The sequence below is a fragment of the Bradyrhizobium sp. T-12 genome (assembly GCF_058314695.1).
This window is the reverse complement of record NZ_JBZFQJ010000002.1, coordinates 344518-458528: the sequence shown is the minus strand read 5'-3', so window position 1 is coordinate 458528 and position 114011 is coordinate 344518. Positions and strand designations below refer to the sequence as shown.

Annotated in this window: 106 protein-coding genes and 4 pseudogenes (2 of these 110 only partly in view); 80 read left to right on the top strand and 30 right to left on the bottom strand. The window is 59.7% G+C overall.

The features are described from left to right. From AC0WRY_RS36450 to AC0WRY_RS36425, 6 genes are all read left to right on the top strand, one after another. On the top strand, window positions 1-290 hold the end of the coding sequence (locus AC0WRY_RS36450) for a phosphoenolpyruvate hydrolase family protein (RefSeq protein WP_128929488.1). 541 nt of this gene lie to the left of the window's left edge; only the last 290 of its 831 coding nucleotides appear in the window; its start codon lies beyond the left edge, outside the window; its stop codon occupies window positions 288-290. Between the two features lie 65 nt (window positions 291-355). After that, window positions 356-2101, top strand: a complete 1746-nt coding sequence (locus AC0WRY_RS36445) for an FAD-dependent oxidoreductase (RefSeq protein WP_164933601.1) — start codon at window positions 356-358, stop codon at window positions 2099-2101. 97 nt (window positions 2102-2198) lie between these two features. Continuing rightward, window positions 2199-3611, top strand: a complete 1413-nt coding sequence (pyk, locus tag AC0WRY_RS36440) for a pyruvate kinase (protein WP_128929489.1) — start codon at window positions 2199-2201, stop codon at window positions 3609-3611. 207 nt (window positions 3612-3818) lie between these two features. Then, window positions 3819-4199 (top strand): helix-turn-helix domain-containing protein, encoded by a 381-nt coding sequence (locus AC0WRY_RS36435; protein ID WP_128929490.1) that lies wholly within the window; start codon window positions 3819-3821, stop codon window positions 4197-4199. Window positions 4200-4219: 20 nt separating this feature from the next. Further along, the gene (locus AC0WRY_RS36430; RefSeq protein WP_128929491.1) at window positions 4220-4600 is read left to right on the top strand and encodes a CidA/LrgA family protein; all 381 of its coding nucleotides are present in this window, start codon (window positions 4220-4222) and stop codon (window positions 4598-4600) included. Then, window positions 4597-5319, top strand: a complete 723-nt coding sequence (locus AC0WRY_RS36425; protein WP_128929492.1) for an LrgB family protein — start codon at window positions 4597-4599, stop codon at window positions 5317-5319. Before AC0WRY_RS36430 ends, AC0WRY_RS36425 begins: the two co-directional genes overlap by 4 nt. Before the next feature lie 78 nt (window positions 5320-5397). Here the strand turns inward: AC0WRY_RS36425 and AC0WRY_RS36420 are convergent, their stop codons facing one another. Continuing rightward, window positions 5398-6294 (bottom strand): LysR substrate-binding domain-containing protein, encoded by an 897-nt coding sequence (locus tag AC0WRY_RS36420; RefSeq protein ID WP_128929493.1) that lies wholly within the window; start codon window positions 6292-6294, stop codon window positions 5398-5400. Window positions 6295-6403: 109 nt separating this feature from the next. On the opposite strand from AC0WRY_RS36420, the gene AC0WRY_RS36415 reads away from it, so the two are divergent. The 6 genes from AC0WRY_RS36415 to AC0WRY_RS36390 all read left to right on the top strand — a co-directional run bounded on the left by AC0WRY_RS36415 (window position 6404) and on the right by AC0WRY_RS36390 (window position 13062). After that, a complete protein-coding gene (locus AC0WRY_RS36415) occupies window positions 6404-7153 on the top strand; it encodes an SDR family NAD(P)-dependent oxidoreductase (protein WP_128955190.1) in 750 nt (249 codons plus the stop codon). Window positions 7154-7177: 24 nt separating this feature from the next. Beyond that, window positions 7178-8029 (top strand): transketolase, encoded by an 852-nt coding sequence (locus tag AC0WRY_RS36410; RefSeq protein WP_128929495.1) that lies wholly within the window; start codon window positions 7178-7180, stop codon window positions 8027-8029. Continuing rightward, on the top strand, window positions 8026-9036 hold the full coding sequence (locus AC0WRY_RS36405; RefSeq protein ID WP_188637396.1) for a transketolase family protein: 1011 nt from the start codon (window positions 8026-8028) through the stop codon (window positions 9034-9036). Before AC0WRY_RS36410 ends, AC0WRY_RS36405 begins: the two co-directional genes overlap by 4 nt. 179 nt (window positions 9037-9215) lie before the next feature. Beyond that, on the top strand, window positions 9216-10241 hold the full coding sequence (locus AC0WRY_RS36400) for a TRAP transporter substrate-binding protein (RefSeq protein ID WP_128929497.1): 1026 nt from the start codon (window positions 9216-9218) through the stop codon (window positions 10239-10241). Further along, window positions 10238-12133 (top strand): TRAP transporter large permease, encoded by a 1896-nt coding sequence (locus AC0WRY_RS36395; RefSeq protein WP_128929498.1) that lies wholly within the window; start codon window positions 10238-10240, stop codon window positions 12131-12133. Before AC0WRY_RS36400 ends, AC0WRY_RS36395 begins: the two co-directional genes overlap by 4 nt. A gap of 344 nt (window positions 12134-12477) precedes the next feature. After that, complete coding sequence (locus AC0WRY_RS36390; RefSeq protein WP_237864935.1) at window positions 12478-13062, top strand: cyclic nucleotide-binding domain-containing protein; 585 nt, start codon at window positions 12478-12480, stop codon at window positions 13060-13062. Between the two features lie 57 nt (window positions 13063-13119). Here the strand turns inward: AC0WRY_RS36390 and AC0WRY_RS36385 are convergent, their stop codons facing one another. Further along, window positions 13120-13350, bottom strand: coding sequence for a hypothetical protein (locus AC0WRY_RS36385; RefSeq protein ID WP_128929500.1), 231 nt, complete (start codon window positions 13348-13350; stop codon window positions 13120-13122). A gap of 319 nt (window positions 13351-13669) precedes the next feature. Between AC0WRY_RS36385 and AC0WRY_RS36380 the strand changes: the two genes are divergently transcribed. After that, the gene (locus tag AC0WRY_RS36380) at window positions 13670-13849 is read left to right on the top strand and encodes a hypothetical protein (protein WP_128929501.1); all 180 of its coding nucleotides are present in this window, start codon (window positions 13670-13672) and stop codon (window positions 13847-13849) included. Window positions 13850-14326: 477 nt separating this feature from the next. Here AC0WRY_RS36380 and AC0WRY_RS36375 read toward each other — a convergent pair whose 3' ends face one another. From AC0WRY_RS36375 to AC0WRY_RS36355, 5 genes are all read right to left on the bottom strand, one after another. Further along, complete coding sequence (locus tag AC0WRY_RS36375; RefSeq protein WP_232995569.1) at window positions 14327-15148, bottom strand: SMP-30/gluconolactonase/LRE family protein; 822 nt, start codon at window positions 15146-15148, stop codon at window positions 14327-14329. A 114-nt stretch (window positions 15149-15262) separates the two neighbouring features. Continuing rightward, window positions 15263-16366, bottom strand: coding sequence for an ABC transporter ATP-binding protein (locus AC0WRY_RS36370; RefSeq protein WP_128929503.1), 1104 nt, complete (start codon window positions 16364-16366; stop codon window positions 15263-15265). Window positions 16367-16376: 10 nt separating this feature from the next. Next, window positions 16377-17216 (bottom strand): carbohydrate ABC transporter permease, encoded by an 840-nt coding sequence (locus AC0WRY_RS36365; protein ID WP_128929504.1) that lies wholly within the window; start codon window positions 17214-17216, stop codon window positions 16377-16379. Then, a complete protein-coding gene (locus AC0WRY_RS36360) occupies window positions 17213-18139 on the bottom strand; it encodes a carbohydrate ABC transporter permease (protein ID WP_128969536.1) in 927 nt (308 codons plus the stop codon). The genes AC0WRY_RS36365 and AC0WRY_RS36360 overlap by 4 nt, the downstream gene beginning before the upstream one ends. A gap of 57 nt (window positions 18140-18196) precedes the next feature. Beyond that, complete coding sequence (locus AC0WRY_RS36355) at window positions 18197-19633, bottom strand: ABC transporter substrate-binding protein (protein ID WP_128955162.1); 1437 nt, start codon at window positions 19631-19633, stop codon at window positions 18197-18199. A 653-nt stretch (window positions 19634-20286) separates the two neighbouring features. Between AC0WRY_RS36355 and AC0WRY_RS36350 the strand changes: the two genes are divergently transcribed. Continuing rightward, the gene (locus AC0WRY_RS36350; RefSeq protein ID WP_128929507.1) at window positions 20287-21354 is read left to right on the top strand and encodes a HoxN/HupN/NixA family nickel/cobalt transporter; all 1068 of its coding nucleotides are present in this window, start codon (window positions 20287-20289) and stop codon (window positions 21352-21354) included. A gap of 302 nt (window positions 21355-21656) precedes the next feature. Beyond that, window positions 21657-23681, top strand: coding sequence for a TonB-dependent receptor (locus tag AC0WRY_RS36345; RefSeq protein WP_128930141.1), 2025 nt, complete (start codon window positions 21657-21659; stop codon window positions 23679-23681). 2 nt (window positions 23682-23683) lie between these two features. Here the strand turns inward: AC0WRY_RS36345 and cybH (AC0WRY_RS36340) are convergent, their stop codons facing one another. Continuing rightward, window positions 23684-24409 (bottom strand): Ni/Fe-hydrogenase, b-type cytochrome subunit, encoded by a 726-nt coding sequence (gene cybH / locus AC0WRY_RS36340; RefSeq protein ID WP_128929508.1) that lies wholly within the window; start codon window positions 24407-24409, stop codon window positions 23684-23686. Between the two features lie 342 nt (window positions 24410-24751). Here cybH (AC0WRY_RS36340) and AC0WRY_RS36335 point away from each other — a divergent pair, with 342 nt between their 5' ends. The 43 genes and pseudogenes from AC0WRY_RS36335 to argE all read left to right on the top strand — a co-directional run bounded on the left by AC0WRY_RS36335 (window position 24752) and on the right by argE (window position 72344). Further along, window positions 24752-26863, top strand: a complete 2112-nt coding sequence (locus AC0WRY_RS36335) for a methyl-accepting chemotaxis protein (RefSeq protein WP_164938218.1) — start codon at window positions 24752-24754, stop codon at window positions 26861-26863. A gap of 117 nt (window positions 26864-26980) precedes the next feature. Beyond that, window positions 26981-28297, top strand: a complete 1317-nt coding sequence (locus AC0WRY_RS36330; protein WP_128929509.1) for a DUF3422 domain-containing protein — start codon at window positions 26981-26983, stop codon at window positions 28295-28297. 69 nt (window positions 28298-28366) lie between these two features. Further along, entirely contained in the window at window positions 28367-29383 is a 1017-nt protein-coding gene (locus AC0WRY_RS36325; protein WP_128929510.1) for an NADH-quinone oxidoreductase subunit B family protein, read from the top strand. Next, window positions 29380-30819, top strand: coding sequence for a nickel-dependent hydrogenase large subunit (locus AC0WRY_RS36320; protein WP_128929511.1), 1440 nt, complete (start codon window positions 29380-29382; stop codon window positions 30817-30819). The genes AC0WRY_RS36325 and AC0WRY_RS36320 overlap by 4 nt, the downstream gene beginning before the upstream one ends. Before the next feature lie 210 nt (window positions 30820-31029). Next, a complete protein-coding gene (locus AC0WRY_RS36315) occupies window positions 31030-32121 on the top strand; it encodes a hydrogenase small subunit (RefSeq protein ID WP_128929512.1) in 1092 nt (363 codons plus the stop codon). Between the two features lie 29 nt (window positions 32122-32150). Then, window positions 32151-33941: a nickel-dependent hydrogenase large subunit gene (locus AC0WRY_RS36310; RefSeq protein WP_128929513.1), complete on the top strand. Its 1791-nt coding sequence runs from the start codon at window positions 32151-32153 to the stop codon at window positions 33939-33941. 9 nt (window positions 33942-33950) lie between these two features. Next, window positions 33951-34694 carry a Ni/Fe-hydrogenase, b-type cytochrome subunit gene (cybH, locus tag AC0WRY_RS36305; protein ID WP_128929514.1) on the top strand — a complete coding sequence of 248 codons (744 nt, stop codon included), beginning with the start codon at window positions 33951-33953 and terminating at the stop codon, window positions 34692-34694. A 16-nt stretch (window positions 34695-34710) separates the two neighbouring features. Next, window positions 34711-35289, top strand: coding sequence for a HyaD/HybD family hydrogenase maturation endopeptidase (locus AC0WRY_RS36300; protein WP_128955163.1), 579 nt, complete (start codon window positions 34711-34713; stop codon window positions 35287-35289). Window positions 35290-35315: 26 nt separating this feature from the next. Then, window positions 35316-35612 carry a HypC/HybG/HupF family hydrogenase formation chaperone gene (locus tag AC0WRY_RS36295; RefSeq protein ID WP_128929516.1) on the top strand — a complete coding sequence of 99 codons (297 nt, stop codon included), beginning with the start codon at window positions 35316-35318 and terminating at the stop codon, window positions 35610-35612. A 253-nt stretch (window positions 35613-35865) separates the two neighbouring features. Further along, the gene (locus AC0WRY_RS36290) at window positions 35866-36312 is read left to right on the top strand and encodes a thioredoxin domain-containing protein (RefSeq protein ID WP_128929517.1); all 447 of its coding nucleotides are present in this window, start codon (window positions 35866-35868) and stop codon (window positions 36310-36312) included. Next, on the top strand, window positions 36309-37172 hold the full coding sequence (locus AC0WRY_RS36285; RefSeq protein ID WP_128955164.1) for a hydrogenase expression/formation protein: 864 nt from the start codon (window positions 36309-36311) through the stop codon (window positions 37170-37172). The genes AC0WRY_RS36290 and AC0WRY_RS36285 overlap by 4 nt, the downstream gene beginning before the upstream one ends. Next, window positions 37169-37378, top strand: coding sequence for a rubredoxin (locus AC0WRY_RS36280; protein ID WP_128929519.1), 210 nt, complete (start codon window positions 37169-37171; stop codon window positions 37376-37378). The genes AC0WRY_RS36285 and AC0WRY_RS36280 overlap by 4 nt, the downstream gene beginning before the upstream one ends. After that, window positions 37375-37884, top strand: a complete 510-nt coding sequence (gene hybE, locus AC0WRY_RS36275) for a [NiFe]-hydrogenase assembly chaperone HybE (RefSeq protein WP_128929520.1) — start codon at window positions 37375-37377, stop codon at window positions 37882-37884. The genes AC0WRY_RS36280 and hybE overlap by 4 nt, the downstream gene beginning before the upstream one ends. Continuing rightward, window positions 37881-38972 (top strand): nickel-dependent hydrogenase large subunit, encoded by a 1092-nt coding sequence (locus AC0WRY_RS36270; RefSeq protein WP_128929521.1) that lies wholly within the window; start codon window positions 37881-37883, stop codon window positions 38970-38972. Before hybE ends, AC0WRY_RS36270 begins: the two co-directional genes overlap by 4 nt. Further along, entirely contained in the window at window positions 38965-39306 is a 342-nt protein-coding gene (gene hypA / locus AC0WRY_RS36265) for a hydrogenase maturation nickel metallochaperone HypA (protein WP_128929522.1), read from the top strand. Before AC0WRY_RS36270 ends, hypA begins: the two co-directional genes overlap by 8 nt. Further along, on the top strand, window positions 39306-40211 hold the full coding sequence (gene hypB, locus AC0WRY_RS36260) for a hydrogenase nickel incorporation protein HypB (RefSeq protein WP_128955165.1): 906 nt from the start codon (window positions 39306-39308) through the stop codon (window positions 40209-40211). Before hypA ends, hypB begins: the two co-directional genes overlap by 1 nt. A gap of 2 nt (window positions 40212-40213) precedes the next feature. Then, entirely contained in the window at window positions 40214-42469 is a 2256-nt protein-coding gene (hypF, locus tag AC0WRY_RS36255) for a carbamoyltransferase HypF (RefSeq protein WP_164933597.1), read from the top strand. Beyond that, on the top strand, window positions 42469-42705 hold the full coding sequence (locus tag AC0WRY_RS36250; protein ID WP_128929525.1) for a HypC/HybG/HupF family hydrogenase formation chaperone: 237 nt from the start codon (window positions 42469-42471) through the stop codon (window positions 42703-42705). The genes hypF and AC0WRY_RS36250 overlap by 1 nt, the downstream gene beginning before the upstream one ends. Further along, complete coding sequence (hypD, locus tag AC0WRY_RS36245) at window positions 42702-43844, top strand: hydrogenase formation protein HypD (protein WP_128955166.1); 1143 nt, start codon at window positions 42702-42704, stop codon at window positions 43842-43844. Before AC0WRY_RS36250 ends, hypD begins: the two co-directional genes overlap by 4 nt. Further along, window positions 43841-44881: a hydrogenase expression/formation protein HypE gene (gene hypE / locus AC0WRY_RS36240; protein ID WP_128929527.1), complete on the top strand. Its 1041-nt coding sequence runs from the start codon at window positions 43841-43843 to the stop codon at window positions 44879-44881. Before hypD ends, hypE begins: the two co-directional genes overlap by 4 nt. Before the next feature lie 8 nt (window positions 44882-44889). Continuing rightward, window positions 44890-46590: a hydrogenase maturation protein gene (locus tag AC0WRY_RS36235; RefSeq protein WP_128955167.1), complete on the top strand. Its 1701-nt coding sequence runs from the start codon at window positions 44890-44892 to the stop codon at window positions 46588-46590. Further along, a complete protein-coding gene (locus AC0WRY_RS36230) occupies window positions 46587-48041 on the top strand; it encodes a sigma-54-dependent transcriptional regulator (RefSeq protein WP_128929529.1) in 1455 nt (484 codons plus the stop codon). Before AC0WRY_RS36235 ends, AC0WRY_RS36230 begins: the two co-directional genes overlap by 4 nt. Next, window positions 48016-49377: a sensor histidine kinase gene (locus tag AC0WRY_RS36225; protein WP_128929530.1), complete on the top strand. Its 1362-nt coding sequence runs from the start codon at window positions 48016-48018 to the stop codon at window positions 49375-49377. The genes AC0WRY_RS36230 and AC0WRY_RS36225 overlap by 26 nt, the downstream gene beginning before the upstream one ends. Before the next feature lie 165 nt (window positions 49378-49542). After that, window positions 49543-49833: pseudogene (locus AC0WRY_RS36220) on the top strand (hypothetical protein); the annotation flags it as partial. 571 nt (window positions 49834-50404) lie between these two features. Beyond that, entirely contained in the window at window positions 50405-51280 is an 876-nt protein-coding gene (locus AC0WRY_RS36215) for an ABC transporter substrate-binding protein (protein ID WP_128929531.1), read from the top strand. After that, window positions 51277-52167, top strand: a complete 891-nt coding sequence (locus tag AC0WRY_RS36210) for an amino acid ABC transporter permease (RefSeq protein WP_128955168.1) — start codon at window positions 51277-51279, stop codon at window positions 52165-52167. Before AC0WRY_RS36215 ends, AC0WRY_RS36210 begins: the two co-directional genes overlap by 4 nt. Beyond that, complete coding sequence (locus tag AC0WRY_RS36205) at window positions 52164-52931, top strand: amino acid ABC transporter ATP-binding protein (protein ID WP_128929533.1); 768 nt, start codon at window positions 52164-52166, stop codon at window positions 52929-52931. Before AC0WRY_RS36210 ends, AC0WRY_RS36205 begins: the two co-directional genes overlap by 4 nt. Before the next feature lie 45 nt (window positions 52932-52976). Then, the gene (locus AC0WRY_RS36200) at window positions 52977-54326 is read left to right on the top strand and encodes an LLM class flavin-dependent oxidoreductase (protein WP_128929534.1); all 1350 of its coding nucleotides are present in this window, start codon (window positions 52977-52979) and stop codon (window positions 54324-54326) included. Between the two features lie 199 nt (window positions 54327-54525). Continuing rightward, window positions 54526-55461, top strand: a complete 936-nt coding sequence (locus AC0WRY_RS36195) for a LysR substrate-binding domain-containing protein (protein ID WP_128929535.1) — start codon at window positions 54526-54528, stop codon at window positions 55459-55461. A 238-nt stretch (window positions 55462-55699) separates the two neighbouring features. Beyond that, a complete protein-coding gene (locus AC0WRY_RS36190; protein ID WP_128929536.1) occupies window positions 55700-57295 on the top strand; it encodes a hydantoinase B/oxoprolinase family protein in 1596 nt (531 codons plus the stop codon). 17 nt (window positions 57296-57312) lie between these two features. After that, complete coding sequence (locus AC0WRY_RS36185) at window positions 57313-59436, top strand: hydantoinase/oxoprolinase family protein (protein WP_128929537.1); 2124 nt, start codon at window positions 57313-57315, stop codon at window positions 59434-59436. A 350-nt stretch (window positions 59437-59786) separates the two neighbouring features. Then, the gene (gene tnpA, locus AC0WRY_RS36180; protein ID WP_128929538.1) at window positions 59787-60260 is read left to right on the top strand and encodes an IS66-like element accessory protein TnpA; all 474 of its coding nucleotides are present in this window, start codon (window positions 59787-59789) and stop codon (window positions 60258-60260) included. Next, window positions 60257-60611: pseudogene (tnpB, locus tag AC0WRY_RS36175) on the top strand (IS66 family insertion sequence element accessory protein TnpB). The gene tnpA and the pseudogene tnpB overlap by 4 nt, the downstream one beginning before the upstream one ends. 50 nt (window positions 60612-60661) lie before the next feature. Beyond that, entirely contained in the window at window positions 60662-62221 is a 1560-nt protein-coding gene (gene tnpC, locus AC0WRY_RS36170; protein WP_128929539.1) for an IS66 family transposase, read from the top strand. After that, on the top strand, window positions 62218-62844 hold the full coding sequence (locus tag AC0WRY_RS36165; protein WP_232995571.1) for a UPF0149 family protein: 627 nt from the start codon (window positions 62218-62220) through the stop codon (window positions 62842-62844). Before tnpC ends, AC0WRY_RS36165 begins: the two co-directional genes overlap by 4 nt. 486 nt (window positions 62845-63330) lie before the next feature. Then, on the top strand, window positions 63331-63825 hold the full coding sequence (locus AC0WRY_RS36160) for a flavin reductase family protein (RefSeq protein WP_128929540.1): 495 nt from the start codon (window positions 63331-63333) through the stop codon (window positions 63823-63825). A gap of 14 nt (window positions 63826-63839) precedes the next feature. Next, the gene (locus tag AC0WRY_RS36155) at window positions 63840-65276 is read left to right on the top strand and encodes an NAD-dependent succinate-semialdehyde dehydrogenase (protein ID WP_128955169.1); all 1437 of its coding nucleotides are present in this window, start codon (window positions 63840-63842) and stop codon (window positions 65274-65276) included. 47 nt (window positions 65277-65323) lie between these two features. Beyond that, entirely contained in the window at window positions 65324-66595 is a 1272-nt protein-coding gene (locus tag AC0WRY_RS36150) for a hypothetical protein (protein ID WP_128929542.1), read from the top strand. 243 nt (window positions 66596-66838) lie between these two features. Further along, complete coding sequence (locus AC0WRY_RS36145) at window positions 66839-68098, top strand: Glu/Leu/Phe/Val family dehydrogenase (protein WP_128929543.1); 1260 nt, start codon at window positions 66839-66841, stop codon at window positions 68096-68098. Between the two features lie 328 nt (window positions 68099-68426). Next, window positions 68427-69716, top strand: coding sequence for a flavin-containing monooxygenase (locus tag AC0WRY_RS36140; RefSeq protein WP_128930144.1), 1290 nt, complete (start codon window positions 68427-68429; stop codon window positions 69714-69716). Between the two features lie 64 nt (window positions 69717-69780). Beyond that, window positions 69781-70197 (top strand): RidA family protein, encoded by a 417-nt coding sequence (locus AC0WRY_RS36135; protein WP_128930145.1) that lies wholly within the window; start codon window positions 69781-69783, stop codon window positions 70195-70197. A gap of 4 nt (window positions 70198-70201) precedes the next feature. Next, a complete protein-coding gene (locus AC0WRY_RS36130) occupies window positions 70202-70876 on the top strand; it encodes a DUF1028 domain-containing protein (protein WP_128929544.1) in 675 nt (224 codons plus the stop codon). A gap of 304 nt (window positions 70877-71180) precedes the next feature. Continuing rightward, window positions 71181-72344: an acetylornithine deacetylase gene (argE, locus tag AC0WRY_RS36125; RefSeq protein ID WP_128955170.1), complete on the top strand. Its 1164-nt coding sequence runs from the start codon at window positions 71181-71183 to the stop codon at window positions 72342-72344. A 459-nt stretch (window positions 72345-72803) separates the two neighbouring features. Here the strand turns inward: argE and AC0WRY_RS36120 are convergent, their stop codons facing one another. The 7 genes from AC0WRY_RS36120 to AC0WRY_RS36090 form a co-directional block, all read right to left on the bottom strand. Beyond that, a complete protein-coding gene (locus AC0WRY_RS36120) occupies window positions 72804-72959 on the bottom strand; it encodes a hypothetical protein (RefSeq protein ID WP_164934241.1) in 156 nt (51 codons plus the stop codon). After that, a complete protein-coding gene (locus AC0WRY_RS36115) occupies window positions 72960-73145 on the bottom strand; it encodes a hypothetical protein (RefSeq protein ID WP_367401020.1) in 186 nt (61 codons plus the stop codon). Between the two features lie 75 nt (window positions 73146-73220). Next, window positions 73221-73460: an SDR family NAD(P)-dependent oxidoreductase gene (locus tag AC0WRY_RS36110; protein WP_128929546.1), complete on the bottom strand. Its 240-nt coding sequence runs from the start codon at window positions 73458-73460 to the stop codon at window positions 73221-73223. Between the two features lie 84 nt (window positions 73461-73544). Then, window positions 73545-74549 carry an Ldh family oxidoreductase gene (locus tag AC0WRY_RS36105; protein ID WP_164934240.1) on the bottom strand — a complete coding sequence of 335 codons (1005 nt, stop codon included), beginning with the start codon at window positions 74547-74549 and terminating at the stop codon, window positions 73545-73547. A 31-nt stretch (window positions 74550-74580) separates the two neighbouring features. Next, window positions 74581-75639, bottom strand: coding sequence for a ketopantoate reductase family protein (locus AC0WRY_RS36100; protein WP_164934239.1), 1059 nt, complete (start codon window positions 75637-75639; stop codon window positions 74581-74583). 35 nt (window positions 75640-75674) lie between these two features. Further along, a complete protein-coding gene (locus tag AC0WRY_RS36095; protein WP_128929549.1) occupies window positions 75675-76649 on the bottom strand; it encodes a flavin reductase in 975 nt (324 codons plus the stop codon). Window positions 76650-76703: 54 nt separating this feature from the next. Beyond that, window positions 76704-77621, bottom strand: a complete 918-nt coding sequence (locus AC0WRY_RS36090; RefSeq protein WP_128929550.1) for an SMP-30/gluconolactonase/LRE family protein — start codon at window positions 77619-77621, stop codon at window positions 76704-76706. Window positions 77622-77826: 205 nt separating this feature from the next. Here AC0WRY_RS36090 and AC0WRY_RS36085 point away from each other — a divergent pair, with 205 nt between their 5' ends. The 5 genes from AC0WRY_RS36085 (at window position 77827) to AC0WRY_RS36065 (ending at window position 83797) form a co-directional block, all read left to right on the top strand. Then, window positions 77827-79125 carry an NtaA/DmoA family FMN-dependent monooxygenase gene (locus tag AC0WRY_RS36085; RefSeq protein WP_128929551.1) on the top strand — a complete coding sequence of 433 codons (1299 nt, stop codon included), beginning with the start codon at window positions 77827-77829 and terminating at the stop codon, window positions 79123-79125. 93 nt (window positions 79126-79218) lie between these two features. Further along, window positions 79219-80205 carry a TRAP transporter substrate-binding protein gene (locus tag AC0WRY_RS36080; protein ID WP_164934238.1) on the top strand — a complete coding sequence of 329 codons (987 nt, stop codon included), beginning with the start codon at window positions 79219-79221 and terminating at the stop codon, window positions 80203-80205. Then, a complete protein-coding gene (locus AC0WRY_RS36075) occupies window positions 80202-82070 on the top strand; it encodes a TRAP transporter large permease subunit (protein WP_128929553.1) in 1869 nt (622 codons plus the stop codon). The genes AC0WRY_RS36080 and AC0WRY_RS36075 overlap by 4 nt, the downstream gene beginning before the upstream one ends. A gap of 97 nt (window positions 82071-82167) precedes the next feature. Continuing rightward, window positions 82168-82974, top strand: coding sequence for an amidohydrolase family protein (locus AC0WRY_RS36070; protein ID WP_164935742.1), 807 nt, complete (start codon window positions 82168-82170; stop codon window positions 82972-82974). A gap of 115 nt (window positions 82975-83089) precedes the next feature. Next, complete coding sequence (locus tag AC0WRY_RS36065; protein WP_128929555.1) at window positions 83090-83797, top strand: RraA family protein; 708 nt, start codon at window positions 83090-83092, stop codon at window positions 83795-83797. Window positions 83798-83821: 24 nt separating this feature from the next. On the opposite strand, the gene AC0WRY_RS36060 is transcribed toward AC0WRY_RS36065, so the two are convergent. Further along, window positions 83822-84688: an IclR family transcriptional regulator gene (locus tag AC0WRY_RS36060; protein WP_128929556.1), complete on the bottom strand. Its 867-nt coding sequence runs from the start codon at window positions 84686-84688 to the stop codon at window positions 83822-83824. A 655-nt stretch (window positions 84689-85343) separates the two neighbouring features. Here AC0WRY_RS36060 and AC0WRY_RS36055 point away from each other — a divergent pair. Together AC0WRY_RS36055 and AC0WRY_RS36050 are read left to right on the top strand one after the other, a co-directional pair. Beyond that, window positions 85344-85802, top strand: coding sequence for a helix-turn-helix domain-containing protein (locus AC0WRY_RS36055; RefSeq protein WP_128929557.1), 459 nt, complete (start codon window positions 85344-85346; stop codon window positions 85800-85802). Between the two features lie 625 nt (window positions 85803-86427). Next, entirely contained in the window at window positions 86428-88701 is a 2274-nt protein-coding gene (locus AC0WRY_RS36050) for a T3SS effector XopP-like protein (RefSeq protein ID WP_128929558.1), read from the top strand. A 546-nt stretch (window positions 88702-89247) separates the two neighbouring features. Here the strand turns inward: AC0WRY_RS36050 and AC0WRY_RS36045 are convergent. After that, window positions 89248-89520: pseudogene (locus AC0WRY_RS36045) on the bottom strand (IS21 family transposase); the annotation flags it as partial. Window positions 89521-89698: 178 nt separating this feature from the next. On the opposite strand from AC0WRY_RS36045, the pseudogene AC0WRY_RS36040 reads away from it, so the two are divergent. Beyond that, window positions 89699-89961 (top strand): annotated as a pseudogene (locus AC0WRY_RS36040) (IS110 family transposase); the annotation flags it as partial. Further along, entirely contained in the window at window positions 89939-90439 is a 501-nt protein-coding gene (locus tag AC0WRY_RS36035; RefSeq protein WP_128929559.1) for a type 1 periplasmic-binding domain-containing protein, read from the top strand. The pseudogene AC0WRY_RS36040 and the gene AC0WRY_RS36035, both read left to right, overlap by 23 nt. 374 nt (window positions 90440-90813) lie before the next feature. Here AC0WRY_RS36035 and AC0WRY_RS36030 read toward each other — a convergent pair whose 3' ends face one another. Next, the gene (locus AC0WRY_RS36030) at window positions 90814-91230 is read right to left on the bottom strand and encodes a hypothetical protein (RefSeq protein WP_128929560.1); all 417 of its coding nucleotides are present in this window, start codon (window positions 91228-91230) and stop codon (window positions 90814-90816) included. 455 nt (window positions 91231-91685) lie between these two features. Here AC0WRY_RS36030 and AC0WRY_RS36025 point away from each other — a divergent pair, with 455 nt between their 5' ends. The 5 genes from AC0WRY_RS36025 to AC0WRY_RS36005 all read left to right on the top strand — a co-directional run bounded on the left by AC0WRY_RS36025 (window position 91686) and on the right by AC0WRY_RS36005 (window position 95781). Beyond that, window positions 91686-91937, top strand: a complete 252-nt coding sequence (locus AC0WRY_RS36025; RefSeq protein ID WP_042336969.1) for a multiubiquitin domain-containing protein — start codon at window positions 91686-91688, stop codon at window positions 91935-91937. Continuing rightward, window positions 91924-92307, top strand: a complete 384-nt coding sequence (locus AC0WRY_RS36020) for an E2/UBC family protein (protein WP_082847948.1) — start codon at window positions 91924-91926, stop codon at window positions 92305-92307. Before AC0WRY_RS36025 ends, AC0WRY_RS36020 begins: the two co-directional genes overlap by 14 nt. 146 nt (window positions 92308-92453) lie before the next feature. After that, window positions 92454-93653, top strand: coding sequence for a HesA/MoeB/ThiF family protein (locus AC0WRY_RS36015; RefSeq protein ID WP_232995573.1), 1200 nt, complete (start codon window positions 92454-92456; stop codon window positions 93651-93653). Continuing rightward, window positions 93607-95211, top strand: coding sequence for a phosphotransferase (locus tag AC0WRY_RS36010; protein WP_128929562.1), 1605 nt, complete (start codon window positions 93607-93609; stop codon window positions 95209-95211). Before AC0WRY_RS36015 ends, AC0WRY_RS36010 begins: the two co-directional genes overlap by 47 nt. Before the next feature lie 9 nt (window positions 95212-95220). Beyond that, window positions 95221-95781 carry a ubiquitination-like system serine protease family protein gene (locus AC0WRY_RS36005; protein WP_128929563.1) on the top strand — a complete coding sequence of 187 codons (561 nt, stop codon included), beginning with the start codon at window positions 95221-95223 and terminating at the stop codon, window positions 95779-95781. Window positions 95782-96078: 297 nt separating this feature from the next. On the opposite strand, the gene AC0WRY_RS36000 is transcribed toward AC0WRY_RS36005, so the two are convergent. Further along, entirely contained in the window at window positions 96079-96348 is a 270-nt protein-coding gene (locus AC0WRY_RS36000; RefSeq protein WP_128929564.1) for a WGR domain-containing protein, read from the bottom strand. 266 nt (window positions 96349-96614) lie between these two features. Next, a complete protein-coding gene (locus AC0WRY_RS35995) occupies window positions 96615-97208 on the bottom strand; it encodes a Cap15 family cyclic dinucleotide receptor domain-containing protein (RefSeq protein WP_128929565.1) in 594 nt (197 codons plus the stop codon). Between AC0WRY_RS35995 and AC0WRY_RS35990 the strand changes: the two genes are divergently transcribed. Next, window positions 97207-97659, top strand: coding sequence for a hypothetical protein (locus tag AC0WRY_RS35990; protein WP_128929566.1), 453 nt, complete (start codon window positions 97207-97209; stop codon window positions 97657-97659). The genes AC0WRY_RS35995 and AC0WRY_RS35990 overlap by 2 nt on opposite strands. A gap of 12 nt (window positions 97660-97671) precedes the next feature. On the opposite strand, the gene AC0WRY_RS35985 is transcribed toward AC0WRY_RS35990, so the two are convergent. From AC0WRY_RS35985 to AC0WRY_RS35970, 4 genes are all read right to left on the bottom strand, one after another. Further along, window positions 97672-98790 (bottom strand): nucleotidyltransferase-like protein, encoded by a 1119-nt coding sequence (locus AC0WRY_RS35985; RefSeq protein WP_128929567.1) that lies wholly within the window; start codon window positions 98788-98790, stop codon window positions 97672-97674. Next, complete coding sequence (locus AC0WRY_RS35980) at window positions 98771-99079, bottom strand: Cap15 family cyclic dinucleotide receptor domain-containing protein (RefSeq protein ID WP_210214794.1); 309 nt, start codon at window positions 99077-99079, stop codon at window positions 98771-98773. The genes AC0WRY_RS35985 and AC0WRY_RS35980 overlap by 20 nt, the downstream gene beginning before the upstream one ends. Continuing rightward, the gene (locus AC0WRY_RS35975; protein ID WP_210214793.1) at window positions 98983-99414 is read right to left on the bottom strand and encodes a Cap15 family CBASS effector; all 432 of its coding nucleotides are present in this window, start codon (window positions 99412-99414) and stop codon (window positions 98983-98985) included. Before AC0WRY_RS35975 ends, AC0WRY_RS35980 begins: the two co-directional genes overlap by 97 nt. Before the next feature lie 164 nt (window positions 99415-99578). Beyond that, entirely contained in the window at window positions 99579-100595 is a 1017-nt protein-coding gene (locus AC0WRY_RS35970) for a CBASS cGAMP-activated phospholipase (RefSeq protein ID WP_128929568.1), read from the bottom strand. 159 nt (window positions 100596-100754) lie between these two features. Here AC0WRY_RS35970 and AC0WRY_RS35965 point away from each other — a divergent pair, with 159 nt between their 5' ends. The 3 genes from AC0WRY_RS35965 to AC0WRY_RS35955 are packed head-to-tail and all read left to right on the top strand — an operon-like array spanning window position 100755 to window position 104033. Then, complete coding sequence (locus AC0WRY_RS35965) at window positions 100755-101903, top strand: CBASS cGAMP synthase (protein ID WP_128929569.1); 1149 nt, start codon at window positions 100755-100757, stop codon at window positions 101901-101903. After that, a complete protein-coding gene (locus tag AC0WRY_RS35960) occupies window positions 101851-103584 on the top strand; it encodes a ThiF family adenylyltransferase (protein WP_210347026.1) in 1734 nt (577 codons plus the stop codon). Before AC0WRY_RS35965 ends, AC0WRY_RS35960 begins: the two co-directional genes overlap by 53 nt. Further along, complete coding sequence (locus AC0WRY_RS35955; protein ID WP_128929571.1) at window positions 103581-104033, top strand: Mov34/MPN/PAD-1 family protein; 453 nt, start codon at window positions 103581-103583, stop codon at window positions 104031-104033. The genes AC0WRY_RS35960 and AC0WRY_RS35955 overlap by 4 nt, the downstream gene beginning before the upstream one ends. A gap of 28 nt (window positions 104034-104061) precedes the next feature. Here the strand turns inward: AC0WRY_RS35955 and AC0WRY_RS35950 are convergent, their stop codons facing one another. Both AC0WRY_RS35950 and AC0WRY_RS35945 read right to left on the bottom strand, forming a co-directional pair. Beyond that, window positions 104062-104958, bottom strand: a complete 897-nt coding sequence (locus tag AC0WRY_RS35950; protein WP_128929572.1) for a hypothetical protein — start codon at window positions 104956-104958, stop codon at window positions 104062-104064. Between the two features lie 617 nt (window positions 104959-105575). Continuing rightward, window positions 105576-106157 (bottom strand): hypothetical protein, encoded by a 582-nt coding sequence (locus AC0WRY_RS35945; RefSeq protein WP_128929573.1) that lies wholly within the window; start codon window positions 106155-106157, stop codon window positions 105576-105578. A gap of 157 nt (window positions 106158-106314) precedes the next feature. Here AC0WRY_RS35945 and AC0WRY_RS35940 point away from each other — a divergent pair, with 157 nt between their 5' ends. From AC0WRY_RS35940 to AC0WRY_RS35930, 3 genes are read left to right on the top strand one after another with little or no spacing between them, the layout of a single operon-like run. After that, entirely contained in the window at window positions 106315-107313 is a 999-nt protein-coding gene (locus AC0WRY_RS35940) for a hypothetical protein (protein WP_128929574.1), read from the top strand. 50 nt (window positions 107314-107363) lie between these two features. Further along, window positions 107364-107795 (top strand): hypothetical protein, encoded by a 432-nt coding sequence (locus tag AC0WRY_RS35935; protein ID WP_128969537.1) that lies wholly within the window; start codon window positions 107364-107366, stop codon window positions 107793-107795. Then, window positions 107792-109510: a hypothetical protein gene (locus AC0WRY_RS35930; protein ID WP_128958738.1), complete on the top strand. Its 1719-nt coding sequence runs from the start codon at window positions 107792-107794 to the stop codon at window positions 109508-109510. Before AC0WRY_RS35935 ends, AC0WRY_RS35930 begins: the two co-directional genes overlap by 4 nt. Here AC0WRY_RS35930 and AC0WRY_RS35925 read toward each other — a convergent pair. The 4 genes from AC0WRY_RS35925 to AC0WRY_RS35910 form a co-directional block, all read right to left on the bottom strand. Next, window positions 109485-110666, bottom strand: a complete 1182-nt coding sequence (locus AC0WRY_RS35925) for a radical SAM/SPASM domain-containing protein (protein ID WP_128929577.1) — start codon at window positions 110664-110666, stop codon at window positions 109485-109487. The two genes, AC0WRY_RS35930 and AC0WRY_RS35925, sit on opposite strands and share 26 nt — an antisense overlap. A gap of 245 nt (window positions 110667-110911) precedes the next feature. Then, window positions 110912-111118 (bottom strand): hypothetical protein, encoded by a 207-nt coding sequence (locus AC0WRY_RS35920; protein ID WP_050631493.1) that lies wholly within the window; start codon window positions 111116-111118, stop codon window positions 110912-110914. A gap of 294 nt (window positions 111119-111412) precedes the next feature. After that, complete coding sequence (locus tag AC0WRY_RS35915) at window positions 111413-112444, bottom strand: nucleotidyl transferase AbiEii/AbiGii toxin family protein (RefSeq protein ID WP_232995576.1); 1032 nt, start codon at window positions 112442-112444, stop codon at window positions 111413-111415. Window positions 112445-112453: 9 nt separating this feature from the next. Next, window positions 112454-113122, bottom strand: a complete 669-nt coding sequence (locus tag AC0WRY_RS35910) for a DUF6088 family protein (RefSeq protein ID WP_128929578.1) — start codon at window positions 113120-113122, stop codon at window positions 112454-112456. Window positions 113123-113708: 586 nt separating this feature from the next. Between AC0WRY_RS35910 and AC0WRY_RS35905 the strand changes: the two genes are divergently transcribed. Continuing rightward, on the top strand, window positions 113709-114011 hold the 5' end (the start) of the coding sequence (locus AC0WRY_RS35905) for a DUF2130 domain-containing protein (protein ID WP_128955173.1). The gene runs 1011 nt beyond the window's last position; 303 of the gene's 1314 nt are visible here — the first part of the coding sequence; it begins with the start codon at window positions 113709-113711; its stop codon lies off the right edge, out of view.

Genomic DNA, 114011 nt, shown 5'->3' with positions numbered 1-114011 from the left:
TCGGCGCCACACGGGGCGGGCTCGTTGGCCATGAGGAAGGGCGGTCGGTCAAAGACGCGATCAATCGCATCAACGACATCAACGCCGCGGCCAGGAGCGGGCGCTCCGACGTTGTCCTGCTCTGCCATGGTGGTGCGATCGCAGAGCCCGCGGATACGGCCGAGGTGTACCGGTCGACGCAATGCGTCGGATTTGTCGGCGCCTCCTCCATCGAACGAATTCCGATCGAACGGGCAGTAAAGGCGGCAGCCGAGGAATTCAAAGCCGTCCCGCTTCCCCAACATCACTGACCTCAGTTCCAAGAAATCGCAGCGAGGCTGGAATGGACACACCGATGGGCCAATCAAGCAAGGGCATGACCGTGGCGATCGCCCGAAGCGCAAGGGCGGATCACGAATGGGCAACCGACGTTCTCGTAGTCGGGAGTGGTGCAGCCGGGCTCTCGGCCGCCCTCTATGCGGCAAAAGCAGGACTGCGCGTCACTGTCTGCGAAAAATCCGCCCGGCTCGGCGGCACGACAGCTCTTTCCAATGGTATGATCTGGGTTCCTTGCTCACCCCAGGCGCGCTCAGCGAAGATCGACGACTCGCTTGCGAAGGCAAGGACCTACCTGCAGCACGAACTTGGCACCTATTACCGGGCAGGCTTCATCGATGCTTATCTCGAGGACGGCCCAGCTGCACTTGCCGCCCTTGAGGACGGGACAGAGGTCAACTTCACGCTGGCCTCGGCGCCCGATTATCATTCGAGCCAGATCGGCGGCGTCGACAAGGGCCGGGCACTGAGCCCGGCTCCCTATGATGGGCGCCTTCTCGGAGCCGATTTCGATCTGATCGGCGATCCCATCCGGGTTGTGCTTGGTGGAATGATGATCTCATCCAGCGAGGTCAGAAGCTTCCTCAATCCCTTCCAATCCTTTGCCGCCCTCAGACACGTCTTGCGGCGTGTCGGTCGCTACGCGCGTGACCGGCTGGGCCACAGGCGCGGGACAGAGCTCAGCGGAGGGAACGCCCTGATCGCGCGCCTGGTCGTCAGTCTGCGCAAGCACGGCGTCGAGATATGGCCTGGCTCCCCGCTGATAGAGCTGATCAGGGAAGATGGGCGTGTCACCGGAGCCGTCGTCAAGCGGAACGGTTCCGACCTTCGCGTGCGCGCCTCGCATGGCGTCATCCTCGCAACGGGCGGATTTGCTCGCAGCGCAGAGTTAAGAGCCAGCCTCAGCGGTCCCCACCAGCACGATGACACGCTGGCCCATGTGGACGTTGTGGGCGATGGCATTTCCCTGGCGTCCAGGCTTGGAGCTGCGATTGACAACAATGTCGCCTCTGCCGGCTTTTGGACTCCCGTCTCAATTCTCAAGAGCGGCAGCTCCTCCCAAGTGGTCCCCTATGGCTGGCTCGATCGCGGCCGTCCCGGCGTCATCGCAGTGGGGCCGGATGCCAAGCGTTTCGTCAACGAATCCAATTCGTATCACGACATTTGCCTGGCGATGTTCACCAGCGGCTATCCGGCAGATAAGCGATTTTACTTCATCTGCGACCTGGAGTTCGTACGGTTGAGAGGTATGGGACATCTGCTGCCCTGGCCCTGGACCTTGAGGATCGGAAAATATGCGCGCCTTGGGTACATCAAGGTCGGCCGGACAATTCCTGAACTTGCCAAACAGCTGGGGCTAGATCCGGCTGCGCTTGAAAAGACCGTCGAAGAGCACAACACGCACGCTGCTGAGGGGCGCGATCCGCTGTTCAAACGCGGTGAATCCGCCTTTAATCGCACGCTCGGCGATCCGGCCGTGAGCAAGAAAAACCCAAATCTCGGACCCATCAAGACAGGCCCGTTTATCGCGCTTCCAATCGTTCCGGCAACGCTCGGCACGGCCACCGGCCTGGCAACCGACACTTGCGGCCAGGTCCTAGACGGGCAGGAAAGATCCATCGCGGGCCTTTACGCTTGCGGCAACGACATGACATCCCCGATGCGCGGCATCTATCCAGGAGCAGGCATCACCATCGGGCCTGCGATTGTGTTCGCGTACCGGGCTGTCAACGCCATCCTATCGGCGACGCAGCAAAAGACAAAGGCTGCCGCTTCTGGAGCTTGACATCGTTTGCATGGGGCGAGCGCGTGATCGACGAAGCATTGGCTTTCGCCAGGAGCGGCTGGCTCGAAGGCGGCTCATCCAAGGGGTTTGATTTTTGATGCGCCGCTCGCGCCATGCCAAGATCGTCGCAACCATCGGCCCGGCAACCGTCGAGCTCGACCAACTCCGTGCTCTCGATCTTGCAGGTGCCGATACATTCCGCCTGAACTTCAGTCATGGCACCAAAGACGATCACGCGCGCGCCTTTACCGCCATTCGCGCGCTCGAGCGCGAATTCGGCCGACCCATCGGCGTGCTACAAGATCTGCAAGGCCCGAAGCTGCGCATCGGTTCGCTTGAAGAGGGTGAGCTCACGCTGCAGGCCGGCGAAACGGTCCGCTTTGTTCTGGACGGAGCAAGAGGCGGAAAGCAGGCGATCCCTCTGCCACATCCGGAGATCTTTGTAGCTGCGTATCCAGGTCAAAATCTGCTCATCGATGACGGCCGTGTTCGCCTAAGCCTCGAAAAGCCAGGCGATGGCGACATGATAGCGCGCGTCATTGTCGGTGGAACGATCCGCGATCAAAAAGGCGTAAACGTGCCGGGAGCGTTGCTTGATATCTACCCCCTGACCAAGAAGGATCGTGACGATCTCGTCTTCGGCCTAGAGCTGGGCGTCGACTGGGTTGCCTTGTCCTTTGTTCAGAAGCCTTCAGACCTGATTGAGGCACGAGCTCTAATCGGTGAGGCAGCCGGCCTCGTCGCCAAAATCGAAACGCCAATGGCGCTTGATCACATCGATGATATCATCAAATTGTCCGACGCCCTCATGGTCGCCCGCGGCGATCTTGGGGTCGAGATTCCCCCGGAAAACGTGCCTGGCCGACAAAAAGAGCTCATTCGTGCTTGCCGAATGGCCGCAAAGCCCGTGATCGTCGCAACCCAAATGCTTGATTCCATGGTGGCAGCGCCGACGCCGACGCGCGCGGAAGCCTCCGATGTTGCGACCGCCATCTATGATGGAGCCGATGCTGTGATGCTATCAGCCGAAACGGCAAACGGCGCTTATCCGGCCGAAGCCGTCGCCATGATGGATCGTATCATCCGGAGTACGGAGCAACATCGTCTCTATCGCTCCTTGATCAGGGCTGCGCAAGTCGACGAAGAGATTACCCCTCCACACGCTGTCGCAGCGGCAGGCGCAGATCTTGCCGCCACGATCGAGGCCAAAGCCATCATCGGCTTCACGGCGAGCGGGACGACCGCAGCCCGCATTTCGCGCAAACGACCACCGATCCCCGTTCTTGCTCTGACGCCAGACGACATTGTGGCGCGACGCATGTGCCTGTTGTGGGGCGTCCATAGTGTCGTGGCCAGCGATCCCTCCGGCCATGAAGAAATAACCCGGATCGCGGCCGTGGCAGCGCAACGGGAAGGCTATGTGCGGTCCGGCGACTTGGCCGTCGTGGTCTTTGGCCTCCCATTCGGACAAATAGGCGCGACAAACAACGTACGCGTTGCTGTCTGCTAGAACAGTCCGTTCGCCCTGAAACGTCTGTCGAGCCATCTTGATGTCGATCCGGACTGCGGCGAGGCTCTACGCATGGTCGTGCACGAGATGCTCCAAGCCCGGCTGCAACTCCGGCCAGGAGCTTACATTGCCTGACGACCACGAGGCAGCTCTGCGCGGATGGGCGGTTTCGGTCGAAACCGCACAGCCTTTTTAGTCGAATGCCGCTTGCAGCGAGCAGACGGGCTGTATCGCTGGCATGAGGGCCTCAGCGGCAGGCATCTGCGTGCCGCCCGCGGCCTGTTGAACTGGTCCGTCAAGGAAGTGGCCCAGCGGGTGTGCGTCTCCACGGCGATCATCTGGCGGATCGAGGAGTACAGCGACACACCAATGTCCGACGCGCAGAGGGAAAGCTTGAGAAAGACCTTTGTCGATGCAGGAATCAAAGTTACCCTTCCGGTCGTAGGCAAGCCCCGGTGTTCAGCCGCGATGACGCTCCATCGGCAAATCGAGATGGCTATCAATCGTTATCTTTTTTGCAGCGCAGGAGGGCAGCGCCGGTCTCAAGAATCAACAAAATTGAGCTTCCGGCAGCTTCTCCTCGTGTGAAAGTGCTACTCAGGTGCCCCATGCTGGCAAGTCTCGGTCTTATCCTCCTCTGCCAATTGATCGGAGAGGCCATTACGCGCGGGTTCGGCCTGCTGCTGCCTGGTCCGGTCGTCGGGCTCCTGCTGCTGTTGATTTTGCTGCTCGTCCGTGACCGTTTCGCAATCATCGCTCAAGGACCGCTGCGAAACGGCGGCGTTGAGACTGCCAGCAGGGGGCTGCTCAACAATCTGTCTCTCCTGTTTGTCCCGGCCGGCGTGGGTGTCGTGGAAAAACTCGATCTCATTTATGCTCATGGGATAGCAATTGTGTTGATTCTTGCCCTTTCCGTCGTAGTGACCCTTCTCGCGACCGTGCTAACGTTTCGCCTGGTCAGCCGGCTGTTCGGTCATGAGGCGCCATGAAGGACCATGCATTCTCGCTCTGGGTCTATCTGTCGCAATCGCCTCTGCTTTGGCTGACGATCACCTTACTGGTTTATGCAGTCTCGGAAGCGCTGTCGCTTGCCCTCCACCGACATCCGCTCGCCAATCCTGTTCTCCACGCGGTCTGGATCATCGGCGTGTTTCTGTTCGTGACCAGCACGCCATATCCGGTCTATTTTAGCGGAGCGCAGTTCGTACATTTCTTGCTCGGCCCAGCCACAGTCGCGCTCGCTATCCCGCTCTACGAGAACCGCAGGATCGTCCTTGCCTCGATCGTGCCAATGCTGGCAGCCCTCGTTGTGGGCTCGGTCACAGCGGCCGCGTCGATTGTGCTGCTTGCGAAAGCTGCAGGCTTGCCGCGCGATGTTGTACTGTCCCTTGCGCCTAAGTCCGTGACAGCCGCGGTCGCAATGGGGATCAGCGAAACACTGCACGCCGACCCTTCTCTGACCGCCGTCGCGGTGATCCTCACGGGGATCATGGGAGCGATCATTGTCACGCCATTGATGAATTGGAGTGGTATCATTGATTTTCGTGCGCGTGGTTTTGCCGCGGGCATCGCCGCGCACGGCATTGGTACCGCGCGAGCGTTTCAGGTGGACGAGGTTGCGGGCGTGTTCTCGGGGATTGCGATGAGCCTGAACGCGCTGGTTACGTCTTTGCTCGTCCCTCTCGCAGTCACACAATTGTTGCGATAAGCCACCGCGCATGGCCGTTCTGACGAGGCCCATCCTCACTTTTTCGGATAGCCAAACCATCGCGGCAACGAGCGATACTTACTGGGAGGAAAGGCTAGCTTCGCCTCCGAGCTGGGCGACGATCCAATCGGCAAAAGCGCGCACCGCCGAGCGTTGCCGGCTGGCGCGCGGATAAATTAGCCTGTGACCGACGTATCGAATATCGGTTGCGCGGCCGGCCAATGGAGCAACCAGTCGTCCGCTAGCCAATTCGCGCTCCGCTAGAAGCGTTGATTCCAAGGCTACTCCCAGTCCTTCGGCGGCGGTTGCAATCGCCAGGAAACTTCGATCGAATCTCATGCCGTGAATCGCTGGAGCTTCCAATCCATTGGCGGCGAACCACTGATGCCATTGAACTTGCTTCACGTCTGAACGGATCAATGTCTGATCCAGGAGGTCGATCGGCTTCTTGATTGATTTTGCAAGCTTCCGGGAGCATAGGGGAGTGACTGTTTCCTCTGGCAGAGGAACAATCTCGACGCCCTCCGCCCTCGGCGGACCGTAAACGATGTCGACATCGAAATCATCGTTACTGAAACGCGCATAGTCTGTGCTGGCAGCCAAGCGAACTTCTAGCTTCGGATGGGCTGCAAGAAACTGCGCCAGTCGTGGCGTTAGCCATTGCGCTGCAAAGCTCGGAGCGGAGTGAACCCGCACCAACTGCGGACCACGAGCAGCGACTTCCTCCAAGCCGCGGCGGAGCTGATCGAATGCAGCGCCGGTATGTCGCATCAGGTTCTCGCCGGCCGGCGTGAGCCGCACCGCGCGTGCACTGCGCTCGAAGAGAACGGTCCGGAGCGTGTCCTCCAGCTTACGGATTGCATGACTGACTGCACTTGGCGTCAGGTGAAGCTCATTCGCCGCATCGCGAAACGATCCGGTGCGGGCCGCCGCCTCAAAGGCGCGAATTGCCGATATCGGAACATTCGAGAGCATCGCATAAGTGAACCAGATTCATCGACCCATGACAACTGTGCGCTTGTCGGCGCGGAGAGCGAGGGTCATTCCTAGCATTGTCAAGGAAAACAATTTGCGGGAGGAACTGATGCTGCTCAGCGGGAAGACAGCCATCATTTCGGGCGCGGCCTCGCCGCGGGGGATCGGGCTCGCCACCGCCCGGCGGTTTGCCTCCGAGGGCGCTCGGGTCGCAATCCTCGATATCGATGCCGGAGCCGCGGCAGGGGCAGCAGCCACTCTTGGCAAGGAACACCTCGGTTTGCGCTGCGACGTCGCTGACAAATCGTCCTGCGAGCGGGCAGTTGCAAGCGCGGTCGAGGCATTCGGTGGTATCGATATACTGATCAACAATGCCGGCATTACCCAGCCGGTGAAGCTCCTGGACATATCAGCCGCCGATTGGGATCGCATTCAAGACGTCAATCTCAAAGGCGTTCTCTTCCTCTCCCAGGCCGTGATCCCGCATATGCGTGCGCGGAAGTCCGGATCGATCGCATGCATGTCGTCGGTGTCGGCCCAGCGTGGCGGCGGAATTTTTGGGGGACCACACTATTCGGCAGCGAAAGCCGGCGTTCTTGGTTTAGCCAAGGCCATGGCTCGCGAGTTCGGTCCTGACAACATCCGCGTCAACTGCGTCACGCCTGGCCTGATCGGCACCGATATCACGGCCGGCAAGCTGACTGATGAAATGCGTGCGAAAATTCTGGAAGGCATTCCACTCAATCGTCTCGGCACCGCAGAAGATGTCGCCGGCATCTACACTTTTCTGGCCTCCGATCTCTCCGCGTACGTCACTGGTGCCGTGATCGACGTCAATGGCGGCATGCTCATCCACTGAGCCAGCAAGAGAAGGTCCAGATCGATGGAAGCGCCGACCAAAACGTTGACCAACACGCCCAAGCTGGCGGACCGCGCCTATAACATTCGCCGCAATGCGCTGCGCATGGGGGAAGTTCAGGGCCAAGGCTATATCGCTCAGGCGCTCGATATCTCCGACGTTCTCGCCGTGGCTTACTTTCACGCGATGCGCTATCGGCCGGAGGATCCGACCTGGGAGGAACGCGATCGCTTCCTGCTCTCAAACGGGCACTACGCTATTGCGCTTTATGCGGCTTTGATAGAAGCGGGGATCGTCCCCGAGGAAGAGCTTGAGACCTATGGCAGTGACGAGAGCCGCTTGCCAATGTCGGGCATGGCCTCCTACACGCCCGGAATGGAAATGTCGGGTGGCTCGCTCGGCCTCGGGCTCAGCATTGCTGTCGGCATGGGCCTTGGCCTCAAACGCAAAAGGTCCGAGGCGCGGGTATACACCTTGTTCTCCGACGGCGAGCTCGACGAGGGCTCCGTGTGGGAGGCCATCCAGTCGGCGGCCCACTACAAGCTGGACAACCTGATCGGCATTGTCGATGTCAACAACCAGCAGGCCGACGGTCCCTCGACGCAAGTCATGGCCTTCGAACCCTTGGTCGACAAGCTCCAGGCATTCGGCTGGTTCGTACAACGTATCGATGGCAATGATCTCGATGCCGTGCTCGCAGCATTCGACCGTGCAAAGTCGCATCCCGAGCCGAAGCCGCGAATGATCGTCGCCGACACCCTCATGGGGAAGGGCGTTCCTTTCCTCGAGCAGCGCGAGAAGAACCATTTCATTCGCGTCGAGCAGCACGAATGGCAACTTGCCCTTGCCGCGCTGGAAGCCGGGAGGCAGGCATGAAGACCGTCAGATCAGCACCGCAAGCGGGCAAGCCGCGCCTAACCACCTCTGCCATGATCGCCTCGATTGCGGCCGAGGGCCAAAAGACGAAGCCAGCGCCGTTCGGACATGCACTCGTCGAACTGGCACGGAGCCGGCCAGAGGTGGTCGGCATGACCGCCGATCTCGGCAAATACACCGACCTGCACATCTTCGCCAAGGAATTTCCAGACCGCTATTACCAGATGGGCATGGCCGAGCAACTTTTGTTCGGAGCAGCCTCCGGACTCGCCGCAGAGGGCTTCATGCCCTTTGCGACGACATATGCCGTGTTCGCATCGCGGCGCGCCTACGATTTCATTCATCAGACCATTGCGGAGGAAGACCGCAACGTGAAAATCGTCTGCGCCTTGCCCGGCCTGACCTCGGGCTATGGCCCAAGTCATCAAGCCGCCGAGGATCTCGCGTTGTTTCGGGCCATGCCAAATATGACGGTGATCGACCCCTGCGATGCCAGTGAAATCGAGCAGGTGGTGCCAGCCATAGCCGCGCATCAAGGTCCAGTCTACATGCGCCTGCTGCGCGGCCAGGTGCCTGTCGTTCTGGATGAATACGACTATAAGTTCGAGCTTGGAAAGGCCAAGCTGATCCGTGATGGCAAGGACGTCCTGATCATCTCGTCCGGCATCATGACCATGCGGGCACTCGAGGCCGTCCAAGCTTTGAAGGATGACCGCGTGGATGCAGCGGTGCTGCATGTTCCAACCATCAAGCCCCTCGACGCAGAGACTATCCTGCGTGAGGCCAGCAAGCCGGCACGGCTTGTCGTCGTTGCCGAAAATCACACGACCATTGGTGGCCTCGGCGAAGCAATTGCCGCACTCCTCTTGCGTTCTGGGGCACATCCGCCTTTCCGCCAGATCGCATTGCCGGACGAATTTCTCGACGCCGGCGCGCTTCCAACGCTGCACGACCGTTACGGGATTTCCACCGCAGAGGTCGCAAGGCAAATCAAACAGTGGCTTTAGCGCCGCTGGGCTGAGGTCCAACAAGCTGTACTCAACGTTGCCCGCCGCACCTTGCAGCGGCGAACGCTGGCTTTTGCCCAAATGCCGGCACTCAAGACGCGGGCACACGAATGAGCGGAACGGCTGCGCCGCCTGCGCTGAGATCGCCACCGCTAGGTAAATAGAACGAGGAGGAAGACATGAGCGTATCGAAACGCAGAGATATCAGCCGGCGTTCCCTGTTGAAAGCTGCAACGGCCGTACCTCTCTGCGCAATTCTCACTCGACCGGCATCTGCGGCCGAATTCGTTTATAAATTTGCAACCGGCCAGGATCCGACGCATCCGGTGAACGTCCGCGCGCAGGAAGCCATCCAACGCATTCTAGAGGCTACCAGTGGCCGGCTCGAGATCAGGCTGTTTCCGGCCAACCAGCTCGGGTCCGACACCGAGCTCATGACCCAGGTCCGCAGCGGCGGCGTCGAATTCTTTAATCAGTCCTCTTCGATCCTCGCCACCCTGGTCCCAAGTGCGGGCCTGGTGAACACCGGCTTCGCGTTTACTGACTACGATAGCGTTTGGAAAGCTATGGACGGAGATCTCGGAACCTACATCCGGACGCAGATTGCCAAAACTCCGATCATGGCGGTTTCCAAAGCGTGGGATAACGGCTTTCGTCAGGTGACTTCTTCCGGACGTGAGATCCGCAGCCCTGACGATCTAAAGAATTTCCAGATCCGCGTCCCCCCGGCGCCGCTTTTGACCTCGCTTTTCAAGGCGCTTGGAGCCGGCCCGACGCCTATTAACTTCAACGAGGTCTACTCCGCGTTACAGACCAAAGTCGTGGACGGCCAGGAGAATCCGTTGCCGATCATTGCAACCGCCCGCCTCTACGAAGTGCAAAGCACGTGCAGCCTGACCGGGCACGTTTGGGACGGATACTGGATCCTCGCCAACAAGCGCGCATTCGAGCGCTTACCGAAGGATGTTCAGGAGGTCGTGACCCGCGAACTAGATCGCTCCGCCGTCGATCAGCGGGCTGATATCGCAAAGCTCAGCCAGTCCTTGCGCACCGATCTGTCGGCCAAAGGTCTCAAATTTATCGAAGTCGATCGCGCCGCCTTCCGACAAGCCTTGTCCAAGACTAGCTTCTACTCCGACTGGAAGGGCAAATTCGGCGAGGAGGCGTGGTCGCAGCTCGAAAAAGCGGCGGGTCAGCTGTCATGAGCAGCGTGAGCCACGCTCCACATGCTGATGACGGTGGAGCGACCGCCTCGACTGAACGGGGTCCCCGACATTGGGCGGTAACAGCGAACACGATGTTGGGCCACCTCGTCGCGGTCCCAGCCGCGCTACTCGTCCTGGCCGAAGTCGCAATCCTGGCCGCAGGAATCGTAGGCAGATACGTATTCCGCTCCCCCATCGTCTGGTCCGACGAACTCGCCGGTATTCTCTTCCTTTGGCTTGCCATGCTCGGCTCCGTCATTGCTTTCCAGCGCGGCGAGCACATGCGTATGACAGCCATCGTCGGCGTGCTCAGTGCCCAGGTGCGTGCGTTTTTGGACGTGGTGGCGGCCGCAGCCTCGCTGGCGTTTCTTTTGCTCGTCGTTTGGCCGGCCTATGAATTTGCCGCCGACGAGGCCTTCGTCACCACGCCGGCGCTGGAGATCATCAACACTTGGCGTGCGGCGGCGCTACCGATCGGAATTGGGCTGATGCTGATCGCCGCGGCCCTCCGGCTCTGCCGAATTGCCAATCTACGCAGCTTGTTGGCCTCTCTAGCGATCGTCGCCGGTCTCATCCTTGCGTTCGTGCTGCTCGCGCCGGTTTTTAAGCCGCTCGGCAATCTGAACCTTCTGATCTTCTTCGTCTTTGTTGTCGGTGCGATGGTCTTTGCCGCCGTTCCGATTGCCTTTGCATTCGGTCTCGCCACCGTGGGTTATCTCACGCTTACGACGAGCACGCCGGACGTAGTGATGATCGGGCGGATGGATGAAGGGATGAGCCATCTGATCCTGCTCGCCGTGCCTCTTTTCGTCTTCCTGGGCCTGCTGATCGAGATGACGGGCATGGCTCGCGCAATGGTCGGTTTCCTCGCAAGTCTCCTCGGCCACGTCCGCGGCGGGCTGCACTACGTCCTGGTCGGGGCTATGTATCTGGTCTCCGGTATCTCAGGGTCCAAGGCGGCAGATATGGCGGCCGTGGCCCCTGTGCTGTTTCCCGAGATGCGGCAGCGTGGCGCCAAACCCGGCGACCTCGTTGCGTTGCTGGCCGCCACGGGGGCGCAAACCGAAACGATTCCGCCGTCGCTGGTTCTGATCACGATCGGCTCGGTGACGGGCGTGTCGATCTCCGCGCTATTCACCGGCGGATTGCTCCCGGGCGTGGTGCTCGCAGTTATGCTCGGGGCGATCGTGTGGTGGCGCTACCGGCGCGAGGACCTCTCTCACGTCAAAAGGGCGACTGGGCGGGAGATCGGCCGAGCCTTTGTCATTGCTCTTCCTGCGATCGCCTTGCCTTTCGTGATCCGGACCGCCGTCGTCGAAGGCGTTGCAACGGCAACGGAGGTCTCGACCATCGGCATCTTGTACTCGGCCTGCGCCGGTCTCCTCATTTACCGCCAGTTCGACTGGCGACGCATCTATCCTATGCTGGTCGAGACGGCCTCCCTGTCGGGCGCGATTCTGCTCATCATCGGCGCCGCGACAGGAATGGCCTGGGCGCTGACCCAGTCGGGATTTTCAGCCTCGCTTGCCAAGTTCATGACCAGCCTTCCCGGCGGTGTCCCCGTCTTCCTAGCGGTGACGATCGTAACTTTCGTGATTCTAGGCAGCGTGCTGGAGGGGATCCCAGCCATCGTCTTGTTCGGTCCGCTCCTGTTCCCGATCGCGCGGCAGGTTGGGGTCCACGATGTCCATTACGCAATGGTCGTGGTTCTCGCGATGGGCATCGGCCTGTTCGCACCGCCGTTTGGGGTCGGCTACTACGCGGCCTGCGCTATCAGCCGCATTAACCCGGACGACGGTATGAGACCAATCGTGGGATACATGATTGCGCTGCTCATTGGCACGCTGATCGTCGCCGCGGTGCCCTGGCTGTCTATCGGCTTCCTGAAATAAGACTATCCGGTCCCGTGACCGGACCGCGATCGGCTGCCACCTTAAGTGACGCGAGCGGATAGAACTTGCTGGCACCGGCAGCAGTTTATAACGCTGGCGAAGCGAAGCGCCCCGATCAGCGTGTGAACTGGTTCATATGCGCGGCGTGCAGCCTTGGATAACCAACAGAGCGAAGCAGGCTCCGGCTCGGCTGAGGCGGTACGTCAGCCGTTCGTCTTCTGATGAACGCTTGGCCCGCGCTTTGCAGGTGATTCATTGCGCCTAAAGCAGCAAAGTAGGCTGCCATGACGTGGATAGAAGCTTGTGGCTATCTGGCCTCTTCGCTCGTCCTCGTGACATTCTGCATGCACACCATGCTGACTCTGCGGGCCGTCGCCATCTGCAGCAATCTCGCATTCATCGTCTATGCCACTGGCGCCGGTATCTACCCTGTGCTGATTCTGCACTTTATTTTGCTTCCACTAAACGCTGCCTACTTCGTCCGCATGGTCTTGGTACTACGCCGCGCCAAGCTCGCCGCTAATACAGATCTTTCTCCGAACTGGCTTCAGCCGTTCATGCACACACAGCGGATCAAGGCTGGAGAGACAATCTTCGAGAAAGGGGATCACGCCGATGCACTCTATCTCATCGGATCAGGACAAGTCGAGCTTCCCGAAATAGACAAGCTCTTGTATCCAGGAGAGGTTTTTGGTGAGGTTGGGCTGTTCGCCGTGGATCGACGCCGCCGCACGCAATCTGCTCGAGCGGCCAGCGATTTGGAGCTTTTCTGGATCAAGGCCGACGCATTAAAGAGGATTTGCGAACGGAACCCTGGCCTCTCGCTGTACTTTCTTCGTCCTGTAGCCACTCGGCTTAGCTCAAATGCTTCCGAGCGAACAGAGCCCCGGCAAGCCCCGTCCGCGCGTTGCGCTGGGGACATTAGATGAACCGCATACGCTCTCGCTGACACCGCGGTGGCGGGCGTTGCGTAGCTTCTTTGATCTCTACGCTTTGTGGTGAGCGATATTGTAATCTCCCGGCATGCATTTGTGCCGCTGAATATGCCAAGTATCTGAGCGGTAAATTGGATGCGCTTCTTTCCACTGGGCCAGCCCTGTCTGGCCGTTCATAACGCAGCCCTGGAAAGTAAGCGTGCTGTCGAATGCAGAGCTCGTCACGATCTTATCAACGCAATCGGCGGATGCAAATTGGCAAAGCACGGCAACCATCGTCACGAACAAATCGTCCTCGAAATGAAACTCTTCAAAAACAAACTATGGACCTATGGACTGCAATTACCACAAGAGCTGCTCTCGTGCTAGCTGATGGTGGCTTTTTGACCAGCTCATAAAGCAAAGACGGGAAGCGGAGTCAGCAAATCGGCCAACTGGTGGAGGAGCATCGAATATCCAGGCTCAAAGTCTTTTGGGTACGTATGCATCCCTGGGGCTGATAATCGATCGGAATGCAGCGACACTTCCAGCTCCATCCTCCTCCTTGTTGATTGTCTCCTTGGTTTGAGATTTGATGCGAAATCATTTCAGATGAGGTCCTATGAGCGTCAAGGCCGTGATGGCAACAATCCTGCAGCACGAGCTCGCCTCCCGTGGCGTGAACTCACTCACGCGTTCTGATTACGAGGCGGTTATTGAGCAGCTGATCAAAAAGCTGACAGAGCTAGAGTTTGAGCTCCGCTCGCGATCAACTAACGGCTCGCAAGGAGTTCCGACCTAACCAATCACTCAACTCGCGTCGTAGCCGGACGAGTAATTGCCCAACTTCCGTTCGCGGCTCCGCGACATAGGCCGTCCTGGTGGGCGACGATCACGGCACTTCAACTGGCGGCACCGCCATGCTGACCAAAACAAAACATAACATCACCTCGCGCCCTGCCATTTACGTTAACTGCAGCCGAGATTTGCGGAGGAGCCGCCGCCGGGCCATCTCGTGCCTGTCAGCTATCGCTACTGCACCTGGGGCAGGGCAATTTCAAGTAGCTGACGCCGGGGCCGGTGGCCATAATCCTCGGCAAGCCAGCGGCCCCACTTGTCTTAGCTCCTGTTTTGAACTGTTCATGCTCGTATGTATCCGCCCCAGGCGCGCCGTCGCGAAATGCTAAGACCGCGAGCTGCCGCCAACTCATCTGCGGCCTGCACCAGCTAGTTGCTCTGTGCCAAGTGCCGCGTGCCGACCGGAAACGAGTTTCCAACCTTAACCGAATTTAGGCAGATGTAGAGGCACCCCTTCGCAGGGCACATCGAGCTCTTCAACCTGGCCCTTGCCGACCTCTGTCACGCGCAACTTCTTGCCTTCAATCGTGAAGGCGCAATTTGTCGGTTGCGGCCCATCCAGCATGAGCCGGTCCACGACGTTGCCGCCGCGGTCGAGCACAGTGACGTTCTTCTGATTATAGACTGTGCAATAGAGCCGGCCGTCGGTGCCAAAAGCCATCCCGTCGGGCCCCTTGAAGTCAGGATTGGAGTCGGGCTGCAGCACATTGCCGAAAACAACACGTTCAGGCATTGGCTTGCCGAGTACGTCATAGCGGTAGATTTCGCCTGTGAACGATGCGTTGGCATAGAGATGGTCGTCGGGCCCGAAAGCAATCCCGTTGGTGAATCGGATCTTGCGATCGAGGACGCGAAGGACCTTCATGGCCGCGGGATCGATTTCGTAGACGCGGCCGTCCCAATCAAGGTCCATATAGCCCTCGACGAAGGCCTGCCCGTTGATGAAATCCTCAGCCGCCATGCCTGAATCAGTCATGTAGAGTAGTCCGTTGGGGCCGAAGCAGAGGTCATTCGGAAATAGAAAGCGATCGGCGCCTTCGCCCTGCATGCGCCGGATCTCGTTTCCGGCTTGGTCGATGCAAATCAGCGCCCGCAGGCCCGCTTCCGCGATCCAGATGCGGCCGTGGCCGTCCGTCGTCAGTCCGTTCGGGCGGCCGCCCGTCGCGCGAACCACTCTGCGATTGCCTCGCTGATCGAGCCGCGTGATGCACAACGTCGATGCGGACATCTCCGTGACATACATCGATCCGTCGGGGAGGCAGATTGGCCCCTCGGGCGCTCCGATTCCGCTAGCAAAAAGTCTCGATGCCATGCTTTTCCCCCTGCATCCCGTTGTTGGGTTTGCGAACTCTTGCGCTTAGGCGATGACCGAGCCTGTGGCCGGATCGATCAGCACCATCCGATTGAGGTCGATGGCGAGCTGGATTCGCTCGCCATGGCTCTGAACATCATGTGCTTGCAGCTCCGCGACTGCGTCTACTCCGCCGATCTTGATGGTCGTGAAGGTACGAGTACCTGTAGGCTGGATGAGATCGGCGACCGCTGAATAGGGCACCACCCCATCGCGCAATGGTCCGTCGCCGGCTCGGCCGAAATGCTGAGGCCGAATGCCGACAATGACCTCACGTCCCGCCACGCTAGAAAGGGCAGTGGCCTTCGCAGGCGGCACAGTCAGGGACTCTCCGGAACCGAAAACGACAGAAAGCCCGCCATTCATCGCCGTCAGGGTTGCCGGTATGAGATTGATCGAAGGAGAGCCGAGGAAGCCCGCCACGAAGCCCGTTCGCGGCCGCTCGAACAGTTCGAGTGGAGCTCCCTGCTGCTCTATTTTTCCATCGCGTAGCAGCACGATACGATCCGCCAGCGTCATCGCCTCGACCTGATCGTGTGTAACGTAGATCATTGTGGTGGTGATCTCGTGATGCAGACGCTTGATCTCGGTTCGCATTTCGTCACGCAATTGGGCGTCCAGATTCGAGAGCGGCTCGTCAAACAAGAAAAGATCCGCCTTGCGAACGATGGCCCGTCCGATCGCGACGCGTTGACGCTGTCCACCGGAGAGCTGACGTGGATAACGCTGGAGGAGATTGCCGATGCCGAGCATCTCGGCGGCTTCGCTGACCCGCTTCCTGATCTCGATTTCTGGCGTCTTGCGGGCGCGCAGGCCGAACGCGATATTCTCATTGACGGTTAAATAGGGATAGAGTGCGTAGTTCTGAAAGACCATCGCAATGTTGCGTTCGCGCGGACGCAGATCGTTGACGATAGCGCCGCCAATCGCGATCGTGCCGTCGTCCGGATCTTCGAGACCGGCGATCGTCCGCAAAAGCGTGCTCTTGCCGCAGCCTGACGGACCCACGAGCACAGCGAATTCGCCATCGCTGATGGTTAAGTCTAGTCCCCGAACGGCATGCACGTTACCGTAGTATTTGTGCACTCCGGTCAACTTGACGTCGGCCACTCTAATCTCCTCAACCTTTGACGGCGCCGAGCGAGATGCCGCGCACGAGATAGCGCTGCATTACCGTAACTGCGACGAAGATCGGCAAAGTCCCCAGGACGGACATCGCCGCGATTTTGGCCCAGAAGTTCGACTGGCCACCGAAATAGTGCGTCAGCATGACCGGAAAAGTGATCACTTCGGTACGCGTGAGCACCAGCGCGAAGAGGAAGTCGTTCCAGGCGAACACGAAAGTAAAGACCGAAGTCGCCATGAGCCCCGGGCGCACCATCGGGAAGACGACTTTCCAGATGACCTGCCATCGGTTCAGTCCGTCGACGAGGGCGCTTTCCTCCAGCTCGAGCGGAACATCAACGATATAACCCCGCATCATCCAGATGACATAGGGCAGATTGAACGCGGTATAGAGCACGATCAGGCCGAAGTAGCCGTCAACCAAACCGAAATAGACGTAGATGAGGAAGATCGGGAAGACGACCGCAATCGGCGGGATCATGCGCTGGGAAATGATCCACATCGCAAGGTTCTCGCCACCCGTGCCGAAGCGGGCGAGGCTGTAGGCGCATAGGGTACCAAGAATGATGGCAATGGCGGAGCTAACGCCGGCGACGATCAGGCTGTTCAGGATGGCCATGACGTCACCATCCTTGAATAGGACATAATAATTCGAGAACTGGATCTGCCCAGGCATCCACAATGGCGGCACGTGATAGATCTCGTCCGGCGTCTTGAACGAAATCATAAACAGCCAATAAACCGGAAATAGAAACAGCAAAGTGACGACGCCGGCGCCGATATAGCGTAGCACCAGAACGCGCCCCTTCCTGGTGGGCAGCTTCATCAGCCTCATCGCGCAATCTCCATGCGCTTGAGGACAAGCGTGGTAATGAGAGTGAGCAGCGCAATCACCAGGAAGGAGATCGCGGCGGTGTAGCTGGTTTCGAATTGCGAGAAGCCCTGCACATAGGTGTAGAGTGAAATCGTCTCGGTCATCGAGCCCGGCCCGCCTTCGGTGAGGGCCCAGATGATGTCGAAGATGCGCACGAGGTCGAGGCCGCGGATAAGGCATGCAACAGCTATCACGGGCGCGATCGCCGGCAGAATGATCGCGCGAAGCACGCGCAGATACGATGCCCCATCGATCTCAGCAGCCTCCAGTTGAGACTGATCGACATTGGACAACGCAGCGAGCAGCAGCAGAAACATGAACGGCGACCACTGCCAAACTTCGCAGATGATGATCGCCGGATAGACGTAAGCAGGGTTGACGGTCCACAGGATCCGGATCGGTTCGCCGGCGAAAAAGCTGAGTATCTCACCGATGGGACCAAAGCGGACGTCGAACAACAGGCGCCAGGTCGCACCAGCAACAATCGGAGAGATCACCGTCGGCAGCACCAAGAGCGCGACGAAGAGCTGGCGCCCGGGCATGCGGTCGATGAAGAGCTGCGCCATCAGGAAGCCGATCAGTAGCTCGAGAGGCAGGGCGATTGCTGTGATGATCGCGGTGTGGCCGAGCGATGCCCACAAACGGGTATCTCTGAACAACTCCGCATAGTTCAGCAAGCCGGCGAAAGACGTATCATTGTCCGTCATCGTGATGCGCTGGAAGCTCACGATCAACGAGTAGATGAGGGGAAAGAGGCCGACGAGGAGAAGAACCAATATTGCGGGCGCAACGATGAGATAGGGTAGGCGGTCCTCGAGCACACGCCCGAGCCGGCTCGGGCGGCGATGTTCAGTGCCATTAAAGCTTAAAGAGAACGTCATCATCAATCCAGGAATCGCGCCGCACGGGAGGCGGTGCCTCCCGCGCGCCCTCCAAGCCAACTATTGCGGATAAGCGCCTGGTTTTGCTGCCCAGACCTTATAAACCGCCTTCTGGTTTTCAATGCCCACCTTCTCGGTGATGGCATCAAACTGCTGCGCCATGCGGTCGAGAATGGTCTTCGGATCTTCGCCGGCCCAGAGGCTCGAAATGGCCTTGGTCATCGCCTCGTCGTACTTGTCCTGCTGCAGCAGGGAGAGATCGAGCAGGCCCTTCTCGCCAGATGTCTTGATCGTGTCGAGATAGGCAGGAGCATCAGGCCAGAGCGCACGGTATTTCTCGCTCGCGTAGTGCGACAGGCGGAAGGGATCGCGGAGCGTATAGGGGAGCTGCACGCGCTCAAGGCTGGTCTTCTTGCTGTTCAGCCATTGGATGAAGAGATAAGCGGCCTCCTTGTTCTTGCTCGTGGCCGAGACGGACAGGTCGAAACCGACGCCAAGCTCCGGGCGACCGAGGGGCGTGAGCGCATACCCGACCTTGCCGGCGACTTGCGATTTGGGTACCCATTTCAGCGCTTCCTCGCCCGAGCCGTAGCCGGCGGCCCAACGCCCATAAGGGGGCCAGGAGATCGTCATGGCGGTGGTGCCCTGGAGGAACGCGGCCAAGTTGTCGACGAAATTCCATTGCTCCACGCCTGGTGGCATGAACTTGTTCTCGGCCAACATCTGCTTGAAGACCTTCAGGCCGACATCGCTGTTCACCGTCGATTTCATCGTATCGGCATTGAAGAACTTGCCGCCCTCCATGCGGAAACGTTCCTGGAACATGTATTGCGGATAAGGCGCAGTTCGGAAGAAGCCGGCGCCATAGACCTTGGGCGCCATCTTGTCAGTGATGAACTGTCCGATGTCGTCAAGCTGCTTCCAATCCTTGGGCGGAGCGAGCTCGTAGCCGAACTTGGCCTTGAACCCCTCCTTCATCTTCGGATCCTCGAAAATGTCTTTGCGGTAGTAGAGCAGCATCACATCGCCGTCGTCCGGGAAGCCGAAGATCTTGCCGTCATACTGCATCTGGTTGTCGCGATAGGCTGCGGCGATGTCCTGCAACTCGTCGCGATAGCCGAACTTGTCGACATATTTGTCCAGGGGCTCGAGCGCTCCGGCCCGGGCCAGGTCGGGCATCCAGGATGGAATGACGTTCAGTGCGTCATAGGCCCCGGCGCCCGACTTGAAATCCTGCATGATCTTGGTGAACATCTGGTCGGTCGGCACCTCGACCACCTTCACCTTGATGCCAGTGAGCTTCTCCCATTTCGGACCCGAATAGTTGAGCGGGTCGAGCGATTGAAGGCCCGCCTCCCAGACGATACTGATCGTCGTGCCCGCATATTTCTTTGCTGCTTCGACAGCAATGTCGGCGGCATCCTTATCAGCGGCAGGAGCCGATACACCTGTGAGCGCAAGGATAGCGGCCACGCCCAACAATGTCCTGAACTTCATGCCTTCCTCCTCTTCATTTGAGCAATCCTAAGCCGCCAAGGTGGCCCCGGAGCTTTTGCCTCGGCGCGTCGACCGGTTACCCATGCTGGACGTCGACTGCCGCACCGTCGGAGGGCTGTCGAACGAACAGATGAGTGTCTTCTGGGGATGGCCATCCGCGCTCAGGCCGCGCTGCCCGATAGGCACGAACGCGATTTCGCCTTGGTAAAACACGCCTTCCCCCCAAAAGCTCTCGATGTATTTGCTTTTGGCGTCACTCTGCTGTGAGGCGGAAGCGGCCGGCAAATGAGAACTTTGCAACCACCGATGAGCCACATTCACCTGTCAGCAGTCTCTGCTGCGGCCCGCTCAAGCCTCAAAGCTGAAGAAAATCCGGTCAAAGCACGGCGGACCATTGGCCAAGCCAGTTGCGCCCTTGCGAGCCTTTGCTGAACTACGAATACGTTTCTTCAGGGATGGGAAGTACCTTGCCGAATATGGTTAGTTAGTTTGCGAGCGGCATCGCCTATTTTAAGGCGTAACTCGCTATCGACAGGGATTCTTTTGCAAGTGCAATCGCTTGGCGCCCTTTTACGCCATGGTCTTACTTGGCCTGAATATTGCTCAGGGTATGAGAGTTCGACAAAAAGATCATACCAGGGGAGTGGCGCCGCATGGGGCAGGTCACGTCACGAAGTGGCCTCTTGAAAGGCCTTAAGTTGAGAACTGTCTTGTTGCTGGCAGGGCTGACGCTGACCAACATTGCAGCCTGGGGCTGGGCCGTTGCGCTGTTCGCCGGTCAGCCGTCGGTAATGGCAACCGCGCTGCTCGCTTGGGTGTTCGGTCTGCGCCATGCCGTGGATGCCGATCATATTGCGGCAATCGACAATGTCGTGCGGAAGCTGATGCATGCCGGCCGCGCCTCCGAAACTGCAGGTCTCTACTTTGCGCTCGGCCATTCCACGATCGTTCTCGCTTCAATGATCCTGCTTGCCGCCGGCGTCATGACCCTCGGCGGAGAGGGTTTGCTCAAAAACTTGGGCGGCCTTCTCGGAACCTCGGTTTCAGCCGTCTTCCTGCTCGGCGTGGCCGCCGTCAACTTTGCGATCTTCGCAAACTTGTGGCGCACAATGCGTGCAGCGCAGGCCAGCGGCGTCTACGGTGCACAATTACTCGATGCGCCCCTAGCCGGAAGCGGTCTTCTTTCGCATTTGCTCGGCCCGATCTTCCGAATTGTGACGCAAAGCTGGCACATGTATCCGCTCGGATTCCTGTTCGGATTAAGTTTCGACACGGCGACCGAAATTGGCCTGCTCTCCCTCTCTGCCTCTGAGACTGCGCGCGGCCTGTCGCTCTGGCAGGCCATAGTCTTTCCTGCACTTTTCGCTGCCGGAATGTCCCTGGTTGATACCTTGGATTCAGCATTTATGGCCAGCGCTTATCGCTGGGCTTTCGTCGATCCGGCCCGAAAGCTTTGGTACAATCTGACAATCACAGGTGCCTCAGTCGCGATTGCGCTGTTCATCGGCAGCGTGGAAACGCTTGGCCTGATCAGCGATCAGCTTGAGCTCACGGGTGCCCTTTCGAGCCTCGTCGATCGCCTCAAGGGATCACAAGCCATCTTAGGCTTCGGCGTGATGTCATTGTTCGCTCTCGCCTGGCTAGCATCTCTCCTGCTGTATCGCGTTGCATGGAAGGGAAAGACCACTCGAACCGCCTTGCCGACATCACGCGCGACTTAGCGGCTGCAGCGATGCTGTCGAGCCGCTCGAAGCCTGCCGTCTTTGCCCGCTGGACGAGCATTGCAGCACTAAGCATCTGCGCCCTCATGATCGACGCTGAACCTAGCTCTGGAGACAATATCCAGACTAGCTACACCTTGCCTGCAGTCATAGTCACTCGTGAGGAGATCCCACGGCGACCGCGAAGAGCTCCAACGCCACGCTCGGATCGAGCGCTCGGCATAGGGTCCAGTAGCCAGCTGGGCGGGCAAGCCTCAGCGGTATCGGCCAAGAGCAGCGCGGCCTTGGCTCCCGCGTCGAGCATGGCAAGCCAGATCACAGTATCAGGCGAAGACGTCAACGCGCGGCCCGTGATGCGCCCGGGCGAAGTGCTCGAAGCTGTACCGGGGCTCATTGTGACGCAGCATTCCGGCGAGGGCAAAGCGAACCAGTACTTCTTGCGCGGCTATAATCTCGATCATGGCACGGATCTCGCGATCTATGTTGATGATGTGCCTGCCAACATGCGCACTCACGCCCACGGCCAGGGCTATGCCGACCTCAATTGGCTGATTCCTGAAGCGATCGCCGCCATGGAGGTAAAGAAGGGGCCTTACTTCGCCGATGAAGGCGACTTCTCCTCGGCCGGCGCCGTGCATATCGGCCTGATCGACCGCACGGTGAAGGGGCTAGCGCAGATGACCGCCGGCAGCTTTGGATATCGCCGCTTCCTCGGCATGGATTCGACGAGGCTCGGCGATGGGACATTGCTCCTCGCCGGCGAGGCTGGGACCTACAACGGCCCCTGGGACAACCCGGACAACCTCCGCAAGCTCAATGGGCTCTTGCGCTACAGTCAGGGCACGGCCACCGACGGCGTGTCGGTCACGGGCATGGCTTACGCCAACAGATGGAATTCGACCGATCAGGTGCCGCAGCGCGCCATGACGGACGGATTGATGGATCGGTTTGGATCTGAAGACCCGACTGACGGCGGCAACGCAAACCGTTTTGCCCTGTCGGCGCGCGTGGCGCAGAGCGATAATTCCGGGGCCTGGAAGGCGAACGCTTATGTCGTCAAGAGCGAGCTCGATCTCTACAATAACTTCACTTATTTCCTGGCCAATCCCGTTGTCGGCGACCAATTTCACCAGCACGACGGCCGCCTAATGGCCGGCGCTAACATCGCACGGACGATGGATGGCTCATTCGCTGGGCTGCCGATGCAGACGACCTTCGGCCTGCAGTCCCGTTACGACGCCATCGATCTCGCGCTCACCGACACCCACCGGCGCAGTTTCCTGTCCAACGTACGCAGCGATAAGGTCGGGGAAGGCAGCATCGGCGCTTACGCCGAGAGTACGTTGCACTTTTCGGACTGGCTGAGGACCACGGTCGGTTGGCGCGGGGACTATTACGCGGCCGACGTGACGTCGCTGTTCGATGCGAACAACTCAGGCCATGCCAACGCTACGATCGGAAGTCCCAAGCTTCGCATCGTGGTCGGTCCCTTTAACAAGACCGAGTTCTTTTTCGGCGCCGGCTATGGCATGCACTCGAACGACGCGCGGGGTGCGACGACGACGGAAGATCCGAGCGATCCCGGGACAAAGCTGCCGCGCTCGCCGCTGCTGGTCCGCACCAGGGGCGCGGAGGTCGGCGTGCGTTCGAGGATCGTCCCGGATCTCGACACCTCGCTCAGCCTCTTCGTCCTCGACCAGGATTCCGAGATCCTGTTCTCAGGCGATGCCGGCGATACCACGACGGCGCGCGCGAGCCGCCGCTATGGATTCGAATGGACCAACCATTACCGCCCACGGTCTTGGATTGACGTCGACGCCGATCTCGCGATGACCCATGCGCGCTTTCGCGGTTACGACAGCGACCAGGCGGAGGTTTATGCCTCACTCGCCGGCTATCCCGCCGCGCAGATCGGCAACGCGCCCGGCAACTATATCCCTAACGCACCGACCATGATGGCGTCCGCCGGCATCTCGCTCGGCGCGAAGACGGGCTGGTTCGGCGCCCTGCGTTGGCGCTATCTCGCCTCCAGTCCGCTGACGGAAGACAACGCCTTCCGATCGCAACCTACCGGCATCTTCAACGCGCGGATCGGCTACCGCACCGACAAGGGCTGGCGCCTCCAGCTCGATTTGCTCAACCTCCTCAACAGCAAGGCGAACCAGATCACCTATGCCTATGGCTCCCTGCTGAAGACGGACAAACTTTACAATCTCTGTGCCGCCAATGCCGCCCCTGCGCCAGTCTGTGCCATTGGTGTGATGGACTATGTGCTTCACCCGGTCGAACCCTTGACCGTCCGAGTGACCCTAGCGGGCACATTCTGATATCAGTCAGGTCGCGAGTCGCGAAACGTCCGTTCGCCGGTAATAATGGCCGATAGCATGCTCTGACGCGACACGATGTCCTCGCGCACGGCAGCATATACATGCAGGATGACGAAAGTCACAATGAACCAGAGGCCGAGATGGTGCACTGTATGCACGTCTTGACTGTTTGGGAAGATCGAGAACCACCAGCCGAACAGCGCATACCATAAGCTGTCGCGACCTTCGCCCTCAGCGTAAAGTGCAAATCCGGTCAGCATCATCAGGATCATCACAATCACGAACAAGAACATCGCAGTATTGGCCAAAGGATTGTGGCCGACGTATTTTTTCGGGTAGCGCACTAGGAACAGGTACCATCGCAGCTCGTACAAAAGGCCCCAGCGCCAGATCCGGTTGTAGATCGGAAACGCGAACAACTGGCGGGCATACTGGTTGCCGACGAACGCCCAGTAGACGCGATAAAGGAACGCGAAGGCGAGCACCTGTCCCGACGCGAAGTGAACAAATCGGATGTAGCCCATCGTGTACCAATTGCTAGCTTCACCAGGCATCGAGGGAAGCGGCGAGGCGATTAGATAACCGGTAACGGCCAGAAGAGAGATCGTTAGCGCATTTAACCAGTGCCAGATCCGTACCGGTGCCTCATAGACATAGATTGATTGGCGATCCGTGCCGACGGCGCCGACGGCGTCCAGCGTACCCGGAATCTCCGAGATTTTCGTCATCGCATGCTCCTGCATTGAGAGTGATTCGACGCAGCGAACAAACGAATCAGCGCATGCCATCGAGAATATCGCGCGCATGCCGGCGCGAAATCACCGCCCTGCAATTTTTTTCTTCACGCTTCAGCGGCCCTACGCAACGAAGAATTGGAAACCCGCTTTAACCGCAGGTGGAAATCCTGCTTTCATATCTTTATTGAACCTCTTTGCTATTTTCCGCTGCATCCACGTGGGTTCGCGGTCTTTTTCCCTGCATGAGCAGCGAGCTTCCTTACCCGGCGCACGACACTTGCTGCGCGGCAGCTCGCTGCAATTTACCGATGATTAGGAGAGACGGCACATCGTTTGCTCATTTCCAGCTCCAGCGAACCGGGTATTTGCGATATGGATTTGAGCTTCATTCGGCGCGGCGGCGCATCGCGCCGGGCAGGCGTCTTCCAGACACAGGGCCGGATGAATGCAGCGGCCATGAGCTTGCCGAAAAGCGAGCCAGTCATCGCCAACCTGTCAATTCGCCTGAAAATCATGATGGGATTTGCTATCGTTCTGCTGCTGTCGGCGGGCACCATGGCGGGCGCCTGGTTTGGCTATGAGGCGATCCTCGACGGCTTCGACGTTTATCGTATCAGCATGTCGGAATCGGATTATGCGCGCGAAATCGACAGCTCGCTCTCGGCATACCAGAGCAACGCGCGCTATTACGCCCTGACGGGCATAAAGGAGGCGGAAGCTGCCGCGGAAGAGGCGCGACGCTTGCTCGAGCGAACGATCACGGCAGCCAAAACCGAGACTGCAACTCTCAGCTGGCAGCAGTCGATAAAGGAACTGTTCGAAGCCTACCGCGCCTATACCGATTCCTTCAACAAAGTGTTGGCGCTGCGCGCCGGGATCGATCGCTCGGCAGCCACGATGGGCGGACAGGCGCACGTCATCCGGACCGCGCTCGATCAGGTGAAGGCGCCGGGCGCTCAAGCAGAAAATATCATTGAGCGTTTCGATACGATCGATCGCCTCGTAACGACAGAATTGAAGCTCCACGATGAAGTCCTCGCGAGGGACGTCTTACAGAGAATAGAAGGGTTTAAAGGTGCGATCGTGCGAGAGCGTCGCTCGCCGGACGTCGGCGGACAGGCGCTCGACGAGCTCGTCGCGTCTTACCGAGATGGGTTCGCCCGAGTGGAGGCCGCAGGCCAAGAGATCGATCGTTTGATGGCGGACATGTGGAAGCTGCGTCACGGACTATCCGGGGCGGCCGCCTCTCTGAAGCGAGTGGCTTTGGCGGAGCAGGCTGATGCCGAGAAAAAGACCGCGGTGCAAATCATCCACGGTCAATCGGTAGTGGTTGCCCTTGCGCTCGCCTCGATTGCAATTGGCCTCGTGCTCTCCTTTGCGATCGGACGCGGTATCGCAAAACCTGTCATCGCGATGTGCAGCTCGATGATCGAGCTGGCAAACGGCCGCTATGAGATCGTGCTGCCGGGGCTCGGTCGGCACGACGAGGTCGGCAAGATGGCTGGCGCGGTCGAGAGCTTCAAGCGGCAAGCCATTGAGCGCGCCGAACGCGAAGCTGCGGAGATCGAAGAGCGTAACAGGTCGGCGGCCGAGCTGCGGCGCGCTGAGCTCGCTAAATTCGCTGGCGGCTTTGAGGCCGCGGTGGGTGACATCGTCAACGGCATTTCGGGTTCTGCTCAGCAACTCGAAGCAGCAGCATCAACGCTGTCACGCAATGCGGAGGCGACAGGGGGCCTGACCAACGCGGTGGTCGGCGCCGCGCGAGAATCGTCGAGCAGCATTGGTTTGGTCGCCTCGGCGGCCGAGGAGCTGTCGCTGTCGATCAATGATATTCGCACCCAGGTCCGCAACTCGAATGCGATCTCCGGTAATGCGGTAGCCCAGGCCAAGAGCACGGACGCCCGCATCGCGACGCTCGCGCAAGCCTCGCACCGGATTGGTGATGTCGTGAAGCTGATTACAGCGGTCGCAGAGCAGACCAATCTGCTCGCGCTCAATGCCACCATTGAGGCAGCCCGCGCCGGAGAGGCGGGCCGCGGCTTTGCCGTCGTCGCAGCCGAGGTGAAGTCGCTTGCAAGCCAAACCGCCCGTGCGACGGAGGAGATCGGCTCTCACGTCGAAGGTATGCAGCAAGCGACCGGAGATTCGATTGCCGCGATCAAGTCGATCGCCGGCATCATTGGCGATATCTCCGCCATCTCGGGTTCGATCGCGTCCGCCGTCGACCAGCAGACCGCGACGACACAGGCGATCGCACAGAGCGCGCAGCAGGCGGCCTCTGGCACCGCGCAGGTGTCATCCAATCTCGAGCAGGTCAATCGCGAAGCAAGCGAGACCGGCTCGGCGGCTTCCGCCGTGCTGCAATCAGCGCGCGGACTAACCGAGGCGAGCCACCGCCTGCGCGCGGAGCTTGACCGTTTCATGGCCAACGTCGTCGCGGCGTAGTCTGGCTCGCAATGCGAGACGCCTGCGACTACCATTGCGCAAGTGCCAGAGACCTGCGCTAGTCAACGGACAAGCCGGCACCCTCGCGTGGGCAAACCGGTATCCTAGGGATCGTCGATGGAGCATGGTCTGGATCTGGCCGGATTCGCGTTGCACCCGCAACGCGGTGCAGTGTTGGGTGAGGTGCATGCGCGTCCGTTCACGCGGCTCTCCGCGCCTCTCGCAGTGCTGCGATTTGCTTTTTTGGGCCAGGGAGAAGCGGCGGCCGCCGACCGGCAGGCCTTTGTAGGCTTTTGCACCGCGCAGGGCTTGGCGGCACCCGAGGTGTCGGCTAAGCACCACCAGGTGTCAATCGGAGCAGTTTCGCTACGCTGGGAACAGCATTCCGAATTCACGACTTTCACCTGGATCTGGAGTAATGAGGCATCCGCGCTGGCGTTCGCTCCCATCGGTGACGAACTTACCGCATTGATCCGGGCACTGCCGCAAACGGGACAGCTGCTTGTGGCGGTGAGGCTCGAGGTGGAGCAGACCGAAGCGGCCGTCGCGCGCGCTGAGGAGCTGTTTGATAAGAGCAGCCTCGCAATGGCGACAGTCCGCAGCGGCCCTGCGGTCGTCGCTTCCGACTTTCGTGCGGATGCGCAGGGCTTTGTCCGCATTCTCATCTGCAACGACGGCCTGTCGCCGGGCCGGCTTGGCGCTCTTGTGCAGCGCGTGCTGGAGATCGAGACCTATCGCACGCTGGCGCTGCTCGGCCTGCCGGCCGCGCTCGAGCTCGCGCCCTCGGTCGATCACATTGGGCGGCGGCTGGTCGAAGTGCTCCAGGAGATGCAGGGCGCCGAGGACCTCAAGCTCAACAATCACCTCCTCACGGAGCTGACCGCATTGGCCGCCTCATTGGAGCGCGGCGCAGCGGGTAGCCTGTTCCGCTTCGGCGCGAGCCGGGCTTATTACGACATCGTGCAGGCCCGCCTTGGCGTGATCGAAGGAAGCGAGATCGGAGGGCGACCGACCTGGTCGTCCTTCCTTGCCCGGCGGATGGCGCCGGCGATGCGCACCTGCGCCGCGATGGAGGACCGCCAGGCCAACTTATCGATCAAGCTAGCGCGCGCCGCCGATCTCCTGCGCACGCGGGTGGACGTGGAACTGGAGGAGCAGAATCGTGACCTGCTGCGCTCAATGAACGAGCGCACCAAGCTGCAATTGCGCCTGCAGAGCACCGTCGAAGGCCTCTCCGTGGCGGCGATCGGCTATTACGTCGTCAGCCTGTTCGGCTACCTCGCTAAGGGCGCACATGACGGCGGCTTGCATGTCGAGCCGTCACTCGCGACAGCATTGTTCGTACCATTTGCCGTCGGTCTAATTTGGATCATCACGCACCGGATCCGCCAGAGGCACCTTAAACATGAAGGCGCGCCGGGCGATCATGACTGAGTTCCTTCGCGCCGAGGGCTTGCCATTCGAGCCGGGTCGGCCGAAGCTGGTGGAGCTGGAGGGCAAGTGATGAGCCAATCGAACGGAATGACCAACCTGCTCTGGCTGCAAGGCGCGAGCTGCGGCGGTTGCACCATGTCGATCCTCGAAAGCGGCTCTTCCGGCTGGTTCGACGAACTGAGGCAGTTCGGCATCAACCTGCTGTGGCATCCCTCGGTCAGCGAGGAGACAGGCGAGGAAGCGGCCGAGGTGCTCAACTCCGTGCGCGAGGGCAGGGTGCCGCTCGACCTACTGCTCCTCGAAGGCTCCGTTGCCCGCGGCCCGAACGATAGCGGCCGCTTCAACATGCTCGCGGGCACGGGCCGCTCGATCTACCACTGGATGCTAGATCTCGCGCCGCGGGCGGACTATGTCGTTGCGGTCGGAAGCTGTGCCGCCTATGGCGGGGTGCCAGCCGCCGGCGCCAATCCAACCGACGCGGTCGGGCTGCAATTCGAGGGCGCCGATGCTGGCGGCGCGCTCGGCGCAGGCTTCCGCTCCCGGCTCGGCTTGCCGGTGATCAATGTGGCTGGCTGTGCGCCGCATCCGGGCTGGATGATGGAAACCATTTTGGCACTGACGTCCAAGGACTTGTCAGCGACTGACCTCGACACCTATGGCCGACCGAAATTCGTTGCCAACCATCTTGCTCATCACGGCTGCTCCCGCAACGAGTTCTATGAGTTCAAGGCCAGCGCCGAAACCATGTCCGAGCGCGGCTGCCTCATGGAGCATCTCGGCTGCAAGGCGACTCAGGCTGTCGGCGATTGCAACCAGCGCTCCTGGAACGGCGGCGGTTCCTGCACGAAGGGCGGTTATGCCTGCATCGCCTGCACGTCACCTGGCTTCGAAGACGCGCAGAATTTCCTGGAGACCGCCAAGCTTGCCGGCATCCCAGTCGGCTTGCCGACCGACATGCCAAAAGCCTGGTTCGTCGCGCTCGCGGCGTTGTCGAAATCGGCGACTCCGCGGCGCGTGAGGCTGAATGCGACCGCTGATCATGTGGTGGTGCCGCCCGGCCGCACCACGGCCAAGCGCACGCCATGACGAGGATTACGATCGGCCCGTTCAACCGCGTCGAGGGCGATCTCGAAGTCCGCCTCGACGTCGAAAGCGGCCGGGTCCAGCGCGCCGAAGTGACGGCGCCGCTCTATCGCGGGTTCGAGCAAATTCTGGAGGGGCGGCCACCGCTTGATGCGCTGGTGTTGGCGCCGCGCATCTGCGGCATCTGCTCGGTCTCGCAGTCGGTCGCCGCCGCTGCCGCGCTTCGCCATGCGATGGGAACCGAGGCGGCGCCGAACGGTCTGCTCGCCACTAATATCGCGCACGCGGCAGAGAATGCCGCCGATCATCTTACGCATTTCTACATCTTCTTCATGCCTGACTTCGCCCGTGAAGCCTACGCTTCGCAGGATTGGTACCAGGAGACTCGCGAGCGCTTTGCGGCCACCCGCGGCAGTGCGGCGCGCGATGCGCTGCCGGCGCGGGCGCGGCTGCTCGAGACTATGGGAATCATTGCTGGCAAATGGCCACACAGCCTTGCCTTCCAGCCGGGCGGCGCGACGCGCGCGATCGAACTCGGCGAGCGCGTACGGCTGTTGTCGATCGTGACCTCATTTCGCACGTTCCTTGAACGTACAGTGTTCGCCGATACTCTAGAGAACATGCTGTCGCTCTCGACCGCAGACGAGCTCGACCGCTGGCGCGCGGGGCGCAGCGGTGATTTCGCTCATTTCCTCAGGCTTGCCGACAGCCTCGCGCTCAGTGAGCTCGGCAAGGGACCGGGCGTGTTGATGAGCTATGGCGCCTATCAAGGCGCCGATTGCGGACTGTTCCCGCGCGGCATTGTTGGTCCAGACATGGTTGTGGAGCCGTTGCCGCTGAGTCAGATCAGCGAGGACGTTTCCCATGCATGGATGCGGGATTGCTCCTCCGATCCTGCGCACAGCAACACCGTACCTGATCCCGACAAGGCAGGCGCCTATAGCTGGTGCAAGGCGCCGCGGCTTTCGGGCCAGCCGGTCGAGGTCGGGGCGATTGCGCGCCAGACCGTGGCCGGGCAAGCGCTGATAGCCGATCTCGTCGCCCCAAGCGGCACCAATGTCCGCAACCGTGTGATCGCCCGGCTGATCGAGACTGCGCGCATCGCACTTGCGATGGAGCAGTGGACCCGCGCGCTACGACTTTCGGAACCGTTCTGTGCTCCCTCGCAGGAGATGCCCGACGGGGCATATGTCGGTCTCGTCGAGGCCGCGCGCGGCAGCCTCGGGCATTGGGTGGCGGTGCGCGGTGGAAAGATCGAGCGCTACCAGATCATCGCGCCGACCACCTGGAATTTTTCACCGCGCGATTCCCTCGGCGTGGCAGGCCCTCTGGAACAGGCGCTGGTCGGCACCGATGTGGGCGAGGCTGGCGCACGTTCCGTTGCGGTTCAGCATGTCGTGCGCTCGTTCGATCCTTGCATGGTGTGCACTGCGCATTGAAACGGGCTCGGCGGCGTAAACCTCGTTACCGCCTGCAAATCGAATTGTTTCCGCTTCTTTCGTGCAGTGCCGCTCGATCTTCGCGTCTTGCACAATTCAGATCTCGCAACCTTTTGACATTCCTCTAATTTCATTTTGCGCCACGCAGTTGGCCTGCTTCTTGCTGTCCCTAAGCGTCATTGAAAGCCAAAGCTGACGGCGGGAGGATTTATGGGCACGGCGACGGAAACATTTTACAGCGTGATCAGGCGGCAAGGCATCACGCGTCGAAGCTTTCACAAGTTCTGCAGCCTGACCGCGACGAGCCTCGGCCTCGGCCCGCTGGCGGCGAGCCGCATCGCCAATGCGCTCGAGACCAAGCCGCGTGTGCCCGTGATCTGGATGCACGGTCTCGAATGCACCTGCTGCTCCGAGAGCTTCATCCGCTCCGCGCATCCCCTGGTGAAGGATGCGGTGCTGTCGATGATCTCGCTAGACTACGATGACACGATCATGGCGGCCGCGGGCCATCAGGCGGAAGCGATCCTCGAGGAGACCCGTGCCAAGCATAAAGGTCAGTACATTCTGGCCGTTGAAGGTAATCCGCCGCTCAACGAGGGCGGCATGTTCTGTATCGACGGCGGCAAACCATTCGTCGAAAAGCTGAAGATGATGGCCGAGGACGCGATGGCGATCATCGCTTGGGGCGCTTGCGCGTCCTGGGGCTGCGTACAGGCGGCAAAGCCCAATCCGACCCAGGCCACACCGATCGACAAGGTCATCACCAACAAGCCGATCATCAAGGTGCCGGGATGCCCCCCGATCGCCGAAGTGATGACCGGCGTCGTCACCTTCATCACCACCTTCGGCAAGCTGCCCGAGCTCGACCGCCAGGGCCGGCCTAAGATGTTCTACTCGCAGCGCATCCACGACAAGTGTTACCGGCGCCCGCATTTCGACGCCGGCCAGTTTGTCGAGGAGTGGGACGATGAGGCGGCGCGCAAAGGCTACTGCCTCTACAAGATGGGCTGCAAGGGGCCAACGACCTATAACGCCTGCTCAACCGTGCGCTGGAACGGGGGGGTCTCATTCCCCATCCAATCGGGACACGGCTGCATCGGCTGCTCAGAGGACGGCTTTTGGGACAAGGGCTCGTTCTACGATCGCCTCACCAACATCAAGCAGTTCGGCATCGAGAAAAACGCCGATCAGATCGGCATGGCGGCAGCGGGCGCCGTGGGTGCGGCGGTGGCCGCGCACGCCGCCGTCACTGCGGTAAAGCGGCTTGCCAGCAAGCGCGAAGACGCCGGCCACAACAGCTGATCAAAAGACACATTAGGGTAGAAACGATCATGGGTATCCAGACTCCCAACGGCTTCAATCTCGACAATTCCGGCAAACGCATCGTCGTCGATCCCGTGACCCGCATCGAGGGACACATGCGGGTCGAGGTCAATGTCGACGCCGACAACGTGATCCGCAATGCCGTATCGACCGGCACGATGTGGCGCGGGATCGAGGTGATCCTGAAGAACCGCGACCCGCGCGATGCGTGGGCATTTACCGAGCGGATCTGCGGCGTCTGCACCGGCACGCACGCGCTGACCTCGGTGCGCGCGGTCGAGAACGCGCTTGGGATCACCATCCCCGAAAACGCAAACTCGATTCGCAACCTGATGCAGCTCGCACTTCAGGTGCACGACCACGTCGTCCATTTCTATCACCTGCATGCGCTCGATTGGGTCGACGTCGTCTCCGCACTCTCGGCCGATCCGCGCGCGACATCAACGCTAGCCCAGTCGATCTCGAGCTGGCCGCTGTCCTCGCCGGGATACTTCAAGGATCTGCAGACCCGGCTCAAGAAGTTCGTCGAGTCCGGACAGCTCGGTCCGTTCAAGAACGGCTATTGGGGCAGCAAAGCCTACAGATTGCCGCCCGAGGCCAATCTGATGGCGGTCGCGCATTATCTGGAGGCGCTCGATTTCCAGAAGGAGATCGTCAAGATCCACACCATCTTCGGCGGCAAGAATCCGCATCCAAACTGGCTCGTCGGCGGCGTGCCCTGTCCGATCAACGTAGATGGGACAGGTGCTGTCGGTGCCATCAACATGGAGCGGTTGAACCTGATCTCCTCGATCATCGACCGCATCATGGAATTCAACGAAATGGTCTACCTGCCTGACGTGGCCGCGATCGGTTCGTTCTACAAGGACTGGCTCTATGGTGGAGGCATTTCGGGTCAGAACGTGCTCGCCTATGGCGACGTGCCAGAACATGCCAACGACTATTCAGCCAAGAACCTGAAGCTGCCACGAGGCGCCATCATCAACGGCAATCTCTCCGAGGTGCTTCCGGTCGATCACGCCAATCCCGACGAGATCCAGGAGTTCGTGGTCCACTCCTGGTACAAGTATCCCGACGAAACCAAGGGCCTTCATCCTTGGGATGGCATCACGGAGCCGAACTACGAACTCGGACCCAATGCAAAGGGTACCAAGACCGCGATCGAACAGCTCGACGAAGGCGGCAAATATTCTTGGATCAAGGCGCCGCGCTGGAAGGGACATGCCATGGAGGTCGGCCCGCTCGCGCGCTGGGTCGTCGGCTATGCGCAGAACAAGGCGGAGTTCAAGGATCCCGTCGACAAATTCCTGAAGGATCTCGATCTACCAATGTCGGCGCTGTTCTCGACGCTCGGCCGCACCGCGGCGCGCGCGCTCGAATCTGTTTGGGCCGGACGCCAGATGCGCTATTTCCAGGACAAGCTCGTTGCCAATATCAAAGCCGGCGACAGCTCGACCGCGAATGTCGACAAGTGGAAACCGGAGAGCTGGCCGAAGGAAGCCAAGGGCTTTGGCTTCACCGAGGCCCCGCGCGGCGCGCTCGCGCACTGGATCAAGATCAAGGAAACCAAGATCGACAACTACCAGTGCGTGGTACCGACGACCTGGAACGGCTCGCCGCGCGATCCGCAAGGCAACATCGGCGCGTTCGAAGCCTCGCTCATGAACACGCCGATGGTTAATCCCGAGCAGCCGCTCGAGATCCTGCGCACGATCCATTCCTTCGATCCGTGCCTTGCCTGTTCGACGCACGTCATGAGCCCGGACGGCCAGGAACTCGCCAAGGTCAAGGTCAGGTAGGAGGCGGCCATGATGGATGCAATTGCTCCCCCGGTGGAAAGCGAGCCGGACCTGACGGCGATCGCGGCCGATGCTGCTGGCGAGCATGCGGTGGGCCGGCCCACCGTCTATGTCTACGAAGCGCCGGTGCGCATCTGCCATTGGGTGAACGCGTTCTCGATCATCATCCTGATGGTCACCGGGTTTCTGATCGGGACGCCGCTGCCGGCGGTCGAGGGGGAGGCGTCGGCCAACTTCGTGATGGGCTATATGCGCTTCGCCCATTTCGCGGCGGGGCAGGTGCTCGCGGTGTTCTTCCTCGCGCGTATCCTGTGGGCCTTCACCGGCAACCACCATTCCCGGCAGATCTTCTATCTGCCGGTGCATCGCCGGCAATTCTGGAAGGAAGTCTGGCACGAGATCCGCTGGTACGCCTTCCTGGAACGTCAGCCGAAGATGTATGTCGGGCACAACCCGCTGGCGCAGACCGCGATGTTCACGGGCTTCACGTTGTTCGTGACCTTCATGATCGTGACCGGCTTTGCGCTCTATTCGGAAGGAGAAGGCATCGATAGCTGGCAGCACAAACTGTTCGGCTGGGTGTTCTCGATCTGGCCGAACAGCCAGGACGTTCACACCTGGCATCATCTGGGCATGTGGGCGCTGGTCGTGTTCGTGATGGTACACATCTACGCTGCGATCCGCGAGGACATCATGTCACGCCAGAGTATCATCTCCTCGATGATCTCGGGCGAACGGCAATTCCGTGACTGAAACTGGAACGATCTCGATGTTGAACGCCCCAAACGACGACCACATCTTGGTGCTCGGCATCGGCAACATCCTGTGGGCCGATGAAGGCTTTGGCGTGCGCGCGGTGGAGGACTTCCACCGCCGCTACGCCGTGCCTGATAATGTCACGATTCTCGATGGCGGAACGCAGGGGCTCTATCTCGTCAACTATCTGGAGGACGCTGATCGCTTGCTCGTGTTCGATGCCATCGATTATGGTCTGCCGCCAGGCAAGCTGAAGCTCGTGCGCGGCGACGAGGTGCCACGCTTCACCGGCGCGAAGAAGATGAGTCTGCATCAAACCGGCTTCCAGGAGGTGATCAGCGCAGCCGACCTGCTCGGCCGCTGCCCGAAGCACCTCGTCCTGATCGGCTGCCAACCGCTCGATCTCGAAGACTGGGGAGGTCCATTGACGGCGTCCGTACGCGATCAGATCGCACCGGCCATCGAGCTTGCCTGCAAAGTTCTGGCCGAGTGGGGCATCGAGGTGAAGCTGCGCGATACGCCGTTGGCAGACTCCGAGCGCCTGCTCGCCAACGACATCGACCATGCGAGTTACGAGATGCGGCCGGCCTGACCGCCGGAGCGTGCCGGAGAAGACGGATGTGCCTTGGACTGCCGATGACTATCGTCGAGACCGATGGAATTTCGGCTTTGTGCGAGTTTCGCGGCGAGCAACGCCGCGTCTCCGTGCTTCTGCTCTCGCATCCTCCGGCCGGTGCCCACGTGCTGGTCTACATCGACACGGCGATCCGCCTACTTGAGAAAGAAGAAGCGTGCCTGATTGCGGCTGCCATCGACGGTCTCGGTGCAGCGCTCGACGGCAACGATTTCGACTGCTTCTTCGCCGATCTGATCGACCGCGAACCGCAATTGCCTGCGCACCTCCTGACTGATTAAGCGGGTTGTCATCCTAGAATGACTTGGCCGGCTGACCTCAGCCGCTGGCCGAGGTGCTCGCCGGAAGACAAGTTTCTAGTCTGGAAAGAAGGCTTTCGTTTGTAGTGGAAAGTAGCTTATCATTCGCATCCACTCGGCTTGATGGCGTTGAAAATAGATCAGTGAATTCAACTACATAAATCCTGACTGTCCCTGGCACGCAGCTTGCTAACACTATCCCGATCAGAAAGATAAGTCTGTTTTGGGAGGTCAAATGGAATTCCAGGTAGGACGGCATGATCTCAGTCGGCATGGCCTCAATGAGGTCGATGTCGCGACCGTCGATCATTTTCTTAAACATGCCGACCAAGCCGGTGCTGTCGCCGTGCTGCTATCGGCGGGTAATCCCAACCGTTTTCCGGAGGCCATTGATGTCGCCGTAGTGCTGCCTGAGCTGGTTACGGCGTTCGGAGGCCGCCTGCGCGCCGCGATCATTGCACCCCATGCCGAAGAGGCGCTTGGCGAACGTTTCGGGGTGCGAGTGCAGCCGACCCTTATCTTCGTGGCCAAGGGCGAGACGCTGGGGCTGATCGCCAAGATCCAGGATTGGTCAGTCTATGTCGACCGCATCACTAAGCTGATCGACCGCCCGCGCGGGCAAAGCGCAGCCATTGCCGTTACCATTGTTCCCCAGCATCGCGCAAAAGGTGTCGAGCTATGAAGGTCGGATTCTGGGATGCGCCGGAAGGCGCCGAGCAACCCGTCAGCGTGTTCCCTATCGGAGAAGAGAGTCTCAATGCCTCAAGTGGCAGCCTGACGGCGGCCGGCGCACTCGCAAGACTCGCAACATTAGACAGTGTCGAGCTCGCTAAGAACTGCCCCAAAGCCGTCACGCTGCTCTCCAACATCGCGGAGGCCATTGCAGGTCAAAGGGCGGACGCACCCTCGCAACTGTTCCGGCTCGGCAATCTCAACGATCTCGAAAGCAAGCTCGTCGCCGATGTTCTCGGCGAGGGGGAGGTCGGCGGCGTCGTAGCGCTGCCGGACGGATCGCTGGCGCAGATTCAAGAATCGGTGCTCGCAGGGATCTGGCGTGTCAGGATCGAAACTGACGCGGCTTCCGAATATATTGAAGTAGGCGCTGTTCCCGAGATCGTCAGACGCGCAGCAGCCGATCTGACAGCCGCCGATTTCGAAATCGGACAGGCCCCTGAAGGCGCCATGAACGTCCTACCGGTGCTCGCCGAGATCCGCGAGCGGGCGCTAGCCTGGCGTCCTGGCATCCGCTCGCAGATCATCAATTTCACTCTGTTGCCGATGAGCCCGGTGGATATGAGCTTTTTGCAGGAGACTATTCGGAACGGGCCGATCCAGCTTGTCTCGCGCGGCTATGGCACCTGTCGGGTGCTGTCGACTGGCATTCGCAATGTCTGGTCGGTGCAGTTTTTCAACGCCATGGACACCATCATCCTCGACACGCTGGAAGTTGGCGGGGTACCCACGGTTGCGCTTGCTGCAGACGAAGATTTCGAGGATTCCGCCGAACGGCTCCAAGAAATCATTGAGGCATATTTCAAATGAGCGCCTTTGAGAACTTTGGCGTGCGCCAAGACGTCACTGAGGCTGCGCGGCTTGAATGCGGCATCTGTTGGACCGTCTATGATCCGGCCGATGGTGATGCGGTGGCGCAGATCGCACCCGGCACACCGTTCTCACTTCTGCCGGAGGAGTGGCGATGCCCCAACTGCGACGCCCCGAAATCGAAGTTCATGGCGATCGAAACATGACTGCCAGCGCGCCAAGCTCTCCCAGCGACGCCGACGCGGTGACATGGGGCGAGCTATTGGCAGGAATGTATCGCCAGATCGGCGAGCGCGCGATGCGCGATTTGCCAATCTACAACGAGGCCCTCGATGTTGAGGCCATTGGTTTCCGTCGCTTCGAGGGAACGTTTGTCGGCATCATGGTCACTCCTTGGTTCATGAACGTGGTGATGCCGGCGAGCGCCGCTGGGGATAGGTCGGGCGCGACCGTGCGTATTCGCTTTCCAGCCGGTGATATCGAATTTACCCTCAGCGAGGTGCAAATGGGCCGCATCGCTAGCTGCTCGCTGTTCTCGCCAATGTTCCAATTTGCGGACATGGCATCGGCGCGAGCAACGGCTGACGCCGCTCTTGCCGAGCTGATGCTGCCGGCCGACAGCGAGGAGGCGGTCCGCCGGCGCGAACCACCGACGACCCCGATTGATCGTCGGAGCTTCCTGCGCGGTACCTTGACGGAGCGGCCGGGATGAGTCGCCCCTTTCGAAACGAAATTGACATAATGGTGTGGCTCACTGGTACCACAATTTCGGACGTTGCTATCCGGCCACGGAGCCGGCCTCCCCTGACGAGGCTGTTTGCCGGAAAGCCGGCAAGCGCGCTCATCCCTGTGCTGCCGCGCCTGTTCTCCTTATGCTCGGTCGCCCACCAAGTGGCCTTCCTTTCAGCAATCGAGGCGGCGCAGGGGCTGGAGACGATCAAGCCGATAGCGATGCATCGTCTCACGGCCGTTGTCGCCGAGCGCTTAACTGAATTGATACGCGGCCTGTTCGTCGCAGGCCTCGAACTCGATCAGGAGAGCGCACCCGCAGTGCGAAGCATGATACAGGCGAGCACCACTCTCAGTGGTGCGGTTGAAACCGTGCCAGATACCGTGCGCCGCGATGTCATTGCACACGTCAAGGCTGCGCTCCGCGCGCTCGGAGTTTCGGGTGAACACCAGCCTCCGGCGCCAGGCAGCGTACTTTCCACCTATCTGACGCGCTGCGATCGTGAGGTGATGTCATTGCCGGCGGCCGACCAATTCTTTCTGACCCCCGCTGACGATCTTGAGATCGTGACGCGCCTCATGGCTGAAGGGACGGCTTATTCCGAAGCGCCGGAACTCTGCGGGAAGGTTCCGGAAACGGGCGTCTGGGCGCGGCGGGCGCAGCGCGAACAGATTTTGTCCTTAAGTGCTAGCGGCGCCGCGCGCGTGAGAGCGCGCATCGACGAGATCGCCCGGCTCACCTGTTGGCTGGACGCCAGGCGGGACGCTCCCGATAATGGCGTCGTTGCGAGCTATCGGCTCGGCGAGCGCCGGGGCGCAGCGGCAGTGGAATGCGCCCGAGGCCGGCTCCATCACGCGGTTAAGCTCGATGAGGAAGGACGTATCGTCGGCTTCGAATATATCGCTCCGACCGAGTGGAATTTTCACGAACGCGGACCGCTGGTGCGAAGCCTCAAGGGCGCGCTCCTCTCCGCCGGCCGGCAGGGCCAAGACGCGGTGCGGACACTTGTCGGGGCGTTCGACCCCTGCGTCGGATTCAGCGTCAGCTTCCGCGAGGCCAGCCATGCATGAGATGGCCTTGTGCGAGGGCATCATCGGGATCGTCGAGGAAGAGGCGCGCAAGCGCTCGTTCTTGCGAGTGAAGGCGGTGTGTTTAGAGATCGGTGCGCTCAGCCATGTCGCGCCGGACGCAATGCAATTCTGCTTCGAGGCCGTCGCGGCGCGGACCATCGCGCAAGGCGCAAGACTCGAGATCATCGCGACGCCGGGCACGGCCTGGTGCATGGCCTGCTCGCAAAACGTCGAGATCAAGCAGCGCTACGAGCCGTGTCCATCCTGCGGCAGCTATCAATTGCAGGTCACCGGCGGCGAAGAGATGCGTGTGAAGGAACTGGAGGTCGACTGATGTGTACGGTCTGCGGCTGCAGCGACGGCAAAGCGTCCAACGAACATACGCATGATCATAATCAGGATCACGAGCACGCTCATGGAGGTCATCATCACCACCATGGCCCCGGTCACCATCACCACCACCATCACGACGGAAGCCACGATCATGGGCCTGGCGATACGGGCCTGCTCGACTGCAGTGCAGACGCCGCCGGCCAACAGATCGCGGGCATGAGCAGCGATCGCATCATCCAGATCGAACGCGATATTCTCGGCAAGAACGACAGACTCGCCGCCGACAACCGCGCTCGCTTCCGTGCCGACGGCGTGCTCGCCTTCAACTTGGTTTCGAGCCCCGGAGCCGGCAAAACCTCGCTGCTAGTCCGCACCGTCAGTGAGCTGAAGGACAGTTTCCCGATCGGCGTGATCGAGGGTGACCAGCAAACCTCCAACGATGCCGAGCGCATCCGCGCAACCGGCGTGCCGGCGATCCAGGTCAACACCGGAAAGGGCTGCCATCTCGACGCGGCCATGGTCGGTGAAGCCTATGACCGGCTGCCCTGGCTGAACGGTGGGGTCGTGTTCATCGAGAATGTCGGTAATCTCGTCTGTCCGGCGGCATTCGACCTCGGTGAAGCCTGCAAGATCGTGGTGTTCTCGACCACCGAAGGCGAGGACAAGCCGCTGAAATATCCGGACATGTTCGCTGCCTCCGCGCTTATGCTGATCAACAAGATCGATCTTGCGCCCGTGCTCGATTTCGACCTCGCCAGGACCATCGAATATGCGCGGCGGGTCAATCCCAGGATCGAGGTGCTGACGGTGTCGGCGCGCACCGGCGAAGGCTTCCTGGCCTTCTATGCCTGGCTCCGCAAGCGGGCTTCGAAGGCGAAGCCGGCCGAGATGACGGCAGCGGAGTGAGGATGAGCGACAAGGCCACAGCGCGGGACGGACAGCGGCTGCGCCTGCATGTGCGTGGCGCCGTGCAGGGCGTCGGCTTTCGTCCCTACGTCTATGGTCTCGCCACCCGCTATCGCCTCGGCGGCTTCGTCGCCAACGATCCGAACGGCGTTCTTATCGAAGTCGAAGGCGAGCGGGCGTCCGATTTCGTCGCCGCGCTGCCACTGGAAAAGCCGCCGCTTGCCAGGATCGACGAGATCTCGGTTCAGCCGATCGGCGCCGCCGCCACCGAGGAGTTCTCGATTCGCACCAGCGAGCAGGGTAGGGTGTCGACGCGCATCGTCGCGGACGCCGCGACTTGCCGGGAATGCCTGAGCGAGCTGTTCGATCCGGCAAGCCGATTCCACCGCTATCCCTTCATCAACTGCACGCATTGCGGTCCGCGCTACACCATCGCCGAGCGGCTGCCCTATGATCGTCCGGCCACCGCAATGAAGCGCTTTGCGATGTGCGCAGCCTGTGCCGCTGATTATGCTGACCCCGGCAGTCGCCGCTTCCATACCGAGGCGATTGCGTGCCCGCGATGCGGGCCGCGGCTCAGCCATGGCATCGCCGAGATCGCCGCCGCCGTCGCGGGCGGCAAGATTGTCGCGATCAAGGGCCTCGGCGGTTATCAGCTCATCTGCGATGCTCACAATGATGCGGCCGTGCGGCAACTGCGCCTGCGCAAGCAGCGCGATCAGAAGCCCTTCGCCGTCATGGTCGGTACGCTGGAGGCAGTCGCCGAGTTCGCCGAGGCCGACGCTGTCGAACTTGCGCTGCTCGAGTCACGGCCGCGGCCGATCGTGTTGCTGACGTCGCGCGGGCGCCTTGTGCAGTCAATCGCGCCGGAGCTGGCGCGCATCGGCATCATGCTGCCGGTCGCACCGCTTCACCACCTGATTTTCGATGCGCTGAATGCGGCGCATGCGCCGGTCGGCGAGAGCTGGGCGATTGTCGCGACCAGCGCCAATCTCAGCGGCGAGCCGCTGCTGATCGATAATCGCGAAGCGGAGCAACGACTTGCCGGCATCGCCGATCTCATCGTCACGCATGACCGCGACATCGTCACCCGCGCCGATGATTCCTTGGCTGCGGTGGTCGCCGGACGGCCCCAGTTCATTCGGCGTGCGCGAGGCTATGTCCCGGAGCCTGTCCGGCTTGCGCGCTCGGTGGCGCCCCTGCTTGCCGTCGGCGGAGCGCTGAAGTCGACGGTGGCGGTGACGCGCGGCAACGAGGCCTTTGTCTCCCAGCACATCGGCGACCTCGACACCGCAGAAGGCATCCGATTCTTCGAGGAAACTGTGGACCATCTGCTGTCTACCCTCGACGTCGAGCCTGTCGCCCTGATCCACGACTTGCATCCGAACATGGCATCGACCCGTTTCGCCGAGGCACGCGGGACCAGGCTGATCGCGGTCCAGCACCATCACGCCCATGCGGCCTCGGTGATGGCGGAGCATGGCATCGCAGGTCCGGTGCTTGCCTTAGTGCTTGACGGGTTCGGCTACGGCAGCGACGGCGGCAATTGGGGGGGCGAACTGCTTGCCTGTGAAGGCGCGCGGTTCCGGCGGCTCGGGCATCTGGCGCCGCTGAAGATGCCGGGCGGCGATCGGGTCGCGCGCGAGCCGTGGCGGATGGCCGCCAGCGTGCTGCACGCGCTTCGGCGCGGCGATGCGATTGCGTCTCGCTTTGCGGCACAGCCGCAGGCCGCGCGCCTATCGGCTCTGCTCGAACAACCCGGTATGCCCACGACGACCAGCGCCGGCCGGCTGTTCGATGCGGCCGCAGGGCTGCTCGGGGTCTGCACCGTACAAACCTACGAAGGCGAGGCTGCCATGAAGCTAGAGGCGCGGGTCCGCGAGCCGCGCGTTGTGTCCGGCGGCTGGGTGATCGAGAATGGCGTGCTGTCGCTGCTCCCATTGCTCGACCGTCTGGTGGTCGATGCGCCGGATCCCACCGACGGGGCCGGGCTGTTTCACGGCACCTTCGCTGCCGCTTGCGTCGATTGGATCTCCCAAGCGGCTCGTGAGACCGGACTTGAGACCGTCGCCTTGAGCGGCGGCTGCTTCCTGAACGCCCGCCTCAGCACCGGGATTTCGCGCGGTTGCATCGCTGCCGGGCTCACCCCGCTCTTGCCGCGCCAACTGCCGCCGAATGATGGCGGCCTAAGCCTGGGTCAGGCCTGGATCGCGGGGCTGCAACTTCTCGAACACCAAGGCTTAGAAGGAACCGCCTGATGTGTCTTGCCATACCCGCCGAGGTGACAAAGCTCCTGCCTGACGACATGGCCATTGTGTCCATCGACGGCGTCAGCAAGGAGATCTCCGTCGCGCTCATCGAGGATCTCGCCATCGGCGACTACGTGATCATCCATGTCGGCTACGCGCTTACCAAAATCGATCCGGAAGAGGCGCAACGGACGCTGGAATTGCTGCACGAGCTTAGCGCCGAGGCCCTGGGAGCCATGCCATGAAGTATGCCGACGAGTTCCGCGACAAGGAGATCGCGCTCGGGCTTGCGAACGCGATCCAGTCCGAAGCAGATCCGCAGCGCCCCTATCGCTTCATGGAATTCTGCGGCGGCCACACGCATGCGATCTCGCGTTATGGCCTGGAGGACATGCTGCCTAAAAACGTGCGGATGATCCACGGTCCGGGTTGCCCGGTTTGCGTACTGCCGGCGGGGCGCATCGACATGGCGATCCGACTGGCCGAACGGCCCGAAATCATCTTCTGCGTCTATGGCGATCTGATGCGCGTGCCGGGCTCGCAAGGCGCCTCGTTGCTGAAGGCAAAGGCGAAAGGCGCCGACATCCGCATGGTCTATTCCACCATCGATGCGCTCAGGATCGCCGAGGAGAATCCGCAGCGCCAGATCGTATTCTTCGCCATCGGCTTCGAAACGACGACGCCGCCCACTGCGGTCATGATCCGTTTGGCCGAAAAGAAGCAGCTCGCCAATTTCAGCGTCTTCTGCAACCACGTGCTGACGCCGCCGGCGATGCAGAACATCTTGGAGAGCCCGGATATTCGCAACATCGGCCGGGTCGAGATCGACGGCTTTGTCGGACCTGCGCATGTCTCGACTATTATCGGGACGGCTCCTTACGAGTTCTTCGCGGAAGAATTCGGCAAGCCGGTCGTGATCTCGGGCTTCGAGCCTCTCGACATGATGCAGGCGATCCTGATGCTGGTGCGGCAGGTCAATGAGAACCGGCACGAGGTCGAGAACCAGTACAGCCGCGCTGTAAAGCGTGACGGCAATCTGCGCGCCAAGGAGGAGGTCTCCGACATTTTCGAGCTGCGCGACCAGTTCGAATGGCGCGGGCTCGGGCAGGTACCCTATAGCGGCCTGAAGCTGAAGCGCGCTTTCGCGAAATACGATGCCGAAGCGCGCTTCGACATGAAGGAGCTCCGCGTTGCCGACAATCCGGCCTGTGAATGCGGCGCCATCCTGCGCGGCGTGAAGAAACCGGTCGATTGCAAGCTGTTCGGCACGGTCTGCACGCCGGAAACGCCGATAGGGTCTTGCATGGTCTCGTCCGAGGGCGCCTGCGCTGCGCACTGGACCTATGGCCGCTTCCGCGACCATCAGCAGAGGCGGGCATCATGAAGGCCCATCAACGCAAGCTCGACATCAAGAACGGCTGCGTAGACCTGTCCCACGGCTCTGGCGGCCGCGCGATGGCACAGCTGATCTCGGGTCTTTTCCACTCGGCCTTCGGCAACGAATGGCTGGCGCGCGGCAATGACCAGTCGGCCTTCGATGTCGCAGCCGGACGCATGGTCATGACGACCGACGGTTACGTGGTCTCGCCGCTATTCTTCCCGGGCGGCAATATCGGCTCGCTCGCCGTGCACGGCACGGTCAACGACATCGCCATGGCCGGCGCGCGGCCGCTCTACCTCTCGGCGAGCTTCATCATCGAGGAGGGCTTTCGCTTCTCCGACCTGAAGATGATCGCGGAATCTATGGGCGAGGCGGCGCGCGCGGCCGGCGTCCATATCATCACGGGCGATACCAAGGTGGTCGAGCGCGGCAAGGCCGACGGCCTCTTCATCTCGACCGCCGGCGTCGGCGTCGTACCCGATGGCCTCGATCTATCCGCCGAGAAGGCTCGCGTCGGCGATCGCGTCCTGATCTCCGGCACGCTCGGGGACCACGGCGTCGCTATCATGTCGAAGCGGCAGAACCTCGCCTTCGAGACCGAGATCGTCTCGGACTCAGCCTCGCTGCATGATCTCGTGGCAAAGATGGTCACCGCAGGCGGAGAGGGCATCCGCCTGATGCGCGATCCGACCCGCGGCGGGCTAGCCGCCGCGCTCAACGAGATCGCCCAGCAGTCTGGCCTCGGCTTCCGTGTGCAGGAGGAGGCGATCCCAGTGAAGCCGGGCGTGGCCGCGGCCTGCGAACTGCTGGGCCTCGACCCGCTCTATGTGGCCAACGAAGGCAAGCTGGTTGCAATTGTGGCCCCGGAGGCGGCCGCTGCCGTGCTCGCGACGATGCGCGCGCATCCGCTCGGCTGTGATGCGGCCGACATCGGCGAGGCCGTGGCCGACGATCACCATTTCGTGCAGATGGCGACGAGCTTTGGCGGTGGCCGGATCGTCGACTGGCTGTCGGGCGAACAACTGCCGAGGATCTGCTGAGGCCGGTCATGCGCATCCTGCTTCTCACGCACTCCTTCAACAGCCTGACGCAACGGCTCCACGTCGAGCTCAGGGAGGGCGGCCACGAGGTCTCGGTCGAGCTGGATATCCACCCCGACGTTACGCGCGAAAGCGTGGCGCTGTATCAGCCAGATCTGGTGATCGCGCCGTTCCTCAAGCGCGCAATCCCCGAAGATGTCTGGCGTAGCGTGCGCTGCCTGATCGTCCATCCCGGTCCGCCCGGCGACCGCGGTCCGGCGGCGCTCGACTGGGCGATTCTGGAAGGTGTTTCCAATTGGGGCGTGACTGTGCTTCAGGCCGACGGCGGGTTCGACGCTGGTCCGATCTGGGCTTTCAGAACCTTCCCGATGCGGTGCGCGGCTAAATCCAGCATCTACCGCAACGAGGTCACGACGTGCGCGGTCGCGGCGGTGCTCGAAGCCATTGCAGCAATCGAAGCCGGACAGCCGACACCGTCGCCGATGCCTGCCGATGATCCCCGCATTCGGGTGCGCGGGCCCTGCCGGCAGGCCGACCGGATGATCGATTGGCAGCACGACACGAGCGAGACCGTCCTGCGCAAGATCCACAGTGCAGACGGAATGCCGGGCTTGGTCGACAGCTTGTTCTTCAAAGATGTCAGGCTGTTCGACGCCCACGAGGCGCGCGGCATCTCCGGTGTGCCCGGAACCATTGTGGCGCATTGCGATGGAGCCTTGGCCCGGGCCACGGTCGATGGTGCCGTCTGGATCGGCCATGTGCGGCAGCTTGTACCGAAAAGCCTGAAACGATCCGCAGCAAAGGTCTTTGCGGAGCAGGCGATGCGCCTGCCGTACCGACCCGATTGCGGCTATGCGCCCATACGATATCGCGAGCAGGGCGAGGTCGGCGAGTTGCAGTTTTCCTTTTACAATGGCGCCATGGCGACCTCTGACTGCGAAGCGTTGTTGAACGCCTACCGAGCTGCGCTGGCCCGCCCAACCAAGGTGCTTCTCCTGACCGGTGGACGTGATTACTGGTCCAACGGCATTCACCTCGCCGAGATCGAGGCGGCTGACAGCGCTGCGGACGAGTCTTGGCGCAACATCAATGCGATCGACGATCTTGCGCACACTGTCATCGAGACCACCGATCGGCTCGTCGTTTCCGTCATTCGCGGCAACGCCGGGGCGGGAGGGGTATTTTTAAGTCTCGCTGCCGACGAGGTCTGGGCGAGCGATCAGGTCGTCCTGAATCCACATTATAAGGACATAGGCAATCTCTTCGGCTCGGAATACTGGACTTATCTGCTGCCGCGCCGCGCGGGTGCAGCGAACGCCACCCGGATCACGCAATGCCGCCTGCCGATGGGCGTGGCAGAGGCGGGGCGCCTTGGCATCATCGATCGTGCTCTGTCGGGCGGGGAGCTGGCGGAGGGCCGCCTCATGAGCCTTGCCGCGAGCATGGCGGCGGATGAACGCTTTGCGACGCGTCTTGCTGACAAGCAGCGACGTCGCGCAGCGGACGAAGCCCACAAGCCCTTGCAGGCCTATCGCGACGAGGAGCTGCGGCGGATGCGGCTTAATTTCTACGGATTCGATCCGAGTTACCACGTCGCCCGCTACAACTTCATTCACAAGGTGCCGAAGTCGCGCACGCCACTCACAATCGCACCCCATAGGTCGCCTCGCGCGCTCGACAAATCTACCCGCATGGCGGTGCGCATATGAGCTTCCAGGGTACTATTTTGGTAGTCGACGACGAGGTCAGGTCACAGGAGGCGCTACGCCGCGTCCTCAACGAGGATTTTGAGGTACTCTGCGCCGGCAGCGCAGCAGACGCTGAAAAGCTGCTCGAAGGGGAGATCGTCCACGCCATCATCTGCGATCAGCGCATGCCGCACGAATCCGGCGTCAGTTTCCTCAAGCGGGTGCGCGAGCTCTGGCCCGATCCGGTTCGCATGATCATCTCCGGCTATTCGGAATCGGACGACATCATCGCAGGGCTCAATGAGGCGGGCATCTATCAATACATCACGAAGCCCTGGCAGCCGGACCGGCTGATCGACATTGTCAAGGAGGCGGTCCAGCTCTATCGGCTTCAGAAGGAGACAGAGACCGCAGGGGTCGACGTCAAAGCAACGCCCGAGCACATCAAGAGGGTCGTTTCGGTCAAGCGCGGCGCAGCTAAGCATCTCTATGACTTCAACCGAATTGTGCACGCCCCGGACAGCCCGATGCATGCGGTCATTGAACTCGGCCGGCGGGCGGCCGAATACGACATCTCCGTGCTGATCACGGGCGAATCCGGAACCGGCAAAGAGCTGCTGGCACGCGCGATCCACTACGGCTCAGCCCGAGCCGGTAAGGCTTTCGTCGTTGAGAACTGTGGGGCGCTGCCTGACGAGCTCCTCGAAAGCGAGTTGTTCGGGTGTAAGAAGGGCGCTTTCACAGGCGCCTACCAGGATCGCATCGGTCTGTTCGAAGTTGCCGATGGCGGTACCATCTTCCTTGATGAAATCGGAGAGACCTCGCCGGCGTTTCAGGTGAAGCTGCTCCGCGTGCTGCAGGAGAGCGAGATCCGTCCGCTGGGCGCGCAACGTGTAAGGAAAGTCGACGTCCGTGTGGTGGCAGCCACCAATCGGGATCTTGAGGCCGAGGTGGAGGCGGGCCGCTTCCGCCGTGATCTCTATTACCGGCTGGCGGCGTTCCCGGTTCACATGCCGGCGCTTTGGGAGCGGCCGATGGATATACCCTTGATCGCAGAAGGAGTACTGTCTCAAGTCAAGACTTCCTTCAACCGGCCAGGTCTGCGCTTTGCCTCCGCTGCTCTTGAGGGCTTCGTCAAATACCTTTGGCCAGGGAACGTGCGCGAACTGCAGAACGAGATCCAGCGTATGGCCGTGCTGGCTGACTCGGACGAATTGCAGGCTCCCACGCTGCTCGGCCGGCGCAACGGCAGGCGGACCGCCACGGGGGTCATACAGAACCTGAACGGCGCAGCGAGCCTGAAGGACAGGGTGGAGGATCTGGAGAAGTCGGTTATCATCAACTCCCTGGAGAAGTATGAGGGCAATATCAGCCGGGTTGCCAGCGAGCTCGGCCTGTCCCGGGTAGGCCTGCGGAACAAGCTGTCCAGGTATGATTTGAGAAAAAATGGCAAAGGCGACGCATTCTCCTGACGGATCCGACTCGCTGCTCAAGTTGATCAGCGATCGCGGTGCTATCGAGTTCGACCACGAGCGTGAGGGCGCTTGGATCGAAGTCATCCGCAAGATGGATGAGGTTTATTCCGACCTATTGCGTTATGAGGTCGATCTGGAACACAAGAATGCCGAGCTCGAGGAAGCTCAAGCATTTGTCACCAACGTCATCGAATCTGTCTCTGATATCCTCATCGTTTGCGACGCGAAAGGCCAGATCCAGCAAGTCAATTCCGCTTTACAGCGCACGCTTGACCGCGCCAATGACGAAATCGTCGGCTGGAGGATGGCAGACATCATTGACGCTGCCGATGGCGCCAAGCTCATGTCGCTCCTCAAGCCTCGGAGCCCGTCCGAGGTTGTGGATGGCGAACTCCGTTTCTTGACCGAAGGCGGCAGCTCAGACCTGTTCGCAATCAACAGCTCGCCCCGACACGACCATCGGGGCCGCTTCATTGGCGTGGTTCTGACTGGAAGGCCTATCGGCGAGCTTCGCCGAGCCTATGAAGCATTGCACACGGCTCATCAGGAGCTACAGCGAGTGCAGCGTCAATTGGTAGAACAGGAGAAAATGGCAAGTCTCGGCCGACTGGTGGCCGGTGTCGCTCACGAACTTAATAATCCCATCAGCTTCGTCTATGGAAACGTGCACACCTTGATGCGCTATCGCACGGCGCTGACATCCTACCTTGATGCCGTCCACGGCACATCGATAAGCTCCGAAGCTGCAGCCTTGAAGAAAAGCCTCCGCATTGACGCCATTCTAGAGGATCTCGGCCCGCTCCTGGACGGGACAATGGAAGGCGCCGTGCGCATTAGCGAAATTGTAAAAAACTTACGCCGGCTTTCCCTCAGCAAGCTCGGGGAGTTTGATCGCGTCAACATCGAGCCTCTGATCAACACCGCCGTGCTCTGGGCAGTCCGCACGAAGCAGGTTCGCCTCGACATTCACATGGACATCGAGGCGGATCTTTGGACTTGCGGGAATGAAGGGCAGCTCCACCAGGTTATCGTAAATCTCGTCGAAAACGCAATTGACGCGACGCGCGGCACTCAGGAGCCACGGCTAAAGATATCGGCTCGCCGCAATCAGAACGAGATCCTGATTCGTTTGTCCGATAACGGGCCCGGGATCGAACAGCACAACATAGGTCGCATATTTGAGCCGTTCTTTACGACCAAGCGCGTTGGAGAGGGCACCGGGCTCGGCCTTTGGATCAGCTACGGAATCGTGCGCGAACATGGTGCCGAACTGACTGTTGTCAACGCACCAGAGGGAGGGGCAATATTCTCCTTCGCTCTCCCGGCGGCGTAGAGTTAGTCAGGGCTGCGACGGTTCGGCGCCGCTTCCGCCCTCAGGGCTTCTAATTTACTCGCTAGCGCGAGGTTCGGCCGCTGGCCAGGCTGTCGGCCAAGCCGGATGCGGAGGCTGTCGGCGCGAGATTAACGATCTCGACGTCCTGGAGCGCTAGCGCGTACGACCACATTCGACGTTCTCGTCAACAAGGCCGGTCAGTCGCAGCGTAGCAACATCCTAGACCTTGCGTCTGACGAAATCCACGCGCTGCTCGACGTCAATCTGCGCGCGGCACTGCACGTGAAACGGCTGATCGTGACAAGAATGCCGATGCGCGCCGCTACGTGGTTGACGTCTGGTCGGTCGCTGGCCACTACGCCTTTCCAGAACGCCCTGGCTTTCTTCATCCCTAGCCATCATGCCACCAAGGCCAGCGTATTGCGCGTTCGCGGGCTGAGCCCCGTTCTTTACTGATCTCGCGCTCGCGTCACCGAGATCTCGCCCGGTCGTGTGGCGACAAGCATCTTTAAGTGCGTTCGATACACTTCAACTCCGAGGACATCGCCCATGCCGTTGCCATCGCGCAGGTGTCACGGAAAGAGCACCTCCCTTTCCCGCTCCGGAGCTCTAATAATGGAGACCGCCATCGAGACTGCCGCTCAGCGGTTCGCGAGGCCCCGCAACGCACAATCAATGGATGGCGCGTTTTGTCCTAGCATGGGCCATTTTTTGTGCTGAGGGTCGGCCTATGCCTTGGATGCATACTGACCTTGATAGAATGAATTTGATCCAAAATAGCCCGCCCCTTAGCGTTGCTAATTAGCACCGTCGAGCTGTGGCGGCAGGAAAGCAACACTTTACGAGTTGCGAAACTGCCGCCCAGCTTCCCGTGTCGAGCCCAAGCACGCTTCGCGGTTTGCCGTGCTGGCCAATGGAAGACGTCGGTGCCGCGTCATTGAGGTCTAATTTCCTACCCTCAACAGCACGCGGCCGAGTGAAACACGTGCCCCTGAAGGCAAGGGCTACCAATAGGGAGGAGAAATAGATGGGACCGTGGCGAGTAAACGGGTTCACCAGTCAAATCGCGAAAGTTGTTGCCCTATCAGCAATTGTAGGGCTTTCCATTGCCTCCTGGAGGGTAGTGAGTGCAGCAGAGATCCAGGTGCCCGACGCAGTCAAAACGGCGGGAGTCCTGCGCATGGGTCTCAGCAATGCATTGCCACCGCTGCAGTTCAAGGATCCGGAGACGGGCGAATTCAGAGGGATGAATGTAGATATTGGCCGGGAAATCGCAGCACGTTTGGGCGTCAAGGCCGAATTCAATGAAATGCTATTTGCGCAGTACATCCCGTCACTGCAGACCGGTCGGATCGATATCATCATGGGTGGACTTAGCGACCTCCCTGAACGTCATTCCATTATGGAGATGGTCGATTACTTCAGGGATTTCTATCAGGTCTACGCACTTTCCAATTCTCAGCTAAAGGAGTTGTCCGATCTTTGCGGTAAGCGGGCCGGCGCCATTCGGTCCACTGTTTGGTACAAAGTGATGCTTGCAAAGAGCGAGTCGGACTGCGTTCAGAAGGGAATGCCGGCTGTGAAGTTGATTGGCACCGAATCAACGCCAGATACGCGGCTGCAGCTAACGCAAGGCCGAATTGATGCAGCACTGCAGGGCTTCGTCGAGGTTCCTTACATGATTGCGGAGTCCAAAGGCCTTTACAAGACGATCGGCGAGCCCTTCGCGCCAGAATTCAAGGCAATTGGTGTGCGTAAGGGCGATGTCGCGCTGCGTGACGCGATCGCCGACGCTCTGGATGCGATGATTAAGGACGGCACTTATGCAAAGATCCTGGCTAGATATCAGTTGAGCAAACTCGCTATTTCGGAAGTATATCTAAATTCGGAACCGCGAAAATGAGCGCGGTGTCAAACAAGCCTGTACGATCGAGCAGCGGTTCCTCCACTCTCTTTTCACGGCCCGATCTGTCGTTGGTCGAGATCGTGCCGCCGCGTTACGTCGGCCGCTGGATAATGGGCGTACTAGTTCTTGGTCTGTTGGTCCTTATTGTAAGGGCCTTCGCTAACGCGCAGATCGAATGGAACGTTGTTGCCAAATACTTAGCGGCGCCTACAATTCTCGCGGGCTTCTGGCATACGATGATCTTGTCCGTGCTGGCGATGATTGTCGGTGTCGCGCTCGGCTTGGCTATCTCGATTATGCGAATGTCGGATAATCCGCTCCTAGTCATCGTCGCATTTGGCTACCAATGGTTCTTTCGCGGGACGCCGGTAATCCTCCAGCTTCTGATTTGGTATAATCTAGCCTTAATCATCCCAGTCATCGGCATTCCCGGTCTGTGGACGGCCCCGACTGTCGATGTCATCACGCCCTTTTGGGCCGCGCTGCTTGGCCTTGGCATCAATCAGGGTGCCTATACCTCGGAGGTCATTCGCGCCGGAATCCTCTCGGTTGATGCGGGCCAGCACGAAGCGGCACAGTCGATTGGCATGACCCGTCTACACGCGCTCTGGAGAATCGTCCTACCTCAAGCAATGCGCGTGATAGTTCCGCCGATTGGTAACGAGTTTATTGGAATGGTAAAAATGACGTCACTCGCCAGCGTGATCCAGTACACCGATTTACTTTACAGCGCACAGAACGTGTACTTCGTCAATCAGCGCGTGATTGAGCTACTGATCGTAGCAGGCGCTTGGTATCTCCTCGCTGTCTCCATTCTCACGCCGCTTCAGTTGCTGCTCGAATGGCGGTTCGCGCGGGGAACATCTGTCGTGAGGGTCCGATGACCAAGCCTTTGCTCTCAATGAGAAGAGTTAAGAAGCGGTATGGAAATCTACAAGTTCTGGACGGCGTCTCCCTCGACGTCATGCCCAATGAAGTAGTGTGTTTGATCGGCTCATCAGGCTCAGGCAAAACGACGCTCTTGAGATGTATTAATCAACTGGTTTCCGTCGACTCAGGACATATCTGGATAGACGACGAAATCGTGGGCTATCGCCAAGTGGGGTCGCAATTGCGGCCACTAGGCGGTGCGGAACTCGCCCGCCAGCGGACGAAGACCGCGATGGTGTTTCAACGATTTAATCTCTTTCCCCATATGACTGCTCTTGACAATGTCATTGAGGGACCCGTGCGTGTCTTAAAGCGCAATAAGGCTGACGTCGTTTGTGAGGCGGAAGCCCTCCTAGCACGCGTAGGCTTATCCGAGAAGCGTAACGCGTACCCTTCCAGCCTGTCTGGCGGCCAGCAACAACGTGTGGCCATCGCGCGGGCTATGGCTATGCACCCGCGCCTTATGCTCTTCGACGAGCCGACATCTGCACTCGATCCTGAACTCGTTGCCGAAGTCCTCGCGGCGATGAAGGAATTGGCACGCACCGGCATGACTATGGTGGTCGTTACGCACGAACTTGGATTTGCGAGCGAGGTCGCAGATCGCGTGATCTTTATGGAACAAGGCCAAATCGCAGAAGAAGGCACTGCCCGAGAGGTTCTTATGCACCCCAAGGGCGCAAGGACCAAAGAGTTCATTTCGGCGGTGCTCGATTAACACGCAGCATCTCTACATACGACCAGAGAGGAATTGAGGAACGAAATGGCAAAGGAAATCGCTTTCGCCGCACTCATACATGCAGCCGGTAGCGCAAGTGCCGCGTGGCGCCATCCAGATACGGATCCAAAGAAGGCGTTGAGTCTTCAGTACTACACAGAGCTCGCAAAGCTATGTGAAGCAGGCCGCTTCGATCTGATGTTTCTAGCGGACAGTCCGGGCGTTGATGTCGACAATCTCCACGCAATGGCGCAATGGCCACGCGGGCAAAACGTACTTGAGCCCTTGACGCTTCTCTCTGCGCTAGCTGCGAGCACAGAAGAGCTTGGCCTCGGCGCCACGGTATCTGCGAGCTTCACTGAGCCGTTTAATATCGCCCGGCAATTCGCATCGCTCGATCACCTTTCGGGAGGGCGAGCAGCGTGGAACGTTGTGACGACTGCAAACCAGTATTCATGCCGCAACTATGGCTATAAGACGATGCCGCCACACGACGAGCGCTATGCCAGAGCCAGAGAAGCCCTGGAGGTGGTCCGAGCTTACTGGGATACTTGGGACGATGATGCCTTCATCTTCGACAAGGCAAGAGCTATGAACTTCGATCCGAACCGATTTCACCACGTTCGATACGAAGGGAAACATTTCAAGGTACAAGGCGGACTCAATATTGCACGTGCTCCGCAGGGGCAACCCGTCATTATCCAGGCGGGCGCGTCCTCGGTGGGTAGGGAATTTGCCGCAGAAACCGCTGAGGTCGTCTTCGGAACGGGCGCAACTCTTGAGGAGGCTGCGTCCCTCTACAAGGATATCAAAAGCAGGATGGCGAAGTACCGCCGTGATCCTTCCGAACTTAAGGTACTCGCCGGCTTCCGCGCGATGGTCGGTTCAACCGAAGCAGAAGCGAAGGAAAAGCTTCGCCTACTAAACAGTGTGATGCCGATTGAAGCCAAGGTCGCGTATGTCAGTACGGACCTTGAAGTCGACCTGTCGAAGCTGCCACTGGACGAACTCGTTCCCGAACAGATGATCCCGACTTCCTCAAACCTTCATCAGGGTTATTTCAATATACTTGCGGACATGATCCGATCGCGTAAATTCACGCTAAGGGAGATTGCACAGCGCTACGAACGCGGATTCGAGATTTTCTGTGGCACTCCAAGCCAGATCGCCGACGAGATGGAACGTTGGATCGACAATGAAGCTGGAGATGGGTTTATGATAACGTTCCCTTACATGCCGACCTGCCTGGAAGATTTTGTGTCGATGGTAGTCCCCGTGCTCCAGGAACGCGGACTTATGCGCAAAAGCTACCGCGGCAAGACACTTCGCGAAAACCTCGGGTTACGCTATCCCAAAAACGTCAATACGAAACGTCCAGCTACAGGCGTTCCATAAGAGATCTCGTGGCGCGCCGCCTTTGTCGAGCCTTTCAATGCGCATACAAAAGGGCCGCGGTGCAACAAAGCGCCGCGGCCTTTCTTATTGTGGGAGCTGAAGTTCATCCGTCGAACGACTTGACGCATGGCCGAGAATACCATTTGATTTATTCGAATCGGGCTTATGCATCTAAAATGTAAATTTGTTTGGGCGGCATATGGCTAGAGCGCTCAGTTCCCGCGAGATCGATGCGTTTCGGGCTATGATGCAATGTGGGACAACGCTTGCCGCAGCCGAAATTCTAAATACAACGCAACCGTCGGTGAGCCGGCTGTTGGCGCAAGCGCAAGACGCTGTGAAATTTCGACTGTTCGATTATCGACGGGGCCGTTTGGTTCCAACCCCTGAAGCCAAAATGCTCTTTGAAATCGTCCAAAAGCACTATCTTGGCTTGGAAACGATACAGCAAGCCGCTGAAAGTATCAGGTCATCCGGCACCGGCCTATTGCGCATCGCTGCCACTCCGTCCCTGGCTATGGGCGTTATTCCAACGATCATGAAGGCATTCCGGCAGTCTAGCCCCGGTGTGAGCATCAACCTTCAGACGGGAGGGTCGCTGCAGATCAGAGACGGGCTCCTCAATGGCATTTATGATGTTGGCCTGACGACGAGCGGAGCTCATTTCCGAACAGGAGAGTTCGAAATCGAGGTGTGTGACGAATCTGAGGCCCTATGTGCGGTCTGCGCAAACAGCCCGCTTGCTTCGAAGAAGGAGGTTGCGGTCTCTGATTTTCAAGAGGCAACGCTGCTCACTCTCAATCGTGGAGACGATCTAAGTGATTTGTGGCGTCAGACACTCGCGCAGCACGGCGTGAAACCCTCGTCCGAGATCGAGGTCACCTATTCGGCGATCCTCTGTTCGCTCGCCGCCGCCGACCTTGGCATCGGCGTCGTAAGTCCCTACATCAAACCGCTTATTTCCGATAACGTTCGATTTGTTCGTATTTCGCCGAGAATCTCGGTTAAGATGTTCGCAATCTTTCCGGGACATCTTGTGAAGTCATCGCTGTCGCAGCGTTTCACGCGTAGCTTGAAGGAAACGTTCCTGCACAACGACCCCCATGTCGTGAAGTGCGGCGACTGCACGGAGTAAGCCCCCTAGCGGGATTTCGGATCGAGCTAGGCAACTCTCGCGGGCCGACGTGCCCGCCAAACAATCCCAATGCTATATCACCCGCGTATAGAGCGTGCAGCAAGAAGAATTGGCTGACGCGTTTAGCCTGACTTAATGTCCCGCAGAATGCCCGAGCTGGTGCGACTGTCGCGCAGCGCTTCGTGGGCGAGTGCAAGACCGTAGGGCAAGGCCGCGGGCGCTCCAAGGAGACTGACACGTGCTTGATGCAATCCAGCTTGAATTGATTTGGCGAAGGCTGATTTCTCTGACTGAAGAGGCCGCTACGACGCTGCTGCGTACCTCCTTCTCATCCGTCGTTCGCGAGTCTAATGATTTTGCGTGCGTTCTCATGGATGCCGAAGGACGCTCGTTAGCGCAACCCGCTAACAGCATTCCATCCTTTATCGGTACCGTTCCGCGGACGGTTCGTGGCTTTCTCAAACAGTTTCCACATGAGACCCTCTCCGAGGGCGATATCCTGATCACCAACGATGTCTGGCTTGGCACCGGCCATCTGCCCGATATCACGGTAGCCAAGCCCATTTTCTTGAATGGCAATATTGTTGCGTTCGCTGGGTCGGTCACGCACGCTCCTGACATTGGTGGACGCATCCGTTCTGCCGATGCACGCGAGGTGTACGAGGAGGGATTCCAAATCCCAATGATGAAGGTGGTTGAGGCGGGTCGAATGAACCGCACATTTGAAAGCCTGCTTCGCCAGAACGTTCGTACGCCAGATCAGACGGTAGGCGACCTTTATGCGCAGTTTTCTGCACTGCATCTGATGGAGGTGCGCCTCATTTCTTTGCTAAAGGAGTGGGAGCTCCGTTCATTCTCCGAAGTGTCTCAACAGATCCGCGGTCGGACGGAAGCCGCGATGCGGCGTGCGATTTCCGCAATACCGGATGGCGTCTATCATGCCACCGCCGTCAGCGATGGATTTGAAAATAGCATCGTGTTGCGGATGGCGCTTAAAGTTCATGGTGATGAAATCGAGGTTGATTACCGAGGTACAGATCCTCAAGTGCAGCGCTCCATCAACGTCTGCGCTGCTTATACGACGGCATACACTGCCTATGGAATCAAAGCCGTTCTTACGCCCGACACGCCAAACAATGACGGTGCGTTGGAACCGCTCAATATTCATGCACCTCTTGGCTCAATTCTTAATTCAAAGCCGCCCGCAGCGGGCGGGGCACGCGCACTTATCGGACATTTCCTGCCGGCGATGGTCTTGCGTGCGCTGTCACAAGTCGTGCCGGAGAGAGTCATCTCCGACGTCGGCTCACCTCTCTGGTGCGTAAACCTGGCCGGCGTCAAAGAGGATGGAAAGACTTTCGCTAACTTATTCTTCCTGAACGGAGGCTATGGGGCCAGCGCGGCCTCGGACGGCGCAAGCGTGTTGTCTTGGCCGAGCAACATTTCCTCCACGCCCGTCGAGGTGCTGGAACGAACCGCGCCGATCAGAATTTGCCACCGCCGAATCCGATCGCGGACAGCGGGCAGCGGTCGGTTCACAGGGGGGGCTGGGCAGGAGTTTCTCTTCGAGAATCTAAATAAAGGGCCTACCATAATTTCCTTTATGGCTGAACGAACTAAGCCAGAAGCTGTGGCGAATGGCTTAGCAGGCGGCGATCCCGGCGCTGCCGGTGAGATCCAGATCAACACCGTTCGGGTTGATCCCAAGATACAACACACTATCGACTTTGGTGCCCGCGTTCTGCTGCGCACACCTGGCGCTGGCGGATTTGGTGTTCCGATCCGCGCTCAGGAAGCGCTGGCCGAAGCCGATGGCGCCAAAGATTTTGTATAAGAAGGGTTAGATCCGATATGTACTCGCTTGGTATCGATATTGGCGGCACGTTCACCGACATTGTCCTCTATTGCACTGATGATGGTCGCGTTGTCGCACACAAGGAGCTGACGACGCCCCATGATCCAACAATTGGAGCCCTCGCCGGCGTAAAGCAGGTCGTTAACGCCAGCGGCACCGATCCCGATCAGATTGGTCGCGTGGTCCATGCGACAACGTTGTTCACTAACGCTCTCATCGAGCGTCGTGGCGCAAGGACCGGATTGATCACAACGAGCGGCTTTAGGGATACGCTCGACTTACAGCGGGAGTTTAAATACGATCTGTATGATCTATTTCTGAAATTGCCAAAACCATTGATTGAGCAGGATGATCGCGTTGAAGTTAATGAACGCACCTTGTTCAACGGGCACATCCAGCATCCACTCAACGAAGACGAACTTCTAATAAAAACACGCCGGCTGCTCGACAGGGGCGTCACTTCGCTGGCAGTTTCATTCTTGCATTCATATGCCAATGGGACAAATGAACTGCGAGCCAAGAGCCTAATCGAGCGGCATTTCCCACAAGTCCAACTGTCGATCTCGTCCGAGGTCTGCCCACAAATCCGGGAGTACGAACGAACGTCAACGACCGCCGCGAACGCGTATATCAAGCCCATTGCAGACAAATATTTGCGTGAACTCGAGGTGCAGCTAAAGGCCTTTGGAATACCAGGAGCACTTTTCATGATGCTCTCAAACGGCGGATTGACGCATATCGAGGAAGCGCGCCGTACGCCGATCGAACTGTTGGAGTCGGGGCCGGCTGCTGGCACATTGGTGGCCGCGTATTTCGGCAAACGCTCCGGATTTGACAATGTGCTTGCCTTCGACATGGGCGGGACAACTGCAAAGCTTGGCGTGATTGAGAACGGCGAGCCCCTGATCGCGTATCAGTTTGAAGCGGCTCGCCAGAAGCGGTTCGCCCCAGGAAGCGGATTGCCGGTGAACATCTCGACTGTTGAGCTTATCGAAATCGGTGCGGGCGGCGGGAGCATCGCACATGTTGATGAGCTAGGAATGCTCAAGGTGGGGCCGCAAAGTGCGGGATCGCGACCTGGCCCCGCCTGCTACCCGAACGGCGGAACTGCGCCAACGGTTACCGATGCAAACGTTGTTTCGGGGGCGATTGACGTTGATAACTTTGCCGGTGGCACTATGGTTTTGCGCCGCGGAGCTGCAGAGGCGGCGCTCACAGGCGTCGGGCACGCCATAGAGATGCCATTCATCAAAGTGGCGAATGGCATTCAGGCCATTGTTAACGAGACGATGGCAGCCGCCGCGCGTGTCCATGTTGCTGAGCGAGGCCACGATATAACTAAGTACAAGCTCATCGTGACGGGCGGTGGCGGCCCGATGCACGGTTGTGACGTCGCCAGACGTCTCGGCATCAAACAGGTTATCTGTCCGCCGAATGCTGGCGTCGCGTCGGCACTCGGCTTGTTGATTGCACCCGCGCGTGTTGATCGCTCGAGAACGCTTGGCGCCCTGCTGGGATCGATGGAAATCGAGAAACTCGAAGCAGCCTTCAGGCGCCTGGAAGACGACACAAGGCGCGTGATTGCGCAGGCCAGATCTCCGCACAGTACACTTCAGATGGAGCGCCGCGCCGACATTCGCTTTGTGGGCCAAGGGTCGGAGCTGGTAACAGGACTGCCCGTTGGACCCTACAGCGAGAGCGAACGTGAAACTATTCGCGCTGCGTTCATCCAGACCTATAAAGGTATCTTCGGCGATATCATACCCGATCTTGATCTTGAGATTATGAACATCCGTGTAACCCTGAAAGAAGTACGAGAACCCGCGAAACTTGGTCGGATGGAAGACCCTCCTCGCTCGGAGGGATCTCGCTATCGACCCGTGTATGATGATGCAACTCGCGCTTGGGTTAAAGTCCCAGTTCTTCGACGATCGGAACTCGGGATTGCAGGATCGATCGAAGGCCCGGCCCTTTTGGATGAGCAATCATCAACACTAGTTGTGCCGCGCGGGAGCCGCATGACGTTGGACGCCTCTGGCAATGTCATTGTTCAGCTCAGGGATGATGGTGACAGTGTTACCGTTCCAGTAGCAGAGCACGCCACCGAAATCGGGGCGTAGGGCTCTAATATGCAGGCCTGTCACGTCACGGCAGTCGCGTGGCGCCGCAGGATGTCATGCCGGGAGGCCTTCGGATCTCGAAGTCAACCAAGGCGCGAGGCAAGCTCTCGGATGGAAACGATCATACTCGCCCCCTCAGTCGCGTTCGTATGCATGCTCTAGCGACACCACCGGGCGGCAACGCGCGAGCCAGGAGGTGTCGAGCACGATCCGCCGATCGATCGGCGGTGTTGTGCGGTAGAACGGTTTTCTACCGTTGCCCTTCTGTAACCGGCATGAGCCCCCCACCTGGGCATCGCGCGAATGAGCTGCGATACAGCCTGGCATGAACTGTTTTTTGGAGGTGGGCTATGGCAGATGCCATGCATGAAGCCAGGCTTGATGCCAGGCAGGAAAGCGGCTCCTATCGTCGGATCGAGGTGATCACAGGGCAGCGTCGACGACGGCGCTGGACGGCTGAAGAGAAGGCTCGGATCGTGGCCGAGAGCTTCGAGGAAGGGGCCAATATTTCCGAGGTCGCTCGGCGCCATGGCGTTGTCCGTGGGTTGCTGACGGTGTGGCGGCGCAAGTTCGCGACGGCAGTGAGCTTTCAGGCGCCAGGCTTCGTGCCGGTCCGGATCGCTTCCGAGAGCGGTCCGGCGACGGCAGACGAGTCGGACCGGTTAGCGTGCGCGCATAAGGTGCCGCCGCAGATGGCATCGGCTCCAGGCAAGCTTGGCGGAATGATCGAGATCGAGCTGGGCGGGGCACGCATCCGGGTCGAGCCCGGAGTGGAGCTGGCGACGCTTTCGACAGTGCTATCGGCGCTTCGGGGCATCCGTTGATTGCATTACGGTCTGACCTCAAGGTGGTGCTGGCGGCACAGCCAGTCGACTTTCGCAAGTCGGTGCACACGCTGTCGGCGCTGGTGAGCGAAGCGTTGCACGCGAACCTCGTATTGCGGCGACATCTTCGTGTTCCGCAGCAAGCGCGCGGACAGAGTGAAGCTTCTGGCATGGGATGGTAGCGGCATGGTGCTGGTGACGAAGTGGCTGCACCAGGGACACTTCACCTGGCCGCCGGTCCGCGACGGCGTGGTGCATCTGAGTGCGACACAACTCGCGATGCTGCTCGACGGACTTGAGTGGACGCGTGTTTCACACAAGCCTGTGAAGCAGCCGGCCGTTGTCGGCTGAGAGGCGAAGATTTTGCTGGAGCCTGTGATGGGCGGATATATCGTTCGATCATGGCGATTCGTCCCGAAGCTCTTCCGACCGATGCAGCGGCTCTGGCCGAGATGGTGCTCGCGCTTGACGCCGAGAACGAGAAGCTACGTGTGGCGATGCAGACGCTGAAGGAGATGATCTTCGGCAAGCGCTCAGAGCGGCTGGCGGCGATCGTGGCCGAGCAGCTCGCGCTCGAACTGGACGATCTCGCGACTGGCGTCACATCACCTGCGCCAGCCAACGACGATTTGCCTGCGACGAAGCCGGCTGGGAAGCCGCGCAAGAAGGCGAGGCGCAACATCGGCGCGCTACCCAAGCATTTGCCTCGCTGCGAGCAGGTGCTCGAGCCAGACACGACAGCGTGCCCGTGCTGCCAGGGCCTTCTGCACCGGATCGGCGAGGATGTGAGCGAGGTACTGGACGTGATCCCGGCGATCCTGCGGGTACTGCGCACGATTCGTCCCAAATACGCCTGCCGCGGCTGCACCGACGGCGTGGTGCAGGCGAAGGTGCTGCCGCGTCTGATCGACAGCGGCATGGCATCGACGGCACTCGTGGCTCACGTGGTGATCTCGAAGTTCGCCTGGTATCTGCCGCTGTACCGCCAGGTGCAGATCCTGGCCGGTCAGGGCCTTCATCTCGACCGCGCGACGCTCGCCGGCTGGGTGAAGCGTGCGGCATGGTGGCTTAAGAGTCTTTATGAGCTTCAGCTGCGGACGATCCAGGCTTCGCCGCGGCTGTTCTGCGACGAGACGCCGATGCCGGTGCTCGATCCCGGACGACATCGCACTCGTATCTGCCAGTTCTGGGCGCATGCGATGGATGATCGCCCATGGGGTGGCCCATCGCCGCCGGCGGTCGCCTATGTGTTTGCGGATGGCCGCGGCACCGAGGAGATCGCCGGGCAATTGGCCGGCTTCTCCGGCATTCTGCAGGTGGATGGCTATGCCGCCTACAAAGCGCTTGCCCGCGGTCAAGGCGGGGCGATCCAGCTGGCTTTTTGTCTCGCGCATGCCCGACGCAAATTCGTCGAGGTGTACAAGACGATGCAGTCGCCGTTCGCTCACGAAGTGATCGAGCGCCTGCAAGCGGTCTACGCCATCGAGGCCGAGATCCGTGGCTTGAGCGCCGAACAGCGGCTTGCCGCCCGCCGCACCAGGTCCGCACCGCTGATGGAGGTGCTGAAGGCGCGACTGACCTCGATGCTCGACCACCTGTTCTCCCAATCGAAGCTAGTGGAGGCCATCAACTATACGCTCAATCACTGGGACGGACTGACGCTATTTCTCCGCGATGGCCGCGTCGAGGTCGACAGCAACACCGTCGAGCGTTCAATGCGCCCGATTGCGATGGGGCGCCGTAACTCATTGTTCAGCGGCAGCGAGGGCGGCGCCGAGAGCTGGGCAATCCTTGCGTCGCTGGTCAATACGGCAAAGCTCCACGAACTCGATCCGCAGGCCTATCTGGCCGATGTGCTGGAGCGCATCGTCTCCGGTCAGACCAAGAGCCACCAGCTGCACGAACTTCTCCCCTGGAACTGGAAGGCGACCCGCGAGCTCAGCGCACGGGTGGCCGCATGACCCGCCGCCGCCGTTCATCATCTTCATCATCGATGGCGGCAGCCGCGATGCCGCTCGACGAACTTGAGCCTTGGCTACAGGCTCGTGCCGAGCAGCATCCCGTCGCCACCAGTCTTCCCATGCTCGACGGCTATGTCGCCGCGATCGTGGCCGGGCCGGTGTCGATGAGTCCGCTCGACTGGATCTGTCCGCTGCTCGCCATCGACGCCGACGCATTCAACCATGGCGGCACGCCGGAGTTCGCCGCGATTTCGGCCGTCGCGCTGCGCCACAACGACATCAGTAATGTTCTTTCCACCGCACCACATCGGTTCGCACCGGTCCATGGCCGCAAGCCGAATGGCGACGTTGATGCGCGGCCGTGGTGTCAGGGATTCCATGCCGCCATGCGGTTGCGACTATCAGCCTGGGGCCCACTGCTCGACGTCAGCAACATACACCACGGCTTGCTCCTGCCCATCCTGCTGCATTGCGTCGACGATCAAGGGCGTCCACTGCTTGGACCACCAAGGAAAGGCCGCGAGACCGAGGAATTCCTGCGCAACGCCCATGCCGACATTCCGGACGTCGTCGAGGCCATGCGTCAGTACTGGATGCCGACCCGCTACGCTCGCACAGGCTGATCACTGCAGACGTGGGAGCTCATACCGGTTACGCCCTTCTGTGCGTCCCTCCCGAACTCGGCCGCCAGCCTCAGAGGTCGGCGCTCCTTTTTTCTGAGGAGTGAATGGCTACCGTCGCGGTTTGAGAGCGGCTTGGCTCGAGGATGAACGGATTCTGCGTAGGGGACTCCGAAGCATCGTCGCCTGGTCATCGTGACCGTTGGAGACCACCGGGCTGCCTAACACAGCTGGCATTTGAGGCGCCCGTGACCACGGATGAGTGGCGTTGGTAGGAGTATAATCAACGGTCAATGGCAATCAGCGCGCTGCGCGCCGCGCGCGGAACATGCGAGTTTGGTGCAACTATGCCTGATCCGAATACATGCCTTCAGTATCTCAATTGGATGAAGGCCAATGGCAATGATACGTCTTTGTTCGCTGTGGACGGGGCCGTCCTTCGCCACCGCTATCATGCTTTCGCTGGTACCTCAAAGGAGGGTCCATTAGATGATCGATGCAGGTCGCGCCATTGCCACAGCGACGCCCGAAACATTTCGAGAAGTGTCGCGGAAGTGGGCCTCTGGAATCGCCGTCGTAACTGCAGTCGATAGTCACGGAGCGCTTTTCGGCACCACGATGAGCGCCGTCGTCAGCCTATCGATCAGCCCCCTGCAATACCTGATATGCATCGACAGAAAGTCGAACTCGCTCCCCGCCATCACTTCGACAGGGTGGTTTTGCATCAACATGCTCTCCTCATCCCAAGAGCGCATTGCGATGACGTTTGCAAAGAAGGGGACAGATAAGTTTTCGGCGATTTCCTATCGAGAAGGTCTAAATCGATTACCAATTATCCAGGACGTCGCCTCATATATTATCTGTCACCTGAACAGCAGCTTTGATGGCGGCGATCACGTCATAATCGTTGGCGATGTCATCGAGATCGGTCTCCACGATGCGTCTCCGCTGGTCTATTTGAATGGACGCTTTAATAACGGATGACTTGCGGGGAACACATGAAATATGAGAATACGCTCCTCTTTATTGACGGAGAATGGTGCTCCGGCTCTGAGAAGCAAACGATCCCGATCTTTAATCCAGCAACTGACGAGGAGATCGGTCACGTCGCTAAGGCGACGGTGGCCGATCTCGACCGTGCAGCTGCGTCCGCCGAGAAGGCGTTCCATGTTTGGCGGAGAACGCCCGCGGTGGAACGCGGAGTTACGCTACGTAAGGCAGCTGGCCTGCTCCGCGATCGACTAGAGTCCATCGCCCATGTTCTCACCTTGGAGCAAGGTAAGCCTCTTTTGGAAGCGCGAGCGGAGATCGCGAGTTGCGCCGATGCCTTCGAATGGGCTGCTGAAGAGGGAAGGCGGCTCTATGGGCGCGTGATACCGTCGCGTGCAGCAGGCGTTGCGCAATATGTCGTACGTGCTCCAGTAGGCCCGGTTGCTGCGTTCACCCCGTGGAATTTCCCCGCGAGCCAAGTCGCGAAGAAGCTTGCTCCAGCGTTGGCTGCCGGATGCTCCGTGATCGTCAAGGCCTCGGAAGAGGTGCCACGATCTGCCGCGGCAATCATCACGTCACTTGTCGATGCTGGCATTCCAACAGGTGTTGTCCAGCTCGCATACGGCACTCCCGATGAAATATCGCGGCACCTGATTGCCCACCCGGCGATTCGGAAGATCTCCTTCACCGGCTCTGTTCCGGTTGGAAAACATCTAGCTGCGCTCTCGGGCGAGCAGATGAAGAGGACGACGATGGAACTCGGCGGGCATGGGCCGGCGATTGTCTTCAAAGACGCCGACATATCCTCAGCCGCGGCGCTGCTCGTTTCAGGCAAGTATCGCAACGCCGGTCAAACCTGCGCCGCGCCGACGCGGTTTATGGTACACAACGATGTTTATCATGAGTTCGTCGCAGCTTTTGTTGAAAAGACACAATCGCTTGTCGTTGGCAACGGTCTGGATGCGACAACGCAGATGGGCCCCCTCGCGAACGAACGCAGAGGGAAACTCTTCGATCAATTTGTGGACGACGCGAGGCAGCGAGGCGCAAAGCTCATGTGCGGCGGCGAGAGCTTATTTACTCGCGGAACATTCAGGCAGCCAACAGTACTTGCGAATGTCGATCCATCGATGCGAGTCATGAACGATGAGCCATTCTGCCCAATCGCGCTCATTAGCGGCTTTGACAATCCAAATGAAGCTGTTGCAGAGGCTAACCGATTGCCCTTCGGGCTCGCCGGATATGCCTTCACGGAATCATCGGCGAACGCTCAGTTCCTGGCGGAGAATCTTGAGGTCGGTATGCTCAGCATCAACCACCTGGGCCTTGCCTTGCCGGAAACGCCCTTTGGCGGCGTCAAAGAGTCTGGGTACGGTTCCGAGGGTGGCCTAGAATCAACTGAAGGCTATCTCAATACCAGATTCATCACCAATAAGGCCTACTAGGCGTCATGCCATTTGGGCAATCGACCACGACGACTCTGTGAGGAGCAATGTCCCCTTCAACTATCAACGAAAGAGTCAGCATCACACGACTTGGTGGTCAGGATTACAACTTCTTTTTTGGTTACTATAATAAGACGCCGTGGGACGGGCAGGGTCGCCTTATCCTAGGCCACCAAGTCGATGAACCTAACTTCCGCATTGGCAGAAATAGCGGCTGCAATGTCGGTTATTTTGATGAAGCGCGTGAGTTTCGGCTGGTTGATCGAACCCAAGCCTGGAACTGGCAAATGGGGAGCCAACTACAATGGCTCACCGGCATGCCTGGCCGTAACATAATCTACAATATTCGTACGTCGCACGACGCGGGTGGCCCGTATCCCAACATCGGTGCGCGGATTACCGACGTGGATACGGGGCGCACTCGCGATCTCAATATCCCGATTTACGTCGTAGCCGCGAACAGCAAATTCGCGATGTGCATTGACTATCGACGTCTCTACAAAACGCATGAGACGATCGGCTACTGCGCACTCGCGGGACGGCTTCCACTGGATAATGCACCGGACGATGATGGCATTTGGCGCCTCGACATTGCAAGCGGCGACTCGACACTCGTTGTCAGTTACCGCCAACTTTACGAGCTTGCTCATAAGCCATCCATGGATAAGGCAATTCATTGGGTGAGCCATATTGAGATAAATCCGTCATCAACACGTGTGCTCTTCCTTCACCGATGGACAGAGCGTGTTGAAGACGAGACCTGCTTCTTGCATCGCTTGATCACAATGGATCCGGATGGAAGCAACTTACGTCTCCTTGAATGCTCTGATCATCCATTGCCGCAGCTGGCTCGGCGGTTCGATTCAAAGGCCGTAGGTACCTACGACTACGAAAAGTCCGAATACCAGATCTCTCACCCGTTATGGCGGGATGATAGCAGCATCGTCGTCTGGGGACCTCACGCCGGACGTATAAACTATCAGGTTTACCAAGACGCGCACAATGGCTTAGTCCAGACTATTGGCGACGGCCTCCTAAGAGAGAACGGACACATGTCCTATTCACCTGTGAATATGCGCTGGCTTTTGAGCGATACGTATCCGCATTCCGAGACCAACCTGCGTGATCTCTTCCTTTTCGATGCCAACAATGAAGTCCGGCTCGACCTCGGAAGCTTTTATACTGATCCAACTCTGGCTAAAGAGAACCGGTGTGATCTTCACCCAAGGTGGAGCCGCGATGGGAAGTGCGTTTGCATCGACTCCTATCACGAGAGACGGAGGCGAATGTACACAATTGATGTCTCCGCTCTCGTGTAGTGCTTGTTGTTTTCCCTATCCAGCGACAGCAGGTGTCTAAAAGCAAGGGAACGTTGTTTTCCGCAAGGCATCCGTCCAAGGGCATTTCGACCTACCTTGAGCGCTCAGCTCATCGAATCTCGTTGAAATTCAGCATAACGACCTCGCTGAAGGGGCTTGCTTGCCTCTTACAGCGGCGGGAATACTTCGAATGGTAGCTATCCGCCGTCCGATCCGGTTTCGATCGAGTACAATGGAGCAAACGTGACCACATACAGTGGACCTGTCTTTGACATGGCCGTACAACAGTTCGAAGTGATCGCTGATCACCTGTCTGTGCCGCAGGACGCGAGGGCGCGCTTGTTAATACCAAAGCGCGCGATCACTGTATCTTGTCCTATTCATCGAGACGACGGCACGACGGCGGTTTTTGAAGGGTATCGAGTTCAGCATCACCTCACGCTAGGACCTACGAAAGGCGGCACGCGCTTCGCGGCTAGTGTGGACCTCGGCGAGGTTGCTGCGCTTGCGATCTGGATGAGTTGGAAGTGCGCCCTAACCGGCTTGCCCTATGGTGGCGCCAAGGGCGGCATCAGCGTCGATCCATCGAATCTATCAAGGCGCGAACTAGAGGCATTATCACGCCGCTACATGCAGGAGATGATCCCCTTCGTTGGCCCTCACACTGATGTCATGGCCCCCGATATGGGGACCAACGAGCAGGTGATGGCGTGGTTTATGGACACCTATTCGATGTATCAGGGCCGGACCGTGACGGAGATCGTTACCGGTAAACCGGTCAGCGCCGGAGGGACATTGGGACGCCGCGAGGCGACAGGGCGGGGCGTCGCGCATCTGACGCGCCGCGTGATGAACGAACAGGGCATCAATCTGAACCATGCAACGGCTGCTGTGCAGGGCTTCGGAAATGTCGGCTCGATCGCCGCACTTGAGCTTCACCATATGGGCGTTAAAGTGATCGCCGTCAGCGACCACACCGGCGCGCTCTACTGCGCTTCCGGCCTCAACATTCCAGAACTCGTGGTACATGCGGCAACACATGGCAGTCTCTCGGGGTATTCGAGTGAACTAGCCTTCGATCCGCAGGAAGTCCTCACGCTGTCTTGTGATGTTCTTGTGCCAGCCGCGATGGAGCGGGTCATCGACGCTGCTGTCGCCACGAAGCTGCGTTGCCGTATTGTCGCTGAAGGGGCCAATGGGCCGACGACACCGGAAGCCGATCTGGTTCTTACGCAGCGACAGAATGAGATCTTCCTGATCCCGGATATTCTGTGCAATTCCGGCGGGGTAGTGGTGAGCTATTTCGAATGGGTGCAGGATCTGCAACAACTCTTCTGGGAAGAGGAGGAAGTAGTACGACGCGAATACCAGATTCTCGATCGAGCGTTCGATCGGATGGTGGCGAGGGCGAGCCGCGACAAGGTGTTCAATCGCACGGCGGCCATGGCCATAGGCGTCGAGCGGGTGCGGGGCGCCAAGAATACGCGAGGTCTATTTCCATGAGGGACGGCCTGGTCGGATTCCGTGATGTATTTGCCCGAACCCGCAATGGTTCACATCGAGCCTTATTAGCGCCGGCGAGCCGCAATGGCCACAACCTGAATGGGATGGCGGTTGTATCAAGCGCACGGATAGTCGCTAATTCCATAGCGGTATGATGCCATCATGTTGCAACTCCGCGCTCAGTTTCAGAACAGCTTCTGCGGCGCATAGATGCAGGCCTAAGCGCTCCGACATAATCCCACATGATCATGCTCGCCTCCAAACTCTCGAACCGGATTTCCTCCATGTTCGACGCGATCACTCAATCGAATTAGAAATGGATACAGAGATGTCATTAGAAGTAGTAGATACGATCGTGATCGGAGCCGGTCAGGCAGGGCTGGCTATGAGTGAACATCTGACTTCGGCTGGTATTCCTCACGTCGTCTTGGAAAGGCACCGGATCGCGGAGAGATGGCGAACAGCCCGGTGGGACTCGCTGGTGGCTAATGGTCCCGCGTGGCATGACCGTTTCCCCGGCCTAACATTTCAGACGCACCCTGATGCGTTCCCGGGTAAGGAGGAGATCGCGGACTATTTCGTTGCCTACGCAAAGAAGATTGCCGCGCCGGTGCGCTGTGGGGTGGAGGTTACGGCCGTACAACGGAACGAGGGACGATTGGGCTTTCGAGTGGAAACCTCGCAAGGGACGTTGGAGGCAAATAACGTAGTTGCAGCGATCGGTCCATTCCAGATTCCGACAATACCTCAAGTAGTACCGCAGGACATTGGAGTCGTCCAAATTCACTCGAGCGACTACCGAAACCCGGAGCAGTTGCCTAGAGGGGCCGTGTTGGTTGTTGGCGCAGGATCTTCCGGAAGCCAGATCGCAGACGAACTTCTGCGCTCTGATCGGAAGGTCTATCTCTCCGTGGGCCCCCACGAACGCCCCCCGCGCTCCTACCGCGGCTACGACTTCTGCTGGTGGCTCGGCGTCTTGGGAAAGTGGGATAATGAAGCAAGAGTTCGCGGTACCGAGCACGTAACGATCTCCGTCAGTGGGGCCCGTGGGGGATACACGGTCGACTTCAGGAAGCTCGCCGCAGACGGAATGATGCTTGTTGGCTCAACTGAAGCGTTCGAGGCAGGCAACGTAACGTTTGCCAGTGATCTCGCGAAGAATGTCGCGATGGGTGACGCCTCGCTCTTCACTCTGTTGGATGAGGCCGATGAATACGTTAGGCGGAATGGACTTGCACTTCCGGAGGAGCCTGAAGCGCGCAGGTTACTCCCGGACCCGGACTGCCTAATGAATCCGCAGCGTGAGCTCAATCTAAAGACTGCCGGCGTGAATACGATCATCTGGGCGACGGGCTTTTCGTCGGACTACAGCTGGCTTAAGGTCAAGGCCTTCGACGAGGCCGGAAAACCCGAACACCAACGTGGGGTATCCTCGGAGCCGGGCGTCTACTTTGTGGGCTTGCCTTGGCAATCTAGGCGAGGGTCCGCTTTTATCTGGGGTGTCTGGCATGACGCTAAATATATTGCTGATCGTATCTCTACTCGGCGGCGTTACCTGGAACATCACGTCGTAAAATCGGAGAAAGTTGATCCACGAAAAGCGACGGGAGGCCCCTAAGTTTTTTGGCGAAACAGTTCACCAGTTGGGGTTGCGGGTGCTGACACGTAAGAAGGAGCAAGAAGTGGCTCATAGGCGGATTCGGAAATTCAATACGAAACACACTTATCCGGAGCAGAAGCTCGACAATGATCTATGTCAGGCAGTGGTGACTAGCGGCGGAAAAATTATTTGGCTACGGGGCCAGTGCCCCCAGAGCTTGAATGACGCCGTCAACATCGACAGCCATGATCCTGTCGAGCAGACGCATAAGGTGATGCAGAATATTAAGCAACTCATCGAAGAAAGTGGCGGTAAGATTGAACATTTGGTCAAGGTTGTCGTTTACCTTACCGACGTGCGGCATCGGGAGGCCGTTTATCGAACGATGGGTCAGTACATAAAGGGCGTGCATCCCGTGTCCACAGGACTTGTTGTCCAAGCGTTGGCGCGACCTGAGTGGCTTGTTGAAATCGACGCCACAGCGGTGATACCCGAGTGAGCGTATGACGTTTTCCCTAGTTGCTCGGTGCGACCAGACTGGAATGTTCGGCGTAGCGATTTCGTCTTCATCTCCGGCTGTCGCTTCAAGGTGTTCATTCGCGCGAGCTGGTGTCGGCGCGGTCGCTTCGCAGAACGTAACTGATCCCTCGCTAGGACCATTGGCCTTGGATGCGATGGAGAGCGGCATGTCCGCGTGGGAAGCCGTCGAAGAAGTGAAACAACGTAGTCGATTTATCGAGTATCGCCAGCTACTGGCAGTTGACCGCGACGGAAATGCCGCTGTTTATTCAGGGCCCAATTCACTAGGCATATGGGCTCAGACGAGCGGAGAAAATGTCGCGGCCGGCGGCAATCTCCTAGCAAATGACGGAGTACCGCACGCAATTGTCGATGCATTCATTGGTTCGTCAGGGCATCTTGGTGACCGCCTGATTGCGTCACTAAGAGCCGGGTTGGCCGCCGGCGGGGAGGCCGGTCCGTTACACTCAGCCGGCATGAAGCTTGTTGACCAAGTCAGTTGGCCAGTCGTGGACCTGCGCTGCGACTGGACACAAGAGTGTCCGATCGAACTGCTCGTTTCTGCCTGGAAGGTCTACAAACCCCAACTTAACGCCTACGTGAAGCGCGCGCTTGATCCACGAGCGGCTCCTTCGTTCGGCGTCCCGGGTGACGAATAGCGCTCCGACGAGCGCTCGCCATTGGCCGCACCGCTCCCTTGATCGTCTTCATGACGCGGTGCCAGAGCACAGAGTAGATTGAGCTATACGCTTCAAGTCAGCAGTCTACGCAAACCCGCGGATGTTGACAGAAGACCCCTGAATTGTGGGCATTGGCAAATGTCGGGCAGATTGGGGTTAATTTTGTATCGACCTTTCATAGCGGAGATCTGATGCTGTCTCGGACAACCATGATGACGCTGTAGTCTGGCGACGAGCGAACGCTACGAACCTCAGAAGAACTGGAAAACTGAGCAAAATACAGATGGACAGCATCGCCATTATTCAGAGGTTGGTTGCGTTTCCGACCGTCAGCCAGGAATCAAACCTCAATTTGATTGACTTTGTCGTTCAGCTGCTTCGCGAAAACGGCGTGACCTGCCGTCTTGTCTATTCGCAGGACGGGCGAAAAGCGAGTTTGCTGGCTACGATCGGACCCGATGATCGGCCAGGCGCAATTCTCTCAGGTCATACGGACGTCGTTACGGCCGATGATCAGAGCTGGACCAAACCGCCATTTAGCGCCACACGACAAGACGGTAAGCTGTATGGTCGTGGAACTGCAGACATGAAAGGCTTTGTGGGCTGTGCCATTTCCGCCGCGCTTAAGGCGTCGAAGACACGCTTAAATGCGCCTCTCTACCTGGCACTATCATATGATGAAGAGATTGGCTGTGTAGGAGTGCGAGGTCTGCTTGACTCGATGGTGAATGAGCTGCAACGGCAATCTTTCTGTATCGTTGGTGAGCCAACAAATATGAACGTTGCAATCGGACACAAAGGCAAGGTTGCGGCTCGCGTTACTTGCGTTGGCCGGGAATGCCATTCCGCATTGGCGCCTACCGGGATAAACGCGATCCATTTGGGTTGCGAATTTGTCGAAGCCATCCGCAGAGAGCAAGCTAAGTTGTGCGACGAGGGCGCGCGGGATGCGAGCTACGAAATTCCGTATACAACGCTTCACGTCGGCACGATTAAATCGGGGGGAATGCTCAATATTGTGCCGAGCCGATGCGAGTTAGAGTTCGAGATCAGGAATGTCGCAGCGGAGATACCTGAGGAGATATTGAGTAGGCTGCGAACTAGAGCGAGTGAAATCGCCAATGGCGCAAGGACCATCGCGTCCGAAGCCGCTATAAATATTGATGTAGTCAACAGTTATCCCGGGCTCAATATCGCCTGCGACGCCCCGGTCGTCCATCTTGTCAAGTCTCTCACCGGTGACGCCAACGTGGTGAAGGTGCCATTCGGAACGGAAGCCGGCCTGTTTTTGCAGAGACTGGGGGTTCCAACGATCGTTTGCGGACCGGGGTCGATGCAGCAGGGTCACAAGCCGGATGAGTTTATCGAAATTGACCAGATTGACCGCTGCGACAAGATGTTAGATAGATTGATTGACCGACTAGCAAGCGGCCATGGCTTCCCCTGAGCGAGGCGTTGCGGCCCGATGCGGCAGGAACTCGCGCAACGATGTGACTTGCGCCCAGACATAGAGTGAGCCCGGGAGACCGCGGCGGTGAGATCGCCGAACTACCCCGCTAGACCATCACCCACTTGGGTGGCGCGGGAACCGAGCTGCCTGCGGGGTTGGACCAGCCGCTCCCGCCCGGCTGGGGCGAGACATAGGCTTCTTGGCACCACCGACCATCAAATCAGCACTCGAAGACTGCGAAGCTCGGACTGCTCAAAATCCAGCTCGCGAAGGATTTCAGCCGGCGTCCGCTCGAGGATATCGCCTCGCGAATCGCTGACGCCTGACGCGCTCTGCTCTGAACTCGACCGGACGCAAGACTGCAAGCTCAAGTTCAAAGGCGGGAGAGCTGTTGGCCACCGCCAACGTCGATATGAATGCCGATCGCATAAGGGATCTCTCCGCGAACAGGGAGGGTCACGGCCCGGCCGATCTCTTCAGGCCCCAGCGCGCCATTGGAATGCCGCCGGTGGCGATCAAATCGTCATAACGATCCTTCGCCGCGGCTGTCATCTCGGTGCGAATGATGACGAAGCTGTTCGCCTCACGACTGGCTTCCGAGCCTATCACCATCTACGACGTCAGGCCGGGTGTCATTCCAACGCCCGCCTTGCTGATACAACAGTCGGCCCTGTTTTCGCCGATGATCTCTGCATTCGCCGAGCCGATGAAGATCACCGATCCCGGGCGCCTTTCGACGAGGCCCAGGCACCTCCTCGCAAAACACTGTGTGAGGAAAAAGCCGGCACGAAGGTTGATGTCCAGCGTCCGATCGTAGCTTTCCGGCTCAAGGTCGAGGATATCCCCGCGCTGCAGTGCTGCAGTGAGCTTACGCTAGCATTGTTGACCAGGCAGGTGGCTCGCCGAGCTCTCCCGCAATCCGGGCCAGCAACGCATCGTTTCCCGATCTCGGAAAACATCGTATCTATAATACCGGTCGGGAGCCGGAATTGGCTCCTGCTCCAGATCCTCGGGACTCACGTGGGCGACGGTGAAATTGGCCTTACCGAGCGCGTCGGCGATTGCACGACCGATTCCACGCCCTGCGCCCGTAACGACCGCCACGTCCCTCATCGGTCGCGTCCTCCCACCGGCGCCGCCAGCGCACGAGACGGCCACCACAAACCGCACCTCGGAGCTCACCTGCGAACGATTGAACTAAGCTGGAAGTACCGCTCCGCCTTCTCGACCGAGTTCGGCAAGTTGTTCGAAGAGATTGCGCTCGATCGCGATCCCGACCTGGTCCGCTTGCGCGCGCAGTTCTGCCGCGCGCTCGCCGGGAATGCGGCCATTTCCTCCGACCGCTGCGAGATAGCGCTGCGTCCAAGCCTGCATGTTCTGATCGAAAGCATCTTTGCCGATGAGCGCCGCCGGATCGAACACGAAGCCGAAGGCGCCGACGCCGCCCGGGGCGCCGCCTTCCGACAACAGGGGCCTTGCCCCGGTCAGCACTCCCGCAAGCACTTCCACGATCATCGCCAGCGCGAGTCCCTTGTGACCGGCGGCCGGTAGGATCGAGCCGGCGAGCGCCGCGGTCGGGTCGGTCGTCGGCCGGCCCTCCGCGTCGATCGCCCAGCCTTCCGGGATCGGCAGGCCATCGCGTAGGGCGACGTGGATCTTGCCGCGCGCGACATTGCTCATCGCGAAGTCGATCAGCAGCGGTGGTCCGTCCGGCCTCGGCGCTGCAAATGCAATGGGATTGTTACCGATTGCCGGCCGCGTTGCGCCCCCGGGAGCCATCACCGGCTGGGTCACCTGCGACAGGAAGCCGACCCTGCCGCTTTCGGCGACGTCGAGCAGATGCGAGCCGACTGCGCCAAGATGTCCGGCGTTGCGGATCAAAAAGGGGACGAACGGTCGGGTCGGGCCAAGCGCATCCATCGCCAGTGCCAACGCCTTGGGGCCAACGATTTGTCCAAGCCCAAGATCGGCGTCGATTACCAACACCGTGCCATGCCAGCCGCATTTGATATCCGGCCTCGGGTTCAAGCCGCGGCGCGCGAGCTGGCGCCAATACGAGGGCAGACGCGCGATGCCATGGGTCCGTACGCCCGTGATGTCGGCGAGCAGCAGACGACGGGCTGCCAGCCTCGCGTCATCTTCGCCGAGTCCGGCCCGCGCGAAGATGGTTGCGACCCACGCTTCGAGCGGCGGCAGCAGCATGTTGATCGTCTCCATCGCCCGGCTTTCTATCTCAAATCTCGAACAGCAGCTCCGGGCGCGGGGTAACCTCGCCGCGTTCGACCTTGCGGACGATATCGACGATCCGCTCATGCGCCGGCGCTGCGCAGCCGGCCTCCTTCGCCTTGCGGACGATGAAGCCGTTGATCTCACCGATCTCGGTGCGCCGCCCCTTCTGGATATCCTGTGCCATCGAGGGACGCTGCAAATTGCTGCGCGCCTGCGAACCGGTTCCCTTCTGCATGTGCCGCTCGACCTCGGCCAGCGCCGTGGCGTCGCCTTCGGATGCCGAGCGTAGCAGGTTCGGCTCGATGCCCGTGATGTGCTCGAGGTCGAGGCCGAGCGACTGGCCGGTCCGGATCGCTTCGCCGCCGAGGCGGATGACGAGGCGGCGGATCACGGGATGGGCGTCGCGTTCGTTTCCGCTCATGCCGGTCGCGGCGCTGACGCCGTTGCGCATGCCGTTGACGCAGAGCTTCGACCAGCGCACGCCCCACAGATTGGTAGTGACGCCAGAGCCGTCGATCGGGGTAAACAGGGCGTGCAGCTCCTTCACGCGCGGCGTCACGCGCCCATGGACCTCACCGACGAGAATCGATTTGGTCTCGAAGTCGCGCGGCATGGTGCGACGGACGCAGCCCGGTTCATAGAGATCGACGGCGAAATTATTGCCGACGATGCAGCCGACCGTGCGTCCCCATCCGACGACGCCGGCGATGATCTCCTCGTTGATCGAATTCTGCGCCGAGACGACGTAGCCCTGCGGCGAGAGATACGGCCTGATGAGGGTCGTGCACCATTCGGTATCGTAGGATTTGCTGGAGATGATCGCGATATCGATCGGCCGCTGCCTCGAAAGGCTCTGCACCTCGGTGAGGTGCATCGTCGGGACCGAAACGATGCAGGTTTCCTCATCCCTCATGCCGGACAGATGCAGCCCGCGTTGGCGGATCGTCTCGATGTGCTCGGGCCAGGGATCGATCAGCGTGACGTCGTTGCCGGTGCGCGCCAAATGGCCGCCGAGATAGCTGCCGACAGCGCCGGCGCCGACGATTGCGATACGTTTCTTCATTACCATTGTTCCTTCGTCGTCGGCCTTGGTTCTTACTATGCCGTCGGTGCGCGGCGAACGAGCTTGTCGAGAACGTGCCGGCAACTCGCGATCTCGCCGGGCGAAATGCCGGACAGTTCCTTTGCCTCGATTGCGCGGGCGCGCGCGTGTAGTGCGTGGTTGCGGTCGCGTCCCATGGCCGTGAGTGTCAAGCCGCCGCTAGCGTCGGCCTCGACGAGGCCCATGCGCACTAGCTCGTTCACGGTGCTCTCCGCGGCGTTGAGCCCGAGAAACAATTCAGGCAGCAAGCTCGCGAGCGTGCGTCCCGGCAACGTTTCGATCGCGGCCATCAACCGGCTCTGCAGGACGCTGAGACCTTCGGCATGGCGACCCTCGTCGAGCGCTGCCGAGAGCACGCCATGGGCACGATACATCAGCGCCGTCATGAACTCATTCATCGGGCCGCCGGCGTGCGCCTGTCCGGTCGCCTTCGACAGGTCGGTGGGATCGGCGAAGTCGGCGGCCATGCAATAGCGTCCTTGCGCAAACAGTAGCGGGCCGCGGTCGTGGCGCACGAAGCGTTCGACTTCACCCAGCATGATCAGATGATCGCCGCCGGGATATTCGGCCGCCTTGCGGCATTCGAAGCTGCACAGCGTTCCCTCGAGCAGCGGTGCGCCGCCGATGCCGCGCTTCCAGGAGACGCCCCCGAACTTGTCGCCGCCCGAGCGGCCAAAATGATTTGAGAGAGCGATCTGGTCGCTGGATAGAATGTTTACGGCGAAATGCGTGGCGACCTTGAAGGTCGGGAAGCTCTGGCTCGTTCGCTTGGCCGACCACAGCACGAGCGGTGGATCGAGCGAGACCGAGGAGAACGAGTTCGCCGTCATTCCGACGAGCTCGTCACCGTGAGCGGCGGTGACGACGGTCACGCCGGTCCCGAATTGGCCGAGGCAGCGCCGAAACGCGGCCGGATCTGCCTTGGGATCGCCGCTGTCGACGGCCGCGATGGTCGGGGAGAACTGCTGCATGGCGTGCACTCGGCCTTCTGGTCAGTCGCTCGGAGGTTGCTGCGAATATCCTGATCACGCAGCGTGGGAGTACATCGGCCGTCCCGCCACCGGCATTTCCGCTGCGAGGATCGTACCGCTCTTCGATTCCGTGATGAAGAGTGTCCGCCGATCCGGACCGCCATAGGCGCAATTGGTGGTGAGAAGTCCCTTCGGAGACTTGATGCGCAGCATCGGTTCTCCGAGCGCGCTGAACAGCCAGGTGGCGCCGAGGCCGACGTGACAGATCGCGATATTGTCGTCCTCGTCGATCGCAAGGCCATCGGGGCCGCCACCTCCGGAAAGCTGGATGAAGGTGCCAACCTTGCTTGCGGTGCCGTCGCGCATCAGCGGCACCCGCCAGATCGCATTGGCGCGCGTCACCGCCAGAAACAGCATCGTCTCGGCCTTGTTGAGCACGAGGCCATTCGGGCTCGGAATCCGGTCGAGCACGCAATCGAGCTGGCCACTGGGTCGCAATCGATAGAGGCGGCCGCTCGGATCATGCAATCCGGTCTGCCCCTGATCGGTGAAGTACATGTCGCCGTTCGAGGCGAACACGAGATCATTGACGCCCTTGAATCGCTGCAACAGCGAGCGCTCCAGGAAGGGCTCGACGCGACCCGTGGCCGGGTCGAACACCATGATGCCCTGCTTGTGGTCGGTGATGAAGCCGCGCCCGTCCCTGTGAAACTTCAGGCCGTTCGGCTCACCGTCGTACTCCGCGCCAACACTGACCTCACCGTTCGGCGTGATGCGCAACAGGCGGCCCCAAGGAATGTCGACGACCCAGAGATCGTCATTGCGGTCAAAGGATGGGCCTTCGAGAAAGGTCGGCGTCGGTGCGCCGTGAAACTGCACCTCAGCCCATTCCGAGCGCTGGCCGCTCTTGAACAGATGCTCGGGGATTGCAGTGAAGACGCGCGCCTCCACGCTTGGCGGTGCTGCATACATCGTCGAGTTCTCCCGTGCGCGGAGTTAATCCGCGTCTCGTTAAGCCGCGCATTCCGTGACGACACGTGAGCGCAACCGGCTTGACAGCCGTGGTGATTGGCTATCTATTCTTATATAAGGATAACGTTCCGAAATGAGAACGCAAGGAAAAACCGGGGCGTCGCGCCAGCGCGATGCGGCTCGGCTTTTCGGAGGGAGCGACTTCATGCGTGGCGGCATGCACTTGATCGGGTTTCTGATCAACTCGCCTATCAATCACACGATCCTGAGCTGGTCGGATCCCGCCGATCAGCGTCTCGAGGCGATGGGAAGCCTGAAGCGCTGGCAGAGGCTTGCGCAGACCTATGAGCGCGGCCTGTTCGATGGGCTGTTCTTCGCGGATACGCCGGGTGTGTTCGACCGCTACAAGGAGCGTTCCGACGAGGCGGTGCGCTACGGCGTGTGCTGGCCGCCGCACGATCCGGTCGTTCTGCTGAGTGCACTCGCCGCCGCCACCGATCGGCTCGGCCTTGCGGTGACGCTCTCCATTTCGGCCAATCATCCCTATCAGGCGGTCCGCTCGCTCTCGACGCTCGACTATATGAGCGGCGGTCGGGTCGGCTGGAACATCGTCACTGGCCATCTGCGCGGCGAGTACCGTGCACTCGGTCTCAATCAACTCGATCACGACCAGCGCTACGATCGCGCCGATGAATATATGGAAGTCTGTCGTGCGCTCTGGAGCGGGGTGCGCGAGGGCGCGGTCCAGGCCGACAGGACGACAGGCGTCTATGCTGATCCGGCCAAGGTGGACATCATCAATCACGAGGGCGAGTATTTCCGCTGCCATACGGTGCCGCCGGCTTTGCCGTCGCGGCAGGGCCATCCGGTGCTGTTCCAGGCCGGATCCTCCGGCCGCGGCCAGCGCTTCGCGCAGAAGCACGCCGACGTGGTGTTCTCCATTCAACCGCATCTGGGCGGCATGAAAACCTTCATGCAGGAGCTCGGCGCAGCATCGGGGAGCGCGGCCGCGCCCAAGGTGACGTTCGGCGTGCAGCCGATTCTCGGAAGCTCCGAGGCGGAGGCGAGGCGCCGGCTCGACGAATTCGCCGCGCGCATTCCGCTTGAGGCCGCGCTGAGCCGCTTGTCCGGTTCGCTCGGGGTGGATTTCAGCCAAGTCGAGCTCGATCTGCCGCTCGAGGAGCAGAAGACGCAGGCATCGCAGGGTCTGATGAAGGCCATGTCGGCCTCGTTCGAGAATCGCCGCTTCACGCTGCGCGAGGCGGCGGTACGCTGGGGCCTTGCGGTCGGCATGCCGCAACTGATCGGAACACCGGAGCAGGTTGCCGATCAGCTCGAGACGATCTGGCGGGAGACCGGGTGCCACGGTTTCAATATCACGCCGACGACCACGCCCTCCAGCGTCGAGGAATTCGTTGACCAGGTGATCCCAATTCTGCAGAAACGAGGTGTGTTCCGCACCGCATATGAGGGCGAGACGTTCCGCGAAAATTTGCTGAACTGAACGGCAACGGCCACGCGAGTTGGCCGCGTTCCAACGAGTATCGTTACGAGCAGGGAGGAGATCGTGACAATGAATCACACTCGGAGAGCGTTCGTGAAGACGACGCTGCTCGCGGGCATCGGCGCGCCGGCCCTTGGTCTTTTCGCGCCGAACATCGCGCGGGGGCAGGGGGCGGTCACCCTGAAATTCGCTCATCCCGACAGCAACCTCCATCCCAACCACAAGATGGCGGAAGCCTTTGCGGGCCGGGTAGGCGAACGCACCAATGGCGCTGTCAAGATCGATATCTTCGCCGGCGGACAGCTTGGCTCCAGTGTCAGCATCGCGACCGGCGTTGCGACCGGGACGGTCGATCTCGTGTACCACACCGCGGGATTCCTCTCCTCCATCTTCCCAATGATGCAGGTGCTCGATCTGCCGTTCCTGTTCCGCGACGCGCGCAGCGGCGAAAGGGTGACCGATGGCGAGATCGGCCAGATGATCTTCGCCAGCCTCGCGCCGAAGAATGTCTATGGCCTGGCCTGGAGCACCAATGGCTGGCGGGTGGTGGAGACCACCAGAAAGGTCGTGCGAGCTCCCGACGACCTTTCCGGGATGAAGTTCAGGATCCAGCAAAGCCCGGTCTTCGTCGCGATGGCCAAGGCATTCAACGCCCAGCCCGTGTCGCTCGACGTTTCCGAGATGTATCTGGCGCTGACGCAGAACACGATCGACGGCTACGAATTCCCGCTGCTCTCCGTCGTCGCGACCAAGCTGCACGAGGTGACGAAATTCGTTTCCGAAACCAATCACACCTACAACGCGATGGCGCTGCTCGGCTCGAAGTTCAAGCTCGACAAGCTCGATCCGACGCACCTGAAGGTCCTGCGTGAGGAAGCGCTGCGGTTCGGCAACGACACCCGCAAGTCGATCGTCGAGGCCTCCGCCGCGGCCAAGAAAACCTGCCAAGATGCCGGCATCCAGTTCAACCCCGTCGACTACGCGCCGTTCAGGCAAAAGGTCGAGCCCGTGTTCGCTCAGTTCCGCACGTCGATGGGCGAGCAGCTCATCGACAAACTGCTGAAAGCCGCCGAGGGATGACCGAGCAGGTCTGTGATGTTCCGGCTTCAGGGCACAGCCACGCTCTGTCGCGCTTTGGTCTCGGTGCCATCGCCGAGATCATGGTGGCGATCGCGCTGGCGTTGCAGCTGGCCATCACGCTGCTCTCCGTGCTGATTCGCGAGGTGACGCCGTTCTCCATCCTGTCGGTGGACGAAACCGCAAAATTGTCGCTGAGCGTGATTGCCTTCATGGGCGGCGCCATCGCCTATCGGCGCGCCGAACATGCCTCGATCGAGGTCATCACAAAGCGTTTGACCCCGCACTGGCGACAGGTCCTGGGCTGCGTGGTCGACCTTGGGGTGCTGGTGACGGCGATATCCATCCTCCGGGGCAGCGCCTCGCTGTTCATGGTCCGTCTCGACGAGCATCTGCCGATCACGGGTTGGCCGACCGCCACCCTGGTCGTGCCGCTCGGGCTCGGGCTGCTGCTGATCGCCCTGACCGCCGCCGAGCGGCTCTTGGCAAAGCGCGGGCGACCGCTCCTGGTCGCGCTTGCCGCCGCTACCGTGCTTGCCGGCTGCCTGTTCGCCGATGCCAGCCTCTTCACACAGACTTTCAGCTCGCGATATTCGCTGGTGGCGCTCTTGATCGTGCTGTTCGCCATGATCGGCATCGGCATGCCGATCGGCTTCGCACTGATGGCGGGCTCGCTGATCTACCTCCTGGCCAACGACATTCCACTGGTCGCGATCGCGCAGAGCATGATCGACGCCAACAGCAACTTCATCCTGCTGGCGTTACCGTTCTTCATCCTCGCCGGCGGTATCATGGATCAGGGCGGAATCAGCGTGCGCTTCGTGCGCTTTGCGATGTCGCTGGTCGGCCATTTCCGTGGCGGTCTGCTCCAGGTGGTGGTGATCACGACCTATCTCGTGTCGGGTATCTCCGGATCGAAAGCGGCCGACGTGGTCGCCGTAGGATCCGTCATGCGGCGAGAGCTTGAAAGAACGGGCTACAAGCCCCAGGAATCCGCCGCGGCGCTGGCGGCATCGGCCGCAATGTCCGAGACGATCCCGCCGAGCATCGCGATGCTGATCCTCGGAACGGTGACACCGGTTTCGATCGGCACGCTGTTCGTCGCCGGTCTGATACCCGCGGCAGTGATTGCCGTGATGCTCATGCTGCTGATCTATGTTTCCGCCCGCAACAGCGGTTTGTCCGCCAATCCCAAAGCGACCGCCGGAGAGCGAGCCAGGGCCGGCACGGACGCGTTGCTGCCGCTCGGCATGCCGGTCATCATGATCCTCGGCATCAAGTTCGGCTTCGCCACACCGACCGAAGTGTCCTCGATCGCCGTGCTGTATGGGCTTGTCCTCGCATCCGTGTTCTATCGCGCGCTCACGCTCAGGGCATGCGCCAGAATCCTGATTGAAGCCGGACGGCTGACAGGGATGGTTCTGTTCATCGTCGCGGCCGCGGGCGCATTCGGCTGGGTGTTGACCGCCGCCGGGCTGAACGCGCATCTGAGCCAGGTCGTCGCGCTGCTCGGCAACAGCAAGTTGCTGTTTCTCCTGGGTTCGATCGCCCTGATCATCATCGTCGGGGCCTTGCTGGAGGGGTTGCCGGCGATCATCATCCTCGCACCCGTCCTGATGCCGATCGCCAATCAACTCGGCATCGATTCCATTCATTATGCGATGGTAATCATCCTGTCGATCGGCGTAGGCGTCTTCATGCCGCCTGTCGGCATCGGCTTCTATATCGCTTGCGCTGTCGTACGCGCGGACATCGACCAGGCGTCGCGATCGATGGTGCCGTACCTCGTTGTGCTCTGTCTCGGCGTGCTGCTCATCGCCTATGTCCCCTGGTTTACGCACGCGCTGCCAAATCTGATCGGGAAGTGAGGCTCCGGACCGTCTGCCGCGGTCGAAGGTCTCGACGATGTCGTGCCAAGAAGAAAGAAGAACGGTGACCCGGAGTTCTCAAGCAAGTTTCAAGACCATGCCGGGACGGACCGATACCCATTTCCATGTCTTCGGCCCGGAGGCCCGATATCCCTATCGGACCGAGCTGACCTACGCGCCGCCTGCTGCAACACCCGCAGCCTATATGGCGTTGGCCGAGCGGCTTGGCATCGATCGTGCCGTCATCGTCCAGGCCAGCGTCTATGGATCGGATAACAGCCGGCAGCTCGATGCGATGCGCGAAATCGCAGGCGTGGAAACACGTGCAGTTGTCGTCGTCGATCCCGATGTCTCGGACGAAGAACTCGACGAGCTACACCACAAGGGCGCGAGAGGCGTGAGGTTCATTGCGACCCGGCCAGGCAGCTTGCCGCTCGCACAGCTGGAGCGAATTGCATCCCGGATTCGGCGATGGGGCTGGCATGTCGCGCTGATGCTCGACGGTCGCTCCATCGTCGCGCTTGAGGACCGGCTGCAAAAATTGCCGTGCCCCTTCGTGATCGATCACCTGGCCGATCCCGACGCCCAAAAGGGAACGGAACAACCTGCTTTTCAGGCTCTCCTTCGGCTGCTCCGATCGGGCAATTGCTGGACGAAGATTTCGGCGCCGTATCACATGAATACCGCTGCACCGGCTTATGACGAGCTCGAGCCGCTCGTCGAAGCCTTATTGGCTGAGGCACCGGATCGTCTGCTGTGGGCGACCGACTGGCCGCATGCCGCAACGCATGGACCGACCCCTGACGCGACAGATCTCCTTTCGGCGCTTTATTCGTGGTGCGACGAAACCGTCCTGACCAAGATCATGGTTCGAAATCCGGCGGCTCTGTACGGATTTGGCTGATGCAATGCTCGATCATGACCGTTGGCAGATGCGGCTCGTGTGAGCACCCGAGGATGCGGCTCCGGGCAACTTGAAAACCCTTCGTACGTGAAGAACGCTTACAGAAAGAGGAAACATGCAGTCCGTCATCTACAAGCGCATTCCGCAATGCCCGGCAGACCTCCTGGCCGAGGTCGCAAAATATCCGGTCTCCGATTTGCACGAGGCACTCGGCCCGGTCGAGGGGCGCATGCAGCTCATGAGCTCGCGCATGCGGCCGATCGCGCCAGGCCAGCGGATCGCGGGCCAAGCCGTCACGTCGTATAATTTCCCTGGCGACAACCTCATGATCCATGCCGCCCTCAACGTCGCGCAGCGAGGCCAGGTGCTCGTCCTCGTCAACGGCGGTGGCGCGCACGGCTCGTTGTGGGGCGACGTGGCCGCGACCTTCGCCAAGCAGAAGGGGATTGCGGGCATCATTGTCGATGGTCCGGCCCGGGATGTCGCTGCGCTGCGTGAGCTCGGCTCGCTGACCTGGTCGACGTCGATCTCCTCCAGTCATCCCGAAAAGCGCGGCCCCGGCGCGGTGAACGTGCCGATCGTTTGCGACGGCGTACGTGTGGATCCCGGTGACGTGATCGTCGCCGATGATGACGGGGCGCTCGCGATTCCGCTGCGCTCGCTCGAGCGTGCGGTGAAGGGCGCACGGGAGCGCAATCGGAAGGAGATCGAGCTGCGCGACCGTCTGAAGACCGGCTCGTCGTTGTTCGAGCTGCTGCAGATGGACAAGAACGTGCAGGCCGCCGGCGCTGAAATCAGGGATACTCTCTGGATTGACGGCTGACCGGACGGCGTCCCTGGCGCGAGGTCATTTCTTGCGCCGCTTGCCGGTGTCGGCCCGCTCGGCAGAATCTTCTGCCGGCGGATATGGGCCGCGATAGCCGAGGATCTGCGAGATCTGTTCGGCGGCCTTGAAGGTCAGCCGCTCGATGTGCTCGCGCGCAAGCAGCAGGCGCGCGGTAGGGCCGGCGATCGTCACCGAGCAGCTGACGAGGCCGGCCTCGTCAAAACAGGGGCTCGCGATGCCGGTGGCGCCATCAATTATACCATTAGCGTCGACAACGACGCCGCGGTGACGGATTTCGGGGAACATGGCGACGAGTTCCTCTTTCGAGGATGTGTCGTCCGTGAACTTTACAAACTTGGTCTGGGTCAGATACGCCGTCTGAACATTCTCTGGTAGGAATGCCAGCATCGCCTTTCCTGCGGCCGTACAATACAGCGGCCGCCGGTTGCCGATGCGGACCGCAAAGCGCAGCGGCTTTTCCGATTCGATGACATCGACGTAAGATATCTCGTGGCCCTCCTCGGAGAGGACACCGAGCAGGATCGTCTCCTCGGTCTCTCGTGCGAGCCGCTCCAGGACGGGACGCGCACATTTCGGGAACGATCGAGCCTGAGCCAGGCTCGCGCCAAGCTTGATCGCTTGATCGCCGAGAATGTAGTGGCCGTTGTCGCTGCGAGCATATCCCCCGCCTTCGAGCGCGCGCATGAGGCTGAAGACGCTCGTTTTCGGCAGTTTTAGGCGGTCACTGAGCTTTGCCAGCGTAAGACCTTCCGGTTCGGCCGCTAACGCCTGCAGGATATCCATCACCCGAAGCGCCGAACGAGGGCCGCTGAAGGCCCGTTCGGTTGTCCTCGCGTTGTTGGACATTTGTTCGTCGTGGCGTTTCATCGGTTGATCTTACTTTCATTATTCCTGTCATTCGATTAGCCAGAGCGCAAGCAGCCCAAGCGAGCATCAGTTGAGGGTCCAGATAGACCGTTCTAACAGCTATAGGTTATACTCCACGCAGCCGACCGCGACGCGGCTGGCCGTTGTCTACCCATGTCATCGCCAATGGGGCGGATTGGGCTCAGGTGCTGAAAGAATATGAAGATCTCCCCAGCCATGCCTCGCTAGGTCCGTTTAATCGGCGTGGAACGAGAAGCGCACGAGCGCAAGCTCCGACTGCACGACCCTCGGATGCGTATCGAGGGTCAGAGCCGAGCCACATTGCGGATGAAGCCGTCGGTCCTGTTAGGATGTGAGAGCAGGGCCGGGGGGCTGAACGGAAAAAGATCAGTCTTGATAAAACAGCCTTCCCCCTATGCGTAGGCTCTGCCCAGAATTACTTCTGGACTTCACCGGGCGGTTGCCCGGTCCTGGGCCAGTTCCGCAGCATTCCATGCTTATCCGGGGCGGCCCCGAAAGTCTCACCTTGCATTGAGCTACTTGACCCCGGGGAGGGGACCCCAGCCAACCGGAACTTCAGTATTTTCGTTTATTTCACTTGTTGCGTTTATTTCGAATATAGCCTACATACAATGCCGTACCGAGGAGAACAACGATTACGATGCCAGCCTACGCCGAAGAGCTGGGAGGTACTCGCCTGCCTTCCGCGAGCGAGAAGGCGGCAGCCAACCAGCTTCGTCAAATACTCGCGTCGCATGCGACTGGGGATGCCAAGCTACGCGTGCTCGACGATGCTCAAAAGGCTGCTGAGATAACCTTGTCGCCGGCCCTGTCGAGCCTCTTAATGGAATTGCTTCGGCACATCGGCCGCGGCGATGCGGTGACCCTTGTGCCTGTGCATGAGATGTTGACCACACAGCAAGCTGCCGACATCCTAAATGTCTCACGTCCGTTTCTGGTTTCTCTGCTAGAGAAGAACGAAATTCAGCACGTGACAGTGGGGCGTCATCGCAGGATTAGGGCAGAGGATCTATTCGCCTATAAGCGCACGCGTGATGAGAAGCGAGGCAACGCGCTTGCGAATCTCGCCGAGCTGGACGCGGAGCATCTGTAAGCTTGTTTGCGAATCGTTTCACCGCATTCGTCGATGCGTGCTCCCTTGCGAGTGCCCTCAAAAATAGACTGGCCTCAGGCAGCACAATTTTGATGCAGCTCTGATTTCGGATATTCCAAAATGAAGGTTGTGCAAATCAACGAAAGCTGACTGAGATCAATCGCCTGCGTGTAAAACGACCCGCTGGCTGTCTCCTGCACTCGCGCCACTCTCGGTCTCTGCGCCGAACTAGCGCTATCAAAGGCAGTATTCCCGCGACTGGACCACCGATAGATCATCGCTTCCAACTGCCCGCGAAGGTCAATCGAATGCTCTGCGTATTCAGCCCGACTGTGATCGCACCATCGGCTCTGCAGCGTGCGCGTCCGATACCTCGCCTGCTGAGGGCCCACCAGCCTCTGCTTTAGGGCGGGGAGTGTTGCGCTCCGTCTCCACGGCCTGGTTGCAAAGCAGGACGCGTGTCTGCAGACCGGAAACCTCAAACCAAGGCATCTTCTATGGAATTGGAAGCACGGTGATTCTGATTTTCGTGGTGAGTCCGGGAGAATGCCGTTCGTCAGCTGATCGTCAGCCAAGCCGTCTATCTAATTAGGCTTCACGTTCTCGCCTGGATCGGAGTTAGAATATGACGGGTATTGGCCGGCCTGGCAAATCGCTCGTTGGGGCTCCCGGAGCCGACAGCACTTGGGACTCGAGCAGTTTGCGTTCAGAATCGAGTCTCGCCGCTGGGGAGGGCGGCCAATCCTTCTATTCCATCGTGGAGCGAATGCGCTCTTGGCCTCAGGATAGAGCGGCGTTGGTCGGCAGCCAGCCGCGAACTTCGGATATGGCAGTCCCCATTTCATCGACGGGTGACGAGATCAAGGCAACAAAGCGACAAATGGAAAGCCTGCTCTCGGAAGTTGGCGCTCGCAGTAAGGCGGCCATGCAAGCGCGGAGCTCGTCAGAGGCACAAGAGCTGATCGACAAGCTCATCCAGGTCGGCTCAAAAGTTCTGGAGTACTACGCCAGCCTGCCCCAGCACGAGGCGCGCAGGATTCTGTCTGACGATCAGGCTCGCGGTCTCCGGGACGAGGTGCTCCATGCGGCGGAGCAATGTAACGCTCTGGCCACCCCGACCATCTACGCCTTGGAGCAGAGCAGGAAAAGTGCAACCGTCGTGCTCCAACGGATGCTATCCAACACTCCCTCTGACCTACTGAACCGAGCGGTTTCCGGCGTAGCAAACCGCTATGCGGACTGCATGGAGTGGTGGGGAAAGAAGGCGTTGCGTTCGGAACGGATGCAATGCGTCTGCGCCGCTACTGCTAATTTACCCAATGTAACGGCCCAAAAGCGGCAGGCCGACGAGGCCGCACTGCGGCTGCACAGCGGTTGGGCACTGCACACCAAGTGCATGCATCTGCAATCGCAGGTCGCTCTCGCACAAATCATGATTGAGCCTCTCGAAAGCACGTTCGACCCAGCCACGAGGGAAATCCTCATGGCCGAGAACGGACGGGCTCGCCTGCTCGGCACTTTCATCGATGACGTTTTTCCGGCATTCATATCGACAAAGGACGCAGTTCTACAGAGCCAAGGACGCGCACTCGACGCGGCGCACTGCGCGGTCCTGGAAGGAGTTATGGAGCGGCTTTCTGAATTTGCGTTGGGAGTGCACAACCTCGTTTCAAAGCTAAGGGGTCAGGGGACCGGTGACGACCTGCCATTGAAACTGTTGCATCAGATCGTGGAAAGCGCGTGGGTCACTGCACACGACGTTATGCGGCTGCTGGATCTACAGCCCAAAACGTCGGCCATCAATTCACCGGCGGTCGAAGCAGGGGCTGCGAAGCCGGCCAACGCTACGCGAGAGGCTGTAGCGGCCGAAGGCACTTCTGCGCGCAGGAAGGGTAAAGCCAAACGTACACCGAGCACTCTCGCCGGGAGTTCGGCACGCGACGGGACGCAGCTGCAGATCGCTACAACCGACAAAGCCACGGCGCCAGCAGCCAAAGTTGTGGTGCTCTCGGATCTGGGTACGAAGAAGCTCGTGAGCGCGGAAGAGGCGCATGCGAGGGCGACATCCTCGGCGACGGCACACTTGGCGATCTGGCAGGCCCCGCCATCAATGGAGACGCTGGCGCGCCTACTCGAGCGGTTGGACGCACTTTTGCAGTTTGATCTGGCTGGTCAGCAACGGGCCGTCTCGCAAGCCCGCCAAATGAAGCCCGAGGACGCCGACCACGTTGTGGATGCCGTGATCGAGCGCCTGCAGACCCAGGCCGCCGAAATGCAGGCTTGTGAGGGTTCGCTCGCGGAGCCTGGTCGACGTATCCTACTCACGCCAACGCAAGTGCCCGAGGTGCATGGCAAGCTAGTCCGACTCAAGATGATGCGGGCCGAGGCGCAGGGGCTCGCCAAGACTTTGGACGAGCGAAGGGCATTGACTAGGATTGAATGCATGAAGACCTACGGCTTTCCGTCGCAGAAGTACCTTGAACAGTTGCGCGCGGCCGGGGAGTTGGCGCCTGCCGATCTACCGCGCGCGTTAAAGGGCGAGCCAGGGGTGCTGTTTCAGGTTAAGCTGCAACCCAAGGCGCTGCGCAATGGTGCAATGCCGAGCCCCATGTGGGTTCACATCCATACGAAGCGACCGGTACATACGGGCCAGTTGGCGACGCTGGATGACGCCGACTTCGCCGCTTGCCACGTCAAGTCCAACGAACAACGCGGCTATAATCAGCAGTGGCAGAACGCCCGGGCGGCGACGGGCTGCGAAAACGTCGTGATTCACCGCGGCAAGCTCACGCCTGCGTTCTGTAAGTCCTTGTTGGCCACAGTGCGTAGTGACATCCCACCCTATCGGCTTGCCGAGGCGGAGCAACTGTCAACGCAGGCCGCTCGACTTGGGATCTAGGGGCTTTAACGGTAGAGTACCGAGTGGCGACATCATTGGTCAGACCAGGAAATCCGAAGCCAGTGGGCCGTAATCGGGGTCGTGGGCCTACAAGCTGGCCGGCGACAGCTTGCGCGCGACTGTCCGGTCTGGCCGCAGCGATTGGAAGGAGACAAACTGAGCGTCGGGCGCACCCTTTCGCCGACGCGGACGATCAGCCCGCGTAAGTAGGTCAGGCAGGCTTTGTTGCAGCGAGTCGCCAGCGCGATGTTTCGACAGGAGATTTGGTACAAGTGTTGCAGGTACGAGGTGAGGTCTTCGATGCGGAAATTCTTTCGGTGTTGGGAAAGATCTATGATGAAGCGGTGGCGGCGCTGCCTGCAAGTATGCGAACTCCCGTCAATCGAACAGAGCTTGCCAAGCTGGTACTTAGGCGCACGGCCGCTGGTGAGGCCGAACTGGCTCTCCTAAGAAGGCTAACGGTGGCTATTGCGCCAGTCGCTTAGGCGAGCAGCGGTTGAATGCCTCTACTTGAATTCCAGAACTATAACCGCGTTACCACGGCCGGCGCAGGTCTTCGAAGATCCGGATCAACGTCAGCTGTTCACGAGCCGGTTTAGCATCGTTCGCCGCGAGCAGTCCGTCAAGCTCTACTGGCCATCCTCCCAGCTTTGGCCGCGGCTGCACTTGGCGGTCAAACTCGAAGGAGGTCTCCCCAGACCTCAGTACCTTTCGGACCGTGTTCCGCGACACCTTCGGGTCACAGGCGATCTCCTTGATCGTCTTGCCTCTGATGAAGTGCTCACGCCGTATTCGCGCAATCGTCTCCATGACCAGCATCGCCGACCACCTGCTTCATTCCAAAGCAGGCAGCGCAACAGCCCAACTGGGTCAATGTTGGGCGCGATCCCGGCTTAGGGGGGCAATATTGCAGACGATGACGTAATTGCGGTCGCGCCCGCGGCACGAAAGGTCCACTATCTTCAAGCCCTCCACCATCTTACGAATCGGAGGGGCTATGAAGCAATATGTTGGGCTGGATGTCTCGCAGAATGAAACGTCAGTGTGTGTGCTCGACGAGGTCGGTCAGGTCTTGTTAGAGGGAAAGGCCAAGTCCGACCCCGGGCGCTCACGGCACTGCTCCGCAAGCGAGCTCCACACGCCGAGCGCATTTGTTTTGAGACCGGGACGATGGCGAGTTGGCTGTGGCACGAGCTTCGTAGGGCTGATCTTCCAGTGGTCTGTATCGACGCTCGGCATGCGCAGGCGCCTTTGTCAGTGCTCGAACCGCTCGGATTCTCAGTCATTCTCGCGCAGTCGCGCTACGACTCTCCCCTCGCAGGATCGCCTGCTGACTGCACTGCTGTCGCGGCGGCCGGAGGCGATCATCATGGTCGGATCACCCGCAACGGAGGAGGGCGCTCGCCTGCTGCGGCATGCACGCAGTCCCGTAGGTGAAACACGGGAGCTGCCATCGTCTCCAATCGATGCAGTCGTCGGTTTCGATAACTACCAGGCGGGCGATACCGTCGCCCGGCACTTCGTCGCGCAAGGACGCAAGAACTTAGCGTTCATCGACGGCACCGACCCGCGCACGACCCGCCGCCGGCTCGGATTTCGCGACAACGCCGTTGCGAGCGGCCTTACTGACCCACGTCGGCTGATCCTGGACCGCAACACGGCCTGCACGACGCTGGCGCATGCGCAGCTTCCCGGCGTAGACGCCGTGTTCACGGCTAATGATGCTGCCATCGGTTAAATGGCGGGCTTGCGCAAAGCCGGTTCTTGCGCGAGGCCTGCCTCTGAGGCCCACACTTCTTTGAACGTTCCAACGGTTCCGCTACAGCGTCCAGCACCAACATCCGGCCGACGCTTGCGACCTGCGCCAGCATACACTTCGATACGCGGCCACAACGGTCGTCTTATGTCGTCCGAATAGTCGTCCATTGTGAGCACCCTTGCTGAAGATGACTTTTCTAGCGGGGATCACGCGACTACGCAACCGACGACAGCAGGTACTTAGGGACCAACTTCAGACTACACAATTTGATGCAAACTCAACTTCGGATATTACATAATGAAGGTTATACGAATCAATCATCTTCGATGCTGGAGCCAAGGCCCGTCCTTTGCTCACGAGCGAGCTCTCGCACGTTGCAACTGCCGCAACGCTTGGCGTCGGGTTTGTTTGCGCAGGCGTCGAACCGGCGTGATCGACGGCATCGGCGACAGTGTCGTGGCTGGCGCCGGCTCCTCGACCGCGCGGGCATCAGGCAGCTCCATTGGCTGAGCTGGTGCGGGCCGCGCCTCCATGACCGCGAGAACCTCGCGTCCCTTATCAGTGATGCGCCAGCCGCCGTTCCTTCGCTCGATGAGACGTTGGGAGAAGATATCCAGGTCAGGCACGCGGGCCGCCAATCGCTTCGTGCGTTCGGCCCAGTCCCGTCCGCTGGTGGCCAGAATCGCCATATCGCGCTTGATGTCCTCCAGGACGGCGAACCCGTCCGGATAGCTGACCAGCACCTTGAGAACCGTCACCTGGAAGTTCACTGCCCCACCCGTACGCGGCTTCCGCGAACTTACTTCCCTACATCTTAGAGGCACTCGAGACCTCCTGTCGACTCACGCCATTCATTCGTTGGTTTGTCTTGGAGGTGCGGGCGTGGTGATGGCGTAGCACTCCAGCTCGGAACGGTCATGCCCGCGTCGGGATTGAGGATAGTTGACGTGCAAGCTTGAAGAATTCACCCGCGCGCGGCGCCGCAAGCAGCCGCTTAGATTGCTTCCGCGATCCAGGACGCAGCTAGGCCCGCGCGAAGCGGCGGCGTTTCGCCACTCGCTGGTAGCCGCCAGTCACGTTGAGCCGCACGAACTCGGCGCAACTGACAGGCACCTAGCTGCAAGATCCAAGGGGAGAAGACCTTGACACTGTTCTTTATTTGTTCTAGCTGATAGCATGCGCATCGGTCTTCGTCGGGAGGCCGCACCGGAGCAGGTAGGAGATCATGAACGACAAAAAAGAAAAGGAATTCCACTTTTTCGTTGATGGGGTGAAATACGAGACCGAGCATTCTTATCTCTCCGGGGCCGACATTAAGCGGATCGCCAAGATCGAAGCGAATTATCAGCTTTTTTTGGAAGAGCAGGGAGACACGCCGGATCGTCCGATCGCTGACCCAGATACAGTGCCCCTGAACGATCGGATCAAGCATTTTTTTGCAGTGCCGCCGGCGACATTTGGACATGGAAATCATTGATAAGCAGTTTGCGGCGCTCCAACAGCATTTTCCCTTGGCGCGTCGAACCCCGATGTCCAACGGAGCTGTATTGGTTGAGATTCCGGAATTCGATCTTCCAGAAGGTTGGAGCATCGCTAAAGGGACCGTCATTTTTCTGCTGCCACCGGGATATCCTTCGGCACAACCGGATTGCTTCTGGTTGGAACCGGGGCCTGTTCGCTTGGTGGACGGCGGCGCTCCAACCGCCTCGAACGATGCCAATCCGGTCCCAGGGGGTGAGCCGCGAGGCACTTGGTTTTCGTGGCACTTGCAATCTTGGAATCCAAATCGCGACAACATGCTGACCTATGTCAACGTCATCGCGCAACGTCTAAACCCCGCACGATAGTGGACGATCTTCTCATCACCTTTGCCGATCTCGACTTCGTCCGGCGCTCCGTGCTGGGCGGTCGAACCGAGTTATGCTTGGTCTTGATGTGCGGCAGAACGTCTCGGGCCGACGGTCGTGCAAGGGTGTTGGTGCGAGAGGTCGTAGTGCCCGCTGAAGACGACTACACTCGGCGCAGCCAACTCGAAGCAGAGCTGCGGCCTGCGTTCATCGCCAGGTGGGCAAAGATTGCTGCGCGGACCAAAAGTAGCCTGGTGTTTGTGCATAGCCATCCCGGGAGGGCCGCGCCCGAGTTTTCGCGCATTGACGATGCGGGCGAGGAGGTTCTCGCACACTTCTTTCGGCATCGAACCCCTGACTTGCAGCATCTGGCCCTTGTTGTGAGCGACGGAGGGTATGCATGTCGCTACCTTGGAAGCGACCGACATCTTCGTCTGATTGCGGTAGGGGATGATCGACGAGTCCTGTTTGATCCCAGTCGATCACACGACCCTTCCGATCTTTACGATCGGCAGGTTCGGGCCTTCGGTCGTGCCGGGCAGAGCATCCTCCAAAGCCTCAGGGTGGGGATCGTGGGACTTGGTGGCACGGGATCGCTGGCTGTGCAGCAATTGGCTCACCTCGGCGTCAAGGAGTTCGTTCTAGTTGATCCAGATGACGTCGAGCTGACTAATTTGAACCGCTTGGCAGGGTCCGCATCTGCCGATACGGGGCAGGCCAAAGTCGCGGTGGCCGAGCGATATATTCGCGCAGTTCAACCTCGTGCCGTAGTCACCTCTTTTCAAGAGAACGTCGTCTTCGTCGAAACCGCAAAGAAATTGCGAGACGTTGATGTGCTGTTTTGCTGCACCGATTCACACGGTAGTCGAGCCGTCCTTCAGCAATTAGCTTATCAATATCTCATTCCTTGCATCGATATCGGGACGGTTATCGCCGTTAAGGGGGGCAAGATCACTCACATTACCGGCCGCGCCCAGATGCTGTCGCCTGGATTGGCTTGCCTCACCTGCGGTGGCCTCTTGGACGGTAACGAGGTCCGCCGCGACATGATGTCGGAGGCCGAGCGCAAGCAGGATCCTTATCTCGTCGGCGCTCGTGAACCTGCGCCCGCGGTGATCTCGATCAACAGCACTATTACCTCGCTCGCCATCACCATGTTCTTGTCCGCTGTTGTCGGCGTGCCATCGCCGGCGCGGCATCTTCTGTATGATGGTCTGAGAAGTCGCCTCCGGTCGGTCAAGGGTGAGCCCGTCCAGGACTGCATCGTCTGCTCGCGGGCAGGCGTTTTGGCAAGGGGCGATGGATTGGCTCTCCAAGGCCGTCTCGCTCAAAATGTCAATCGTTGACGTTACAGCTTTTGGTCGGTCGGAGGTTGGCTGGATCGGCGCCGATCCCCCGGCTGAGGCTAAGGCGCCGTTTCAAGACCGCGGCCTCACGATCAGACAACAGCAGATTACCGCTTTTCAGCCGATGGAGCCTGCTCTGTTGGCGAGCCTTGCCGCCGTCGTAATCGTCCAGCAACAAGATTACCCATCAAGATTCCAGCGAATCGTTCGAAGCTGCCTTAAGCACCTGCTTGATTACGAATGCCGCGTCTTTGTCGTGCCGTTCGGCGTTGCTGGTCTTCCGCAAGTGTATAGATGTCTGGAAGAGGCGCGTGTGTTTGCCAGCAACCTTCCGAGCGACGTCCTGCGCAATCAGTTCACGTGGCAGAGATCATTGGGCGATCCGATGCCTCTCCCCCCGCTGCCGCACGTCACCATCTTGTCGCCCATTGCCAATTGGTCGGAAGCGGCCAACTTCTTGGTTCGGCATCTCCCCGGCGAGGCCGTACAAGAGTCTGTCAGTTTCAGCTTCGCTCCCGAATGCGAGTTTGGAGAGAACGACGCTGGTGTTGGCCAAGTCCTTCTGAAGCGCGCATTCAGAGGTTACACGGCCGTGCATTTCAGTCCAATGACCGAAGGCCGGTCCGGGGCTGCCGTATACCGTGCCTACCCGGTCTTCGGCGCCTTTCATACTATGCCGCGTTTTGTCAAACTCGGTGATCGCAGCAAGATCTTTCAAGAATTTCAGAATTACCAATTGAATGTCGAGAAATACGTGCCTTTCAATCTCGGGCCGCGATTGAACTACGATTTATGCTGTCTCGGATCGACACGCGGTGTGCTGGTCGGCGATCTCATCGAATCCTGCGAGAGTCTAAGGCTTGCCGCACGGAGCGGCCGGGCCGGGCCGGCAATATCGTGCCTGTTCGATCGAACGCTGCAAGCGTGGTATCGAAATATCGAACGCCGAGATACGCCACTTTCGCAGACCCTGGGTCCGCGCTTTCCAAAGCAATTTGACCGGCGCCGGATGCAAAGGGCGCGATCGATCGGCTCGAGATGCGACCGCGATCGACTGTTTACATTGTTCGAATACTGCGCAAGTTCTCCGGTGTTATTCGCAAAGATTCATGGCGATCTCCACGTCGACAATGTTCAGGTGAGGGGGCACGAGGCGCTCGTCATCGACTTCTATGCCAATCAGGATGGACCGCTGGTGTGGGACATAGCGACCTTGGAGGCCAGCCTATTGGTCGATGCCTTCGATAATCATGAGCTCTGGTCCTTCGATGAGTGGTGGAGGTCGATTGAGCAACCGTATGGTGGTAAGCCGCTCGACATGCTGCTCGGGCACGGTGATCCGCGCGATCCGCATCGCTGGTTTCACGAAGCCGTGCGACAGATCCGGCACTATGCCGCGCGTGTCGCGTCAGCAGATCAATACGGAGCGGCTCTTGCACTGGCCCTTCTGAACAAGGCGGCCAAAGATCCAAACCTGAAAGGTCCTGAGGATGAGCGTCGCGCCGCTGCGTACGTGTTAGCAGAGCGCATTCTCAACAACAACTTCGCACCGCAGTGAGGCGAATTCATGGGCATCGTCATTCTCAACTTTCGGGCGAAGGTTTCTTCACGAGGCGAGGCGGACCAGCACCTGTCGAAACCCGGCGATGCTGTCCTGGTCAACCGCGGTGGTCCACGTTGGCTTGTGTTGTCCTGTCCTTGCGGTTGCGGCGAACGATTTCCAGTCAACCTCGATCCAAGAAGTGGGCCCGCCTGGCGTATCTACAATGCGGAAGGAGGAAAAATGAGTGTGTTTCCTTCTGTTTGGCGCGATACCGGCTGTCAAAGTCACTACATCATCTGGCGCGGACGTATTTATCTGTTCGGATCAGACAATGATGCGGAAACAGACGCTGGTATTGCATTGGACGATTTGCTCGAGCCAGTGTCGAAACGATTGTCGTCCGCCGCTTGGCGGTCATTTGTCGAGGTCGCCGATGACCTCGGAGAGATCCCTTGGGACGTTCTGGAGGCCTGTCGGACCCTCGCTCGCAAGCGGGTGGCCGAGGAGGGAACTGGCAAGCTGAGAAGCCACTTCCGTTTACGTTCGGCCTTGGGAAGGACGGACAAGGTCGACTTCACGGCTTGAGAACGTTTGCTTCAAACGGCTGCGAATATCGAAGATAAAATAGTCAGCTCGCGTACTCGTCACTTGATTGATCAGCACGAGAGCGCGTTGGGGCAGGGCAAGTTGGGTTGAATTGCTGCGCTGGCAAATAGCTCGTTCTGCAAATGCTCGATACTAAAAGAGGTTGTGATCGGCTAGGATTACTTGGATTCGCATAATGAAGATTATGGAATACTTTTGCAATTCTTGCGAATAGGACTGAAACGACCTTAGATTACTTTGATATACTTATTTCGGCTTTTCGTCCAGCCCAGCATCTCACGCCGGGTCACAGCTTGACGAGTGCCGCTGGACGTAACCACGACTGGTTTTTCGCCTGAGCCAACACTCAAGGGCCTCGACGGCCTGCGCGTGACCATCGAACAAATCGAGCCGCCGTCGACCGCGCCCACCGAGGCGCCCCCATTCACGCACCAATGCCGTATCGCCAAACAGCGTCGGCTCGATCGTGAGCACATAGAACCGCGCCATGTTACGGGCCGGATCGCGACGCTCGAGCACGAGATATTGCACGGTGAGTTCGGACATGCGCCAGAATCGCAATTACCGAATCGACCGTCCAATTAAATAAATGAACCGATCAGGGCCTAAGATTCAGAAATTTCATTGTGGCAACAAACGCCGAGGCCAAGCGTATCCGCTTTCCGCCGATGACCCCGTCAAGCGCCGCCCGATAGAGCTTATGCCGTTGCGTCGACAACTGCGCCCAATCGATTGCGAGGCCTTTAGCGGTACAGCCCGGTCATGGATGCGCCCACACCCGCCGATCGCAAGATCGGGCGCGGCATCGTCGCCTAAAACCAGGCGTGCCTCTCCAGTTTGAACTCGGCGATGCCATTTGTCGGCTGGTCCGTAAAATATTCACCGCTTAAAGTCTTCGTCCCCGACATCCCAACACTCATTATAGCCACGCCTCGATAAATCGTAGGAAGCCCAGGCTTAGTGTACTCAGCCTTCCGTCGATTCTCGAAGACGTAGTACACATGGTATTGCGTGCCGGTAGGATCGCGTGTGGCTACAACCGCCAGCGTAGTCGAGGTCGATTCCCTGGTTTCGAGGACAAGAGACATCCCGCTCAAGTGATGTCGGATCGTCAGCGTGGCATCCCTGAGCTCCTGCCTGTCGGGTGGACCATAGCGCAGCACACCGGTCCACCGGCCACCCAAATAGGGGAATGTCATACGCTGAAGTATCGGGATAGCACGCCATGCCCCGTAGATGACGACAGCAAGAGCAGCAGGTATGCCAAAGACATACCTGGAGAATATCCAGACGTCTTCGTAGGTGTTGCCGGTGAATACATCGGCAAACTTCAACCCTGCGAATATCGCTATCGCCAGACAGACGACTATCGTAAATAGAAGCCGGGTCTGAAGAAAGTTGATCATGTCGAAGACCGAAGCCGCGATGACTGGAATAGACGAAATCTTCAGGATTCTGGCTGGACGTCCAGCAGCTTTCGATCCGCTGATTTGCTGTCTCTACCATCAGAATAACCTACCACGTTTCGCCGAGCCAATGCCGCGCGATCCTTCCCCCGAGGTGGGCCAATTCCTCGACCAGAATTTTGCGGAGACCGTGCGAGCAGCAATCGCTTTTAACGAGGCGATTCACGATGGAGCGATCATGGCTGCCGTAGATCATCATTCGCGCTGTACCATCACGGGGTGGTCCTACCGCCTCTTCCCTCCCCCCTCAGAGATACCCCCACCTGTCAACAAAGGATCGGCGTTCAACAGTTGCGTGGCGATGTCCCTCGTTCCCGGGATCCTGGCTCTCTACCTGGTCTCCAAGGGCACGACGTGGAGATTCGAACGCGGCAGCGTCAATAGGCTTTAGCGGCCCGACGACTTAACTCGGTATCTCGATCGACTCGATGGCGCCTCGCGCCACCCCCCAGGGTATGCCCAGATCGAACGTCAGTTGCGGCTTCTGCTCCTTGGCGACGTTCTTCACGAGATCATCGATTTCATGTGAGAGCGCCTTCATGCCTTCGTACTTCTCCTGTGTGTCGAAAATGAACCGGGAGCTGTCCGGGACGCGCAACTTCTTTGCTTCTTCAGGGTTGTGATACAGGTAATCCAAATGTCGCTGCACCTCCGCGAGGACCCGTAACTCGTAGAGATATCCGATTTTCAAGGCCGTCTGATCCGCGTGATACATGGTAGCGGCTATGTCGAAGCTGGGGAAATTGATCTTGGTACCCTCCTCGACCGCATCAGCCTTGACGTTCTTGCAGAGCCGTATGGCCTTCCTCAGGCCGCCGAGACACGAACTGCAACGATCTTCGATCAGCTTTATGTGTTTGAATGGGAAGTTCTCGATTGTCTTCGGCACTTTGCGATCGAGAATAACAACTCCTCGGTCGTGAATCTGTCTAGACTGCTGGTAGACGACGGTATCGTACCAGTGGGACGGAACAACATCCACCGGTCGCGCCAGAGACCCTCCAGAAACGGCGACCGCCTTCCCACCGGACGTATCGACGTCGGCGGCTGGAAAGTTCAATGGCAGGATCTTCTCGATCGAGGAACGTAGTTCGCCTAGCACTCCAAGCGAGTTGCGCGCCGTGGGAACATAGGTGCCTGCCGCGGGCCCCGACGAGTGGAATATGAGGAAACCGGTCTCCAGCACGAGCAGATCGACGTCGCTGACTCCCCGGATATGGACGTTGAGGGGCACCGACCCCTGAAGCCGAAATTCGACCGAATCGATGGATTTCTGGATTTGGTTGCCCACGCGCTCGGCCGTTTCGACACTGATTCTGGTGTACTCAGGTCCCACCTCCTGCATCGCGCCAAGCGCATATCGCGTGTAAGCATGCGACGGAGCCCTATTCTGCCAGCTTTCCGCAGCCAAGCTCTTCGACAACACTTCCTTGCGGGAAGCCTCGTTGAGTTTTCCAAGACGGTCGACGCCCCTGCGACGCAGGCGCAGTTTGTTCAGTCGACTATTGATGTCCCTTACCATGGTCCCTCTTCAAACTAATCGTGCCAAATGTGAAGCGGCCGTGACCGTTGAAATACTCGCCCTCTGCTGATTCCAGATCTTTCGAGAAAATAAGCATGCAGGAACCGAGATGGCTTCTTAAGTCCACCTCTCCGATAGCCGGGTCGTTCCGATAGTTGTACAGAAGCCTATATCCCTCTGCGTCGTCGCAGATCAGGGCTGCCCAATGCTGTCGGAGCCCGATTGATCCGTCTTCAGCCTCACTCGGATCTTGTCCCAGGTCTGAAAGATCGTGAGGGTCGCCCTCCATGCGTAGCCGAGGCTCCCGTCGGGCTTGAGGCTTCGTCCTTCGCAGGACCAGCTCCCAGCGAGATCCGGGACCTTCAGCGCCGCATTCAGAAAGGGCCATCGCCACGCGTACCGATCGAGCGTCCAATAGAGCGCCGCAAAGACCATGCCCGCACCGACGAGGGAAAGGACCGATGGTGGCAGGTTGACATTGAGCCCGAAGCGGTTCGCCACGTCGACCACGGAAAGCAGCGTGAAAACGATCGCAGCCGATACCGACGCGGCGATCAACGTTAGGTAGCGTCCGACCTTGGCTCGGTTCAGTCCACCGTGCAACGAATAGTCGTGTTGTTTCACTTCAACGTTCCATTTGGCAAATCTCGATTGCGACACATTGACCGAAACTTTAACCTCGATGATCCCGCACTAGCTTTCCGGCCCCACGAGTAGCTCGCATCTCAACCTGCTCGCGGCCTTCAGGCAATCTGCCGATGTTACGCGTTGGATCCCTCTTGCGTAGTTCACACGTGATAGAACGTCGGCTTGGTAGGCCGATGTGCCAACATATCGATGACGCGCCTATCGTTGCACAGCGCTTGATAGCAACCGTCCGCCATCCCTAGCAGGGTCTTCCGCCGGCTCTCGGTCGCGAGGTCCATCCCGAGATCGGAAATCTGCTCGGCGGAGGGCTGCTCGTCGAACCTGATGTAGCGATCGCCGAGCTGATGCTTGAGCATGAAATCGACCAGCTGTTGCTGCGAGGAAATGATGGTCGATGGAAGCCGGTTGTTCTCGAGCCAGTCCCTTTGGCCGAAATTGCGTCCCGCCGACGTCGGCAGCGAGAATTTGCTGGTGGTCGTGCCAATGCTCATCACCGATACGTCCTCGATCTTTTGATCCAGGAACTGGACAGCTTCGTGCAGCGCACAAAGGTCAGGTGCGTTCGCGACCACGCCGCCGTCAATGAAATAGCTGTTCCCGATCTCGGCCATCGGGAAGTACAGCGGCGCGGCCGCCGTCGCCATGGCGATGTCCGCGGCCTTCACCTTGTAATCGGTCATGAACCTCGGATTATGCGCGGTCTTGAACATCTGGACGCTTCCCTTGGTCATGTTGACCGTCGGAACAAGCACGCGCGTCTTCGCGTCGCCGAGCTTGGCGTCGGCGCCGAGCACGCCCTCGATCTTGCTCCGGAGCACCGTACCGTCGTACTTGGGATGTCGCCACTCGAACCACCGGGCCTGCATTTGCGCCAGCCGGCTTTTCGGCGTCTCCCCGCGGGGGAATATCTCTTCCCCGTGCTTGAGAAACATCTCCTGAATCGTCTCGGCCTTCTTTCCCATCGCCAGACCGAGGGCGATAATGCCGCCTGCCGATGTCCCCGAGATCAGGTCAAAGCATTCGTGAAGGGGGCGCTTTGCCTGCTCCTCCAGGCGCGCCAGGACCGAACTTGTGAACAGGCCTCGAAAGCCACCGCCGCTGAGAGCAAGTATCTGAAAAGTCATTGCAATCTCTAGTTTCGGAGCACGCTGTGGCATCGGAGATCCACCGAGGCTCGGGAATCCCGTATGAAATGTTCATTTTCTGTTCTACAATCTAGTGGACTCTCAAGATAGAGTCTGATTCGCGCGGTTGTGCGACTGGAGGGCATTGTCCACCGTCTAGATCTCCCTCGCTTTTCCAGATGGAGATCGGCCATGGCCAACGTCTCGAAAGTGCTGCACGCGTCTGGCGACGCGGCGTGTTTCCTGAAGAACCTGAACATCGCCGATACCGACCGCGCGTGCCTCATGGAAGCGCGCGAGAAGGTTCGAGATTGCCTGCGCAAGACGTTCGCGGCTTTGACCAAGCAGGAGCTCGGCGTGACAGTCCATCCCCGGTTTTTCACGCAGGGCAGCTTCGCATATCGGACCATCAACGATCCGTGCTGGACCCCGCCGCAGCAGATGGACCTCGACGACGGCGCCTACCTCCCGATGACGTTTATCCAGGGCGTACAGCGGCCTTCCGTCGCCGCTACCGCCTTCTTCAAGGTGGTTGACGCCGCGCTCGAGAAGCTCGCGAAGGAAGAAGGCTGGCAGTTCGGGAAGAAGCCGACCTGCTCGCGGCTGGTGATCTCGTCGAACTCGCACATCGACGTGCCGCTGTACGCGATTCCAGATGCGGAATTCGAGAAGCTCGAGAAGCAGATGAAGTCGTTCGACGCTATGGCCCGCGATGCGCGCGTCGACAGCGATGATCGTTGGGACGCGCTGCCGTCGGACTGCGTCCTGCTCGCCCATCGCGAGCACGACTGGATCTCGTCGGATCCGCGCAAGATCCGGGACTGGTTCGTCGAGGCCATCAAGATCTATGGTCCGGTGCTTCGCCGCGTCTGCCGGTACCTGAAGGCCTGGCGCGACCACCACCGCCCCCATCTCGACGACGTATCGTCGATCCTTCTGATGGTGTGCGCCTTCGAAGCGTGCGAGGACCTCGGCCGTCCGAACGTTCCCGGCCGTGACGACCTGGCGCTGCTGCGGATCGCCGAACGTCTTCCGCGCCTGCTGGAAGGCCCGGTCTACAATCCCACCGACCGCGACGAGCGCGTCGACGGCAGACTGAGTGCGGCCAGCCGCCGTATCGCGATCGACATGGCCAAGAAGTTCGATGCGGAGCTCACAGAGATCGTCGAGAAGTGCTTCGATCCCGAAGAAGCCATTGAAAGGCTGACCGCATTGTTCGGTGACCGCATTCCGGATCAGATCGATCTCGTCGACGTCACCAAGGCCGCGCATGCCGAGATACGCTCGCATGCTCCGAGGATCGCCGCCGCCCCCACGGTCGGCAAATCGACCAGTGCCTGAGCGGGACGACGATTCTGTCCGGCGCATTCACGACGCCTTCAGTCAGCGCAACTTCCGGCGCGACTTTTCGCGTCGTGGCCTTCACTACATCGGCCTTCTCGACGAGACCGGACTCAAGGTCCCGGCGGTCGTATCCGTCGACGACCTCGACTTCATCAGGCCTCCGGTCATTTGCCTGACCGACCCGGAAGCGGGATCGAAGGGGCAGGTCCCGCATGTGCTCCGCTCGGACGGCACGTTCTGCTATCTCGACCGCAAGAGCGTCGTGCTCGACCGCTACAAGCCCGCCGAGACCATCATCCAGTGCCTCGAGCGTGCGGACCAGGTGCTGCGTGACGCCGTAAGGGGCCGCCTGGTCGACGACCTCGCCGAGGAGTTCGGCGGCTACTGGTCGGACGGCGAGGTCTTGGTCGATCTGCCCCCTTCTTTCGAAGGCGACGCGAAGGTCCACATCCTCAGGCTGGACCGCGATCCGGAGCACAAAACCATCGTCGTCTCCCACGACAAAACAAGTTTCGCGAAGCTGCACCGGAGGAACACCGTGAAGGATCCTGGTCCAGGTATCCTTTGCCCGATAATTCTGGTGCCGCCGCTTTCGTTCGATCCGAAGCTGCCGTGGCCGCCCAAGGATCTGGCGCAGCTCAACGGCTGGCTGAAGAAAATGGCCCCCAATGCGCTCGGATCGATCGAAGCGGCGTTCGCCAGGACGAAAGATCTCCACATCCAATGGATCTGCCTGTCCGCGCCGAACGGAAGGTTCTTCGTATCGGCGGAGATCGCCAAACCCTATCGGACGCCGGAATTCCTGAAGAACAGGCGAGCCAGCATCGCGCGAACGCTCGATCGGATACCGGCCGCTGTCGAAATTTCGGGCTATGTGGGAGTCCCCGCCGATGAAGGCTATGTCTTTTCGAGGAATCTCGGTCACATGAAGAACCTCGCAGGAAAGCGCATCCTGCTGATCGGATGCGGAACGGTCGGCGGATTTCTTGCGCAGCACCTGGCTCAAAGCGGTGCCGGCGCCGGCGGCGGAAGATTGATGCTCGTCGACGACGACGAACTCCAGGGCGCGAATCTCGGCCGGCACCTCCTCGGCGCGCCGTATCTCACGTGGAACAAGGCCGAAGCCTGCGCCGATTTTCTGGGCCAGCAGCTGCCGCACCTGGACATCGGGTTCAGCTGCGATTCGATCATGAAGCAGCTGGCAATCCTGCAGCGGTACGACCTGTGCATCGATGCCACAGGCGAAGAAGCGCTGTCGATCGCGCTGAACGACTACGCCGTAAGAAAGCGTCCTGACTTCCCGCCGATCCTCTATACTTGGCTCGAAGGAAACGGTGCCGCCGCCGTCGGCTTCATGTCGCACGATCCCGATCTCGCCTGCTTCAAGTGTCTGAAGGTTGAGCTCGCAGGCGAGAAGAGATTCCGGCTGCTACGCGAGGGAGTGGAAATCGAGACCGCCCGGAATCTCGCGTGCGGAGACGCCCACTACATCCCCTTCCCCGTGTCGCGGGCGGCTAGCGCGGCCGGCCTCGCGTGCGACATGGTTCTCGATTGGGCGAACAACGGCGAGCGTCATCGCTGGCGGTCTCTCACGATGGATCATCGGACCGCCAACGAGGTGAAGGACGGCAATCCCAAGCGGGTCGTCAAGTGTCCCGCCTGCGGCGGAAGCGCATGATCTTTCTCGCGAAGGGCCGTCTGGTGACCCTCGCCGACGCCGTCGCGCAAGAGCTCGCGCGCTTCGCGGCTCCGCCGGAGTCGGATCGCGAGGCCGGCGGCATACTTTTGGGACGCTACCGAGGCCCGCACGTCGAAGTATTGAAGTGCACGACTCCGATGCCGGAAGACCGCCGCACCCGCTTCGGATTCGTGCGGCAGGACAAGGGCCATCAGGAAATCGCGAGCAGAGAGTGGTTCGAAAGTGGAGGGGCCGTGAACTTCGTGGGCGAGTGGCACACCCATCCCGAGCGGCATCCAACGCCGTCCTGGGTCGACCGGCGGTCGTGGCGCAAGCAGTTGCGAAGGCACAAGTCCGACCCTTTGGTATTCATCATAGTCGGTACAGCCGCGACGTACTGTGAGATCGGCTCCGACGGGCACCTCGTCGCCATGGGCAAGATCGGTTGAGCCGGCGCAAGCGCTGATCTCCCGCAAATCACAAGCCGAAGTCCCAGGTAGGCGAGCCGAAATGAATTCGGATCAGCCTAGTGAGTGCGGAAACAGATTGCGCGCTTCCTGCGATCAGCTTCAAAAGCCTCTTGCCGTCATCCATTTTATCGACTGCGAAGAGCGCCAATGCGCCCTTCATGACGGAATCGCAATCCTCGTTCGAGGCGACCGATCCAGCATATTCCACCTGATTGAAACCGATCGACAACCAGGCGCTGGCCATGTCGAGGAGCCGATTCCTTCCGCTGCCATCCGGTTGCATGTGTTTGTCCAAGGCGTGGACTCCATGCGCCAGAACGTAGGACAAAAGCTTGCCTGACGTCGTCTGAGGCGAGGGGTCTGCGATTTTCTCGAAGCAATCCGGCTTGGTTCGACAGTAATTCTGGTGATGCCGGACGAAGTCCAATCCCGAGATGTCCGACAACGGAAAATCATCCGCAACCATAAACTCTGAACAGAAATCCGGATGCCACCGCCACTTCCCGTCGACACGCCTCAATGGGCCGTCATCCTTCTCCGGATCGTACTTCGTCACCAACGGCGAAGCGATATCCTCGAACGCCATGAGAAAACGGAAGGCCGGCGGGTGGTAGTTCGGCATCGCCTCGACCCAGTAGATCTTCTTGTGTTTGACGAGTTTCTCCCAATCGAACTGAAATTCGACGGTCCCATAGAGTGACCCCAGCGACCAATTATTGGCCGACAGCCAGGTGACGCTGATGCGTGATTTGTTGAGCCGGCTCTTGTCGAAGACAAGCCCGGACTTTATCCGTCCGTCCTCGATGATCCGGCGGGCGACAGGCAGGTGCACGATATGCCGCACGGTAGTGAGTTCGGCGTACTTGTCGGCAATCTTGTATCGCTCCCATTCTGGCTGGGGCATTTCAGTCCTCGGTTGTCTTCGAGCTCCAAGTGTCGGAACCTGCCCTATCTATCGAACGAGAGGGATCGTCCTTCCGTCAGATCGCCAAGGAACGCGGCGCAACGCGATCTATCGGAGCATAGAGCAGACCGTCTCCGCCGATCTGAACCGGTCCGTCGCTGCGGCGCGCCCTCGCGTCGAGGCGTTGGCCTGCGAGAGCTCTCCGGATGACATCCGCATCGACCCCTACGAACCGGATCGAGTTCGGCATCGCTTGGGCGAGGGTCTGAGCTTGACCGAGGGGAAACGGCAGCACGCCAAGCGGCCCAACGGGTACGCCTAGATAGGTGGCGGAGTCCTCACCGTCAGACCCGAGGAACGCTCCCTCCAGAGGCCTGTTGCCGCCGGCAACGTGCTCCGCCAAGAGCTGCGATGCCATCTCGCTGAACCCCATGCCGGCCAGAAGGTAGCCGACATGAGCCCGGGCAATGTCCTGAACTATATCGTCCCGTTCGTGGGCCGACGGGGGTTCGCCGTGCGTGTCCGGATCCAGCACGTAGAGGAAAGCACCTCGTGGTGGGATTTCGACCCCCCAACGCGACATGACCGCCCAGCCCTTTGCGCGAACCGCGGTCCAGCTATTCCTTCCCGGCCACGTTCCGCAATCTCTCGACCACGACTCCCTTGAGTTGGCCGTCGGCAGTTTTTATAGGACCAGGCAACCCGGTGCCGGTGCCGTTCGATGCCTGACTGGTACCCTTTGCCTCGGCGACCGCAACTCGACCCGATCCGGAGCCGCAGATCCAATCCGGAAGCTCGGTCCCCTTTCCGGCTAGTCTGGTGACACGCAGACGCTTCGAGACGTTCGTTGGATCTCCGTCGATCGGTGTGAACCAATCGAAACCGTGGTATCGGGCGAGGTAAGCCCGGGCGAAAAATCGCCCGAACAACCCCGAAAACGCGCGCCGCATCTCCTTGCCGCGGCCAGGCCCCTTGCCCTTCCAAATGAGTCCGTCTCCGCCGGGGACGAGGAGCTCTTCGAACAGCAGGGCCAATGGCCTGCTCGATCCGCCACCGGTCTGAAGGAGCTCTCCGATGGCACATGCGGCCACGAAATCGGTATCCACCTCGCATTGGCCGCCGGGACTTATGCCGGAAAGCAACTCCTTTGGGCAGGCGCTGGGCGGCCGGACTACATAGCGAATCTTGTGAACGCTCATCTGTCCCCACGCCCCTCACAAATCTCCGTTAAAATCTAATACCATGCACGAATGTCGCAGCCTTTCCTCCCGCGCGACCATGGATTCACTTAGATTGCGCCGGACTTGTCCTGCAAGCGAAAATTGAGCAAAATTCTACCGTGCGGAGACAATCGACGTGGATGCATTCGTTTTTCTGAAGGGATTGCCAGCCGTTCTCGGCATCGTGGGCTTCTTCGTCTATCTCTGGGCCGGCCAGTACCGCATCGGCGGTGACCTCATGAAGGGCGTCGTCGATAAGCTGCGCGCCGCTCCAAATGTCGACATCAAGGATTACGCATCGCTCACGCCGACGCGCATCGGTCAATTGATCGAACGGGACACGGCCGTCCGCAGTGTGGTGAACGATCAGGACGTGAAACTGATCCGCCTCATCGTCATTCTCCATAACGTCTTGACCTTGATAGTGCTTCTAGTCTGCGCCGCACTCGTCGGCCTCGGCATTTGGCTCATCGCAAGGCCTGAGCCCCTGTCAATCGTGGCCAGACCGCCCGTTGCCGCACGTGCGAACGCCGACCTCGCGCTGACCGTTCTCGATCTGGTGAAGGTCGAATGGGATGCGAAGGGGCTGACCGAAAGCGTCAGCGTTTTCCTAGAGAACGTCGACACGAATGCGAGAACGAGCAAGAAGGCGGTATTGGCGGACGTCCGGAGCGTGACTTTCAGTGCCGACGATCTCCACGACGTCGCGAGCAACCGGAATTATCGCGGTAAGAACCGGGTACGCACGGTCATCGAATGGAGTGGACAAACCGTACATTCGGACATCGCGGATATCCTCGTTGGAATCAAATACAGGCTGATGGTCGGTGGGAAGCTGATCACTCCGCAGGGAAGCCGGTCGATAAATACTCTTTTGGCTACAATCGACGACAGTACGGAGCAGATGCCACGAGAATATTGCTTTTCGGTCGACTTCGCCGGCTGGAGCCACTCGAACTCGGCCTTAGTGGCTCCCCTCAAAGCCTGCAACTCCAAGGCGGAGGTGAACCTGCCCTTCCTTCAGCAGGTCGAATGGGGCCGCCCACCCGGCCTTGTTCTCAACGATCCTCTGGCCGACAGACCTATTGCTCGGCTGTGCATTGCCGCGCCGCAGCATTCCGGCAACAATTGCTGACGGACCATGTCGATGGCGGCACCTGCACTGCCTTTCCTTGGAGAGAGATCATGACGGAAGTGAATAGTGAAAACCTCAAGAAATGGGCCCTTGCTATCGTCGCCGAGGTCGAGCCTGACGACACGTTCGTCGTGGAAGACGGCTTCGATGCGCTGGTGGAAGAATGGCATCGCGCGGACGCACAGGATGAGGGCCGCTTCATCGGCGGGGCCGAAGTCGCGACTTTCGCCGCCATGGTCGCTCCGTTTCTTCTGGCGTTCTTCGGGGACGTCGCCAAGGACGTCGTGAAGGACAGAGTAAAGACGGCCATAGGGTCCCTGCTCGATCGGGTGCTGGATCGTCGTGCCAGGAAGGACGACGTGGAGAAGCTTCGCAAGGAAGTGTCGTCGGCGATCAATAAGAGCCGCTTCTCCGCGGCCGAGAAGGCTAAACTCGAGGCCGGTTTCGCCAAGCTGTTTGCCAAGGTTGGCCCGAAGAAATGAAGGGGACCCATCCCAGGAGTTTGCTGCGCCGCCTCGGCATTTCCGACGGCCCCGCCGCGGCGGCGATCATCATCTCGGTTTGTCTGCAGTATCTTTTTCTCGCAAAATTATGGGAGGGCTACCCGATACGGTACATGGGCGACGTCATCCATCAGAACGTCGTGCTTTCGATGATCGGCCTGACCGTGCTTGGCGCGATCGTCATCGCAGCTGCATCGCTGTACCGATGGCGAAACGGAACGAATGCCGCGTCGAAACTAGAACGACTTGCCGTGAACCCGTCCTTCGATCCCATCCGATCAACGCTGGAGCAGATCGCGGCACGTTCGACCCTGCGTTCGCAGCCTCGCCTCCTGTACACTCCGAAGAACGGTGACGCGTTGGAAGCCAGAGAACGCGTGACGCCGTCCGGCGATGCGGTCGTCGTCGGTCTCAATCAGCGTGCTAGACAACGCGATCAACCACGTGCCTTCGAAGCCATGATTGGGCATGAAGTATCGCACCTCGAACTTGGCGAAACCTGGCTTGAAATTTGGGCAAGACGCGGCATCCTCCTGCATTTTCGAACGCTCGGCTGGGCGGTCGCGATATTCTGCCTGGTGCTCGGTTTCATCGATCGCAGAGGCATCGGCAGCCATCCCCCTTTCGGAGGCTTCATTCCGGTCTTCGATGGCGCTATCTTTGCCGGCCTGTCCTCCCAGTTCGCGGTTCTGATCCTCTCGAGCGCGATCGTTTTCGTCTATTCATACTTCTTCGTCGTTCGCCGCGAGCACATCCACGATTTCCGCGGCTCCCAACTTGCCGGAACGGACGCCTTGGCCGACGTCTTCGCCGCCCAGCAGCCGCCGGCGTTCCGGCCGTTCGACGCCTTCAAAGATTTCTTCAATCTGCATCCTGATCCGGCCGCACGAACCCGCGTGATCAGAAATCGTGACCTGATCCTGATTTCGGTGATCCTGTATCCGTTGGTCATGTCGGGCTTGCAGCCGTTGACATTGTTGCTGACGGCGGGCTGGCGCGACTTTTTCGGCGTGGCGAGAGAGGCTTGGAATTTCGGCCTGACTGTCGCCTCCGGCCTCTTCCTGTATGCCGTTCTGCGCGCTGATCTTGCAAGGTTGGGTTTGGGTCTGCTTTTGGACCCACGTCGGTACGCCCTGTTCGTTCCGATCTACGCTCTGGTCGCGGGTCTAGCCACACAGATCCCGCGCATCGTGCTGGAAGTCCTATACGGCTGGCGTCATGAATTTTCGCTCGACCAGATCGCCGATCGGATTTGGAGCGGAACGCTGATCGGGGGTGCTCGCATCGCGCTCATGACGGCCGCCATCCTCGGCCTGCTCGCCTTCCTGAACGGCGTCCGCATCGCCGCAACCGGCGAAACAAGGCCGGGCAAATGGAGCGCTATAGGTGACGCGGTTGCCGCCATTCTGGTGGTCGGAGCGTTCACCATCGCAAGCCTATCGAGCCTTCAGTTCGCTATCGGCGTGCTGGCATTCTGCGCGCCTCTGATCTTCGCTTATGCAATATTGTTTGCATTAGTTTGTCGATGTCTGGACTGCGGTCGCAGGCGCACTTCTGCTCTGCGGCTGTCGACGCGATGCAGTTGCGGGAGGGACCATTTGTCTCTGCCAAAGCTTTGGACTCGACATCCATTCGAGGTCCAGCTGTCGGTACCGAACCAGGTGGACATCAAGGGTCGAGAGAAGCCGGCCTAAACTGGTCGGACTCGGCGAATGTGAATTCGCTTTCCTGGAGGGCCACTCCGAATTGCCAGGCGATCTTCTGCGGCAAAGCTTTGCGCCAGTACAAGCTCTGCTCGTGCAAGGAATGCGAGTCGCCTTCCAAGTGCTTCTTCGGACAGCCGCCCCAACAGACCGGAAGGAACGAGCAGCGGCTGCAATTGGGCTGCCGCGTTGGGTCGAAGCCGGTCCACCAGGCCGCATCGCGGCCGGGCACCATGTCGCCTCCGGCACGGCGGATGGCGACGGGGCGGTCCTTCTCGCCCACTTGAAGCCCGCACCGATAGTGATTGCCGTCCGCTCCGATCACGATCGAATCGTTGGCCAGCGCTGCACAAACGGAGGTCCTTGGCAAAGGATAGAGCGAGCGGGTTGTGGTTTCGTCGAGAGTTGCTTCGTCGGGGACCATCTGCCGGGACCGTTCGCGAAGTCTCTCAAACTCTTCCTCAGAAAGCTTCGTGCGGCTAAGAAATCCGGCGCGCTCGGAAAAGTCGGATATCCGTGCGAGTTGAAAAACGCACGGAAACGCTCTGTCGAACCAGCCGCGGTCCTTGCAGAAGGCGATGAAGCCGTCCAAATCGCATTGGTTTCCGTGATCGGCATTGAACCTTACGTCGACGCGTACCACCTCGAGCAATCCGTCGACCACCGCGGTCGCCTGATCGAACGAGGAGACAGACGGATCGGGCGCCCTGCCCCTTCTATATCGGCGTCTCTTGTCGTGGTTCGGTTTGAGGCCGTCAAAGGAAATCTGCACCTGCCGGAGGCGGTGTCGCCTCACGAAGCCGGCGATGTCGTCCGGCCAGCATGTCCCGTTCGAAATTACGGAAGCGGAGTAACTTACCCCGATCTCCTTGCATAACGATTGAAGCGCAGCGGACGCTGCATCGATGAAATCGACGTTGAGGAGCGGCTCTCCGCCGTACCAGTCGACGTGAAGGCTGTCCTTACCCGACGCGACAAGGCGCTGTCGGGTCCAATCGACTATCGCCGGAACATCGCCTTCTGCGAGAGCATCGCGGGATCTCTCTTCGTAGCAGTAGTAGCAACCCAGGTTGCAGTCCTGCGTCGTCGTGAGGGTGATGACCATAGGCGTCCGTCCACGCGCATGCCAATAGCGCTCGCGGATCATGTCTAGCTCGTCGAATTCGTGGTCGACGAGAAAGCCCCCTCGCCGTAGTGTGGCGAGGAGCGTACGCGGGATCGTCTTGGCGGCGACCCTCCGCGGAGGACCGCAAAGCAGCTGCGCAAGCTCGCGCGCGTCCTGGCCCGACAGCCGAACCGAAGCGCCCGTACCCGCGTTGTACAGGACGTTGTCGTCGCCTAGCGGGACGCAGAAGTTGTAGCGCGATGATCGCAGACGATGCCGCGCTGCAGTCACTTGTCGATATCGACGATGGCGAGGCAGATATTCGTGCCGTACCCGCAAAGCCGAGCACCGACGCGACCGGCCTTCTTCAGATCCGGAGTGATAGTTTCGACCTGAACGACGTGCAGCTTGCCGGGTCGGACCTTCAACTTTACGTCCTTGTCGTCGGAGACGATCAAGCTCACCTTCGGCTTCTTGGTCGGCTTTCGCGCCATGGCTTCCTCCCGCCCCGTTTCCGTGAACAACCTATGGTCGCACATTCTTCGCAATCGTCAAGTGCAGCCTTTTGCCCGTCCGAACTTAGGAATCCCTGACGGCGGCGTGCGCCTGGCATCGAAGCCGTATCGAGGCTAAGCGTCCAGCGAACTCGTTTTCAATCGCTCCACCGGGTTTCGCCGATGATGTGGGTACCCGACTTCGCGACGGCCGCCGACGGCAGGCACGTCGGCAAGTCCATCGGCAGGGTTGTAGCCGGTGGAGGACCGATTGAGACTTTGGTCAGGTGGCGTTCAAGGTCGCTTCGGCTGCTTTAATCTTGCCGAGGATATCCTCGAAAGAAGGGATCCTCCGAAGATCATGCCGGCCATCTTCTGGTAGTCCGCCTTCAAAGGTTCGAGCATGCCGTCGACCGGTACGATACCGAACGTTCCGGGAGTCGCCTGGTCGAGATCGAGAGGCTTCCGGTTGAAGTAGAGGCGGGCATGGCGAACGCAGCTTTCCGCGAGCTCCAGATCTTTAAGTGCGGCTTCGCCGTGTTCGGAGGTCAGAAGCCGGAATATGTCGTAGTAATGGCGCGACAATCGCTGCCCGTCCTTGTAGAGCTCCCCTCTGTTCTGGAACCAGTGTCGCTGTCCGTGTAGGATGATGATCTTGTCCCAGAACGTCCTCTCGGGCTTGATCGTCAGCACGTTTGGCACGGTGAGGTCCAGGCCGTCGGTGTCGGTGGCAGAATATGGACTGATCGTTTTCGTCTCATGCGGATCGAGCGCCGACTTAGCGCCGGATTCGATCTTCACGACGCGTCGGACGTACCGCTCGTCGGAATCCGCGAATGCGCTTGGATAGTGGAAGAGCAGGGATTGAGCGTCGGGGTCGTCCGGATCGGGCTCGATCTTGAACGTCAGTCCTTCGAGCTCACCAGCGGCGAAGTTCGTCAGCGCGTTCTGGAATTCGCCGTTAATGAAACTGCTGCACCGCTCCTTTATTTCGTCAAGCTTTCGCTTGCGTTCGTTCGATCCCATCGCGCGGAGATCGTCATCTGACGGGAAGTTTTCGCCGGGCAGGTCGTCGCGGAATACGGTGATGTCGATGTCTTCCGAGAACCGCTGGATCAGATCGAAGGCCTTCGAGAGTGACGTGCCGCCCTTGAAAAGCAGACGCTGCTCGATGCCCGCCTTGTTGTAGAGCGCGTCGAGGATCCAACAGACCCAAAAGTCCTTTTCGATGTTCTCCGGGGGGCACGAGAGACGCTGTCCGGTTTGTTGGAACAGTCCCCGCCGGTCTTCAGCGCTTGCTCGAATGATCTGCGGCAGGTCGGTCATGATCGCATCTCATTGGCCGCGGATCGGCGGGAGCGGATCTGGCGCCGTTGCGTCGGACTTGAGGATATCTTTTACGATAGGAACGAGCCAGTCGGGGAGATCACCCAAGTGGTCCTGCAAATCCTTTCGCATGCGGTGCCCGTCGTCGCCGTCGTTCAGGATGGACTTGAGGCGCTTTGCGATCTTGTCGCCATCCGAAGGAAGAACGTCGCGCAGCCAAATCAGAGCTTGCACCAACTGCGCGGCCGGGCGGTCAGCCCACAGAAGTCGACTTGGCGCGACTTTCTTGAAGTCGATGACCATTTGGTCGAGTTGGATCGGCTTCACGCGGGCGTCCGTCCACACGACCACCTTCGCCGGGACGGCGTTGGTAAGTCCCAAGTTGTTGGCGGCGGTTATTCCGTCGACCAGTACTTTGGCGCCGTCCCGTCTCGCGACCGCCTGAATCACCGACTTGTAGTCCGGTGGCGAAATCTTCTTCGTCAGTTGGTTGGTGCGAGCAAGATCGTAGAGACCTTGGTCGATGCGCCTGATGCGGTTGTCACTCCGGAGGCGGTGGAGGGCGACGTCGACAGCCGATCGAGTGCCGGTGTCCGCAAAATCGCGTGCGGTCCATACCTTGCTCGGCTGAGGGTCATGGCTCATCCGATCGTATATCTGGTTCGCTGTGCTAGCCATTTTACGGTTCCCTTGTAAGAAATTTGCGCCTTAAATCTTACAAAGTCAAGACCGCGTAAGAAATATGACTCATATTCCTTACGGCCGTCTAATTTCGGCGCCGGAACATATCGGAGCAGCGAAGCACCACGCGATGGGCCTCTTCCAGGAGCCATCGCGAGATTTCCGGCTGTTTCGGCGTCTTTGCCCAGTCAGATTACGTAAAATAGAGGATTCCCTCGGGTTGGTTTGGAAAAGTGCTAATTTACTTAGTATGGCTGAGCAAAAGGACAGAAAGCTAAACAAGCTCGAAAGGACTCTCCCTCAGGGGCTTCTGGTCGATGCTGCCTGGATGGAACGACAGGGTTATTCCACCAGCCTGCGCAGCCAATTGGCGCTTGATCCTGTTTTGTTCTCATCTAGAATATATTCCCAATAGAACGGCTCGCCCTGAGGCGTGGCCTTACGTCGACATGTCGTGATGCCTTCCGTGGAAAATCCCCCGGCCAGGTCGATATCGGCGACGCGGATGTGGACATCGAGAGCGGCGACATCGCAATCGCGCGCGGATGGTGTTCAATCCTGCTCTACGATGACGGGGGAATTCATGAGTTTCAAAGTAACCGCAGCCGGCGCTTCACACGAACCTACCCTGCATTGTCCCAACTGCAATCACGAGATCCGGTTGACGGAATCATTGGCCGCTCCCCTCCTCGCTGAAATTCGTCAGCGCTTTCAACAGCAGCTGGCCAGCAAAGATGCAGAGATGGAGCGTAAGACCGAGGCACTGCGGCTGGAACGCGAGCAGGTCGCTAAGGACCGCGAGCAAATCGAGGACCACGTTGCGAAACGATTGATCGCCGAACGTGCCCAGCTGGTCGCGGCCGAAAGCAAGAAGGCGCGAGAGGCG

What these genes read in the sequence shown, in the direction of transcription:
- AC0WRY_RS35995 (WP_128929565.1), bottom strand. Translation starts at nt 97,208, where the DNA reads ATGATCAACTTTCTTCAGACCCGGCTTCTATTTACGATAGTCGTCTGT.
- AC0WRY_RS35955 (WP_128929571.1), top strand. Translation starts at nt 103,581, where the DNA reads ATGATCTTTCTCGCGAAGGGCCGTCTGGTGACCCTCGCCGACGCCGTC.
- AC0WRY_RS36200 (WP_128929534.1), top strand. Translation starts at nt 52,977, where the DNA reads ATGGCAAAGGAAATCGCTTTCGCCGCACTCATACATGCAGCCGGTAGC.
- cybH (WP_128929508.1), bottom strand. Translation starts at nt 24,409, where the DNA reads ATGACGAAAATCTCGGAGATTCCGGGTACGCTGGACGCCGTCGGCGCC.
- hypB (WP_128955165.1), top strand. Translation starts at nt 39,306, where the DNA reads ATGTGTACGGTCTGCGGCTGCAGCGACGGCAAAGCGTCCAACGAACAT.
- pyk (WP_128929489.1), top strand. Translation starts at nt 2,199, where the DNA reads ATGCGCCGCTCGCGCCATGCCAAGATCGTCGCAACCATCGGCCCGGCA.
- AC0WRY_RS35980 (WP_210214794.1), bottom strand. Translation starts at nt 99,079, where the DNA reads ATGGAGGGCGACCCTCACGATCTTTCAGACCTGGGACAAGATCCGAGT.
- AC0WRY_RS36230 (WP_128929529.1), top strand. Translation starts at nt 46,587, where the DNA reads ATGAGCTTCCAGGGTACTATTTTGGTAGTCGACGACGAGGTCAGGTCA.
- tnpC (WP_128929539.1), top strand. Translation starts at nt 60,662, where the DNA reads ATGGCGATTCGTCCCGAAGCTCTTCCGACCGATGCAGCGGCTCTGGCC.
- AC0WRY_RS36140 (WP_128930144.1), top strand. Translation starts at nt 68,427, where the DNA reads ATGTCATTAGAAGTAGTAGATACGATCGTGATCGGAGCCGGTCAGGCA.
- AC0WRY_RS36120 (WP_164934241.1), bottom strand. Translation starts at nt 72,959, where the DNA reads ATGGTGATAGGCTCGGAAGCCAGTCGTGAGGCGAACAGCTTCGTCATC.
- AC0WRY_RS36360 (WP_128969536.1), bottom strand. Translation starts at nt 18,139, where the DNA reads ATGATGACGTTCTCTTTAAGCTTTAATGGCACTGAACATCGCCGCCCG.
- hypA (WP_128929522.1), top strand. Translation starts at nt 38,965, where the DNA reads ATGCATGAGATGGCCTTGTGCGAGGGCATCATCGGGATCGTCGAGGAA.
- AC0WRY_RS36300 (WP_128955163.1), top strand. Translation starts at nt 34,711, where the DNA reads ATGTTGAACGCCCCAAACGACGACCACATCTTGGTGCTCGGCATCGGC.
- AC0WRY_RS36215 (WP_128929531.1), top strand. Translation starts at nt 50,405, where the DNA reads ATGGGACCGTGGCGAGTAAACGGGTTCACCAGTCAAATCGCGAAAGTT.
- hypE (WP_128929527.1), top strand. Translation starts at nt 43,841, where the DNA reads ATGAAGGCCCATCAACGCAAGCTCGACATCAAGAACGGCTGCGTAGAC.
- AC0WRY_RS36005 (WP_128929563.1), top strand. Translation starts at nt 95,221, where the DNA reads ATGGGCATCGTCATTCTCAACTTTCGGGCGAAGGTTTCTTCACGAGGC.
- AC0WRY_RS36000 (WP_128929564.1), bottom strand. Translation starts at nt 96,348, where the DNA reads ATGTCCGAACTCACCGTGCAATATCTCGTGCTCGAGCGTCGCGATCCG.
- AC0WRY_RS36130 (WP_128929544.1), top strand. Translation starts at nt 70,202, where the DNA reads ATGACGTTTTCCCTAGTTGCTCGGTGCGACCAGACTGGAATGTTCGGC.
- AC0WRY_RS36205 (WP_128929533.1), top strand. Translation starts at nt 52,164, where the DNA reads ATGACCAAGCCTTTGCTCTCAATGAGAAGAGTTAAGAAGCGGTATGGA.
- AC0WRY_RS35920 (WP_050631493.1), bottom strand. Translation starts at nt 111,118, where the DNA reads ATGGCGCGAAAGCCGACCAAGAAGCCGAAGGTGAGCTTGATCGTCTCC.
- AC0WRY_RS36320 (WP_128929511.1), top strand. Translation starts at nt 29,380, where the DNA reads ATGACGAGGATTACGATCGGCCCGTTCAACCGCGTCGAGGGCGATCTC.
- AC0WRY_RS35915 (WP_232995576.1), bottom strand. Translation starts at nt 112,444, where the DNA reads ATGACCGACCTGCCGCAGATCATTCGAGCAAGCGCTGAAGACCGGCGG.
- AC0WRY_RS36075 (WP_128929553.1), top strand. Translation starts at nt 80,202, where the DNA reads ATGACCGAGCAGGTCTGTGATGTTCCGGCTTCAGGGCACAGCCACGCT.
- AC0WRY_RS36095 (WP_128929549.1), bottom strand. Translation starts at nt 76,649, where the DNA reads ATGCAGCAGTTCTCCCCGACCATCGCGGCCGTCGACAGCGGCGATCCC.
- AC0WRY_RS36295 (WP_128929516.1), top strand. Translation starts at nt 35,316, where the DNA reads ATGTGCCTTGGACTGCCGATGACTATCGTCGAGACCGATGGAATTTCG.
- AC0WRY_RS36350 (WP_128929507.1), top strand. Translation starts at nt 20,287, where the DNA reads ATGGGGCAGGTCACGTCACGAAGTGGCCTCTTGAAAGGCCTTAAGTTG.
- AC0WRY_RS36155 (WP_128955169.1), top strand. Translation starts at nt 63,840, where the DNA reads ATGAAATATGAGAATACGCTCCTCTTTATTGACGGAGAATGGTGCTCC.
- AC0WRY_RS36160 (WP_128929540.1), top strand. Translation starts at nt 63,331, where the DNA reads ATGATCGATGCAGGTCGCGCCATTGCCACAGCGACGCCCGAAACATTT.
- AC0WRY_RS36195 (WP_128929535.1), top strand. Translation starts at nt 54,526, where the DNA reads ATGGCTAGAGCGCTCAGTTCCCGCGAGATCGATGCGTTTCGGGCTATG.
- AC0WRY_RS36365 (WP_128929504.1), bottom strand. Translation starts at nt 17,216, where the DNA reads ATGAGGCTGATGAAGCTGCCCACCAGGAAGGGGCGCGTTCTGGTGCTA.
- AC0WRY_RS36270 (WP_128929521.1), top strand. Translation starts at nt 37,881, where the DNA reads ATGAGTCGCCCCTTTCGAAACGAAATTGACATAATGGTGTGGCTCACT.
- hypD (WP_128955166.1), top strand. Translation starts at nt 42,702, where the DNA reads ATGAAGTATGCCGACGAGTTCCGCGACAAGGAGATCGCGCTCGGGCTT.
- AC0WRY_RS36035 (WP_128929559.1), top strand. Translation starts at nt 89,939, where the DNA reads ATGCGCAGGCGCCTTTGTCAGTGCTCGAACCGCTCGGATTCTCAGTCA.
- AC0WRY_RS36325 (WP_128929510.1), top strand. Translation starts at nt 28,367, where the DNA reads ATGAGCCAATCGAACGGAATGACCAACCTGCTCTGGCTGCAAGGCGCG.
- AC0WRY_RS36430 (WP_128929491.1), top strand. Translation starts at nt 4,220, where the DNA reads ATGCTGGCAAGTCTCGGTCTTATCCTCCTCTGCCAATTGATCGGAGAG.
- AC0WRY_RS35910 (WP_128929578.1), bottom strand. Translation starts at nt 113,122, where the DNA reads ATGGCTAGCACAGCGAACCAGATATACGATCGGATGAGCCATGACCCT.
- AC0WRY_RS36065 (WP_128929555.1), top strand. Translation starts at nt 83,090, where the DNA reads ATGCAGTCCGTCATCTACAAGCGCATTCCGCAATGCCCGGCAGACCTC.
- AC0WRY_RS36415 (WP_128955190.1), top strand. Translation starts at nt 6,404, where the DNA reads ATGCTGCTCAGCGGGAAGACAGCCATCATTTCGGGCGCGGCCTCGCCG.
- cybH (WP_128929514.1), top strand. Translation starts at nt 33,951, where the DNA reads ATGATGGATGCAATTGCTCCCCCGGTGGAAAGCGAGCCGGACCTGACG.
- AC0WRY_RS36375 (WP_232995569.1), bottom strand. Translation starts at nt 15,148, where the DNA reads ATGTATGTCACGGAGATGTCCGCATCGACGTTGTGCATCACGCGGCTC.
- AC0WRY_RS36400 (WP_128929497.1), top strand. Translation starts at nt 9,216, where the DNA reads ATGAGCGTATCGAAACGCAGAGATATCAGCCGGCGTTCCCTGTTGAAA.
- AC0WRY_RS36010 (WP_128929562.1), top strand. Translation starts at nt 93,607, where the DNA reads ATGGATTGGCTCTCCAAGGCCGTCTCGCTCAAAATGTCAATCGTTGAC.
- AC0WRY_RS36285 (WP_128955164.1), top strand. Translation starts at nt 36,309, where the DNA reads ATGAAGGTCGGATTCTGGGATGCGCCGGAAGGCGCCGAGCAACCCGTC.
- AC0WRY_RS36425 (WP_128929492.1), top strand. Translation starts at nt 4,597, where the DNA reads ATGAAGGACCATGCATTCTCGCTCTGGGTCTATCTGTCGCAATCGCCT.
- AC0WRY_RS36165 (WP_232995571.1), top strand. Translation starts at nt 62,218, where the DNA reads ATGACCCGCCGCCGCCGTTCATCATCTTCATCATCGATGGCGGCAGCC.
- AC0WRY_RS36315 (WP_128929512.1), top strand. Translation starts at nt 31,030, where the DNA reads ATGGGCACGGCGACGGAAACATTTTACAGCGTGATCAGGCGGCAAGGC.
- AC0WRY_RS36090 (WP_128929550.1), bottom strand. Translation starts at nt 77,621, where the DNA reads ATGTATGCAGCACCGCCAAGCGTGGAGGCGCGCGTCTTCACTGCAATC.
- AC0WRY_RS36050 (WP_128929558.1), top strand. Translation starts at nt 86,428, where the DNA reads ATGACGGGTATTGGCCGGCCTGGCAAATCGCTCGTTGGGGCTCCCGGA.
- AC0WRY_RS36025 (WP_042336969.1), top strand. Translation starts at nt 91,686, where the DNA reads ATGAACGACAAAAAAGAAAAGGAATTCCACTTTTTCGTTGATGGGGTG.
- AC0WRY_RS36395 (WP_128929498.1), top strand. Translation starts at nt 10,238, where the DNA reads ATGAGCAGCGTGAGCCACGCTCCACATGCTGATGACGGTGGAGCGACC.
- AC0WRY_RS35950 (WP_128929572.1), bottom strand. Translation starts at nt 104,958, where the DNA reads ATGCCCCAGCCAGAATGGGAGCGATACAAGATTGCCGACAAGTACGCC.
- AC0WRY_RS35990 (WP_128929566.1), top strand. Translation starts at nt 97,207, where the DNA reads ATGTCGAAGACCGAAGCCGCGATGACTGGAATAGACGAAATCTTCAGG.
- AC0WRY_RS35970 (WP_128929568.1), bottom strand. Translation starts at nt 100,595, where the DNA reads ATGCCACAGCGTGCTCCGAAACTAGAGATTGCAATGACTTTTCAGATA.
- AC0WRY_RS36070 (WP_164935742.1), top strand. Translation starts at nt 82,168, where the DNA reads ATGCCGGGACGGACCGATACCCATTTCCATGTCTTCGGCCCGGAGGCC.
- argE (WP_128955170.1), top strand. Translation starts at nt 71,181, where the DNA reads ATGGACAGCATCGCCATTATTCAGAGGTTGGTTGCGTTTCCGACCGTC.
- hypF (WP_164933597.1), top strand. Translation starts at nt 40,214, where the DNA reads ATGAGCGACAAGGCCACAGCGCGGGACGGACAGCGGCTGCGCCTGCAT.
- AC0WRY_RS35965 (WP_128929569.1), top strand. Translation starts at nt 100,755, where the DNA reads ATGGCCAACGTCTCGAAAGTGCTGCACGCGTCTGGCGACGCGGCGTGT.
- AC0WRY_RS36150 (WP_128929542.1), top strand. Translation starts at nt 65,324, where the DNA reads ATGTCCCCTTCAACTATCAACGAAAGAGTCAGCATCACACGACTTGGT.
- AC0WRY_RS36085 (WP_128929551.1), top strand. Translation starts at nt 77,827, where the DNA reads ATGCGTGGCGGCATGCACTTGATCGGGTTTCTGATCAACTCGCCTATC.
- AC0WRY_RS36105 (WP_164934240.1), bottom strand. Translation starts at nt 74,549, where the DNA reads ATGCTGCTGCCGCCGCTCGAAGCGTGGGTCGCAACCATCTTCGCGCGG.
- AC0WRY_RS36355 (WP_128955162.1), bottom strand. Translation starts at nt 19,633, where the DNA reads ATGAAGTTCAGGACATTGTTGGGCGTGGCCGCTATCCTTGCGCTCACA.
- AC0WRY_RS35960 (WP_210347026.1), top strand. Translation starts at nt 101,851, where the DNA reads ATGCTCCGAGGATCGCCGCCGCCCCCACGGTCGGCAAATCGACCAGTG.
- AC0WRY_RS36405 (WP_188637396.1), top strand. Translation starts at nt 8,026, where the DNA reads ATGAAGACCGTCAGATCAGCACCGCAAGCGGGCAAGCCGCGCCTAACC.
- AC0WRY_RS36330 (WP_128929509.1), top strand. Translation starts at nt 26,981, where the DNA reads ATGGAGCATGGTCTGGATCTGGCCGGATTCGCGTTGCACCCGCAACGC.
- AC0WRY_RS36250 (WP_128929525.1), top strand. Translation starts at nt 42,469, where the DNA reads ATGTGTCTTGCCATACCCGCCGAGGTGACAAAGCTCCTGCCTGACGAC.
- AC0WRY_RS35935 (WP_128969537.1), top strand. Translation starts at nt 107,364, where the DNA reads ATGACGGAAGTGAATAGTGAAAACCTCAAGAAATGGGCCCTTGCTATC.
- AC0WRY_RS36290 (WP_128929517.1), top strand. Translation starts at nt 35,866, where the DNA reads ATGGAATTCCAGGTAGGACGGCATGATCTCAGTCGGCATGGCCTCAAT.
- AC0WRY_RS36210 (WP_128955168.1), top strand. Translation starts at nt 51,277, where the DNA reads ATGAGCGCGGTGTCAAACAAGCCTGTACGATCGAGCAGCGGTTCCTCC.
- AC0WRY_RS35945 (WP_128929573.1), bottom strand. Translation starts at nt 106,157, where the DNA reads ATGAGCGTTCACAAGATTCGCTATGTAGTCCGGCCGCCCAGCGCCTGC.
- AC0WRY_RS36100 (WP_164934239.1), bottom strand. Translation starts at nt 75,639, where the DNA reads ATGAAGAAACGTATCGCAATCGTCGGCGCCGGCGCTGTCGGCAGCTAT.
- AC0WRY_RS36310 (WP_128929513.1), top strand. Translation starts at nt 32,151, where the DNA reads ATGGGTATCCAGACTCCCAACGGCTTCAATCTCGACAATTCCGGCAAA.
- AC0WRY_RS36410 (WP_128929495.1), top strand. Translation starts at nt 7,178, where the DNA reads ATGGAAGCGCCGACCAAAACGTTGACCAACACGCCCAAGCTGGCGGAC.
- AC0WRY_RS35985 (WP_128929567.1), bottom strand. Translation starts at nt 98,790, where the DNA reads ATGGTAAGGGACATCAATAGTCGACTGAACAAACTGCGCCTGCGTCGC.
- AC0WRY_RS35925 (WP_128929577.1), bottom strand. Translation starts at nt 110,666, where the DNA reads ATGATCCGCGAGCGCTATTGGCATGCGCGTGGACGGACGCCTATGGTC.
- AC0WRY_RS36110 (WP_128929546.1), bottom strand. Translation starts at nt 73,460, where the DNA reads ATGAGGGACGTGGCGGTCGTTACGGGCGCAGGGCGTGGAATCGGTCGT.
- tnpA (WP_128929538.1), top strand. Translation starts at nt 59,787, where the DNA reads ATGGCAGATGCCATGCATGAAGCCAGGCTTGATGCCAGGCAGGAAAGC.
- AC0WRY_RS36235 (WP_128955167.1), top strand. Translation starts at nt 44,890, where the DNA reads ATGCGCATCCTGCTTCTCACGCACTCCTTCAACAGCCTGACGCAACGG.
- AC0WRY_RS36345 (WP_128930141.1), top strand. Translation starts at nt 21,657, where the DNA reads ATGGCAAGCCAGATCACAGTATCAGGCGAAGACGTCAACGCGCGGCCC.
- AC0WRY_RS36020 (WP_082847948.1), top strand. Translation starts at nt 91,924, where the DNA reads ATGGAAATCATTGATAAGCAGTTTGCGGCGCTCCAACAGCATTTTCCC.
- AC0WRY_RS36060 (WP_128929556.1), bottom strand. Translation starts at nt 84,688, where the DNA reads ATGAAACGCCACGACGAACAAATGTCCAACAACGCGAGGACAACCGAA.
- AC0WRY_RS36280 (WP_128929519.1), top strand. Translation starts at nt 37,169, where the DNA reads ATGAGCGCCTTTGAGAACTTTGGCGTGCGCCAAGACGTCACTGAGGCT.
- AC0WRY_RS36185 (WP_128929537.1), top strand. Translation starts at nt 57,313, where the DNA reads ATGTACTCGCTTGGTATCGATATTGGCGGCACGTTCACCGACATTGTC.
- AC0WRY_RS36390 (WP_237864935.1), top strand. Translation starts at nt 12,478, where the DNA reads ATGCACACCATGCTGACTCTGCGGGCCGTCGCCATCTGCAGCAATCTC.
- AC0WRY_RS36445 (WP_164933601.1), top strand. Translation starts at nt 356, where the DNA reads ATGACCGTGGCGATCGCCCGAAGCGCAAGGGCGGATCACGAATGGGCA.
- AC0WRY_RS36380 (WP_128929501.1), top strand. Translation starts at nt 13,670, where the DNA reads ATGAGCGTCAAGGCCGTGATGGCAACAATCCTGCAGCACGAGCTCGCC.
- AC0WRY_RS36225 (WP_128929530.1), top strand. Translation starts at nt 48,016, where the DNA reads ATGGCAAAGGCGACGCATTCTCCTGACGGATCCGACTCGCTGCTCAAG.
- AC0WRY_RS35930 (WP_128958738.1), top strand. Translation starts at nt 107,792, where the DNA reads ATGAAGGGGACCCATCCCAGGAGTTTGCTGCGCCGCCTCGGCATTTCC.
- hybE (WP_128929520.1), top strand. Translation starts at nt 37,375, where the DNA reads ATGACTGCCAGCGCGCCAAGCTCTCCCAGCGACGCCGACGCGGTGACA.
- AC0WRY_RS36420 (WP_128929493.1), bottom strand. Translation starts at nt 6,294, where the DNA reads ATGCTCTCGAATGTTCCGATATCGGCAATTCGCGCCTTTGAGGCGGCG.